The 95201-nt window shown below is 72.5% G+C and carries 81 protein-coding genes, 2 rRNA genes and 1 riboswitch (1 of these 84 cut by a window edge); of the genes, 53 read left to right on the top strand and 30 right to left on the bottom strand.

From position 1 onward, the window contains the following. From ACLIN4_RS05785 to ACLIN4_RS05730, 12 genes are all read left to right on the top strand, one after another. Window positions 1–2027, top strand: a 23S ribosomal RNA gene (locus tag ACLIN4_RS05785); it begins 1097 nt to the left of the window's first position. A gap of 89 nt (window positions 2028–2116) precedes the next feature. Continuing rightward, a 5S ribosomal RNA gene (rrf, locus tag ACLIN4_RS05780) occupies window positions 2117–2233 on the top strand. A gap of 110 nt (window positions 2234–2343) precedes the next feature. Further along, window positions 2344–2952 (top strand): CDP-alcohol phosphatidyltransferase family protein, encoded by a 609-nt coding sequence (locus ACLIN4_RS05775; RefSeq protein ID WP_073731463.1) that lies wholly within the window; start codon window positions 2344–2346, stop codon window positions 2950–2952. A 115-nt stretch (window positions 2953–3067) separates the two neighbouring features. Next, window positions 3068–5563 (top strand): mannose-1-phosphate guanyltransferase, encoded by a 2496-nt coding sequence (locus ACLIN4_RS05770; protein WP_107477618.1) that lies wholly within the window; start codon window positions 3068–3070, stop codon window positions 5561–5563. A 167-nt stretch (window positions 5564–5730) separates the two neighbouring features. After that, on the top strand, window positions 5731–6567 hold the full coding sequence (locus ACLIN4_RS05765; protein ID WP_382053787.1) for a DUF881 domain-containing protein: 837 nt from the start codon (window positions 5731–5733) through the stop codon (window positions 6565–6567). Further along, complete coding sequence (locus ACLIN4_RS05760; protein WP_003977440.1) at window positions 6564–6896, top strand: small basic family protein; 333 nt, start codon at window positions 6564–6566, stop codon at window positions 6894–6896. Before ACLIN4_RS05765 ends, ACLIN4_RS05760 begins: the two co-directional genes overlap by 4 nt. 5 nt (window positions 6897–6901) lie before the next feature. Further along, on the top strand, window positions 6902–7762 hold the full coding sequence (locus ACLIN4_RS05755) for a DUF881 domain-containing protein (protein ID WP_107477620.1): 861 nt from the start codon (window positions 6902–6904) through the stop codon (window positions 7760–7762). Window positions 7763–7823: 61 nt separating this feature from the next. Beyond that, complete coding sequence (locus ACLIN4_RS05750) at window positions 7824–8780, top strand: FHA domain-containing protein (RefSeq protein WP_179342424.1); 957 nt, start codon at window positions 7824–7826, stop codon at window positions 8778–8780. Window positions 8781–8822: 42 nt separating this feature from the next. After that, complete coding sequence (locus tag ACLIN4_RS05745) at window positions 8823–9560, top strand: MerR family transcriptional regulator (RefSeq protein WP_107477621.1); 738 nt, start codon at window positions 8823–8825, stop codon at window positions 9558–9560. A gap of 139 nt (window positions 9561–9699) precedes the next feature. Beyond that, window positions 9700–10173 carry a bifunctional nuclease family protein gene (locus ACLIN4_RS05740; protein ID WP_071528782.1) on the top strand — a complete coding sequence of 158 codons (474 nt, stop codon included), beginning with the start codon at window positions 9700–9702 and terminating at the stop codon, window positions 10171–10173. 190 nt (window positions 10174–10363) lie between these two features. After that, on the top strand, window positions 10364–11047 hold the full coding sequence (locus ACLIN4_RS05735) for a MerR family transcriptional regulator (protein WP_289907846.1): 684 nt from the start codon (window positions 10364–10366) through the stop codon (window positions 11045–11047). Window positions 11048–11101: 54 nt separating this feature from the next. Beyond that, entirely contained in the window at window positions 11102–12793 is a 1692-nt protein-coding gene (locus ACLIN4_RS05730; protein ID WP_411575552.1) for a DNA polymerase IV, read from the top strand. A gap of 37 nt (window positions 12794–12830) precedes the next feature. Here the strand turns inward: ACLIN4_RS05730 and ACLIN4_RS05725 are convergent, their stop codons facing one another. Next, window positions 12831–13208: a PRC-barrel domain-containing protein gene (locus tag ACLIN4_RS05725; protein ID WP_290013832.1), complete on the bottom strand. Its 378-nt coding sequence runs from the start codon at window positions 13206–13208 to the stop codon at window positions 12831–12833. A gap of 148 nt (window positions 13209–13356) precedes the next feature. Then, a riboswitch (glycine riboswitch) is annotated at window positions 13357–13452 on the top strand. 176 nt (window positions 13453–13628) lie between these two features. Between ACLIN4_RS05725 and gcvP the strand changes: the two genes are divergently transcribed. Beyond that, the gene (gene gcvP / locus ACLIN4_RS05720; RefSeq protein WP_290013831.1) at window positions 13629–16514 is read left to right on the top strand and encodes an aminomethyl-transferring glycine dehydrogenase; all 2886 of its coding nucleotides are present in this window, start codon (window positions 13629–13631) and stop codon (window positions 16512–16514) included. 65 nt (window positions 16515–16579) lie between these two features. On the opposite strand, the gene ACLIN4_RS05715 is transcribed toward gcvP, so the two are convergent. The 5 genes from ACLIN4_RS05715 to ACLIN4_RS05695 form a co-directional block, all read right to left on the bottom strand. Beyond that, window positions 16580–16999, bottom strand: a complete 420-nt coding sequence (locus ACLIN4_RS05715; protein WP_290013829.1) for a TOBE domain-containing protein — start codon at window positions 16997–16999, stop codon at window positions 16580–16582. Window positions 17000–17026: 27 nt separating this feature from the next. Beyond that, entirely contained in the window at window positions 17027–18124 is a 1098-nt protein-coding gene (locus ACLIN4_RS05710; protein ID WP_382022762.1) for an ABC transporter ATP-binding protein, read from the bottom strand. A gap of 176 nt (window positions 18125–18300) precedes the next feature. Beyond that, window positions 18301–19110, bottom strand: coding sequence for an ABC transporter permease (locus ACLIN4_RS05705; protein WP_107477625.1), 810 nt, complete (start codon window positions 19108–19110; stop codon window positions 18301–18303). Further along, the gene (modA, locus tag ACLIN4_RS05700; RefSeq protein ID WP_411575551.1) at window positions 19107–19928 is read right to left on the bottom strand and encodes a molybdate ABC transporter substrate-binding protein; all 822 of its coding nucleotides are present in this window, start codon (window positions 19926–19928) and stop codon (window positions 19107–19109) included. The genes ACLIN4_RS05705 and modA overlap by 4 nt, the downstream gene beginning before the upstream one ends. A gap of 198 nt (window positions 19929–20126) precedes the next feature. Next, a complete protein-coding gene (locus ACLIN4_RS05695; protein ID WP_100044462.1) occupies window positions 20127–20522 on the bottom strand; it encodes a TOBE domain-containing protein in 396 nt (131 codons plus the stop codon). A 131-nt stretch (window positions 20523–20653) separates the two neighbouring features. On the opposite strand from ACLIN4_RS05695, the gene ACLIN4_RS05690 reads away from it, so the two are divergent. From ACLIN4_RS05690 to ACLIN4_RS05665, 6 genes are all read left to right on the top strand, one after another. After that, window positions 20654–21253 carry a DUF1707 SHOCT-like domain-containing protein gene (locus tag ACLIN4_RS05690; RefSeq protein ID WP_107477627.1) on the top strand — a complete coding sequence of 200 codons (600 nt, stop codon included), beginning with the start codon at window positions 20654–20656 and terminating at the stop codon, window positions 21251–21253. Window positions 21254–21548: 295 nt separating this feature from the next. Beyond that, entirely contained in the window at window positions 21549–21725 is a 177-nt protein-coding gene (locus tag ACLIN4_RS05685) for a hypothetical protein (protein WP_179342422.1), read from the top strand. Beyond that, window positions 21722–21811: a K(+)-transporting ATPase subunit F gene (gene kdpF / locus ACLIN4_RS05680; protein ID WP_009326374.1), complete on the top strand. Its 90-nt coding sequence runs from the start codon at window positions 21722–21724 to the stop codon at window positions 21809–21811. The genes ACLIN4_RS05685 and kdpF overlap by 4 nt, the downstream gene beginning before the upstream one ends. 8 nt (window positions 21812–21819) lie before the next feature. Next, the gene (kdpA, locus tag ACLIN4_RS05675) at window positions 21820–23481 is read left to right on the top strand and encodes a potassium-transporting ATPase subunit KdpA (protein WP_382022741.1); all 1662 of its coding nucleotides are present in this window, start codon (window positions 21820–21822) and stop codon (window positions 23479–23481) included. 122 nt (window positions 23482–23603) lie between these two features. Then, entirely contained in the window at window positions 23604–25706 is a 2103-nt protein-coding gene (kdpB, locus tag ACLIN4_RS05670) for a potassium-transporting ATPase subunit KdpB (RefSeq protein WP_411575550.1), read from the top strand. 5 nt (window positions 25707–25711) lie between these two features. Beyond that, window positions 25712–26380, top strand: a complete 669-nt coding sequence (locus ACLIN4_RS05665) for a potassium-transporting ATPase subunit C (RefSeq protein ID WP_100044466.1) — start codon at window positions 25712–25714, stop codon at window positions 26378–26380. A gap of 208 nt (window positions 26381–26588) precedes the next feature. On the opposite strand, the gene ACLIN4_RS05660 is transcribed toward ACLIN4_RS05665, so the two are convergent. Together ACLIN4_RS05660 and ACLIN4_RS05655 are read right to left on the bottom strand one after the other, a co-directional pair. Then, on the bottom strand, window positions 26589–26792 hold the full coding sequence (locus ACLIN4_RS05660) for a DUF5999 family protein (RefSeq protein WP_107477630.1): 204 nt from the start codon (window positions 26790–26792) through the stop codon (window positions 26589–26591). A 270-nt stretch (window positions 26793–27062) separates the two neighbouring features. After that, window positions 27063–27647, bottom strand: a complete 585-nt coding sequence (locus ACLIN4_RS05655) for a hypothetical protein (protein WP_289907838.1) — start codon at window positions 27645–27647, stop codon at window positions 27063–27065. Between the two features lie 548 nt (window positions 27648–28195). On the opposite strand from ACLIN4_RS05655, the gene ACLIN4_RS05650 reads away from it, so the two are divergent. Then, window positions 28196–29713, top strand: a complete 1518-nt coding sequence (locus ACLIN4_RS05650; RefSeq protein WP_100044469.1) for a glutamate-cysteine ligase family protein — start codon at window positions 28196–28198, stop codon at window positions 29711–29713. Between the two features lie 124 nt (window positions 29714–29837). Then, complete coding sequence (locus tag ACLIN4_RS05645; protein WP_290013820.1) at window positions 29838–30665, top strand: CPBP family intramembrane glutamic endopeptidase; 828 nt, start codon at window positions 29838–29840, stop codon at window positions 30663–30665. Between the two features lie 142 nt (window positions 30666–30807). Here the strand turns inward: ACLIN4_RS05645 and ACLIN4_RS05640 are convergent, their stop codons facing one another. Further along, window positions 30808–31617 carry a PhzF family phenazine biosynthesis protein gene (locus ACLIN4_RS05640; protein WP_107477631.1) on the bottom strand — a complete coding sequence of 270 codons (810 nt, stop codon included), beginning with the start codon at window positions 31615–31617 and terminating at the stop codon, window positions 30808–30810. 149 nt (window positions 31618–31766) lie between these two features. Between ACLIN4_RS05640 and ACLIN4_RS05635 the strand changes: the two genes are divergently transcribed. After that, window positions 31767–32432, top strand: coding sequence for a PadR family transcriptional regulator (locus ACLIN4_RS05635; protein ID WP_381914457.1), 666 nt, complete (start codon window positions 31767–31769; stop codon window positions 32430–32432). Between the two features lie 81 nt (window positions 32433–32513). Here the strand turns inward: ACLIN4_RS05635 and ACLIN4_RS05630 are convergent, their stop codons facing one another. After that, entirely contained in the window at window positions 32514–32702 is a 189-nt protein-coding gene (locus tag ACLIN4_RS05630; RefSeq protein ID WP_179342423.1) for a hypothetical protein, read from the bottom strand. A gap of 199 nt (window positions 32703–32901) precedes the next feature. Between ACLIN4_RS05630 and ACLIN4_RS05625 the strand changes: the two genes are divergently transcribed. The 3 genes from ACLIN4_RS05625 to ACLIN4_RS05615 all read left to right on the top strand — a co-directional run bounded on the left by ACLIN4_RS05625 (window position 32902) and on the right by ACLIN4_RS05615 (window position 35627). Then, window positions 32902–33444: a Clp protease N-terminal domain-containing protein gene (locus tag ACLIN4_RS05625; protein WP_100044473.1), complete on the top strand. Its 543-nt coding sequence runs from the start codon at window positions 32902–32904 to the stop codon at window positions 33442–33444. 46 nt (window positions 33445–33490) lie between these two features. Then, complete coding sequence (locus tag ACLIN4_RS05620; protein WP_100044474.1) at window positions 33491–34495, top strand: EamA family transporter; 1005 nt, start codon at window positions 33491–33493, stop codon at window positions 34493–34495. 187 nt (window positions 34496–34682) lie between these two features. Further along, window positions 34683–35627 (top strand): DMT family transporter, encoded by a 945-nt coding sequence (locus ACLIN4_RS05615; protein WP_289907834.1) that lies wholly within the window; start codon window positions 34683–34685, stop codon window positions 35625–35627. Between the two features lie 33 nt (window positions 35628–35660). On the opposite strand, the gene ACLIN4_RS05610 is transcribed toward ACLIN4_RS05615, so the two are convergent. Further along, window positions 35661–36359 (bottom strand): pyridoxamine 5'-phosphate oxidase family protein, encoded by a 699-nt coding sequence (locus ACLIN4_RS05610; protein WP_100044476.1) that lies wholly within the window; start codon window positions 36357–36359, stop codon window positions 35661–35663. A gap of 35 nt (window positions 36360–36394) precedes the next feature. On the opposite strand from ACLIN4_RS05610, the gene ACLIN4_RS05605 reads away from it, so the two are divergent. After that, window positions 36395–37732: an aminotransferase class I/II-fold pyridoxal phosphate-dependent enzyme gene (locus ACLIN4_RS05605; protein ID WP_100044477.1), complete on the top strand. Its 1338-nt coding sequence runs from the start codon at window positions 36395–36397 to the stop codon at window positions 37730–37732. A gap of 50 nt (window positions 37733–37782) precedes the next feature. Here the strand turns inward: ACLIN4_RS05605 and ACLIN4_RS05600 are convergent, their stop codons facing one another. Next, on the bottom strand, window positions 37783–38751 hold the full coding sequence (locus tag ACLIN4_RS05600) for a DMT family transporter (RefSeq protein WP_381914460.1): 969 nt from the start codon (window positions 38749–38751) through the stop codon (window positions 37783–37785). A gap of 74 nt (window positions 38752–38825) precedes the next feature. On the opposite strand from ACLIN4_RS05600, the gene ACLIN4_RS05595 reads away from it, so the two are divergent. Continuing rightward, window positions 38826–39728, top strand: coding sequence for a LysR family transcriptional regulator (locus ACLIN4_RS05595; RefSeq protein WP_107477635.1), 903 nt, complete (start codon window positions 38826–38828; stop codon window positions 39726–39728). 27 nt (window positions 39729–39755) lie between these two features. On the opposite strand, the gene ACLIN4_RS05590 is transcribed toward ACLIN4_RS05595, so the two are convergent. Next, complete coding sequence (locus ACLIN4_RS05590; RefSeq protein WP_107477636.1) at window positions 39756–40223, bottom strand: pyridoxamine 5'-phosphate oxidase family protein; 468 nt, start codon at window positions 40221–40223, stop codon at window positions 39756–39758. Next, on the bottom strand, window positions 40220–40708 hold the full coding sequence (locus ACLIN4_RS05585) for a Rieske (2Fe-2S) protein (protein ID WP_100044480.1): 489 nt from the start codon (window positions 40706–40708) through the stop codon (window positions 40220–40222). Before ACLIN4_RS05585 ends, ACLIN4_RS05590 begins: the two co-directional genes overlap by 4 nt. A 363-nt stretch (window positions 40709–41071) precedes the next feature. Here ACLIN4_RS05585 and ACLIN4_RS05580 point away from each other — a divergent pair, with 363 nt between their 5' ends. Then, window positions 41072–41767 (top strand): SDR family NAD(P)-dependent oxidoreductase, encoded by a 696-nt coding sequence (locus ACLIN4_RS05580; RefSeq protein WP_411576736.1) that lies wholly within the window; start codon window positions 41072–41074, stop codon window positions 41765–41767. Window positions 41768–41817: 50 nt separating this feature from the next. Here ACLIN4_RS05580 and ACLIN4_RS05575 read toward each other — a convergent pair whose 3' ends face one another. The 5 genes from ACLIN4_RS05575 to ACLIN4_RS05555 all read right to left on the bottom strand — a co-directional run bounded on the left by ACLIN4_RS05575 (window position 41818) and on the right by ACLIN4_RS05555 (window position 47215). After that, the gene (locus ACLIN4_RS05575) at window positions 41818–42498 is read right to left on the bottom strand and encodes an ATP-binding cassette domain-containing protein (protein ID WP_107480529.1); all 681 of its coding nucleotides are present in this window, start codon (window positions 42496–42498) and stop codon (window positions 41818–41820) included. After that, on the bottom strand, window positions 42495–43454 hold the full coding sequence (locus tag ACLIN4_RS05570) for an ABC transporter ATP-binding protein (protein ID WP_411575549.1): 960 nt from the start codon (window positions 43452–43454) through the stop codon (window positions 42495–42497). The genes ACLIN4_RS05575 and ACLIN4_RS05570 overlap by 4 nt, the downstream gene beginning before the upstream one ends. Beyond that, a complete protein-coding gene (locus tag ACLIN4_RS05565; protein ID WP_289907830.1) occupies window positions 43423–45189 on the bottom strand; it encodes an ABC transporter permease subunit in 1767 nt (588 codons plus the stop codon). Before ACLIN4_RS05565 ends, ACLIN4_RS05570 begins: the two co-directional genes overlap by 32 nt. Next, window positions 45186–46673 carry an ABC transporter substrate-binding protein gene (locus tag ACLIN4_RS05560; protein WP_107479624.1) on the bottom strand — a complete coding sequence of 496 codons (1488 nt, stop codon included), beginning with the start codon at window positions 46671–46673 and terminating at the stop codon, window positions 45186–45188. Before ACLIN4_RS05560 ends, ACLIN4_RS05565 begins: the two co-directional genes overlap by 4 nt. A 110-nt stretch (window positions 46674–46783) precedes the next feature. After that, window positions 46784–47215, bottom strand: a complete 432-nt coding sequence (locus ACLIN4_RS05555) for a Fur family transcriptional regulator (protein ID WP_307653127.1) — start codon at window positions 47213–47215, stop codon at window positions 46784–46786. A gap of 286 nt (window positions 47216–47501) precedes the next feature. Between ACLIN4_RS05555 and ACLIN4_RS05550 the strand changes: the two genes are divergently transcribed. The 5 genes from ACLIN4_RS05550 to ACLIN4_RS05530 all read left to right on the top strand — a co-directional run bounded on the left by ACLIN4_RS05550 (window position 47502) and on the right by ACLIN4_RS05530 (window position 52756). Then, on the top strand, window positions 47502–47723 hold the full coding sequence (locus ACLIN4_RS05550) for a ferredoxin (protein ID WP_107479625.1): 222 nt from the start codon (window positions 47502–47504) through the stop codon (window positions 47721–47723). Window positions 47724–47788: 65 nt separating this feature from the next. Then, window positions 47789–49375, top strand: a complete 1587-nt coding sequence (locus tag ACLIN4_RS05545; RefSeq protein ID WP_289907828.1) for an ABC transporter substrate-binding protein — start codon at window positions 47789–47791, stop codon at window positions 49373–49375. Next, window positions 49372–50322 carry an ABC transporter permease gene (locus tag ACLIN4_RS05540; protein WP_290013808.1) on the top strand — a complete coding sequence of 317 codons (951 nt, stop codon included), beginning with the start codon at window positions 49372–49374 and terminating at the stop codon, window positions 50320–50322. The genes ACLIN4_RS05545 and ACLIN4_RS05540 overlap by 4 nt, the downstream gene beginning before the upstream one ends. Then, window positions 50319–51179 carry an ABC transporter permease gene (locus ACLIN4_RS05535; protein WP_290013807.1) on the top strand — a complete coding sequence of 287 codons (861 nt, stop codon included), beginning with the start codon at window positions 50319–50321 and terminating at the stop codon, window positions 51177–51179. The genes ACLIN4_RS05540 and ACLIN4_RS05535 overlap by 4 nt, the downstream gene beginning before the upstream one ends. After that, a complete protein-coding gene (locus ACLIN4_RS05530) occupies window positions 51176–52756 on the top strand; it encodes an ABC transporter ATP-binding protein (protein WP_411575548.1) in 1581 nt (526 codons plus the stop codon). Before ACLIN4_RS05535 ends, ACLIN4_RS05530 begins: the two co-directional genes overlap by 4 nt. Window positions 52757–52818: 62 nt before the next feature. Here ACLIN4_RS05530 and ACLIN4_RS05525 read toward each other — a convergent pair whose 3' ends face one another. After that, on the bottom strand, window positions 52819–54456 hold the full coding sequence (locus ACLIN4_RS05525; RefSeq protein ID WP_289907824.1) for a (2,3-dihydroxybenzoyl)adenylate synthase: 1638 nt from the start codon (window positions 54454–54456) through the stop codon (window positions 52819–52821). A 184-nt stretch (window positions 54457–54640) separates the two neighbouring features. On the opposite strand from ACLIN4_RS05525, the gene ACLIN4_RS05520 reads away from it, so the two are divergent. The 10 genes from ACLIN4_RS05520 (at window position 54641) to ACLIN4_RS05475 (ending at window position 78100) form a co-directional block, all read left to right on the top strand. Then, the gene (locus ACLIN4_RS05520; RefSeq protein WP_289907823.1) at window positions 54641–61399 is read left to right on the top strand and encodes a non-ribosomal peptide synthetase; all 6759 of its coding nucleotides are present in this window, start codon (window positions 54641–54643) and stop codon (window positions 61397–61399) included. Beyond that, complete coding sequence (locus tag ACLIN4_RS05515; protein ID WP_411575547.1) at window positions 61396–66969, top strand: amino acid adenylation domain-containing protein; 5574 nt, start codon at window positions 61396–61398, stop codon at window positions 66967–66969. The genes ACLIN4_RS05520 and ACLIN4_RS05515 overlap by 4 nt, the downstream gene beginning before the upstream one ends. Beyond that, window positions 66966–68117, top strand: coding sequence for a saccharopine dehydrogenase NADP-binding domain-containing protein (locus ACLIN4_RS05510; protein ID WP_107479810.1), 1152 nt, complete (start codon window positions 66966–66968; stop codon window positions 68115–68117). The genes ACLIN4_RS05515 and ACLIN4_RS05510 overlap by 4 nt, the downstream gene beginning before the upstream one ends. Beyond that, on the top strand, window positions 68114–70168 hold the full coding sequence (locus tag ACLIN4_RS05505) for a Gfo/Idh/MocA family oxidoreductase (RefSeq protein WP_381940033.1): 2055 nt from the start codon (window positions 68114–68116) through the stop codon (window positions 70166–70168). The genes ACLIN4_RS05510 and ACLIN4_RS05505 overlap by 4 nt, the downstream gene beginning before the upstream one ends. Before the next feature lie 9 nt (window positions 70169–70177). Then, a complete protein-coding gene (locus tag ACLIN4_RS05500) occupies window positions 70178–71428 on the top strand; it encodes a cytochrome P450 (protein WP_381914480.1) in 1251 nt (416 codons plus the stop codon). Continuing rightward, window positions 71425–72258: a thioesterase II family protein gene (locus tag ACLIN4_RS05495; protein WP_381940030.1), complete on the top strand. Its 834-nt coding sequence runs from the start codon at window positions 71425–71427 to the stop codon at window positions 72256–72258. Before ACLIN4_RS05500 ends, ACLIN4_RS05495 begins: the two co-directional genes overlap by 4 nt. Window positions 72259–72337: 79 nt before the next feature. After that, entirely contained in the window at window positions 72338–73066 is a 729-nt protein-coding gene (locus tag ACLIN4_RS05490) for a class I SAM-dependent methyltransferase (protein WP_381940028.1), read from the top strand. Continuing rightward, window positions 73063–74883 (top strand): ABC transporter ATP-binding protein, encoded by a 1821-nt coding sequence (locus tag ACLIN4_RS05485; RefSeq protein WP_411575546.1) that lies wholly within the window; start codon window positions 73063–73065, stop codon window positions 74881–74883. The genes ACLIN4_RS05490 and ACLIN4_RS05485 overlap by 4 nt, the downstream gene beginning before the upstream one ends. Beyond that, window positions 74880–76643, top strand: coding sequence for an ABC transporter ATP-binding protein (locus ACLIN4_RS05480; protein WP_107479655.1), 1764 nt, complete (start codon window positions 74880–74882; stop codon window positions 76641–76643). Before ACLIN4_RS05485 ends, ACLIN4_RS05480 begins: the two co-directional genes overlap by 4 nt. A gap of 59 nt (window positions 76644–76702) precedes the next feature. Next, entirely contained in the window at window positions 76703–78100 is a 1398-nt protein-coding gene (locus tag ACLIN4_RS05475) for a salicylate synthase (protein WP_411575545.1), read from the top strand. A 364-nt stretch (window positions 78101–78464) separates the two neighbouring features. Here ACLIN4_RS05475 and rpmF read toward each other — a convergent pair whose 3' ends face one another. After that, the gene (gene rpmF / locus ACLIN4_RS05470; RefSeq protein WP_100044497.1) at window positions 78465–78635 is read right to left on the bottom strand and encodes a 50S ribosomal protein L32; all 171 of its coding nucleotides are present in this window, start codon (window positions 78633–78635) and stop codon (window positions 78465–78467) included. 249 nt (window positions 78636–78884) lie between these two features. Between rpmF and ACLIN4_RS05465 the strand changes: the two genes are divergently transcribed. Continuing rightward, on the top strand, window positions 78885–79646 hold the full coding sequence (locus tag ACLIN4_RS05465) for a HipA family kinase (protein WP_369181254.1): 762 nt from the start codon (window positions 78885–78887) through the stop codon (window positions 79644–79646). Next, window positions 79643–80026: a DUF3037 domain-containing protein gene (locus ACLIN4_RS05460; RefSeq protein WP_107479653.1), complete on the top strand. Its 384-nt coding sequence runs from the start codon at window positions 79643–79645 to the stop codon at window positions 80024–80026. Before ACLIN4_RS05465 ends, ACLIN4_RS05460 begins: the two co-directional genes overlap by 4 nt. 20 nt (window positions 80027–80046) lie before the next feature. Here ACLIN4_RS05460 and ACLIN4_RS05455 read toward each other — a convergent pair whose 3' ends face one another. Beyond that, window positions 80047–80868 carry a hypothetical protein gene (locus ACLIN4_RS05455; protein WP_107479652.1) on the bottom strand — a complete coding sequence of 274 codons (822 nt, stop codon included), beginning with the start codon at window positions 80866–80868 and terminating at the stop codon, window positions 80047–80049. Between the two features lie 274 nt (window positions 80869–81142). Between ACLIN4_RS05455 and fabG the strand changes: the two genes are divergently transcribed. The 5 genes from fabG (at window position 81143) to ACLIN4_RS05430 (ending at window position 85972) form a co-directional block, all read left to right on the top strand. Continuing rightward, window positions 81143–81904, top strand: a complete 762-nt coding sequence (fabG, locus tag ACLIN4_RS05450) for a 3-oxoacyl-ACP reductase FabG (protein ID WP_043375402.1) — start codon at window positions 81143–81145, stop codon at window positions 81902–81904. Window positions 81905–81948: 44 nt separating this feature from the next. Next, window positions 81949–82710, top strand: a complete 762-nt coding sequence (locus tag ACLIN4_RS05445) for an SDR family oxidoreductase (RefSeq protein WP_100044502.1) — start codon at window positions 81949–81951, stop codon at window positions 82708–82710. 220 nt (window positions 82711–82930) lie between these two features. Beyond that, window positions 82931–84517: an ABC transporter substrate-binding protein gene (locus ACLIN4_RS05440; RefSeq protein ID WP_179342681.1), complete on the top strand. Its 1587-nt coding sequence runs from the start codon at window positions 82931–82933 to the stop codon at window positions 84515–84517. Between the two features lie 82 nt (window positions 84518–84599). Then, the gene (gene ung, locus ACLIN4_RS05435) at window positions 84600–85283 is read left to right on the top strand and encodes a uracil-DNA glycosylase (protein ID WP_100044504.1); all 684 of its coding nucleotides are present in this window, start codon (window positions 84600–84602) and stop codon (window positions 85281–85283) included. A 122-nt stretch (window positions 85284–85405) separates the two neighbouring features. Further along, window positions 85406–85972: a hypothetical protein gene (locus tag ACLIN4_RS05430; RefSeq protein WP_289907812.1), complete on the top strand. Its 567-nt coding sequence runs from the start codon at window positions 85406–85408 to the stop codon at window positions 85970–85972. A 31-nt stretch (window positions 85973–86003) separates the two neighbouring features. Here ACLIN4_RS05430 and ACLIN4_RS05425 read toward each other — a convergent pair whose 3' ends face one another. The 3 genes from ACLIN4_RS05425 to ACLIN4_RS05415 all read right to left on the bottom strand — a co-directional run bounded on the left by ACLIN4_RS05425 (window position 86004) and on the right by ACLIN4_RS05415 (window position 87777). Beyond that, entirely contained in the window at window positions 86004–86501 is a 498-nt protein-coding gene (locus ACLIN4_RS05425; RefSeq protein WP_307653143.1) for a hypothetical protein, read from the bottom strand. Window positions 86502–86612: 111 nt separating this feature from the next. Continuing rightward, window positions 86613–87125, bottom strand: a complete 513-nt coding sequence (locus tag ACLIN4_RS05420; RefSeq protein ID WP_100044507.1) for a DinB family protein — start codon at window positions 87123–87125, stop codon at window positions 86613–86615. A 43-nt stretch (window positions 87126–87168) separates the two neighbouring features. After that, window positions 87169–87777, bottom strand: a complete 609-nt coding sequence (locus ACLIN4_RS05415; protein WP_107478427.1) for a TetR/AcrR family transcriptional regulator — start codon at window positions 87775–87777, stop codon at window positions 87169–87171. Window positions 87778–87876: 99 nt separating this feature from the next. On the opposite strand from ACLIN4_RS05415, the gene ACLIN4_RS05410 reads away from it, so the two are divergent. Both ACLIN4_RS05410 and ACLIN4_RS05405 read left to right on the top strand, forming a co-directional pair. Further along, window positions 87877–89058 carry an FAD-dependent oxidoreductase gene (locus tag ACLIN4_RS05410; protein ID WP_381940007.1) on the top strand — a complete coding sequence of 394 codons (1182 nt, stop codon included), beginning with the start codon at window positions 87877–87879 and terminating at the stop codon, window positions 89056–89058. A 12-nt stretch (window positions 89059–89070) separates the two neighbouring features. After that, on the top strand, window positions 89071–89976 hold the full coding sequence (locus ACLIN4_RS05405; RefSeq protein ID WP_100044510.1) for a Gfo/Idh/MocA family protein: 906 nt from the start codon (window positions 89071–89073) through the stop codon (window positions 89974–89976). On the opposite strand, the gene lnt is transcribed toward ACLIN4_RS05405, so the two are convergent. Next, a complete protein-coding gene (lnt, locus tag ACLIN4_RS05400) occupies window positions 89900–91474 on the bottom strand; it encodes an apolipoprotein N-acyltransferase (protein WP_107478425.1) in 1575 nt (524 codons plus the stop codon). The genes ACLIN4_RS05405 and lnt overlap by 77 nt on opposite strands. Before the next feature lie 164 nt (window positions 91475–91638). Between lnt and ACLIN4_RS05395 the strand changes: the two genes are divergently transcribed. Next, complete coding sequence (locus tag ACLIN4_RS05395; RefSeq protein ID WP_107478424.1) at window positions 91639–92379, top strand: SDR family oxidoreductase; 741 nt, start codon at window positions 91639–91641, stop codon at window positions 92377–92379. An 18-nt stretch (window positions 92380–92397) separates the two neighbouring features. Here the strand turns inward: ACLIN4_RS05395 and ACLIN4_RS05390 are convergent, their stop codons facing one another. From ACLIN4_RS05390 to ACLIN4_RS05375, 4 genes are all read right to left on the bottom strand, one after another. Further along, the gene (locus ACLIN4_RS05390) at window positions 92398–92577 is read right to left on the bottom strand and encodes a hypothetical protein (protein WP_073731417.1); all 180 of its coding nucleotides are present in this window, start codon (window positions 92575–92577) and stop codon (window positions 92398–92400) included. 63 nt (window positions 92578–92640) lie between these two features. Next, window positions 92641–93516 (bottom strand): undecaprenyl-diphosphate phosphatase, encoded by an 876-nt coding sequence (locus tag ACLIN4_RS05385; RefSeq protein WP_100044513.1) that lies wholly within the window; start codon window positions 93514–93516, stop codon window positions 92641–92643. Between the two features lie 193 nt (window positions 93517–93709). Continuing rightward, window positions 93710–94489 (bottom strand): TVP38/TMEM64 family protein, encoded by a 780-nt coding sequence (locus ACLIN4_RS05380; RefSeq protein ID WP_107478423.1) that lies wholly within the window; start codon window positions 94487–94489, stop codon window positions 93710–93712. Window positions 94490–94831: 342 nt separating this feature from the next. Beyond that, window positions 94832–95080 carry a hypothetical protein gene (locus ACLIN4_RS05375; protein WP_306416651.1) on the bottom strand — a complete coding sequence of 83 codons (249 nt, stop codon included), beginning with the start codon at window positions 95078–95080 and terminating at the stop codon, window positions 94832–94834. Window positions 95081–95201 lie beyond the last annotated feature (121 nt).

Genomic DNA, 95201 nt, shown 5'->3' with positions numbered 1-95201 from the left:
ATCGACTAAGGCCCCTAAGCGTACGCTAAGTGGGAAAGGATGTGGAGTCGCACAGACAACCAGGAGGTTGGCTTAGAAGCAGCCACCCTTGAAAGAGTGCGTAATAGCTCACTGGTCTAGTGATTCCGCGCCGACAATGTAGCGGGGCTCAAGCGTACCGCCGAAGTCGTGTCATTGCAGCAATACGGCCAACGCCGGCTGTGATGGGTAGGGGAGCGTCGTGTGCCGGGTGAAGCAGCGCCGGAAGGCAGTTGTGGACGGTTCACGAGTGAGAATGCAGGCATGAGTAGCGATACAAACGTGAGAAACGTTTGCGCCGATTGACTAAGGGTTCCTGGGTCAAGCTGATCTGCCCAGGGTAAGTCGGGACCTAAGGCGAGGCCGACAGGCGTAGTCGATGGATAACCGGTTGATATTCCGGTACCCGCTGTGAAGCGTCAAACATCGAGCATCGTGATGCTAAGGCCGTGAAGCCGCCCTGATCTCTTCGGAGTTGAGGGGAGTGGTGGAGCCGCTGAACCAAGCGGTTAGTAGGTGAGTGATGGGGTGACGCAGGAAGGTAGTCCATCCCGGGCGGTGGTTGTCCCGGGGTAAGGGTGTAGGACGTCAGGTAGGTAAATCCGCCTGGCAATAGTCTGAGACCTGATGCCGAGCCGATTGTGGTGAAGTGGATGATCCTATGCTGTCGAGAAAAGCCTCTAGCGAGTTTCATGGCGGCCCGTACCCTAAACCGACTCAGGTGGTCAGGTAGAGAATACCGAGGCGTTCGGGTGAACTATGGTTAAGGAACTCGGCAAAATGCCCCCGTAACTTCGGGAGAAGGGGGGCCACGCTTGGTGATCGGATTTACTCCGTGAGCTGGGGGTGGCCGCAGAGACCAGCGAGAAGCGACTGTTTACTAAAAACACAGGTCCGTGCGAAGCCGTAAGGCGATGTATACGGACTGACGCCTGCCCGGTGCTGGAACGTTAAGGGGACCGGTTAGCTTGGATTCGTCCAGGCGAAGCTGAGAACTTAAGCGCCAGTAAACGGCGGTGGTAACTATAACCATCCTAAGGTAGCGAAATTCCTTGTCGGGTAAGTTCCGACCTGCACGAATGGCGTAACGACTTCTCGACTGTCTCAACCATAGGCCCGGTGAAATTGCACTACGAGTAAAGATGCTCGTTTCGCGCAGCAGGACGGAAAGACCCCGGGACCTTTACTACAGTTTGATATTGGTGTTCGGTTCGGCTTGTGTAGGATAGCTGGGAGACTTTGAAGCTCGCACGCCAGTGTGGGTGGAGTCGTCGTTGAAATACCAGTCTGGTCGTGCTGGATGTCTAACCTGGGTCCGTGATCCGGATCAGGGACAGTGTCTGATGGGTAGTTTAACTGGGGCGGTTGCCTCCTAAAGAGTAACGGAGGCGCCCAAAGGTTCCCTCAGCCTGGTTGGCAATCAGGTGTTGAGTGTAAGTGCACAAGGGAGCTTGACTGTGAGACCGACGGGTCGAGCAGGGACGAAAGTCGGGACTAGTGATCCGGCGGTGGCTTGTGGAAGCGCCGTCGCTCAACGGATAAAAGGTACCCCGGGGATAACAGGCTGATCTTCCCCAAGAGTCCATATCGACGGGATGGTTTGGCACCTCGATGTCGGCTCGTCGCATCCTGGGGCTGGAGTCGGTCCCAAGGGTTGGGCTGTTCGCCCATTAAAGCGGTACGCGAGCTGGGTTTAGAACGTCGTGAGACAGTTCGGTCCCTATCCGCTGTGCGCGTAGGAGTCTTGAGAAGGGCTGTCCCTAGTACGAGAGGACCGGGACGGACGAACCTCTGGTGTGCCAGTTGTTCTGCCAAGGGCATGGCTGGTTGGCTACGTTCGGGAGGGATAACCGCTGAAAGCATCTAAGCGGGAAGCCTGCTTCGAGATGAGGACTCCCACCCACTTGATGGGGTAAGGCTCCCAGTAGACGACTGGGTTGATAGGCCAGATATGGAAGCCGGGTAACCGGTGGAGTTGACTGGTACTAATAGGCCGAGGGCTTGTCCTCAGTTGCTCGCGTCCACTGTGTTGGTTCTGAAACCACGAACAACCCCACACTTGTCACAGGGTGTGGTGCGGTTGTCAGTTTCATAGTGTTTCGGTGGTCATAGCGTAGGGGAAACGCCCGGTTACATTCCGAACCCGGAAGCTAAGCCTTACAGCGCCGATGGTACTGCAGGGGGGACCCTGTGGGAGAGTAGGACGCCGCCGAACTCCTCTTAGAGCTCTGGCTCTTGGGCACACAGCCCGAGGGCCAGAGCTTTTTTGCGTTGAGGTAAGGTCAGGGAGCATCATTGGCTCGTTTCATCCCAGGAGGCCCCCGCGTGGAGGTCCAGGAGACCCGCGTGCAGACCGACCGGGTCCTCACCATCCCGAACATCCTCAGCATGGCGCGTCTCGCCGGCGTGCCGCTGTTCCTGTGGCTGATCCTCCGGCCCGAGTTCGGGGGCCCGCAGAGCGACGGCTGGGCTCTGCTGGTGCTGGCCCTCAGCGGCGTCAGCGACTACCTGGACGGGAAGCTCGCCCGGCGCTGGAACCAGATCAGCAGTCTCGGCCGGCTCCTGGACCCCGCGGCCGACCGGCTCTACATTCTGTCGACCCTGGTGGGCCTTACCTGGCGGGAGATTCTGCCGCTTTGGTTGACCCTTGTCCTGCTGGCCCGCGAAGCGGTCCTGCTCGTCATGGTCGGCATCCTGCGGCGGCACGGCTATCCGCCGCCGCAGGTGAACTTCCTGGGGAAGGCCGCCACCTTCAACCTCATGTACGCCTTCCCCCTGCTTCTGCTCAGTGACGGAAGCGGGTGGATCGCGTCACTCGCTGCTGTTTTCGGATGGGCGTTCGCCGGATGGGGTACAACCCTGTATTGGTGGGCAGGTGTTCTCTACGTGGTGCAGGTCCGCCGCTTGGTCCGTGCGGACGCCACGGCCGATTGAACTCGTTCGCCGATTGTGCGGCACTGACGCCGGATGGCCCGCGCTGCAAAAGTGCGGGACCCTGGACGGGTGAAGTCGGTCAATCCGTCGTCTCTTAGAGGAGGACGCTTCCGACATGAAGGCCGTCGTGATGGCCGGAGGCGAAGGCACGCGCCTTCGCCCGATGACCTCGAGCATGCCCAAGCCGCTCCTGCCGGTGGCCAACCGGCCGATCATGGAGCACGTTCTGCGGTTGCTCAAAAGGCATGGGCTCAACGAGACCGTCGTCACCGTGCAGTTCCTGGCCTCGCTGGTCAAGAACTACTTCGGGGACGGCGAGGAGCTCGGAATGGAGCTCACCTATGCCAATGAGGAGAAGCCACTCGGTACCGCCGGAAGCGTCAAGAACGCCGAAGAGGCGTTGAAGGACGACGCTTTCCTTGTTATTTCCGGCGATGCCCTGACCGACTTCGACCTCACCGACCTGATCAATTTCCACAAGGAAAAGGGTGCGCTGGTCACCGTGTGTCTGACACGCGTGCCCAACCCGCTGGAATTTGGTATCACCATCGTCGATGACGAGGGCAAGGTCGAGCGGTTCCTGGAGAAGCCGACCTGGGGCCAGGTCTTCTCGGACACCGTGAACACCGGCATCTACGTCATGGAGCCGGAGGTGTTCGACTACGTCGATCCCGACGTGCCCGTGGACTGGTCCGGTGACGTCTTCCCGCAGCTGATGAAGGAGGGCAAGCCCGTCTACGGCTATGTCGCCGAGGGCTACTGGGAGGACGTCGGCACGCACGAGAGCTATGTGAAGGCCCAGGCCGACGTTCTGGAGCGCAAGGTCGACGTCGATATCGACGGCTTCGAGATCTCGCCCGGAGTATGGGTGGCCGAAGGTGCGGAGGTGCACCCCGACGCCGTGCTCCGAGGGCCCCTCTACATCGGCGACTACGCCAAGGTGGAGGCCGGCGCCGAAATCCGGGAGCACACCGTCGTCGGCTCGAACGTCGTCGTCAAGAGCGGTGCCTTCCTGCACAAGGCCGTCGTGCACGACAACGTGTACGTCGGCCCGCACAGCAATCTGCGCGGCTGCGTCGTCGGCAAGAACACCGACATCATGCGCGCCGCGCGGATCGAGGACGGCGCGGTCATCGGAGACGAGTGCCTGGTCGGTGAGGAATCGATCATCCAGGGCAATGTGCGGGTCTACCCGTTCAAGACCATCGAGGCCGGCGCCTTCGTCAACACGTCGGTCATCTGGGAGTCGCGGGGACAGGCGCATCTCTTCGGGGCTCGCGGAGTCTCCGGCATCCTGAACGTGGAGATCACACCGGAGCTGGCCGTGCGGCTGGCAGGCGCCTACGCGACGACCCTCAAGAAGGGTTCCACCGTCACCACGGCCCGCGACCACTCACGCGGTGCGCGGGCCCTGAAGCGGGCGGTGATCTCCGCGCTCCAGGCCAGCGCCATCGACGTACGGGACCTGGAGAACGTACCGCTGCCCGTCGCGAGGCAGCAGACCGCGCGGGGCAGTGCGGGCGGCATCATGATCCGGACCACGCCCGGGGTACCGGACTCCGTGGACATCATGTTCTTCGACGGACAGGGCGCCGACCTGTCGCAGGGCAGCCAGCGGAAGCTGGACCGGGTGTTCGCGCGGCAGGAGTACCGGCGGGCGTTCCCCGGCGAGATCGGTGACCTGCACTTCCCGTCCAGCGTCTTCGACTCGTACACCGGGTCGCTGCTGCGCAACGTCGACATCACCGGGATCGCCGATTCCGGGCTCAAGGTGGTCGTCGACGCCTCCAACGGCAGTGCCGGGCTGGTCCTGCCCAGCCTGCTCGGGAAGCTGGGCGTCGACTCGCTGACCATCAACCCCGGGCTCGACGAGTCCCGGCCCACCGAGTCCGCCGACATGCGGCGCTCGGGGCTGGTGCGACTCGGGGAGATCGTGGCTTCCTCGCGGGCGGCGTTCGGCGTGCGGTTCGACCCGGTCGGTGAGCGGCTGTCGCTCGTCGACGAGAAGGGCCGCATCATCGAGGACGACCGGGCGCTGCTGGTGATGCTCGACCTGATCGCCGCCGAGCGGCGCAGCGGACGCGTGGCGCTGCCGGTGACCACGACCAGGATCGCCGAGCAGGTGGCCGCTTACCACGGCACCCAGGTCGAGTGGACGACCACCTCTCCCGACGACCTGACGCGGGTCGGGGGCGAGGAAGGGGCGATCTTCGGCGGTGACGGCAAGGGCGGCTTCATCGTCCCGGAGTTCAGCAGCGTCTACGACGGTACGGCGGCCTTCGTGCGGCTGATCGGGCTGGTGGCGCGGACGCAGCTCACGCTGAGCCAGATCGACGCGCGGATTCCGCGGGCACACGTCCTCAAGCGCGACCTGGCGACCCCGTGGGCCGTCAAGGGGCTGGTGATGCGCCGGGTCGTCGAGGCGGCCGGAGACCGCTTCGTGGACACCACCGACGGCGTGCGCGTGGTGGAGGCGGACGGCCGCTGGGTGATGGTGTTGCCCGACCCGGCCGAGGCGGTCACCCACCTGTGGGCCGAGGGTCCCGACGACGCCTCCGCGCAGGCGCTGCTCGACGAGTGGTCCGCCGTGGTGGACAGCGCGGGCCGCTGAGACACGCCGTACGCGTGCGTGCCGGACAAGTGTCCCCAAGGGGGCCTGTCCGGCACGCCGGTGGGGCCGTTCGGAGGTAGTGGCCGGGGCGTGCGACGATGTGCGGCATGCCGCAGCAACCCCCCGTTCGGAGCACATCCACGCGGCCCGCGCGTCCGGACGCGTCCATGTCCCTGCTCACCAACGTCATGGACCACAGCCTCGACGACGGATACGCCGAGGCCGCCGAGCGGAAGAAGGCCGAGGGCGGCGGCGGACTGCCCAAGACCCTCCGGGCCAAGCTCGGCCTCGCCGCCGGCCTCGTGCTGGCGGCGCTGGTCGTGACCGTCGGCGCGGCCCAGGCGCGGGTCGCCGCTCCCGCCGTCGCCAAGGAGCGCGAAGAGCTCATCGACCGCATCGAGGAGGAGACCTCCGCGGCCGACAGGCTCGAGGAGAGCATCGAGAAGTTGCGCGGCGACGTGAGCGCCCGGCAGCGCGAGGCGCTCGAGAAGAACGGTGACAGCGACCGGTCGGACCTGGTCGGCGTCCTGTCGGGCGCGGTCGGGGTGCACGGCCCCGGTGTGAAGCTCGTGGTGGACGACGCGAAGGACGCCGGCGCGGGCGGTGACGGGCAGCCGCGCGGCACCTCCGGGTTCTCCGACACGGGCCGGGTGCGCGACCGGGACATGCAGCGCGTGGTGAACGGGCTCTGGGAGTCGGGGGCCGAGGCGGTCTCCATCAACGGGCAGCGTCTGACGGCGCTGTCTGCGATCAGGGCCGCCGGTGACGCGATCCTGGTCGACAACAGGCCGCTGGTACCGCCGTACACGGTGCTCGCGGTGGGGGACGGCGAAGGGCTCAGCAGCCGGTTCCAGGACAGTGCCGACGGGTTCTACCTGCATGCCCTGCAGGAGAACTACGGCATCCGGACCGCCATCTCCGTCGCGGACGACCTCGAGCTGCCGGCCGCACCGAGTGTGATCGTACGTACAGCACAGCCGATAACCGAGAAGGAAACATCGTGATCGCCGTACTGGGCCTCGTCGTGGGAGTCGTGGCCGGACTGTTGGTCCGGCCGGAGGTCCCGGCGGCCGTGGAGCCGTATCTGCCGATCGCCGTCGTGGCGGCGCTCGACGCCGTCTTCGGTGGTCTGCGGGCCATGCTCGACGGCATCTTCGACGACAAGGTCTTCGTGGTGTCGTTCCTGTCGAACGTGGTCGTCGCCGCGCTGATCGTGTTCCTGGGCGACAAGCTGGGCGTCGGGGCCCAGCTGTCCACCGGTGTCGTGGTCGTCCTCGGCATTCGCATCTTCTCCAACGCCGCGGCGATCCGTCGCCACGTCTTCCGGGCGTGAGGCCGATGAGTGACCAGGACGAGCAGAGCGCGAGCAGCCTGCGCAAGGAACTGCCCGACGAGGTGCCGCCGTCGCCGTCCCCGGCGGGCCAGGCCGCGTCCGGCGGTGCCCCGGAGGCCGGTCGACCGGAGCCGCGGGCCGGACTGACCGGCAGGCAGCGGCTCGTCAAGGGCCTGTGGCCACCGCGTCTGACCCGGGCCCAACTCATCGTGGCCCTCCTCCTGTTCGGCCTCGGGTTCGGCCTTGCGGTCCAGGTGGCCTCGAACAGTGAGGGCGACAGCGCGCTGCGCGGCGCGCGCCAGGAGGATCTGGTCCGCATTCTCGATGAACTGGACGACCGTACCCAGCGTCTAGAAGACGAGAAGCAGGGCCTCGAGAAACAGCGCGACGAGCTGGAGAACAGCTCCGACCAGGCGGAGGAGGCCCGCAAGCAGACGCTCGAGAAGGAGCGGCAACTCGGCGTCCTCGCGGGCACCGTGGCCGCGCAGGGACCCGGGATCACAGTGACGGTCGAGGACGCGAAGGGTGCGGTCGAGGCGAACATGCTGCTCGACGCGATCCAGGAGCTGCGCGCGGCGGGGGCGGAGGCGATCCAGGTGAACGGTGTCCGGGTCGTCGCCGACACGTACCTGACGGACTCCGACAAGTCCGTGAGTGTCGACGGGAACAAGATCAACGCGCCCTATCGTTTCAAGGTCATCGGCAAGCCGCAGGACCTCGAACCGGCTCTCAACATTCCTGGAGGCGTGGTGCAGACTCTGGAGAAGGAACAGGCCACCGTTACTGTTGAGCGGTCGAGCAAGATCGTCGTGGACGCCTTGCGAGCGGCGAAGCGGCCTGACTACGCTCGGTCGTCCTCCCAGTGAACCGGCGGTGCATGGGGGGCGTCCGGCGAGGGCATGAGGTTGCGGGGGGTCGGCGCACCGATTGGGTGGTGCGTGGTGGAAACTGTCTGGTGGAGACGGACGTTGTGAAGGTGTCCGGGTCGGCCAGTACGTTCAGTCAGGGTTCGTCCTGCCCCACGGGCGGGTCTGTTTCGGTCAAGGGGAATCGCCCGTGAAGTTGTTTGCGAAGTTGTTCGGCAAGAGCGCGCGAGAGGGTCGCGAGAACGCGACCGCTCGCCATCGGGCACAGCCTGACGCGGAGGGCGGGCGCCCGATGTTCCGGGACCAGGTGGCTGGTCCGGGCGGTGACATTTCCGGTGGTCAGGGCGCGTCGTCCGTTGACCCTGCGCAGTCCGGCGGCATAGGTTTCGGCCAACCGTCAGCCTCAGGTACGGGTGGGTTCGCCGCCGGTCCGTACGCGTCGAACGCCCCGGCGGGGCAGCCGCGGCAGGAGGAACCGTCCATGTCGGCCCTGGTGTGTACGAGGTGCGGTAACCGCAACGCGGAGAACAGCCGCTTCTGCTCCAACTGCGGAGCGCCACTGCGGCCGGGGGCCGTTCCGGAGCGTGCGTCCGAGACGACCTCCACGATCTCCATCTCGGGCCTGGAGGCCTACGACGCCGAGGTGACCGGTCAGACCGCGATCCCGGCGCTCTCGCCCGAGGCGCAGGCCGCGGTGGACGCGCTGCCGCTCGGGTCCGCGCTCCTGGTCGTGCGCCGTGGCCCGAACTCGGGCAGCCGCTTCCTGCTGGACAGCGAGCTGACCACCGCCGGACGTCACCCGCAGAGCGACATCTTCCTGGACGACGTGACGGTCTCGCGCCGGCACGTGGAGTTCCGCCGCAGCCACGACGGCTCGTTCACGGTCGCCGACGTCGGCAGCCTGAACGGCACGTACGTCAACCGCGAGCGCATCGACCAGGTCGCCCTGTCGAACGGTGACGAGGTGCAGATCGGCAAGTACCGGCTGGTCTTCTACGCGAGCCAGCGGGGTTACTGACCGCCCCCGGGCAGCCGCCCGGGGAACCTCCAGGGAAGGTCCATGCTTCAAACACCGAGCGGTGGTGCCGGGCACGGCACCACCGCCGCGGACAGTGGGCTGATGAGCATCGGCGCGGTACTGAACGCACTGCGCGACGAGTTCCCCGACATCACCATCTCCAAGATCCGTTTCCTGGAGTCGGAAGGGCTCGTCGAGCCGCGGCGGACCCCGGCCGGGTACCGCAAGTTCAGCGCGCACGACGTCGAGCGTCTCGGCCAGGTGCTGCGCATGCAGCGGGACCACTACCTGCCGCTGAAGGTGATCCGCGAGCATCTGGACGCCATGGAGCGCGGTGAGGCCGTGCCGCTGCCGACGCTGGGCCGGCAGCGGGACGGAGCGCCCGCGCCGGAGCCGGCCGAAGGGCCCGCGGCGGCCCGGATCGGGCGCGAGGAGCTGCTTGCCGCGGCCGGCATCGACGAGCAGGAACTGAAGGAGTGGGAGTCGTACGGACTCGTCACTCCGCTCTCCGACGGCGCGTACGACGCCGAGACGGTGACGGTGGCGTCGCTGGTGGTGCAGCTGGGCCGGTTCGGCATCGAGCCGAGGCACCTGCGGGTGATGAAGGCCGCCGCCGACCGGGAGGCCGGTCTCGTGGACCAGGTGGTGGCGCCGCTGAAGCGCCACCGCAACCCACAGACCAGGGCCCACGCCGAGGCCCGCACCAAGGAGCTGGCGGGGCTTGCGGTGAAGCTGCACGCCGCGCTGGTGCAGACCGCCCTGGGCGTGCGGCTGCCCTGACCGAGGCCGGCCGCTGCCCGGCCGAGCCCCGGCGGCAGCCTGTCCGAGGGGTGTCCGAGGGTCCGGTCCTGCACCCGGATCGCCCACCCGATCCCGGCCCGACTACCCAAATGTCCCGGGCACGGCCTAGGGTTGCTGTGTGAACGAGCTCGATGTCGTAGGTGTCCGGGTCGAGATGCCCTCCAACCAACCGATCGTGCTGCTGCGCGAGGTGGGAGGCGACCGCTTCCTCCCCATCTGGATCGGGCCGGGGGAGGCGACGGCGATCGCCTTCGCCCAGCAGGGCATGGCCCCGGCGCGCCCGCTGACCCACGACCTGTTCAAGGACGTGCTGGAAGCCGTCGGCCAGGAGCTCACGGAAGTGCGCATCACAGACCTGCGGGACGGGGTCTTCTACGCCGAGCTGGTCTTCGCGAGCGGGGTCGAGGTCAGTGCCAGGCCGTCCGACGCCATAGCGCTGGCATTGCGCACCGGAACGCCGATCTACGGCAGCGACACGGTCCTCGACGACGCCGGCATCGCCATCCCGGACGAGCAGGAGGACGAGGTGGAGAAGTTCCGCGAGTTCCTCGACCAGATCTCGCCGGAGGACTTCGGAACCAGCAATCAGTGAGCCGCGGACGAGGCGCTCCCCGAGGCGGCGAACGGCCCTTTTGGGCACATTCGGCTAGCCTTTCCCCGCGATGGGGCACGGGAAACCACTCGTAGGGTGATTATCACTCGGCGTGCCGAGTGTGGCGATCGTTGACGCACCCTTGGTGACTGCCTACCGTCGAGGAGGCAGGTCAAGGACGGAGGTCGGCGTGAGAATCAGCGGCGACGGTACGGCTGGGGGTGGCTCCGGGCACAGCCTCGGGGCAAGCGGTCCGTACCCTCCCCCGGGCTCTCGGCTCCGTGCGGGCGGGGGCTACCCGCAGCACGGTGGCGCGGCCGATCCGGCTCAGCAGCGACCGGCTGCGGTGCCGAGCAGCGGAGGGGCGACGTCCATGGCGTCCGACCAGATCGGCTACCGCGGGCCGACGGCCTGCGCGGCCGCCGGTATCACCTACCGGCAGCTCGACTACTGGGCCCGCACCGGCCTCGTCGAGCCCAGCGTGCGACCCGCGCACGGCTCCGGGACGCAGCGCCTGTACAGCTTCCGCGACGTGGTCGTGCTGAAGATCGTCAAGCGCTTCCTCGACACCGGCGTGTCCCTGCAGAACATCCGCACCGCCGTCCAGCACCTCAGGGAGCGCGGCTTCCGGGACCTGGAGCGGATGACGCTGATGAGCGACGGCGCCACCGTCCACGAGTGCACCTCGCCCGACGAGGTGCACGCCTTGCTCCAGGGCGGTCAGGGCGTCTTCGGCATCGCCGTCGGCGTGGTCTGGCGGGACGTGGAGAGCGCGCTGTCCCAGTTGCACGGCGAGCGGATCGACACGGGCGAGACCCTGGTCGGGCACAATCCCGCCGACGAGCTGGCGCGGCGGCGCAACCGGGCGGTCTGAGCACCGCGGCTCGCGGGCAGGGCGTTGTCAGTGGCGTAGGGCACCATCGGACATGTGAGAACCGCGCCCACGATCCTGCATCTCGACATGGATGCCTTCTTCGCCTCGGTGGAGCAGGCGTCCAAGCCGAGTCTGCGCGGGAAGGCCGTGGTCGTGGGCGGCCTGGGGCCGCGCGGGGTGGTGGCCACCGCGTCGTACGAGGCCCGGGTCTTCGGCGTCCACTCGGCCATGCCCATGGGGCAGGCCCGGCGCCTGGCCCCCAACGCCGCCTACCTCGTCCCGCGCTTCGAGCTGTACCGGACGATCAGCGAGCAGGTGATGCGGCTCCTGCGGGCGCTGTCGCCGTTGGTGGAGCCGCTGAGCCTGGACGAGGCGTTCGTGGACCTGGAGGCCGGTGGCACGGCCTGGGACGCGGATTCGGCCCGGCTGGCGGGGGCGAAGCTGCGCGCGGACATCCGCAGCGTCACCGGTCTCACCGGGTCGGTGGGGCTGGCCGCCTCCAAGATGCTCGCCAAGATCGCCTCCGAGGAGGCCAAGCCCGACGGGCTGGTGCTGATCCCGCCGGGCACGGAGCGGGCCATGCTGGAGCCGATGTCCGTGCGGACGCTGCCCGGCGTGGGGCCGGCGACCGGCGACCATCTGCGGCGGGCCGGTATCACCACGGTCGGCGAACTCGCCGAGGCCGGCGAGGACGAGCTCGTACGGCTGCTGGGCAAGGCGCACGGGCACGCCCTGTACGCCATGGCCCTGGCCCGCGACGAGCGGCCCGTGGTGGCGGAGCGGGAGACCAAGTCGGTGTCGGTCGAGGACACCTACGACGTCGACATCCACGACCGGACGCGGGTCGGCATGGAGGTGCAGCGGCTGGCGGACCGGTGCGTGCGCCGGCTGCGCGGTTCGGGGTTGTCGGGGCGGACCATCGTGCTCAAGGTGCGCAGGTACGACTTCTCCACCCTGACGCGCTCCGAGACCCTGCGCGGGCCGACGGACGACCCGGCGGTGGTGCGGGAGGCGGCGGCGCGGCTGCTGGACCTGGTGGACACCACGGGCGGTGTGCGGCTGCTCGGGGTGGGCGTGAGCGGGCTCGCCGACTACACACAGGAGGACCTCTTCGCCCAGGCGGCGGGGGACCGGACCGACGAGGACGTGGAGGAGCCCGAGGCCGAGCCCGCCGAGGAGCACCGTCCCGCGCCCGGTGAGCGCCGGTGGCCGGCGGGGCACGACGTGCGGCACACGGAGTACGGGCACGGCTGGGTACAGGGCAGCGGGCTGGGGCGGGTCACCGTGCGCTTCGAGACGCCGTACTCGGAGACCGGCAGGGTGCGGACCTTCCCGGTGGACGACCCGGACCTGGCACCGGCGGATCCGCTGCCGCTGGTCCCGCCGGTCGCGACGGTCGCGACGGTCGCGCGAAGACCGGGGACGGCAGGGGCGGGGCACATGGACGCCGATGTGGAGACGGGCCCGGGGTCCGATGCGGAGGCCTGCCCGGTGTCCGACTCGGCGGCTCGACCGGGTGTGGACGCGGAGAGGGGCCTGAGCCGAGACGCGGAGACCGGCCCGACGATTCCCGACGCGGGGACGGCCCCGCGTCGAGACGCGGAGAACGGCCCGGATTTCGGCGCCGATACCGCCCCGATCCCTGACGCCGATGTTGTCCGCCCGGCGCCCGACGCCAAGACCGGCTCGACGCACCCGACGCACCCGACGCACCCGACGCACCCGACGCATCCGGCACCCGGTTGACGGCGCGTGCCGCAGGACGGTGGGCCGGGCCGGACCGTCAGGCGTCCTCCTTGCCCTGGCCTGCCAGCTTGCCGAAGTCATGGTCGGGCGGCGGGGGAGGGGCGGCCACGTCGAGGCCGTAGTGGTGGTAGAGCTGGAGCTCCTGCTCCGGGGAGAGGTGGCGGCCGACGCCGAAGTCGGGGGCTTCCTTGATCAGAGCGCGGTCGAAGGGCACGCGCAGCGTGCCGTCCACCAGCTCGCTCGGCTCCAGGGGGACGAAGGCGTCCCTGCTGAACAGTCCGGTGCGGATGGCCGCCCATTCGGGGACGCCGGTGGCGTCGTCGAGGTAGACCTCGTCGACGGTGCCGATCCGGGTGCCGTCGCGGTCGAACGCCTTGCGGCCGATCAGGTTGCGCGGGTCTATCTCGGTACGCACGGGCCCTCCACTTGGTCGCACTGGGGTCGTGCACCAGCCGACCCGCCAGCCGCCGAAATCATCCGTAGTACTACAAAAGAGCACATAGAGCCGGTCGGCCACTCGAAGGTCCGTGCGGCGACCTCGCTGGTACGCTGGCAACGGCTGCTGACCCCGTGCGGGAGAGTCCTCCGGACATCACCGGAGGCGCCGAAGGAGCAAATCCTCCCCGGAATCTCTCAGGCCCACGTACCGCACGGACGAGGTCACTCTGGAAAGCAGGGCGGGTGTCGACGGCGTCCGCTCTCACCGACGGTGAAAGCCGGGAGCGCCCTCGGGTCGCCCGGTGAAGCTCTCAGGTTGAGATGACAGAGGGGGAGGCCGTCCGGGTACCCGCGCCGTGGTGCCCCTCGCAGGTCGTCAGACCAGGAGGCCTCCGCAATGACCGCCCATCGCACCCCGCTCACCGAACTCGAACAGGCCATGCCGTTCGAGCAGCGCCACATCGGCCCCGACCACGAGGCCCGGGCCAAGATGCTCGCGCAGGTCGGTTACGGCTCGCTCGACGAGCTGACGGCCGCCGCGGTGCCGGATGTGATCAAGAACTCCGACGCGTTGGACCTGCCCGGTGCGCGCTCCGAGGCCGAGGTGCTGGCCGAGCTGCGCTCCCTGGCCGACCGCAACCAGGTCCTCGACTCCATGATCGGCCTCGGCTACTACGGCACCTTCACCCCGCCGGTCATCCTGCGCAACGTCATGGAGAACCCGGCCTGGTACACCGCGTACACGCCGTACCAGCCGGAGATCTCCCAGGGCCGCCTGGAGGCCCTGCTGAACTTCCAGACGATGGTCGCCGAGCTCACCGGCCTGCCCACCTCCGGCGCCTCGCTGCTGGACGAGGGCACCGCCGCCGCCGAGGCGATGGCGCTGTCGAGGCGCATGGGCAAGAACAAGAAGGGCCTCTTCCTGGTCGACGCGGACGCGCTGCCGCAGACCATCGCCGTCATCCAGACCCGTGCCGAGCCGACCGGTGTCGAGGTCGTCGTCGCCGACCTGAGCGAGGGCATCCCCGCCGAGGTCGCCGAGCGGGAGATCAACGGCGTTCTGATCCAGTACCCGGGCGCCTCCGGTGCCGTACGCGACATCAAGCCGGTGATCGACCGGGCGCACGAGCTCGGCGCCCTCGTCACCGTCGCCGCCGACCTGCTCGCCCTCACGCTGCTGACCTCGCCCGGTGAGCTGGGCGCGGACATCGCGGTCGGCACGACGCAGCGCTTCGGCGTGCCGATGGGCTTCGGCGGGCCGCACGCCGGCTACATGGCGGTGCACGAGAAGTTCGCCCGCAGCCTGCCCGGCCGCCTGGTCGGCGTCTCCGTGGACGCGGACGGCAACAAGGCCTACCGCCTCGCCCTGCAGACCCGCGAGCAGCACATCCGCCGCGAGAAGGCCACCAGCAACATCTGCACGGCGCAGGTGCTGCTCGCCGTCATGGCCGGCATGTACGCCGTCTACCACGGGCCGGAGGGACTGCGGGCCATCGCGCGGCGCACCCACCGGTACGCCTCGATCACCGCCGCGGGCCTCGCGGCCGGTGGCGTCGAGATCGTGCACGGCGCCTACTTCGACACGGTCACCGCACGGGTCCCCGGCCGCGCCGGCGCGATCGTCCACGCCGCCCGCGAGAACGGCATCAACCTGCGCCTCGTCGACGCCGACCACGTGTCGTTCGCCTGCGACGAGACCACCACGCGCGCCCAGGTCGGCGGCGTGTGGAACGCCTTCGGCGTCGAGGGCGACATCGAGGCGCTGGACGCGGCGACCGAGGAGACGCTGCCCGAGGCGCTGCTGCGCACGGACGACTTCCTGACCCACCCGGTCTTCCACCAGCACCGCTCCGAGACGGCGATGCTGCGCTACCTGCGCCGCCTGGCCGACCGTGACTACGCGCTGGACCGCGGCATGATCCCGCTGGGCTCCTGCACCATGAAGCTCAACGCGACCACCGAGATGGAGCCGGTCACCTGGTCCGAGTTCGGGCAGCTGCACCCCTTCGCGCCCGCCGAGCAGGCGCAGGGCTACCTCACGCTCATCCGTGAGCTGGAGGAGCGGCTCGCCGAGGTCACCGGGTACGACAAGGTCTCGCTCCAGCCCAACGCCGGATCGCAGGGCGAGTTCGCGGGCCTGCTCGCCGTACGCGGCTACCACCGTGCCAACGGCGACGACCAGCGCACCGTCTGCCTCATCCCGTCCTCCGCGCACGGCACCAACGCCGCCAGCGCCGTGATGGCCGGCATGAAGGTCGTCGTCGTCAAGACCGCCGAGGACGGCGAGATCGATGTCGAGGACCTGCGCGCCAAGATCGAGAAGCACCGCGACGAGCTGGCCGTGCTGATGATCACGTACCCCTCCACGCACGGCGTCTTCGAGGAGCACGTCGCCGACATCTGCGCCCGGGTGCACGACGCCGGCGGCCAGGTCTACGTGGACGGCGCCAACCTCAACGCCCTGGTCGGCCTCGCCAAGCCCGGTCACTTCGGCGGCGACGTCTCCCACCTGAACCTGCACAAGACGTTCTGCATCCCGCACGGCGGCGGCGGTCCCGGCGTCGGCCCCGTGGCCGTACGGTCGCACCTGGCGCCGTACCTGCCCAACCACCCGCTGCAGCCCGCGGCCGGTCCGCAGACGGGCGTCGGCCCGATCTCGGCGGCGCCGTGGGGCTCGGCCGGCATCCTGCCGATCTCGTGGTCGTACGTCCGGCTGATGGGCGGCGAGGGGCTCAAGCGGGCCACGCAGGTGGCCGTGCTGTCCGCCAACTACATCGCCAAGCGACTGGAGCCGCACTTCCCGGTGCTGTACACCGGTCCGGGCGGGCTGGTGGCGCACGAGTGCATCATCGACCTGCGTCCGCTGACCAAGGCGACCGGAGTGAGTGTCGACGACGTCGCCAAGCGCCTGATCGACTACGGCTTCCACGCGCCGACGATGTCCTTCCCGGTGGCCGGCACGCTGATGATCGAGCCGACCGAGTCCGAGGACCTGGCCGAGCTGGACCGTTTCTGCGACGCGATGATCGCCATCCGCGCGGAGATCGAGAAGGTCGGCTCCGGTGCCTGGTCCGCAGACGACAACCCGCTGCGGGGCGCACCGCACACCGCCGGCGCGCTGGGCGGAGACTGGGACCACGCGTACACGCGCGAGGAGGCCGTCTTCCCGGCAGGGGTGTCCGCCGCCGACAAGTACTGGCCGCCGGTGCGCCGCATCGACCAGGCCTACGGCGACCGGAACCTCGTCTGCTCCTGCCCGCCGCTGGACGCGTACGAGGACTGAGCCGACAGGCACAGGCCCCGTCCGGCCCCGCTGGGGGACCGGGCGGGGCCCTTCCCGTCGTACGGTCACACCGTCGCCAGGGACACCTCCGTCGATTTGACCAGCGCGACGACGGGGGTGCCGACGGTGAGGCCGAGGTCGTCGGCGGCTTCCGTGGTGATCGCCGCGGTGATTTCGGCGCCCTCGACGGCGACGTGGACGGACGCCATCGCCGCGTCGGTGCTGCGGGCGGTGACCGTGCCCGGGAGCCGGTTGCGGATGGACAGGCCCTCGACGCGGCCGGTGGCCAAGGAGACCTCCGTCGACTTCACGAGGGCGTGGACGGCGGTTCCGGTGGCCAGCGCGAGGTCGTCGGCGGCGTCCCGGGTGATCGCCGCGGTGAGGTCCTGGCCGCCCGAGAGGCGGACCCTGACCGTCGCCATGGCCTCGCCCGGGGTGACGGCGGTGACGGTGCCGGGGAGCTGGTTGCGGATACTCAGGCTCATGGAGGGCACCGTAGCCCGGTGAGGGTGCTATGCCGGGTATGCGTGTGTCTGCGTCGCCTTGACCGTCGCCCACACCGGCGCTCCCGGGTGGAGGCCGAGTTCCGCCGCGGCGACCGTGGTGAGGTCGGCGGCGAGCGGGAGTTCGCCGGTGAGGTCCACGCGGATCTGGTCGCCGTGGGTCTCCAGGCCCGCGACCTCGCAGCGCCACAGGTTACGGGCGCTGGAGCCGCCGGGGCGTTCGCCGTACAGGGTCACGGCGCTCGGCGGGAAGGCCACGAAGACCGGGCCGAAGAGGTCCTCGGTGGTGGTGATGGCCGGACCGGCGTCCAGCCGGACCGTGTGGCCGTCGGCCTGCCCGCGGTACAGGTTCAGGCCGACCAGCTGCGCGATGTAGTCGGTGCGCGGCCTGCGGGCGATGTCGGCGGGGCCGCCTTCCTGCACGACCCGGCCGTCTTCGACCACGACCAGCCGGTCGGCCAGCACCATGGCGTCCAGCGGGTCGTGGGTGACCAGCACGGCGACGGCCTCGAACTCGGCCAGGTGGCGGCGGAGCTGGGCCCGCACCTCCAGCCGTGTACGGGCGTCCAGTGCCGCGAGGGGCTCGTCGAGGAGGAGCAGCCGGGGGTTGGTGGCGAGGGCGCGGGCGAGGGCGACGCGCTGGGCCTGACCGCCGGAGAGGCGGCGCGGCCTGGCGCCCGCGTGGTCGGCCAGGCCCATCCGGTCCAGCCAGGCGGCGGCCCGCGCACGGGCCTGCGCCTTGCTCGCTCCCCGGCAGCGCGGTCCGAACGCGACGTTGTCGAGTGCGGACAGGTGCGGGAAGAGCAGGTAGTCCTGGAAGACCACGCCGACCGGCCGGGACTCGGGCGGCATGCGGTCCAGCGCGGTCCCGTCGAGGCGCAGGTGGCCGTCGGTGAGCGGGGCCAGGCCCGCGAGTGCGCGCAGGGCGGTGGTCTTGCCGGCGCCGTTGGGGCCGAGCAGAGCGACCACGTCGCCCGGTGCGGCGGTCAGCGTGACGTCCAGGCGGAAGGTGCCGCGGTCCACGACGAGCCGGGCGTCGAGGCCGCTGCCGGTGGCGTGGGCGGCGGTGGGTTCCGTGGTGGTGGTCGGTGCGTCTGGATCGGTCATGTCGTCCTCGTCCGGTCCGCTGGAGGACTTCTTGCGGGCTGCCATGTTGTTCTTGTCCGGTCCGCTGGAGGATTCGGTACGGGCTGTCAGGTCGCCCTCGTCCGGTCCGCTGGAGGATTTGGTACGGGCTGTCATGTCGCCCTCGGCCGGTCCGTCGGAGGACTTCGTCCGAGCCGTCATGTCGCCCTCATCCAGCGGTCCCGCAGACCGGCCAGTACGGCGATGGAGACGGCCAGCAGGACCAGGCTGAGGGCGATCGCCGCCGCGGGGTCGTTCTGCAGGGCGAGGTAGACCGCGAGCGGCATGGTCTGGGTCCGCCCCGGGAAGTTGCCGGCGAACGTGATCGTCGCCCCGAACTCGCCCAGCGCCCGGGCCCACGCCAGGACGGCACCCGCCGCGATGCCCGGCGCGATCAGCGGCAGCGTGACCCGGCGGAACGCGGTGAAGCGGGACGCGCCCAGGGTCGTGGCCGCCTCCTCGAAGCGGGGGTCGGCGGCACGCAGGGTGCCCTCCACGCTGATGACGAGGAACGGCATGGCCACGAACGTCTCCGCGAGGATCACACCCGTCGTCGTGAACGGCAGCGTGATCCCGAACCAGGCGTCCAGCCACTGCCCGACGACGCCGTTGCGGCCGAACGCCAGCAGGAGCGCCACGCCGCCCACCACCGGGGGAAGCACCAGTGGCAGCGTCACCAGTGCCCGCACGAAGCCGCGGCCGGGAAACTCCGTGCGGGCCAGCAGCCAGGCCAGGGGCACGCCCACGACCAGGCTCAGCAGGGTCGCCGACGTGGCGCACAGCAGCGACAGTCGCAGTGCCTGCCACACCTCCGGACTGGTCAGCTGGTCGGGCAGGTCCCTCCACGGGGCCCGCACCAGCAGGGCGATCAGCGGCAGCAGCAGGAACGCCAGGCCGACCAGGGCGGGCACCAGCAGGGGGACCGGCACCGTGCGGGCGCCGGTCCTCGGGGCGTCGGACTTCCTCACGGCGTGCTGAACCCGGCGGCCGTCAGCACCCGCTGCCCCTCGCCGGACCTCACCAGTTCGACGAAGGCCTTCGCCGCGCCGGCGTTGGGGGCGTCCTCGAGGACGGCGATCGGGTAGTCGTTGACGGCCTCGGCCGCCTCGGGGAAGTCCACGCCCGTCACCTTGTCACCGGCCGCCTTCACGTCGGTCCGGTAGACGACGGCGGCGTCGGCCTCCTTCAGCTCGACCTTCGTCAGGGCCGCCTTGACGTCCTGCTCGTAGGAGGCCGGGGTGAGTTCGACCCCGCCGGCCTCCAGCGCCTTCCGCGCCGCGGCACCGCACGGCACGGCCTCGTCGCACAGCACGACCTTGAGACCGGAGGCGGTGAGGTCCTTCAGGGCGGAGATCCCCTCGGGGTTGCCCGGCAGCGTGGCGATCTCCAGCCGGTTGCGGACGAAGGTGGACGGCTCGCCGGCCGTCGCCCCGGCGTCGGTGACGGTGGCCATCGTCTTCGGGCTGGCGGAAGCGAAGACGTCCGCCGGGGCGCCGCTGGTGATGCCCGCGGCGAGGGCGTCGCTGCCGCCGAAGTTGAAGGTGACCTCGGTGCCCGGGTGCTGCTTCTCGAACCTCTCGCCGAGCGTCGTGAAGCTCTCCTCGAGCGAGGCGGCGGCGAAGACGGTGACCTGGCCGGAGACCTCCGCGGAACCGGCCGAGTCCGAGCCCTCCTCCGAGCCGGTGGAGGACGAGCAGGCGCTCAGGGCCAGCAGCACGGCGGCCCCCGCGCCGCTCGCCCGCAGACTCCGGCGGAGGCGGCGGGTCCTGCACACGGAACGGGTCATCACGGGCCACTCCCTCTGCGTCCTCTGCCAGGAGTCCGGCAGCCCGGTGACCGGGCGCACCGCGGACTCCCCGTTACGCCGATCATACTTCCGCATCTGCCAGCCATAAGTCTGCTGTCACATCGCATGAGCGAGCTGGATTCCGTGGAAGGCTGGTATGTGCGTTCGTACGGGGTGCGGGGAGGCGGTCAGAGGCGGTCAGACCCTGTCGACATGTACGTTCGTCGACTTCACGCGAGCGGTGGCCTCCATGCCGACCTCCAGGCCGAGTTCCTCCACCGCCTCGCGGGTCAGCAGGGAGACCAGACGGTGGGGACCGGCCTGGATCTCGACCTGCGCGGCGACGTCGCCGAGCTTGATCGCCGTCACGATGCCCGGGAAGGCGTTCCGGACCGAGGTGTGCGGGGGCTCCTCGTCGGCGCCCTCGGAGCGGGCGAGTTCGACCGAGAAGGCGGCCAGGTCCCGTCCGTCGACGAGTCGCCGCCCGCCCTCGTCGCGGTGGGTGGTGATCCGGCCCGCGTCGGCCCAGCGGCGTGCGGTGTCCGGGCTGACGCCGAGCAGCCGCGCCGCCTGGCCGATCGTGTAGGACTGCATGCCGGTCACGATAGGGCGCGGCCGGGGAACGGTGGACGCGGGGTTGGCCGTTGGGTATAACGCGATATAGCGTTAGTCTTCGGTGGGATGAGAGGGCGTTCGCCCGGACGTCCGGGAGATCGGGGTGGAGCATGGCGGTGCAGCACTCGGGAAGCGGCGAAGTGTCGTCCGTGATCAGGGCGTCGCACGAGGACCGCGACCGGGTCGTGGACGTACTCAGCGCCGCCACCGCCGACGGCCGGCTCACCGCCGGCGAACTCGACGAGCGGGTCGGCGCGGCTCTCTCCGCCCGCACCCTGGGCGAGTTGGCCGTCCTCACGGCGGACCTCCCGGCGCTGCCGGACGCGACCGCCGCCGTCGCGGCCAAGGACGTCGTCCGCATCGAGCAGGAAGGCGCGTCCACCAGGCGGGGTGACGGCTGGGTGGTGCCGCGGCGGATGGAGATCAGGTCGGCCTGGGGCGAGGTGACACTCGACCTCACCCGTGCCGTGATCACCCACGACACCCTCCACATCGACCTCGACATGCGGGCCGGGTCGCTCAAGCTGGTGACCCGGCCCGGGATCGTGGTGGACACCGACGCCCTGGCGGCGAGCTACGCCGAGGTGAAAGTGGGGCGGGCCGTCGACAGCGGGGCGCCCGTCGTGCTGCGCGTGCAGATCACGGGCGAGATCAGCTGGGGGCAGGTCGTGGTGCGTGCGCCGCGGCGCCGGTTCCGCAGGAAGGCGTAGGGGTACGTCACCGCGGCACCGAGCCCTTCCTCCGGCCCCGAGGCCCTGAAGGCCGCCGGTGCGCTCTCGCGCTCGACGCGGTCGGACAGGCGGCGCGGCCCCGTCGCCTCACACAGCGGTGAGCCTGACGTGCACGCCGTCGTTCCCGACGTCTCCGGCAGCGAATCCGCGAACCGCGAATCAGCGAACCGCGAATCCGTGCGCCCGCGCGCCCGTGCGTCGGACGTGCGAGGCCGGGGCCGGACGCCGGCTCCAGACGCCGTAAGAGATCCGTCAAAGGCGTACAGACCACCGTATGGGACCCGTCAACAGCGGGCGCAACCGGTCGGTTCCGGGGTTTTGCTCGAAGCGTCCTAGTCGCAACCGAACTTCACTCCAGGAGCTCACGATGGCCGATCTGGCCTTCGTCGTCGCCACGATCGCGGTGTTCGCGCTGGTGGCTCTCGTCGCCAAGGGGGTGACGAAGCTGTGACCGCCGAGAACGTCGTCGGCCTGGTCGTGGCCGTCGCCCTGCTGGGCTATCTCGTCCTCGCCCTGATCTTCCCGGAGAGGTTCTGAGAACTGACATGGGTCCCGTAACCGCGGGCGTGCTCCAGGTGCTCGCCCTCGTCGGCGCACTGGCGATCGTGCACGTCCCCCTGGGCGACCACATGGCCCGGGTCTACTCCTCCTCCCGGCACCTGCGGGTCGAGAAGTGGATCTACAAGGGCATCGGTGCCAACCCCGACGCGGAGATGCGCTGGACCGCGTACCTGCGCGGCGTGCTCGCCTTCTCCTTCGCCGGCGTCCTCTTCCTCTACCTGCTCCAGCGCGTCCAGGGCATCCTGCCGGGCTCCCTCGGCTTCGATCCGGTGGAGCCGGCGCAGGCCTTCAACACGGCCGCGTCCTTCGTGGCCAACACCAACTGGCAGTCGTACTACGGCGAGCAGACGATGGGGCACGTCGTGCAGACCGCCGGTCTGGCCGTGCAGAACTTCGTCTCCGCGGCCGTCGGCATGGCGGTCGCCGTCGCCCTCGTCCGGGGCTTCGCGCGCGCCCGCACCGGCGAGCTGGGCAACTTCTGGTCCGACCTGGTGCGCGGGGTCACCCGGGTGCTGCTGCCGCTGGCCGTCGTCGGCGCGCTCGTGCTGGTCGCCTGCGGGGTGATCCAGAACTTCTCCGGCATTCACGAGGTCGGGCAGTTCATGGGCGGCTCGCAGCAGTGGAACGGCGGCGCGGTCGCCTCCCAGGAGGCCATCAAGGAGCTGGGCACCAACGGGGGTGGCTACTTCAACGCCAACAGCGCCCACCCCTTCGAGAACCCGACGCCCTTCACGAACCTGTTCGAGATCTTCCTGATCCTGCTGATACCGGTCTCCCTGACCCGGACCTTCGGCCTCATGGTCGGCTCGGTGCGCCAGGGTTACGCGATCCTCGCGACCATGGCCACCATCTGGGTCGGCTTCGTCGCCCTGATGATGTGGACCGAGTTCGCCCACCACGAGGGCGCGCTGCGGATCGCGGGCGGCGCCATGGAGGGCAAGGAGCTGCGCTTCGGGATCGGCGGCTCGTCGATCTTCGCGGTGACCACGACGCTCACCTCCACCGGTGCCGTCGACTCCTTCCACTCGTCGTACACCGGCTTCGGCGGGGGCATCACGATGCTCGGCATGATGCTGGGCGAGATCGCACCCGGCGGTGTCGGCTCCGGGCTCTACGGCATGCTGATCATGGCGGTCATCGCGGTCTTCATCGCGGGGCTCATGGTCGGGCGCACGCCGGAGTACCTGGGCAAGAAGATCGGCCCCCGCGAGATCAAGCTGGCGGCCGTCTACATCCTGATCACCCCGACGCTGGTGCTCGTCTTCACCTCGCTGTCCATGGCCCTGCCGACGCCGCCCGACTCGATGCTCAACCCCGGGGCCCACGGCTTCTCCGAAATCCTGTACGCGTTCACCTCCGCCGCGAACAACAACGGTTCGGCCTTCGCCGGCCTGAACGCCAACACCGACTGGTTCAACACCACTACCGGGCTCGCGATGCTGCTCGGCCGCTTCCTGCCCATGGTGTTCGTCCTGGCCCTGGCCGGTTCACTGGCCGCACAGCAGCCGGTGCCGGCCACCGCGGGCACCCTGCGCACCGAGAAGCCGATGTTCACCGGACTGCTGGTGGGCGCGATTCTGATCATCGTCGGTCTCACCTACTTCCCCGCGCTGGCCCTGGGCCCGCTGGCCGAAGGGCTGGCGTGATGGCCACCCGCATACGGAAGCCCCGGACACAGCAACCGCGCACACAGCAACCCCGCACACAGCAACCCCGCACACAGCGACCCCACATACAGCGCCCCCGTATCCGGAAGCACGAGGACTCCATGTCCGCAGCCACGTCCACACCCCCCGAGTCGCGGGCGCCGCACGGCGACGTACCCGCGGGCCGTCCGTCCACCGAGGGCCGGGTCGGCGCCGGGCTGTTCAGTCCCGCGCAGCTGATCGCGTCGCTGCCCGAGGCCTTCCGCAAGCTCGATCCCAGGGTGATGGTCAAGTCGCCCGTGATGTTCGTGGTGTGGATCGGCTCGGTGCTGACCACCGTCTTCTCCTGCACGGACCCCGGGGACCGGTTCGGCTGGACCATCAGCGCCTGGCTCTGGCTGACCGTGCTCTTCGCCAACCTGGCGGAGGCCGTCGCCGAGGGCCGGGGCAAGGCGCAGGCCGACACGCTGCGCAAGGCCAAGACCGACACGGTCGCCCGCCGGGTCGACGGGACCACCGTCCCCGGCACCGAGCTCGGCGTCGGCGATCTGGTGGTCTGCGAGGCGGGGGACGTCATCCCCGGTGACGGCGACGTCGTCGAGGGTGTCGCCTCGGTCGACGAGTCGGCGATCACCGGTGAGTCGGCCCCCGTCATCCGCGAGTCCGGTGGCGACCGCAGCGCCGTCACCGGTGGGACCAAGGTGCTCTCCGACCGCATCGTCGTCCGGATCACCACGAAACCGGGCGAGACCTTCATCGACCGGATGATCAACCTTGTCGAGGGCGCGGCACGGCAGAAGACGCCGAACGAGATTGCGCTGAACGTCCTGCTGGCCTCGCTGACCGTCGTCTTCCTGCTGGCCTGTGCCACCCTGCCGCCCTTCGCCGATCACGCGGGGACCAGCCTGACGCTGGTGGTACTGGTGGCGCTGCTGGTGTGCCTGATCCCGACCACGATCGGCGCCCTGCTCTCCGCGATCGGCATCGCGGGCATGGACCGCCTGGTCCAGCGCAACGTGCTGGCCATGTCGGGCCGCGCGGTGGAGGCCGCCGGTGACGTCTCCACGCTGCTGCTGGACAAGACCGGCACCATCACCCTCGGCAACCGGCAGGCGGCCGCGTTCGTGCCGGTGCGCGGCACCACCGAGGCCGAGGTGGCGGACGCGGCCCAGCTCTCCTCGCTGGCCGACGAGACGCCCGAGGGCCGCTCGGTCGTCGTACTCGCCAAGGAGAGGTACGGGCTGCGCGAGCGGCACCAGGGCGAGCTGTCCGGCGCCGAGTGGATCTCCTTCACCGCCCAGACCCGGATGTCCGGTGTCGACGTCGACGGCCGGCGCATCCGCAAGGGCGCCGCCGGTTCGGTGACCGCCTGGGTGCGCGAGCGCGGCGGCGAGGTCGCCGAGGACACGGAGCGGCTGGCCGACGGCATCTCCGAGGCGGGAGGCACGCCGCTGCTGGTCGCGGTGGAGGACGGCGACGGGGCGCGTGTGCTCGGAGTCGTCCATCTCAAGGACGTCGTCAAGCACGGCATGCGGGAGCGGTTCGAGGAACTGCGGCGCATGGGCATCAAGACCGTCATGATCACGGGCGACAACCCGCTGACGGCCAAGGCGATCGCCGACGAGGCGGGCGTCGACGACTTCCTCGCGGAGGCGACACCCGAGGACAAGATGGCCCTGATCAAGCGGGAGCAGGCGGGCGGCAAGCTGGTCGCGATGACCGGCGACGGCACCAACGACGCGCCCGCCCTCGCACAGGCCGACGTGGGCGTCGCCATGAACACCGGCACGTCGGCCGCCAAGGAGGCCGGCAACATGGTCGACCTCGACTCCAACCCGACCAAACTCATCGAGATCGTCGAGATCGGCAAGCAGCTCCTCATCACCCGGGGCGCGCTCACCACGTTCTCCATCGCCAACGACGTCGCCAAGTACTTCGCGATCATCCCGGCGCTGTTCGCCGCCGTCTACCCGGGCCTCGACAAGCTCAACATCATGCGCCTGTCCTCGCCGGACTCCGCGATCCTGTCGGCGGTGATCTTCAACGCGCTGATCATCGTGGTGCTGGTGCCGCTGGCCCTGCGCGGGGTGCGCTACCGGCCGATGAGCGCGGACCGGATGCTGCGGCGCAACCTCGCGGTCTACGGCCTCGGCGGGCTGGTCGCCCCCTTCGTCGGCATCAAGGCCATCGACCTGCTCCTGTCCCTCATTCCCGGAATCGGTTGACCGCCATGAACAACTCGGTATCGAACACCGCCCGTCTGCTCGGCGCCGGCCTGCGAGCCCTGCTCGTGCTGACCGTGGTGACGGGCGTCCTCTACCCGCTGGCCGTCACGGGCGTCGCCCAGGCCCTGTTCCACGACGAGGCCAACGGCTCCCGGGTCGAGGCCGACGGCCGCGTCGTCGGCTCCTCGCTGATCGGACAGTCGTACAACCTGCCGCTGAAGCCGGGCCAGGAGACCCCGGAACCGGACCTGAAGTGGTTCCAGGGCCGGCCGGCCAACGGACTCGGGGAGAACACCCTCAACACCCAGTACCGGCTGATCCTTTCCGGCGCCACCAACCTGGCCGCCGACAACCCCGAACTCGTCGAGCAGGTCCGGGCCGCGCAGGCCGCCGTCATCGAGGACAACTCGGTGCCGGGCCACACCGTCGAGCGGTCCGACATCCCCGCCGACGCGGTGACCTCCTCCGGCTCGGGACTGGACCCGGACATCTCCCCGAGCTACGCCGAACTGCAGGTTCCCCGGGTCGCCCGGAACAACGGCCTGCCCGTCGACCGGGTCGAGGAACTGGTCGACGAGCACACCGAGGGCCGGACCCTCGGCTTCGTCGGCGAGCCGCGGGTGAACGTCCTGGAGCTGAACATCGCCCTCAAGGGGCTGACCGCGAAGAGCTGAGGCAACGGGACGGTCGGCTCACTTCGGCGGGGGAGCACGTCCGTCTTGCCGTTCAGGACCCGGGACAGGGTGTTCGCCGACGGCAGCACGGGGGACTACGAGGAGTGACCAGCTCCGGACACACGTCGGGGCCGGTTCGCGGACGAGCGCCCACGGGCCGGCCCCATGATCACCGGGCGGCGCGGTGCCGTACCGCCCGGCCGGGTGCTCAGGCGGCGGTCGTCAGTCCCGCACCGACGGGGCGGTGCGGGGCGATGGCCCGGCCGTCCGGCAGGAGCTCACCGGTGTCCTCGAACAGGACGACGCCGTTGCACAGCAGGCTCCAACCCTGCTCCGGGTGGTGCGCCACGAGGCGGGCGGATTCCCGGTCGGCGGAGTCGGCTGACGGGCACGGCGGCTGGTGCTGACACATGAGTGGGGTCTCTCGGTCTGTCGTGATGGGTGAGTGCGCTGTCTGGTCTGTCCCGCGGCGTGAAACGTCGTTCATGGCCGCCCCCCGTTGTTTCGGTCGGTCCGAACCCAGTGTTGCCCCGCGGGCGTCGATCCGCAGGGATTTCGCGGTACCGCTTCTCACAGGTTGATGACGCGTCACCCGCGCGGACGGTTCATCTCAACGGCACTGTCCCTTCGGGTGGTTCGACATGACCGAATGGGGCTAGTCCGCGCGGGTGGGGGCGGTCGGTCAGGCGGGGGAGCGCAGCAGCCGCGTCGGCGTCACCCGGTGCGAGAGGACCGGCAGGAGGTCGGCGACCCGGTGCGGCCGGTGGGCCGCGATGCCGGGAGGCGCCGGCGCCAGCGGCACCAGCAGGTCGGTGGCCGCGGGGTGCCCGGCGGCGGCGTCCGCCGCCGTGTCGCCGTGCAGCCACAGGGTCAGCATGTAGAGCCCGGGAAGCGACAGCAGGCGCGGCTGGTAGGCCTGGGGCACCGACTCGGCCTGGCGCAGCGCGCGCTCGGTCGAGGTGACGTAGGGGCCTTCGAAGAAGTGCGAGAAAGCCCAGCCGTCGGGCGTCAGCATGGTCTCCGCCGCTGCCACCGCCCGGTCGCCGCAGCGGATGAGGAACCGCCACCCGGTCAGCCGCGTCTCCGTCACACCCTCCGCGGTGATCCGGTCCAGGACGTGCACGGGCAACGGCAGTTCGGGTGTGGTGGGACCCTGCGCGCCGAGCAGGGAGGGAGTCCGGGCCTCACGGACCGCGGTGGGAGAGGAGAGGGCGGTGAGAACGGAACGCAGGGCGGGCGCGGGGGCCGGGGAGACATGCAGGGGCATGACGGTTCGCCTCTCATTCGAAGGCACGGTGGCGCGAGGGCGGGGGCGGACGACGCTGTCGGCTCACGGGGCTGGGGAGGCAGGGGCCGGGGTCCGGGAACCGAGAAGTGGGTGGGACCTGCCGCGCCTCAACTCGGCGGCAGGATCCATCGACCGTGGGCGCCGGTCATCTGCCTTGTCCGCGGAGTTTATACGACATGTGTTCAGACTGTGTTTCCGCTAGCCGATTCCGGCAACCCGTTCAAGACTGCATTCGGCCGTCGATATGCGGGAATCCTCCGCATTTCGAACCGGGTGTACGGCGGTGACCTCGGGGAATGTTCACCGAGCGGTCGGCCAATTGTCGTCGGCGTTTTTCACGAGTTGCCGCCCCGGGAAACTGCTCGATCGTCATGCCCGATGAATGTGCCAGCGGTCACATCGGGACAGCGTAGCGGGTGCCGGACCGGCGCGGGGACGTTATCGATCGCTTCGGCTGGGCATCATCCCACCTGACCGGCCACCGGCGGCCGGATCTTCGACGCACCGCTCCGAGAAGGGACGCTTCCATGGGGGAGAAGGTCGTGGCAGGTCAGTTCGACCTGTCCGATCGCCAGCGCTACCGCGAGAAGCTCCAGCGGTGCCTGACCGGCCTGGAGCGACTCCTGGCGGAGAAGCGGTTCGACCGCCCGAAGAACCTGATGGGGCTGGAGATCGAATTGAATCTCGTCGGTACCGACGGGATGCCGAAAATGTTGAATGCGCAAGTCCTGGAACGCATCGCCAGCCGGGACTTCCAAACAGAACTCGCCATGTTCAACCTGGAAGTCAACATCGCTCCACACCGGCTGGGCGGCCGGGTATTCGACCGTCTCGCCGAGGAGATCCGTACGTCGCTGGCATATGCGGACCGGAAGGCAGGCGAGGTCGACGCGGGAATCGCGATGATCGGTATCCTGCCGACGCTGGACCGTGACGACCTGGTCTCGTCGAATCTCTCCGCCGTCGATCGCTACGCCCTGCTCAACGAGCAGATCGTGGCCGCCCGCGGCGAGGACTTCACCCTCGACATCGAAGGCGTGGAGCGCCTCACCTGCACGTCCAAGTCCATCGCCCCCGAGGCCGCCTGCACCTCGGTGCAGCTGCACCTCCAGGTCACCCCGGACCGCTTCGCGGCCGTGTGGAACGCCGCCCAGGCGGTCACCGCCGCGCAGATCGCCCTCGGTGCCAACGCGCCCTTCCTCTTCGGCCGCGAGCTGTGGCGCGAGTCGCGGCCCCCGCTGTTCCAGCAGTCCACGGACACCCGTCCGCCCGAGCTCCAGGCCCAGGGCGTCCGCCCGCGCACCTGGTTCGGCGAGCGGTGGGTGACCTCGGCGTACGACCTGTTCGAGGAGAACCGGCGCTACTTCCCGGCCCTGCTGCCGATCTGCGACGACGAGGACCCGCTGGAGGTCCTGGACGCGGGCGGTGTGCCCTCCCTCTCCGAACTGGTCCTGCACAACGGCACCGTCTACCGCTGGAACCGCCCCGTCTACGACATCGCCGACGGCGTCCCGCACCTGCGCGTGGAGAACCGCGTCCTGCCCGCGGGCCCCACCGTCACCGACGTCATCGCCAACGCGGCCTTCTACTACGGTGTCGTGCGCGCGCTCGCCGAGGAGCCCCGGCCGCTGTGGCACCGGCTGCCGTTCGAGGCCGCGGCCGCCAACTTCGAGGCCGCGTGCCGGCACGGCATCGACGCCCGCTTCGAGTGGCCCCGGCGCGGCCGGCTGGGCGGCACCACCGAGGTCGACGCCGCCGTCCTCGTCCGCGACGAACTGCTGCCGCTCGCCGAAGCCGGTCTCGACGCGTGGGGCGTGGAGCCCGCCGACCGCGACTTCTACCTCGGCGTCATCGACGAGCGGTGCCGGCGCCGGGTCAACGGCGCGTCCTGGCAGGCGGCCACCTTCCACCGGGCACTGGAGGCGGGCCTGTCCCGGGAGGCGGCACTGGCCGCCACGACCCGCCGCTACGTCGAGCTGATGCGCGAGGGCGACCCCGTGCACCTGTGGCCGGTGGGGCTGCCGGAGCCGGCGCCCACGGGCTGACGCAGCCGGTCGTCACCCCGCCGCGCAGAACCCCGGGGTCGCGGGGCGGGGAGCCCGCACCCCGCCGTACGCCGCCTCATACTGATCGGGCAAGCTGTGACGTCCCAGCTGGAGGCAGGTGTGCATGGCGGAGGCGGGCCCGGTGGACGATTCGATCCCTCAGAAGCCAGTTCCCGGGGAGTCCGCTCCCCAGGAGGGGCTCTCGCGACGCACGCTGCGTGACGAGACGCTGCTCGTCCTGGCGCTCTCGCTGGGTGCCAGCGGGGTCTCCGCCCTGATCAGCTTCGTCGGGTCGGTCACCCGCCCCGGCGGGCTCAAGGACCAGGCGGCCACCCTCAACGCCTCCGCCGCGCCCGGCCGTCCATGGCTGGATCTGGCCTGGCAGCTCTTCGGGATCACCACCGCGCTCGTCCCGGTCGCCCTCGTCGCGCACTTCCTGCTGCGCGAGGGGCGCGGTCTGCGCACCCTGGGCTTCGACCGCACCCGTCCGTGGCCGGACCTGGGCCGGGGGGCCGCGATCGCCGCCGTCATCGGCAGCACCGGCATCGCCTTCTACCTGGCCGCCCGGGGCCTCGGTTTCAATCTCACGGTGGTCCCCGAGGCGCTGCCGGACGTCTGGTGGAAGTTCCCCGTACTGATCCTCTCGGCGGTGCAGAACTCCGTACTGGAGGAGGTCATCGTCGTCGGTTACCTGCTGCGCCGGCTCGACCAGCTCGGCTGGAGCCCGGGCGCGTCACTGGCGGCCAGTTCGGTGCTGCGCGGGTCGTACCACCTCTACCAGGGCATCGGCGGCTTCATCGGCAACATGGTGATGGGCGTGGTGTTCGTCTACCTGTACCGGCGGTGGGGGCGCGTGGGGCCGCTGGTGGTGGCGCACTCGCTGCTCGACATCGGGGCCTTCGTGGGCTACGCGCTGCTGGCCGGGAAGGTGGACTGGCTGCCCACGGCCTGAAGGGGCGCGGGTCGCCGTTCCCTTCCGCGCCGTCGTGGGGTGCGGGTCGCCGCTCGCCTCCCACGGCCATGGGGGTGCGGCTCGCCGCTTCCGTGCCCCGGCCGTGGGGCGCGGGCGCCCGTCGCCGCGCCCCTCCGCCCGGTCACGCCAGCAGTTCGCCCTCGATCACCGTCACCGCGCGGCCGCTCAGCAGCGTGCGCTCGCCGCGCAGTTGCGTGCGGACACGGCCGGAGCGGGGCGAGGCCTGGAGGCCGGTGAGGTCCTGGCTGCCGAGGCGTTCGGACCAGTAGGGGGCGAGGGCCGTGTGGGCGCTGCCGGTGACCGGGTCCTCGTCGATGCCGACGTTCGGGAAGAAGCAGCGCGAGACGTAGTCGTAACCACGGGCGGGGTCCTCCGCACGGGCGGTGGCGATGATGCCCCGCTCGGAGTGCGCGGCCAGGGCCTTGTGGTCCGGGGTCAGACCCCGGACGGTCTTCTCGTCGGCGACCTCGACCAGCAGGTCCCCGAGGTCCGGCCCGGTGTCGAGGACCGCGCGGGGCTCCGCGCCCAGGGCCTCGGCGACCCCCGCCGGGGGCTCGACCGGCGTGAGCGGTGCGGTCGGGAAGTCCAGGGTGATCGAGCCGTCCTCGCCCGGTGACGCGACCAGGACACCGCTGCGGGTCGCGAACCGCACCCGCCCTTCGTGGGCGCCGGTGGTGTGCAGGACGTGGGCCGTGGCGAGCGTCGCGTGGCCGCACATCGCGACCTCGGTGGCCGGGGTGAACCAGCGCAGCGCCCAGTCGGCGTCGCCGCCCTCGGGCAGCCGGTGGGCGAACGCGGTCTCGGCGTGATTGACCTCCAGCGCGACCTTCTGGAGCCGGTCGTCGTCCGGGAAGGCGTCGAGGAGCAGGACTCCGGCGGGGTTGCCGGCGAAGGGCCGGTCGGTGAAGGCGTCGACGATTCGGATGCGCATGCCCCGACGCTAGACGCCCGCCGACACCGCGGACCAAGGCCAATTCCGGAGTACTGGACCGGGGGCTTGCCGGTCGATACGTTCCGATATATCGTTGAGGCATCGCGAACAGTTCGCGACAGATCAACGACTGAATGGGAGTGATCGCAATGCGTACCCACGGACATGAGCGCGGACACGGTGGACACGGCCACGCGCAGGGTGGTTTCGGCGGCCGCGGCGGTTTCGGTGACTTCGAGGGGTTCGACGGGCGGCGTGCCGCCTTCGGCCCGTTCGGTCCGGGCGGCGGTCCCGGCGGTCCCGGCGGCCCCTTCGGACCCGGGTTCGGCCACGGCGGCCCCTGGGGTGGCCGAGGACGCGGCGGCCCCAGGGGCAGGGCCCGGCGCGGAGACGTACGGGCGTCGATCCTGGCCCTGCTGAAGGACCGGCCGATGCACGGCTACGAGATGATCCAGGAGATCGCCGAGCGCAGTGGCGGGGCCTGGAAGCCCAGTCCCGGCTCGGTGTACCCGACCCTCCAGCTGCTGGAGGACGAGGGCCTGATCGCCAGCGAGAGCGAGGGCGGCAAGAAGCTCTTCGCGCTCACCGAGGCCGGCCGCGCCGCCGCGGAGGAGGGCCCCGAGGCGCCCTGGGAGGAGGCTTCGCGGGGCGTCGACTGGGAGGCCCTGAGCGAGATCCGGCAGGCCGGCTTCGGCCTCATGGAAGCCTTCGGGCAGGTCTGGAAGACCGGCAGCAAGGAGCAGCGGGAGAAGGCCCTCGCCGTCATCGGTGACGCCCGCAAGAAGCTGTACCTGATCCTCGCCGACGAGGACTGACCGCCGAAGGTCCCGTGCCCCGCGGAGCGATCCGCGGGGCACGCTTCCGTGCGGGCGGTTCGGCCGGCCCGTGCCGGCGGTTCAGTCGACCCGCCGTATCACCGCCGTGTCGAAGACGTCCCACGCGCGCGGGAAGGCGCTCTCGTCGTGGCAGTGCCACGCCTCCCAGAACAGGTCGGCGTGCAGCGCCTCCTCGGGGGCGTACACCCGGTACACGTACTGCCGGCCGTCGACGGCGGGCAGGGCCACGAGCCAGCAGCTGCTCCTCATACCCCGGTTGGACCCGCGACGGTACCCTTCGGTTGCCCAGGAGGGCGCGCGGCGAAGCGGCGCCCGCTCGGCGGGGCGAAACGGCCTGATCTCATCCGTAAGGAGGAGATTCCGGCCGGGCGGGTCCACTCTGCGTGGGACGCCGAAATGCTTCCTTTCGGGGATGACCCGGCCCTCCGGGGCTGATGAGGTGGGGGATGTGCAACCCCGTATCCCCCGGCAGTCGGCCGGCGAGCAAGGCGTCCGGCCCTCGGACGGTACCGATGCCGATGCCCGGTTCAGTCCGGAACTCGCCTCGGTGGTCTCGGGCGCCCGCCGCAGAGCGGTGCGGGACGGCGACCGGCAGATCGACACCGCCCACCTGCTGCACTCCCTCCTGGAGTACGACCCGGAGGCCCGTGCCCTCCTCGGCGACGGTCCGCAGATCGCCCGGCTGCTCGGCTACCTCGTGCAGCGCAGCATCGGCTACGGCCTGCGCTGGCAGAGCAGCGTGGAGGATTCCGGCGCCGTGCCCGTGGTGACCCGGGGCGCCGGCTTCTCGCCCCTGGCCGCCGCGGCCATGGAGGAGGCCTGTGCGCGCGCAGCCCGGCGCGGGCTGACCCGGGCCTGCGGCGTCGATCTGCTCGCCGCCCTGGTCGCCGACCCGCAGGCGCGCGCCGTCGAGGTGCTCGGCCGGGCCGCCGTCGAACCGCGCACGGTGCTGGCCCGGGTGGCGGACCATCTGGGCACGTCCAGTCGGTGAGACAGGTGTCATCGGGGGTGACGCTCATGTCGGCCCCTGTCATCATGTGCCGGTGCATACGTCTGACAGTGCCCGCGGCAGCAGCGGGAAGGGTGCCGGGCTCGGCCTGGCGCTCGTGTCCGCGGTCGCCTTCGGCGGGTCCGGGGTCGCGGCCAAGCCGCTGATCGAGGCGGGACTCGACCCGCTCCACGTGGTCTGGCTGCGCGTGGCCGGCGCGGCCCTGGTGATGCTGCCGCTCGCCGTGCGCCACCGTGCTCTGCTGCGCCGCAGGCCCGCGCTGCTCGCCGGGTTCGGGCTCTTCGCCGTGGCCGGTGTCCAGGCCTGCTACTTCGCGGCGATCTCCCGCATCCCCGTGGGGGTCGCGCTGCTCGTCGAGTACCTGGCACCGGCCCTGGTGCTCGGCTGGGTGCGGTTCGTGCAGCGGCGGCCGGTGACGCGGGCCGCGGCGGTCGGGGTGGTCCTCGCGGTCGGCGGGCTCGCCTGTGTGGTGGAGGTCTGGTCGGGTCTCGGATTCGACGCCCTCGGTCTGCTGCTCGCGCTCGGTGCCGCCTGCTGCCAGGTCGGCTACTTCGTCCTGTCGGACCAGGGCAGCGACGCCGGCGACGAGGCCCCCGACCCGCTCGGTGTCATCGCCTACGGCCTGCTCGTCGGGGCCGCCGTGCTCACCGTCGTCGCCCGTCCCTGGTCGATGGACTGGTCCGTCCTCGCGCACGACGCCCCCATGGACGGCACCCCCGTCGCCGCGGCCCTGCTGCTGGCCTGGATCGTGCTCATCGCCACCGTCCTCGCCTACGTCACCGGTGTGGTCGCCGTGCGCCGGCTGTCGCCGCAGGTCGCCGGAGTCGTGGCCTGCCTCGAAGCGGTCGTCGCGACCGTCCTGGCCTGGGTGCTGCTCGGCGAGCACCTCTCCGCCCCGCAGATCGTCGGCGGTGTCGTGGTGCTGGTGGGCGCCTTCATCGCCCAGTCGTCGACGCCGGCCAAGGGTTCCCCCGACCCGGTGGCGAGCGGCGGACCGGAGCGGGAGTTGTCCGGCCGGGGCCGGTCGGCCTAAGGTGCGGATCATGCATTCCGACGCACTCGTCCTGCCGCCTCCGGCCGCCTGAGGCGGGCCCTGTGATCAGCCCGGCGCGCTGTCGCCGGGCCGGACGGTGCTGCCCGCAGACGCAGTCCCCGCGCCCCCGGTCGTCCCGGGGCCGTTCCGAACTCCCGCGCCCTGTGCGCGTCTGCGGAGAGAACTCGTGTCGAATGCCGTTACCGGCCTGCCCGTCGGGCGTGGCCTCCTCTATCTGATCGTCGCCGGTGTCGCCTGGGGTACCGCCGGTGCCGCCGCCTCGCTGGTCTACCGGGCCAGCGACATGGGGCCCGTCGCCCTGTCGTTCTGGCGCTGTGCCATCGGGCTCCTGCTGCTGCTCGCCGCCCGCCCGCTGAGCGCCCGCCGCGCACGCACCGCCGTGCGCGAGTCGTTCGCCCGCAAGACGCTGCGGGCCTTGGTCACCGGGCTCGGCCTGGCGGTGTTCCAGACCGCCTACTTCGCCGCGGTGCAATCCACCGGCCTCGCCGTGGCCACCGTCGTCACGCTCGGCGCCGGCCCGGTGCTGATCGCGCTCGGCGCGCGCCTCGCCCTCGGGGAGCGACTGGGACGGGGCGGAGCGGCGGCCGTGGCCGGGGCCCTCGCCGGGCTGACGGTGCTCGTCCTCGGCGGGGGAAGCACCACCGTGCGCCTGTCCGGGGTGCTCCTCGCGCTGCTGTCCGCGGCCGGGTACTCGGTGATGACCCTGCTCACCCGCTGGTGGGGGCGCGACGGCGGGGCGGACGCGGCCAGTACGTCCGTCGGGGCGTTCGCCGTGACCAGCCTGTGCCTGCTGCCGCTCGCCCTGGCGGAGGGGCTGGTGCCGCACACCGCGGACCCGGTCCGGCTCCTGTGGCTCCTGGCGTACGTCGCGGCCGTGCCGACCGCCCTCGCCTACGGGCTCTACTTCGCCGGCGCGGCCGTCGTCCGGTCCGCCACCGTCTCGGTGATCATGCTCCTCGAGCCGGTCAGCGCGGCGGTGCTCGCAGTCCTGCTGCTCGGTGAGCACCTCACCGCGGCGACACTGGCCGGCACGCTGCTGATGCTCGGCTCGGTGGCGGGGCTCGCGGTGGCGGAGACCCGTGAGGCGAGGGCGCGGCCGGCCGCGGCGTGACGTCGGAGGCCTCCCGTCCGGGAGGCCTCCCCCTTATCCGGCCGTTGCCGTCAGATAGCCGGGCAGCTCGGTGCCGGCGTCCAGGCCGGGGTCGGCGACCGGGGCGTCGTAGCCTTTGCGCAGCGGCAGGAGGCCGGCCCAGTGCGGGAGGGCGAGGTCCTCGGGTTCGTCGTTGACACCGCCGGTGCGGAGCTTGGCGGAGACCTCGTTCAGATCGAGGCGGATCACGGCGGTGGCGGCCAGCTCCTTCTTGTTGGCCGGCCGGGAGTCCCGGGAACGGCCGGGCACGACGTGGTCGACCAGGGCGTCCAGGGCCGTGCGCTTCTCCTGAGGGTCCGTCACGTCGTACGCGGTGCCGTGCACCACCACCGACCGGTAGTTGATCGAGTGGTGGAAGGCCGAGCGGGCCAGCACCAGCGCGTCCACGTGCGTCACCGTCAGGCAGACCGGCAGCCCCGGGTCGGCGGCGCCCGTCATGCGCAGCGGGCGCGATCCCGTCGAACCGTGCACGTAGAGCCGCTCGCCGACCCGGCCGTAGAGCGTCGGAAGCACCACCGGCGCGCCGTCGCGGACGAAGCCGAGATGGCAGACGTAGCCCTCGTCGAGTATCGAGTGCACCAGCTCCTTGTCGTACGAGGCCCGCTCGGCGGAGCGGGTGGGGACGGTGCGGTCGGTGGGCCGGTAGGTGGTGCCGGGCTGCGTCGGCGGGTGCGTCTCCGTGGTCCCCTGCATGGTGTTCTCCATTGTACTAGTGCATAATTGGCTTTGTGCTAGGAGAGTATCGGATCACAGGGCGGGGCGCAGCGGAGATTTCCGCGAGCGTCGAGCGTGCGGTGGGCTCCGGGGAGCTGGAGCCGGGGCAACCGCTGCCGCCGATGCGGGAGTTGGCCGAGCGGCTGGGCGTGAACCCGAACACCGTCGCCGCCGCCTACCGCACCCTGCGCGAGCGCGGGGTCATCGAGACGGCCGGCCGCCGGGGCAGCAGAGTGCGCGCGAAGCCGGCCACCACCGGACGCGAGTTCATCCGGGTCGACGTGCCGGAGGGCGTGCGGGACGTCTCCGACGGCAACCCGGACCCGGCGCTGCTGCCCGCGCTGGGCCCGGCGTTCGCCGCGGCGGCCGAGCAGGGCGACCGGGAGCCGGTGCTGTACGGGAGCGCGCCCGTGGAGGCGGACCTGGTGCGCCTCGCGCGCGCTGAACTCGACGCCGACGGGGTGCCGGACGGGCCCGTGGCCGTCACGTCCGGGTCGCTGGACGCCATGGAGCGGGTCCTGGCGGCCCACCTGAGGCCGGGTGACGCCGTCGCCGTCGAGGACCCGGGCTGGGGCAGCCTCCTCGACCTCGTCCCCGCGCTCGGCCTGCGCACGGTCGCCGTCGGCGTCGACGACGAGGGGCCGCTGACCGACGACGTGCACCGGGCCCTGACGGCCGGCGCCCGCGCCCTGGTCGTCACGGACCGCGCGCAGAACCCGACGGGCGCCGCGGTGAGCGCCGCACGCGCCCGCGCCCTGCGTGCGGTGCTCCGCGAGCACCCGCGGACCCTGCTGATCGAGGACGACCACGGCCACCGCATCGTCGACCTCCCCCTGCACCCCCTCGCCGGCACGACGCACCACTGGGCCCTCGTCCGCTCCGCCGCCAAGGCCTACGGGCCCGACCTGCGTCTCGCGGTGCTCACCGGGGACGCCGTCACGCTCGACCGGGTGCGCGGGCGGCAGGGCCTGGGCCCCGGCTGGGTCAGCCGCATCACCCAGCGTGCCGTGGCCCGGCTGTGGGCCGACGGCTCGGTGGACACGCCCGCCGTGGCGGCGGCGTACGGACGACGCCGGGACGCGCTGCTCGGCGCGCTCGCCGACCGGGACATCGCCGCGTACGGGCGCAGCGGCATGAACGTGTGGATCCCGGTGCCGGACGAGACCGGCGCCGTCGCCCGGCTGCTGCAGGCCGGCTGGGCCGTCGCCCCCGGCGCGCGCTTCCGCGTGAGCGCGCCGCCCGGTGTCCGGATCACCGTATCGACGCTCGGGGAGGGGGACGTCGAGCCGCTGGCGGACGCGGTCGCGTCGGCGCTGGGGCCGGGCGCGGGGTGGCTGCGCAACCGGGCCTGACGCGTGGGGCGGCTCGTTCCGTCCCGGGCAGGTCGCCGTGTCCGGCCCGTCTACGTCAACGCCTTCCGACGCTCCCGCGTCCGCCCGGCCCGCTCCCCGGTGTCCGTCGCCCGCCTCGGCCGCGCCTGGGTCAGCGCGGCGCCCGCCAGGACGATCACCGCGCCGACCGGCGTCGACCAGGACAGGGACTCGCCGAGGAGCACGACGCCCGCGGCCGTGGCGATGACGGGCGTGAAGTACGTGACCATCTGGGCCGTCGTCGGACCGATCTCGGCGACCAGGTCGTACTGGATCAGGAAGGCGAGCCCGGTGCCCAGGGTGCCCAGCGCCGCGACCGCCAGCAGGGGCATGACCGGGAACCGGGTCGGCATGGTCGTGAACAGCGGTGTCACGACCGCCAGTTGGAGCGTGGCGAGTCCCAGTTGGGCGCCGGTCAGGGAAAGGTGGGAGTGGCTGGAGCCGGCCAGCGTGCGGCGCACGTAGATCCAGCCGACCGGATAGCTGAGCGAGGCCAGCAGCGCCAGCGCCGTGCCCGTGACGTCCAGCCCGTGGAAGCCCTGCCAGACACCCAGCACCGTGAGGACGCCGAGGAAGCCGATGCCCAGGCCCGCCACCCGGCGCCGGGTCGGCCGGTCCTCCGACAGGGCGACCAGCGAGAGGGCCATGCCCCACAGCGGCGACGTCGCGTTGCAGATGCCCGCGAGGGACGACGGGATGGTCAGCTCGGAGAAGGCGAACAGGGAGAACGGCAGCGCGTTCAACAGGAACCCGGCGACCGCCAGATGCGCCCAGGTCCACACCCCGCGCGGCAGTCGCTCCCGTTTCACCGCCATCGCCACGGCCACCACCGCCGTACCGGACACCAGTCGCCCCAGCGTGACCTGGAACGGGGCGAACGCCTCGGTACCCACCTTCATGAAGAGGAAGCTGAAGCCCCAGACGAGGGAGAGGAGCCCGAAACGCAGCCGCCAGTCGACGGCGCGCCGGACTGCGGGGGAGGAGGTGACACCGCTGCTCATGCGGTCAACGATGGTGCAGCCGTCCTCGTAGCACAATCGAGATTTCCCACCGGATATCTCGTAGCATCGCTTACATGTTGAACCTGGAGCGCCTGCGCACCCTCGACGCCCTGGCCCGGCACGGATCGGTCAGCGGCGCCGCGGCGGGACTGCACATCACCACCTCCGCCGTCTCCCAGCAGTTGGCCAAACTGGAGCGCGAGGCCGGACAGCGGCTGCTCGCCAAGAACGGGCGCGGCGTACGGCTCACGGACGCGGGCCGGCTGCTCGCCGAGCACGCGGCGCGCATCCTCTCCCAGGTCGAGCTGGCCCAGGCCGACCTGGAGGCGCAGCGGGGCCAGGTGGCGGGCGAGCTACGGCTGTCGGCGTTCCCGACGGCCGCCCGGGGACTGTTCCCCACGGCGCTGGCCGCCCTGCGGGCCGAGCATTCCGCGCTGCGCATCCGCTCGTGCGAGCTGGAACCGGAACGCGGCGTCAGCGGCGTGGTGCGCGGCGACCTCGACCTGGCCGTCGTGCTCGACTGGTACAACAAGCCGATGCCGCTGCCCGACGGTCTGGTCAAGGCACCGCTCCTGGACGACCCCGCCGACGTGGCCATGCCGGTCGGCCACCCGCTCGCGGGCCGGGACGAGGTGGACCTCGCAGAGTTCGCCGAGGACGAGTGGATCACGTGGGGAGAGGGCGAGTTCTGCCACGAGTGGCTCATGTTCACCCTGCGCTCGAAGGGCATCGAGCCGATCATCGGCCACCGGGCCGCCGAGACCCACACCCAGCTCGGCCTGGTCGCCGCGGGGCTCGGCGTGTGCATCGCCCCGCTGCTCGGCCGCCATCCGATGCCCGAGGGAGTCCTCACCGTGCCGCTCAGGCAGCGGGTGCGCCGGCACGTGTACGTCGTCTGGCGCGCGGACGCCGACCGCCGCCCGTCGATCAGGGCGGCGGTTCAGGCGCTGCGGACGGCGGCGGAAGGGCTCGGCTGAGGGGCGCCGCGCGGGAACTGCCGGGCCCTACCGTGACGCCAGTTTGCGGAAGTCCCAGGAGACGACCTTCTCCGGCGTCAGCCGCAGCCAGGCGTGACGGCCGTCGTGCGGCATCTCCTCCAGGCGGAAGTTCTTGCGGGCGAACAGCGTCTCCGGGAAGTCGAGTTCGGCGCACAGCCCGCCCGTGCGCGGCGCCTCGCCCACGAACGTCACCCGGCCGGACAGCTCCGCGCCCCGCAACTCGTCGTACTCCTCGCCGGTGTCGACCACGATCGCCACCCGGGGATCGCGGCGCAGGTCCGCCCAGCGCCGGCTGCGCACGACCGAGTACAGCCACATGGAGGAGCCGTCCCAGGCGAACCAGAGCGTGCTCACGTGCGGGGTGCCGTCGGCCGAGACCGTGGCGACGCGGCAGGTGCGCTGGGTGGTGAGGAAGGCGTCCAGCTCACCGGGCGTCATCATGATCTTCCGGCCCCGGCGCTGAGCGGCGGTCATCCGGTCAGCCGGATAGAGTCCCCGCTGACCGTGATCCGCACGGCCGGCAGCGGCTTGGTCGCCGGACCGCCCTGCACGCTGCCGTCGGTGATCGAGAAGTTGCTGTTGTGACAGGGGCAGTTGATGACGCCGTCGGCCACGCTCTTCACGGCGCACCCCTGGTGCGTGCATGTGGCGGAGAACGCCTTGAACTCGCCCGCCGTCGGCTGGGTGACCACCACCTTGCGGTCGGCGAAGACCTTCCCGCCGCCCTCGGGGATGTCGGCGGTCGCCGCGAGCGCGGCCCCGGCCTCCTCCCCGCCGCCCGACTCCCCACCGCCCGCGTCCTGGGAGGCGGGCGGCGAGCCGGCGCTACCGGTGTCGCCCGACGCGTCGTCGTCCGAGCCCGAGCACGCCGTCAGCGCGACGGCGAGCCCCGCCGCTCCGGCCGCCGCCACGACGGTACGACGGGCCGGTCCCGCGGGGTGAAACGGTGCGCTGGTCATGCTGGGGTTCCTTCCGGGTGGATGCGTGATGATCTGCCGAGAGGTACGGCCCAGGGGCACATGCTGTTCAGACCGTGCCGAGATGCTGTCGCGTCGGCGGTCGGACGGGCGTAAAACACGGCTGTCGATTCGCTGTCGGCCCTTTGCCCGGCATGGTCAGGTCATGCCCGCGCGGCGTCGGCGACGCTCGCGATCACTGCGGTGCGCCGTCACCCGACGGACGGGTGTCCGTCCCTCCGGCGCGGGCCCACGCGCGCCCCTCCAACTGCTCGATGCCGTGGTTGAACTCGATCATCAGGGTGAGGAACAGCTGGGTCCGTTCGGCACTCCGCCCCGCGGCCTCGATCAGCTGGGCGGTCCCAGATCGGCGGCACCATCACGCGGCTGTTCGTCGCCCGTGGCGCCCGGGTCGTCGTCGACCTCCAGGAGGAGGCCGGGCAGGCGATCGCCGAGGAGCTGGGCGACGCCGTCGTCTTCCTGCGGGGCGACGTGGCCGACCGGAAGGTCGCCGACACCGCCGTGGCCACCGCCGTCGAGCGGTTCGGCTCCCTGGACGTACTGGTGAACAACGCGAGCGTGTCGCGGCAGAAGCCGTTCGAGGAGCAGACGGACGACGACTGGGCCCTCGCGATGGACACCGGCCTGTACGCGACCCGCAACTTCATGCTGGCCGCCCTGCCGGAGCTGAAGAAGACCGGCAACGCCTCCGTCATCAACTTCGGCTCCGGCGCGGGTCTGAACGGGCAGCCGAACCAGGCGTCGTACGCGGCGGCGAAGGAAGCGATCCGAGGTCTGAGCCGGGTGGCCGCCAACGAATGGGCCCCCTTCAACATCCGGGTCAACGTGGTCTGCCCGATGGCCCTGACGCCCGGCGTCGCCCAGTGGGCCGAGGCCCGCCCCGAGCAGTACGCCCAGTCCGCGGCCATGGTGCCGCTGGGCCGTTTCGGCGACCCCGACCGGGACGTCGCCCCCGTCGTCGCCTTCCTCGCCGGCGACGACGCGCGGTACATGACCGGGCGGACGGTGATGGCCGACGGCGGGTCCGTCAAGCTGCGCTGAACGGCGTGCACGGTCACCGGTGCGCGCCGGCCCGATTCCCGTCGCGGACGTCAGGCGGGGACGGCGCGTCCGTCCCGCATCTCGACCACCCGGTCCGCGAAGTGCCGTACCACCGCACGGTCGTGGCAGATGAACAGGTAGCCGAGGCCCAGGTCGTCCTGCAGGTCGGAGAGCAGGTTCAGCACGCCGGCCCGCACGGACGCGTCGAGCGCCGACACCGGCTCGTCGAGGACGAGCAGTCGCGGCCGGGAGGCCAGGGCGCGGGCGATTCCGGCCCGTTGGCACTGGCCTCCGGAGAGTTCGTGCGGGCGCCGGTCTCCGTACGACGGGTCGAGGCCGACCCGGTCGAGCAGTTCGGCCACGCGGGCGGGACCGTCGGTTCGGTTCCAGGTGCCCTGGACCTTGAGCGGCTCGGCCACCGCGTCGCGGATGCGGTGGCGAGGGCTCAGGGAGCCGTAGGGGTCCTGGAAGACCGGCTGCATGCGCGGGCGCAGCGGGCGCAGTTCCCGTTCCGTCAGGGTCGTCAGCTCCCGGCCCTCGAAACGGACCTTCCCGCCGTCGGGCCGGCGCAGCCGGAGCACCGCGAGGGCCGTGGAGGACTTGCCGCAGCCCGAGGGGCCGTTGAGGGCGAGGGTCTCACCCGCGTCCAGCGTGAACGAGAGACGGTCCACGGCGGTCACCGGGCCGTAGCGGACGACGAGGTCGCGGACGTCCAGCAAGGGGCTGTTCACACGAACTCCCTGAGAGGGTCGGACAGGTCATCGGCGTGATGGCAGGCGACCAGGCGTCCGTCCACGGCCCGCGCCTCGGGCTCGTGGTCGCGGCACGCGGCCGTCGCCAGGGGGCAGCGCGGTGCGAAGGCGCAGCCCGGACCGAGGGCGTCCGGCGCGGGCGGGGTGCCGGGGAGCGCCGGCAACCGGTGGCGCCGGGGGCCGTCCTGCGGGAGCGAGGCCAGCAGGCCCGCCGTGTAGGGGGCGCGCGGGCGACCGAGGACCTGCCCGGCCGGGCCGACCTCGGCCGCCCGGCCCGCGTACATCACCAGGACGCGGTCCGCGTGTTCCCGTACGACCTCCAGGTCATGCGTGACGAGCACCAGCGCGGCGCCGACCGCCTCCCGCTGCTCCGCGAGCACCCGCAGCACCTGCTCGCGGCGCTCCTCGTCCAGCGCGGTGGTCGGTTCGTCGGCGACGACGACGTCGGGCTCGTTGACCGTCGCCATGGCGATCACCGCGCGCTGCCGCATGCCGCCCGAGTACTCGTGCGGGTAGGCCCGCGCCCGGCGCGCGGCGTCCGGGATGCCGACCCGGTCCAGCGCCGCCACGGCCACGGCGCGCGCCCGACCGCGGGACAGGCGCCGCACCGACCGTACGGCGGCGGCGAGCTGGTCGCCCACCGGGTGGACGGGGGAGAGCGCGGACAGGGCGTCCTGCGGAACGAGGGTGATCCCGCGCCCGCGTTCGGCGGCGAGATCGGCGGAGCCCCGCAACCGTACGCTGCCGGCGGTCGTCGCGCCCCGCGGCACCATGCCGAGCAGCGCCCGCGCGGTGAGGGACTTGCCCGCGCCCGACTCCCCGACGAGGGCGAACACCTCGCGTGCCCGGACGTCGAAGGACAGTCTGCGGACCGCCTCCACGGGGCCGAACGCGACCCGCAGGTCACGCACCGACAGCAGTGCCTCGGACGACATGGGCGGTCTCCTTCCGTACGGTGCGGCCGGTCGCGCGCCGGGCTGACCGGCCCTGCGCGTACGCCGCCCCCGACACGGCGAGACCTGCCAGCAGGGCCAGTGCCACGGCCGGGGCGAGGGCGGCCCAGGGGGCGCGTTCGATGTAGGCGCGGGACTCGTCGAGGAGCAGCCCCCACTCGGGGGTGGGCGGCTGGGCGCCCAGGCCCAGGAAGCCCAGGGAGGCGAGGGCGAGGGCGATGCCGGGCAGGCGCAGCAGGGCATGGCGTGCGACCGGGGCCGCGACGGACGGCAGGACGTGCCGGGTGAGGATCCACAGCGGCGGTGCCCCGATGGCGCGTTGGGCGGTCAGGAACGCCGACGCCCGCACCTCCTGCACCAGCGCCGCCGCGTGCGCCGCCAGGGGCGGCCAGGAGATCAGCGCGACGGCGAGGGCGGCGCCGCCGGTTCCGGGGCCGGCCGCCGCCGCGACCAGGATGCCGACGATCACGGGCGGCAGCGCGTTGGCGATGTCCGCCGCGCCCGCCGCGACGCCGGGCAGGAAGCCGAGCGCCAGCCCGGCCAGCAGGCTCAGCAGGCAGACGGCCGCCGCCGTACCGACCGTGGAGGCGGCCCCGTGCCCGAGCCGGGCCAGTACGTCCCGGCCGAGCCCGTCGGTGCCCAGCGGGTACGCCCACGAGGGCGACGCCAGCCGGGCCGTGGTGTCCACCGCGTACGGGTCGCGCAGCAGGCCCCAGCCGATCGCCGTCAGCAGTACGGCGGCGAGGACGGCCGGAATCGCCGGGTGTGCCCGGACCGGACGGGCCGGGGGCAGCGCGAGCCCGGCGTCGCGCAGGGCGGGGCCCAGCAGTCGGCGCCGTACGAGGGCGGCCAGCGCGCCGGTGACCAGGCCCAGGGCGAGGAGGGCGAGGACCGCGCCCTGGAGCAGCGGCAGGTCCTGCGACTTGGCCGCGCCCAGCGCGGTACGCCCGATGCCGGGCACCGCGAACACGGCCTCCACCGCGACCGCGCCGCCCGTCAGGCCGACGGCGACCATCCCGAACTGCGGGACCAGCGGCGGAAGCACGCGGCGCAGGGCGGCGGCCGAGATCCGGGCACGGCTCACTCCCGCGCCCCGCCACAGCTCCACCCACCGTTCGTCCAGCACGGCGGGCAGCGCGTCCGCGACGAGCCGGCCGAGCAGGCCGCCCGCCGGGACGCCGAGCGCGAGGGCCGGCAGGACCATGTACTCGGGCCCCTGCCAGCCGGACGTCGGCAGCCACCCCAGCCACACTCCGCACACCAGCAGCGCCACGGTGGCCAGGAGGAACTCGGGCACGGCGGCGGCCATGGCGGCGAACGCCCCGGCCGACTCCCGCCCCCGCACCAGTACGGGTGTCACCAACGCCACGGCCAGCAGCACCGCCACGGTCAGCGCGGCGGCCATCAGGCCCAGCGACACCTGGAGCCCGGAGACGACCGACGGCAGGATGTCCGTCCCCGACACCCACGACGTGCCGAGGTCGCCACGGACCAGCCCGGCCGCCCAGTCGCCGAGCAGGGAGAGCGGTCCGGCGTCCAGTCCCAGGTCCCGGCGGATCGCGGACAGCGCCTCCTCGGTCGGCTCCTGCTCGGCGGACCGGGCGCGCAGCACGGTCAGGGCCGGGTCCCGGCCGGAGAGCCAGGGCAGCAGGCCGACGGCGGCCAGCACGGCGAGCAGGGAGACGGCGCGGGTCGCCCCCGCTGCGAACCGCCTCACTTGACGTGCGTGTCGAGCGTGACCAGCTCCCGCTCGCGCGGGTCGTGGGCCGCGCCGACGACGTCGGCGGCGTCGCCCTGGATCACGCGCTCGTGGAGCATGGGCACGGCCGCGTCGGTGGCGAGCACGGCGGCCTCGGCCTCGACGACCGCCTGTCGGCGGGCGTCACCCGTCGGCGTGGCGCCCGCCTTGTGCAGGGCCTTGTCCACAGCCGGGTCGGCGAGCTGGGAGATGTTGAAGGAGCCGTCGGAGGCGAAGTCGCTGTAGAGGTACGCGGCCGGGTCGCCGGAGTCGAGCACGGTGGCCCGGGAGAGGATGAACGCGTCGAACGCGCCCGCCAGGGCGTCGGACTCGATGTTGGCGTACTCGCGGACCTCCAGCTTCACCCGGAACCCGGCCTTCTCCAGCTGCTGTTGCAGCGCGGCGGCCACCTCGGGCAGCTCGGCCCGGTCGGTGAACGTGCCGATGGTGACGGCCCGGCCCGCCGGATCGCCCGCCTCCGCGCGCCGCACCGGCTCGCGCAGGCCGGCCGCCCACGGCAGCGCGGGCCCGAGCAGCCCCTCGGCCACGTCCGCCCTGCCCTCGTACACGCCCTTCACGATCGACTCGGCGTCGATCGCCTCCCGGGCCGCGGCCCGCAGCGCCGGGTCCTTGAAGGCGCCCTTCTCCGTGTTGAGGTACAGGGTGTTGGTGCGCGGCATCGGGACTTCGGTGATCAGCTCCTCGTCCAGCAGCGCGGCCTGCGAGACGGGCACCGCCTCGACTATGTCGGCCTCGCCGCTGCGCAGGGCGGCGGCGCGGGCGGTGCCGTCCGGCACGAACGTCACGTCGATGCCGGGAGCCTTGGCCGTACCGCCCCAGTAGTCGTCGTAGCGGTCGAGGGCGGCGGAGGACGTGCCGTTGACCTCGGTCAGCTCGAAGGGGCCGGTGCCGGCGCCGACCGGGTTCACCGTCTTCCCCCGGTACGCCTTCGCCGCGAGGATCGACAGCTGCGGGGAGCTGAGCCGCTGCGGGACCAGGGGGTCCTCCTCGGCGGTGGTGACGACCACGGTGCCGGCCTGGCCCGCCTTCACGGTCAGCTCGACGCCGTCGAGGATGCGGGGCTTGGGGGAGGCGCCCGCGGCCCGGGTGAGGGAACGGACCACGGCCTCGGCGGTCAGCTCGGTGCCGTCGTGGAAGGTGACACCTTCGCGGAGGGTGAAGGTCCAGCTCCGGCCGGACTGCTTCCACCCGGTGGCGAGCGCGGGCTCGGCGTCGCCGTCCGCGTCCAGCTTCACGAGCGTCTCCGCCGTCGACCAGCGCGACAGCTTGAAGGCGTCGTCGGAGAGCGGGGACAGGCCCGAACGCGGCGGCTGCATCATCGCCACACGGATGCGCTCGCCCGCGTCGGCGCCGGTGGCCTCCGTGGACGCGAAGCAGCCGGTGAGCAGGGCGGAGGCGGCGAGTGCCGCCGGGAGAGGCAGGAGACGGGCAGGGACGCGCACGGGTCACTCCGGGTAAAGGGCCGGTCAATGGTTGAGCGTGCGACGACCGTAGCACGATGACAATCGTTTTCATCGCCCTGCTCGCCGCGCGGACCGTGCGACCGGGGTGCTCAGGCGGTGGCGCGGCAGTGGTGGCAGACGCCGGTCAGTTCCACGGTGTGCTCGACCTCGGCGAATCCCGTGCTCCGGGCGACGTCTTCCGCCCAGCGCTCCACCGCGTCCGCCTCCACGGCGGCGCTGTGGCCGCAGTCGCGGCAGACGAGATAGTGGCGGTGTCCGTCTGTGGGCCGGGGGCGGTACAGCCGTTCCCCGGTCCTCTCCCGTACGACGTCGACCTGTCCCAGGCGGTCGAGGGTGTGAAGGGTCCGGTACACCGTGGTCAGGCCGATCGTGACGCCCTCGGCCTCGAGCGCCTCGTGCAGTTCCTGGGCCGAGGTGAAGCCGGCGCGGTCGTGCAGGGCGCTCAGCACCGCCTTCCGTTGCCGCGTCGGACGCCATGGCGCTGGTGACTGTGTTGTCGGTGCGTCGCGCAGGACGCCCACCTCCCGTGGAGTGGGGCCGGTTGGCTGCGTGTCGGGCGCCGGCCGAAGGTCTCTCCCTGCCGGCGGACCGTCATCTCGTGGGCGGGACGCCGCACTTGGTGTGCCGAGATGACGCACATGGTAATCATTTCCATACAACCTTCAAGGAGGGCTCGCCGGCGGGCGCATGTCGTGGCCGCCGGTGCCGATGTGCGGCGCCAGGCTAGTTGAATATGGAAGTCGTTTCCTATTACCGTCTGACTGCCGCATTGTCGGCCGCGTGTGCGGCCGCAGGGGAGGGGCCCTCATGACCTCGGCAGACCAAGCTTTCGCAACAGGGGGAGTCGACGTCGATCGGGACCGGTGCGTCGGGGCGGGGCAGTGTGTGCTCGCCGCGCCGGCCGTCTTCGACCAGGACGAGGACGACGGGCTCGTGCGCGTCCTCACCGTGACTCCGTCGGCGTCCCGGTCGGACGCCGTACGCGACGCCGTACGGGCCTGCCCGTCCGGAGCCATCACCCTTCGGTAGCCCGCAGTGGCGCCGCGAACCTCTTCCGGTGCCCGGTACCGCTCAGCAGAACGTCAAGGAGAAGCATGTCCAGACAGATCGATCGCCGTGCCTTCCTCCGTCGCGGCGCGGCGGGCGCCGCGGCTCTGGCGGTGGGACCCGGCCTGCTGGCGGCGTGCTCCACCGACGAGCCCGGCTCCGACAGCAAGGCGGGATCCGGTTCCTCGCCCCGCTCGGGCGGCACGCTGCGGGCCGCCTTCGTCGGCGGCGGAGCCTCCGAGACGCTCGACTTCTTCAACGGCCCTTCCGCACTGGACCTCGTGCGTGCCCGGGCATGGCACGGGACCCTGGGCAACCTCGACCCCGGCGGTCCCGACGGGGTGCGCTACGGCGTGCTCAAGGGGATCGACGTCTCCGACGACCTGTCGGCCTACACGCTGCACGTGCGCCCCGGCGTCCGGTTCACCGACGGCTCCGAGCTGACCTCCGCCGACATCCTGCACTCGCTCAGCGCCCTCGCGGCCAAGAGCAAACTGCCCGTGTACCGGCTCGCCGCCGCCAACTTCGACCTCGCGCGCGCCAGGGCCGACGGGGACCTGAAGGTCGTACTGCCCACCCTGCGGCCCATCGCCGACGGCCGGCTGATCCTGTGCCAGGGCAACTTCCTGGTCGTCAAGGACGGCACCAGGGACTTCCGCGAGGGCATGCCCAGCTGCGGCCCCTTCCGGCTCACCGAGTTCACGGCCGGCCAGGGTTCGGCGTTCGAGCGCTACGACGACCACTACGGCCACGTGCCCCACCTCGACGGGCTGGAGCTGCGGTCGATCGCGGACTCGACGGCCAGGGCGGGGGCGCTCACCGGCGGCGAGATCGACTTCGCCCACGACCTCTCGCCGGTCACCGCGCGCACGCTCGCGGACAGCGCGAAGGTCGAACTCGCCCCCACGCGGAGCCCTTACCTGGTCGGTCTCTCCTTCCAGATGAACATGAGCGCCAAGCCCTTCGACGACCCCCGGGTGAGGGAGGCGTTCAAACTCGCGGTCGACCGCGAGGCCATGGTGAGGACCGTGTTCTACGGCAACGCCGAGACCGGCAACGACCTGCCCTCCGTCGGTTTTCCCGACTACGCCGACGGCGTCCCCCAGCGCGCCCACGATCCGGAGCGGGCCCGCGCACTCCTCGAGGAGGCCGGCGCCGACGGGATGAAGGTCGAGCTGACCACCGGGCCCGAGACGCCGGGCATGGTGGAGATGGCCGCCCTCTACGTCGAGGACCTGAAGAAGATCGGTGTGCGGGCGTCGGTCCGGGAACTGCCCGCGGGCCAGCTCTACGCCGACTTCCCCGCGTACACGGCGTTGCCCCTGGCCGGTTCGTACCAGATGCCCATCCCCGCGCTGTCGGCCTACCAGATGAACACGGCGGGCGGATCGCCCTCGGCGTTCGGCTGGAAGAAGCCCGAGACCGACGCCCTCGTGGCGAAGGCCCGCGCCGAGAGCGACCGGGCGCGGGCGAAGAAGCTGGGTACGCAGGCCCAGCGAACGCGTTGGGAAGAGGGCAACCAGGTGCTGCCGGTGTTCAAGCCGAACCTGAACGCCCAGGCCAAGGGCGTCGACGGGATACGGGAAGACCTCTTCGAACAGTTCCCCGGCTTCTCCCGGGCGTCGCTGGCGTGAACCTGCTCGCCTTCGCCGCCCGTCGCGTCGCGGGGGCCGCCGTCCTGCTCGTGCTGCTGTCGGCCGCGGTCTTCGCGGCCACGGCGGTCCTGCCCGGAGACGCCGTCAGCGCGGTCGCCGGCGTGGACGCGTCCGAGGCCCGACGTGCCGCGGTCCGGACCGAACTGGGGCTGGACCGGCCCGCCGCCGAGCGGTACGCGGACTGGGCGGCGAGCGCGGTCCGGGGGGATCTGGGCCGTGGTTTCGTGGGGGAGAGGCAGGTTGCCGAGGTCATCGCCACCCGCCTGCCCAACAGCCTGCTCCTGGCCGGACTCACCCTCGCGGTCACGGCGCCGCTCGCCGCGCTGCTGGGCCTGTGGACGGGTCTGCGCGGCGGCGGAGCCGACCGCGTCGTGTCGACGACCGCCCAGATACTGGCCGCCGTACCGGAGTTCGTCATCGCCGCACTGCTCGTCGCGGTACTGGCGGTATGGCTGGAGGTCCTCCCACGCGTCTCCCTCATCCCCCTGGGAGGTACGCCGCTCGACGTCCCGCACGCGCTGGTCCTGCCCGTACTGACGCTCAGCGCGGTCGGGCTCGCGGTGGCCACCAGGCTGTTGCGGGCCTCCGTCGCGGACACCGCGGCCACACCGTACTGCGAAGCCGCACGGCTCAACGGCGTGCGCGGCGTGCGGCTCGCGGTGCGGCACATCCTGCCCAACGCCGCCGGACCGGCCGTCCAGGCGCTCACCCTCACCACGGGGGCGCTGGTCGGCTCCGCGGTGGTGGTGGAGAACGTCTTCGACTACCCGGGCATCGGCCGGGAGCTGCAACTGGCCGTCGCGGCACGGGACGTACCGATGGTTCAGGGCATCGCCACCGCCCTGGTCGCGGTGATGCTCGTGGTGCTGCTGCTGGGTGACATCTGCGCGCGTCTGCTGGGGGCACGGGAGGGGCACGGCCGATGACGACGGTTCTGACACCACCGCGGAGGCGGGCAGGCCCGGGCCGTCCCGGCACGCCCGGGCGCCGCCGGCCGCCGCTGCTGACCGGGACGGCCACCCTGCTCGTGCTCCTCCTCGCCCTGCTGGGTCCGCTGGCCGCGCCGCACAGCCCCACCGCGCAGCTCGCGGCCCCCTTCCAGCAGCCCGACGGACAGTTCCTCCTCGGCACCGACGTGCTGGGCAGGGACGTGGCGAGCCGGGTGCTCAGCGGCGGCCGGACCATCGTCCTCACCGCGCTGGCGGGAACGGCGGCGGCCGGAACCGTCGGGCTGACCGCCGGCGTCCTGGCGGCCATGGTCTCCCGTCGGCTGGGCGACCTGCTGGTCCGTTGCGTGGACGCCCTGGCCGTCCTCCCCGCCCTCCTGGTGGTCCTCGTCCTGGCCGCCGGATTCCCCGGCAGCGACGCGGCACTCGTGACGGCCGTCGGGCTGGCCACCGCCCCCTTCTCCACGCGGGTGCTGCGTGCCGCGGCGGACACGGTCCTGAACAGCGGCTACGTCGAGGCCGCCCTGGCCCGGGGCGACACCCGGCGGGCCGTGCTGCGCCACGACGTGCTGCCCAACATCGCCGGGCCCGCCCTCATGGACACCGCGCTGCGCCTGGTCGCCTCGTTGCACCTCACCGCCACCGCGGGCTTCCTCGGCCTGGGGCAGGCGGGAGCGGAGCCCGACTGGGGGCGCATGGTGAGCGAGAACGTCCCCGGGGCGACTCTGGCCGCCACGCCGTTCCTCGCCCCGGCCCTGCTGCTCGTACTGCTGTCCGTCTGCGTCGGCCTGCTGGCCGGACGACTGGCGGACACGGTGGGAAGGGGAGCCGCATGACCGGCCACGTGCCCGCCCGCCCGGCGGGGGCGAACCCGCTCGCCGAGATCGGCGGGCTGACCCTCGGCCCGGTGGCCGGCGGCCCGCCCGTCCTGCACGACGCCTCCCTCTCGGTGCCGCGCGGGCGGGTGCTGGGGATCGTGGGCAGGTCGGGATCCGGCAAGAGCAGCCTGGCGTACAGCCTGCTCGGCCATGTCCGCCCCGGCCTGGAGGTCCGTGCCGGGACCGTCCGGGTGGCCGGCCTCGACCCGTTCGACCGCGCCGACGCCCGCAGGCTGCGGGGGCGAGTGGTGTCGTACCTGGGGCAGGACCCCGCCTCCTCGCTCAACCCGGTGCTCCGGATCGGCACGCAGATCGCCGAGGCGGTGCGCCTGCGCTCGTCCGCGAAGCGTGCGCACGAGGTCCGTGCGCGCGTCGAGGAACTGCTGCTGTCCGTGCGGCTGCCGGCCGACCGGGAGTTCCGGCGACGGCTGCCGCGGCAGGTGTCGGGAGGGCAGGCCCAACGTGTCGCCCTCGCCCTCGCGCTGGCGGGTACGCCCGGCCTGCTGGTCCTCGACGAGCCCACCAGCGGCCTGGACACGGTCCTGGCGGAAGGCATGCGCGGCCTGCTGGCCGACGTCCTGTCCGACGGGGACCGCGCCGCGGTGCTGGTCAGCCACGACCCGGCGTGGATCAGGTCCGTGGCGGACGAAGTGATCCGCCTGGAGGAAGGCCGGATCGTCGGCGCCGGGCCGCCGCAGGCGCGGGTGCCCGCCCCGTCCCGGTCCGTGGGTTCCCCGGCCGGCGGCCCCGGCTCGGAGAGCGCGCGGCGTACCGGTTCCGACGGAGGGCTGTCCGTGCGCGGGCTGGCCGCGGCCCACGGCCGTGCCCCCGTGCTGCACGGCATCTCCCTCACCGTCCCGGCAGGCTCCTGCACCGCCGTCGTGGGCCCCTCGGGCTCGGGGAAGACAACCCTCGCCCGGTGCCTGGCGGGGCTTCACCGGCCCGTGCGGGGGAGCGTCGAGTGGCGGGAGGACGGCGCGGACCGAGGGCGCGGGGCAGCGGTGCAGCTCGTCGCACAGGACGCCCGCGGCGCCCTCAACCCCCGGGAGTCCGTGAGCGCCGCGCTCACGCGCCCCCTCAGGGGGGTGGGGCGCCGCTCCGCCGAGGACGCCTCCCGCGAAGCCCTGCGGCTGCTCGGCCTGGTCGGGCTGGACGCGGCGGTGCTGGCACGCCGGCCGGGCGAGCTGTCCGGAGGTCAGCGCCAGCGCGTCGCGCTGGCACGGACGTTGGCCGCGGAGCCACGCGTCCTGGTCTGCGACGAGATCACCTCCGCGCTGGACCCGGAGACGGCGAGCGGGGTCCTGGACCTGCTGCACTCGCTGCGGCGGACGCTCGGAGTGACGGTCGTGATGGTGACGCACGACCTGACGGCCGTCGCGCGGTGTGCGGAGCGGATCGTCGTCCTGGACGCGGGGGGTGTGGTCGAGGCCGGTCCCGTGGACCGGGTGCTGACGGCCCCGGTGCACCCCGTCACCAGGGGCCTGCTCGCCCACGCCGGCGGTGCCGTCCTCGCCGTACCGGACCAGCGGCGGTGAAGGGCTTCTTACGGCCGGCAGGAGGAGCGCCCCGGTCACCGGGCGCTCCTCCGCGCCCCGTCCTACGGCCGGAGCAGCTGCTGCGCCAGTGCCGCCTTGTCGACCTTCCCGACCGCGGTCAGCGGAAGACCGGGAACCCGCACGACCTCGTCGGGGGCCTTGTACCCGGCCAGCCCGCACTCCCTCAGATGGGCGGCGATCTCCCGGGCGCCGGGCGCCGCGCCCGCGCAGACGACGAAGGCGACCGACCGCTCGCCCCGCCGCTCGTCCGGCACACCGACCAGCGCCGCCGCCGTGATCGCCGGATGCGTCAGCAGCTGCTCCTCCACCTCGACCGCGGCGACCTTCTCGCCGCCACGGTTGATCTGGTCCTTGATCCGCCCCGCCACCACGAGGTGACCGGACGGCAGGCGCCGTACCACGTCTCCTGTCCGGTAGTAGCCGTCCGCAGTGAAGGACGTGCGGTTGTGCTCCTCGGCGCGGTAGTAGCCGCGCAGCGTGTACGGGCCCCGGGTGAGCAGTTCACCCGCCGTACCGTCCGGCACGGGCCTGCCGTCGGCGTCCACCACGAGAACCTCGTCGTCCGGGGAGACGGGCCGGCCCTGGGTGGCGCAGACGAGGTCCTCGGGGTCGTCGAGGCGGGTGAGGTTGATCAGACCCTCTGCCATGCCGAACACCTGTTGCACGGTCACCCCGAGTGCCGGTCCGAGCTTGCGGGCGTGGTCCTCGGGCAGCCGCGCCCCGCCGACCTGCACCACCGACAGGCTCCCGAGGTCCCAGGAGCCGGACGCGGCCTCGTCCGTCCAGTGGGGGACGAGCGGCGGGGTCAGCGAGGTCAGGGTGACGCCCTCCCGCTCGACGAGGGCGAACGCGGTCTGCGGGCTGGGGTCGGGCGCGACGACGACGGTCCCCCCGGACATGAGGGTGCCCAGCACACCGGGGCAGGCGAAGGTGAAGTTGAACCCGAGGGGCAGCACCGCCAGGTACACGGTCCGGGTGTCGAGCGCGCAGACCTCCGCGCAGGCGCGCGCGTTGTAGGAGTAGTCGTCGTGGGTGCGCGGGATGAGTTTCGGAAGTCCCGTGGTACCGCCGGACAGCAGCAGGAGGGCGATGTCGGCGGAGTCCGCTCCGCCGTCGTCGGAGCCGGGGGCGGACGCCGACGGCGGATCCGTCCGCAACGCCTCGAAGGAGACGAAGTCCTCGTCGGTGCCGGGGTCGCCGACCACGACGACGTGCCGCAGCGAACCGCCCGCCCCCTGCTCCGCCCGTACCTCGCGCATCAGTTCCCGGTGGTCGAACCGGGCGTGGCGGTCGGGCACCACACAGGCCACGGCGCCCGCAACGCGCACCAGATGGCCGATCTCCCGGCGCCGGTGGCCGGGCATGGCGTGCACCGGAACCGCACCGAGCCGTTGCAGACCGAACCAGACGAAGAGGAACTCCGCGCGGTTGGGGAGCTGGACGACGACGCGGTCGCCCCGCCCGATCCCGAGTCCGCGCAGACCGCGGGCGACCCGGTCCGCCTCGGCGTCCAGCTCCGCGTAGGTCCACCGCCGGTCGCCGTCGACCAGGGCGACGCGCCCTCCATGGCCGGCCGCACCTTCCCGCAGACGGGCCCCGAAGGTCACCCCCTGCCAGTGTCCGGCGGCCCGGTAGCGCGCCGACTCGGCCTCGGGCCAGGTCCGTTGGGTCTCGGTCATGGGGCTCCGCCTCTCATCGCCGGGCCTCCGGCTCTGGCGCCGAGTCCCGTCATGTGATTACGATGTGAATTATAGAAATGATAATCATTTCTATCTACCGGGGCGTCAGCCCTGCCTCGGGGAGATCCCGGCGTCGGCCGCCTTCGACGCGGCCCCCACCCCATCCGACCGGAAGGCAGCACCAGTGAGCGATGAAGCAGTCGTCCAGGCGCGGACAGCGGAAGGAGACCTCGACGGTCGTGATCGCCACGCGCCCGTGACGGTGCGCGAAGCGGTGGCGCGCGCGCTGGAGATCGCGCCGGAGGAGCTGGACGACGACCGCGACCTCTTCGAGCTCGGCCTCGACTCACTGGTGTTGATGTCCCTGGTCGGTGCCTGGCGGCGCGAAGGCAGCACCGTCACCTTCCAGGACCTCACGAGCAGCCCGACCCTGCGGGACTGGACGGCCCTGCTCGCGCGGGCGAGGGGCGACGGGGCGACCACCACCGCCCCGCCCGCCCCCACCGCGCCGCACGACACGGCGGCGACCGAGGCGGAGTCGGACTCCTTCCCCCTGGCCACGATGCAGCACGCCTACTGGATCGGACGCCAGGACGGACAGCCCCTCGGCGGCGTCGCCGCGCACTTCTACGTCGAACTCGACGGCCACGGCGTCGATCCGGCCCGGCTCGCCACCGCCCTCCGGGCGCTCGTGCTGCGCCACGGCATGCTCAGAGCGGTCTTCGACGAGGAGGGCCGTCAGCGCTTCGGCGACCCGGGTCTGCCGCTCACCGTCCACGACCTGCGGGAACGCGACCCCGACGAGGCCGAGACCGAGCTGGCACTGCTGCGTGAGCGCAACACCCACGCCCGTCCGGACGGCACCGCCGGTGACGTCTTCCGCGCGGCCCTGTGCCTGCTCCCCGACGACAGGACCCGTCTGCAGATCGACCTGGACATGATGGCCGGTGACGCGCTGAGCCTGCGCGTCCTCCTGTCCGACCTGCGCCGCTTCTACGAGTGTCCCGACGACCCGCCGCGCGAACTCGGCCTCGACTACCGGCGCTACCTCGCGGAGCACGACGTACGGAGACGGGCGGAACGCCGGCAGCACGCCGCCTGGTGGCGCGAGCGCCTGCCGGATCTGCCGCGGGCCCCACGGCTGCCGACGACCGTCGACCCCCTCACCCCGGTCAGCGCGGACGACAGCGCGCTGACCCACTCCCGCCGCCTGCACCACTGGCTCGGCCCCGCCGAGAAGGCCGCACTCGTCAGCGCCGCCCGGCGGCACGGTCTCACCCCCGCCGCCGCCCTCGCCACCGCCTTCGCCGAGGTGATCGCCGCGTGGAGCGACGACCGGCGCTTCCTGCTCAACCTGCCGCTGTTCGACCGGGAGATGTTCGTCCCCGAAGTCGCCGGGCTGGTGGGGGACTTCAGCAGCTCGGTCCTGCTCGACGCCGACCTGAGCGCGTCACTTCCGTTCTCCCGGCAGGCCCGCGGGCTCCAGGAGCGACTGCGGGAGGGCATCTCCCACGGCGCGTACGGCGGTGTCGAGGTACTGCGCGACCTCTCCCGCGCCGAGGGGGCGCCGGTGCTGGCTCCCGTCGTGTACACCAGCGCCATCGGACTGGGTGAGATCTTCGAGCAGGACGTCCAGAAGTCCTTCGGCCGCCCTTCCTGGATCATCTCCCAGGGCCCGCAGGTGTACCTGGACGCCCAGGTCACCGAACTCGACGGCGGCCTCCTCCTCAACTGGGACGTGCGCGACGGCGTGATCGAGGCCGGCGTGCCCGACGCCGCGTTCGACGCCTACCGCCGCCTCGTCACACGCCTGGTGACGGACCCCGACGCCTGGTCCCGGCCGGTGGACGGCCTGCTCGCCCCCGACGTCCTGGCCCGACGCGCGGTGGCGGCCCTGCCCCCCGGGCCCGTCCCGGACCGCGCCCTGCACACCCGCTTCTTCCGGCTCGCCGAGGCCGAGCCGGACCGCGCCGCGGTCGTCCGCACCACCGGCGACACGCTCACCTACGGCGAACTCGCCCACGCGGCCCGGCGGATCACCGCGATGCTGCGCGACCACGGTGTGCGGGAGGGCGACACCGTCGCCGTGACCCTGCCCAAGGGCGCCGACCAGATCACCGCGGTCCTCGGCATCCTGGCCGCGGGCGCGGCCTACGCCCCCGTCGGCGTGGAACAGCCCGCCGTGCGACGGCGGCGCATCCACACCGTGGCCGGCGCGGCCGCCGTGCTCACCGACCGGGACCACGCCCGCCTGTGCGCGGAGGTCTCCCCGGCCCCGGTGCTGCTCCTGGAGGACGCGTCGAGGGCTCAGCCCGCAGAGGTCGTCCGGCCGGACCCCGCCCTTCCCGCCTACGTGCTGTTCACGTCCGGCTCGACGGGGCTGCCCAAGGGAGTCGAGGTGTCGCACCGGGCGGTCGTCAACACCATCGAGGCGATGGAGGAGCAGCTCGGCCTCGGCCCCGAGGACCGCACGCTCGCGATCTCCGCCCTGGACTTCGACCTCGCCACCTGGGACATCTTCACCCCGCTGTCCCTCGGCGGGCAGGTGGTCGCCGTGGGCCAGGAGCACCGACGGGACGCCCACCACTGGGCGCGGCTGGTGCGCGCCCACGGGGTGACGCTGGTGCAGTGCGTCCCCGCCCTGCTGGACCTGCTGATGGCCGCGGGGGAGGACGAGGGCCTCGGGGACTCCCTGCGCATGGTGCTGCTGGGCGGCGACTGGGTCGGGCTCGACCAGCCCCGCAGACTGCGGGCGCTCGTACCCGGCTGCCGATTCGTGGCGCTCGGCGGCATGACGGAGGCGGCGGTCCACTCCACGGTGTTCGAGGTGGAGGAGACCGACCCGGCCTGGAAGTCCGTCCCCTACGGCGTTCCCCTGCGCAACATGCGGGCCCGGGTCGTCGACGGGCGGGGACGCGACTGCCCCGACCTCGTCCCCGGCGAGCTGTGGATCGGCGGCCCCGGTGTGGCGAACGGCTACCGGGCGGACCCCGAACGCACGGCGGAACGCTTCGTCGAGCACGACGGAACACGCTGGTACCGCAGCGGCGACCTGGCCCGCTACCGGCCCGACGGCGTGCTGGAGTTCCTCGGCCGCGCCGACCACCAGGTGAAGATCGGCGGCCACCGCATCGAACTGGGCGAGGTCGAGTCCGCGCTGGAGGACGACCCCGCCGTCCTGCACGCGGTCGCCACCGTCCTGGACACACCGGTACGTCACCTCGCCGCGGCCGTGTCCGCCCCCGGCGGGGCACCCGACCCGGACGAGGTCCGTCTGCGGGCGGCGGAACGCCTCCCGGCCCACATGCTTCCCGAGCGCGTCCTCGTCCTGCGCGACCTGCCGCTGACCGCCAACGGCAAGCTCGACCGGGCGGCCGTCCGCCAGGCGCTGACCGAGGCCGCCGGCCAGGACGGCCCCCGCACCTCGGCGCCGGCCGGCCCCGTGGAGAGCGCCGTGGCGGCCGAGTGGGCCGACCTGCTCGGCGTGGCCGACGTGGGACGCGAGAGCAGCTTCTTCCTGCTGGGCGGCGACTCGCTCGTCGCGACGCGCATGATCGGCCGGCTGCGGGCCGCGGGCTTCCCCGGCGCCCGCGTGGCCGACCTCTTCGCCCGCCCCGTCCTCCAGCACTTCTGCGAGACGCTGCACCCCACGGCGACCGCCGACGAGGCGCCGGCACCGGCCCCCGCCGTCGCCCTCGTGCCCGACCCGGACCACGCGCACGAACCCTTCCCGCTGACGGACGTCCAGGCCGCCTACCACACCGGCCGCGACCCCCGGTTCACCCTCGGCGGTGTCGGCACCTGGCACTACACGGAGTTCGACGGCACGGACGTCGACCTCGACCGGCTCGAACGCGCCTGGAACACCCTCGTCCGGCGGCACGGCATGCTCCGCGCCGTCGTCGAGGACGGACACCAGCGCGTCCTGCCCGACGTACCGCCGGTGCGCATTCCGGTGGAGGTGGCCGCCTCCGCCGAAGGCGCGGCCGAGGCCCTGGCCGGCCTGCGCGCCCGCCTGTCCCAGCAGGTCCGCGACCCCGCCGAGTGGCCCCTCTTCGCGGTCGAGGCGGTGCGTTACCGCGAGGACGAAGGCGCCGCGGAGAACGCCGGCGAAGTACGCACCCGTATCGGCATCGGGCTGGACTACCTCGTGCTGGACGCGCTCTCCATCACCACGCTCTACGCGGAACTGAACGCGCTCTACGCCGACCCGCAGGTCGAACTGCCGCCCGTGGACGTGTCGTTCCGCGACTACCTGACCCGCCGCCCGGCCGACCCCGAGGCGACCGCGCGGGCCCGCGCCCACTGGCAGGCCCGGCTGTCCGAACTGCCGCCGCCTCCCGCCCTGCCCTTCGACCGCGACCCGGCCTCGCTCGACGCGCCCGTCTTCACCCGGCGCCGGCTGAGCCTGCCCGCCGAGGACTGGCAGGCCGTCAAGCGCGACGCGGCACGGCACGGCCTGACCCCCTCCACCGTCCTGCTGGCCCTGTACGCCGAGGTCCTGGAGGCCTGGAGCGGAACGGACGCCCTGACCGTCACGCTCACCCTCTTCAACCGGCGTGACGTCCACCCCCACATCCATCGGGTGCTGGGCGACTTCACCTCCCTGTCCCTCGCCGGCCACCGGCGCGAGGCGACATCCTGGCTCCCGGCAGCCGTCGCGCTGCAACGCCGGCAGGCGGAGGACCTCGACCACGCCGACGTGCCGATCGACTGGCTGCTGCGGGAGTTCGGCCGGCGCACGGGCACGGTGGACGCCGCCGCTCCCGTGGTGTTCACCAGCGCCATCGGCGTCGGTGACGCGACGCTGGCCGGACCCGGGACCGGCTTCCCCGCGAAGGTCTGGGGCATCTCCCAGTCCCCGCAGGTCTGCCTGGACAACCAGGTCACCGAGGAGTCCGGGAACCTGGTCGTCACCTGGGACGCCGTCGAGGAACTGTTCGCCGAGGGCGTGCTGGACGCCATGTTCGCCGCGTACGAACTGCTGCTGCGGCGCCTCGTGTCCGGTGACTGGGAGGCGCCACTTCCCGACCTCCTGCCCGCCTCGCAGTACGAACGGCGGGCCGCCGCCGCCCGGGAGGCGGCCCTGGAACCGGTGGCGCCGCGCCCGCTGCACCGGACGTTCTTCACTCACGCGACGGCAACCCCCGACCGCACCGCCCTCGTCACGACGGCGGGGGAGGAGGTGACCTACGGAGCCCTGGCCGAGCAGGCGCTGCGCACCGCCGCCGCGCTCGGCGACGCGGGCGTGCGGCCGGGCGACCTGGTCGCGGTCACCCTGCCCAAGGGCCCGGAACAGATCGCGGCGGTCCTCGGCGTCCACGCGGCCGGCGCCGCCTACGTCCCACTCGGCCTCGAACAGCCCGCCGCCCGGCTGGAGCGGGTGCACGCCACCGCCGGTTTCGACGTCGTCCTGGGGAGCTGGCACGCCCCTGAGGGCACCGGCCCCCGCACCCTGTCCTTCGCGGACACGCAGAGCCGCGAGCCACTGCCCGCGCCGGGCGGGACGTCGGCCCGGTCGCTCGCCTACGTGATCTTCACGTCGGGTTCCACGGGCGAGCCCAAGGGAGTCGAGATCACCCACGCGGCCGCCTGGAACACGATCGCGGACATCAACGCCCGGCACGGCGTCACCGAGGACGACCGCGTCTTCGCCCTGTCGGCACTGGACTTCGACCTGTCCGTGTACGACGTCTTCGGCCTGCTCGCCGCCGGCGGCTCCCTCCTGCTGCCCACCGAGGAGCAGCGCCGCGAACCGGCCCGCTGGCCGAGTCTGCTGGACCAGTACGGCGTGACCGTCTGGAACACCGTCCCCGCCCTGCTCGACCTGCTCCTGGACGCCGACGAACAGGGCGGACGGGAAGGCGGCATCGGAGGGCTGCGGACCGCCCTGGTCTCCGGCGACTGGATAGGTCTCGACCTGCCCGCCCGGCTGCGGGCCCGGACCGCGCGGCCCTGCGCCTTCGTCGCCATGGGCGGAGCCACGGAGGCCGCCATCTGGTCCAACACCCTCACCGTCACCGAACCGGACCCCCGGTGGGTGTCCATCCCCTACGGACGTCCCCTGACCGGGCAGCACTACCGCGTGGTCGACCGGGACGGCCGGGACTGTCCCGACTGGACGCCCGGCGAACTGTGGATCGGCGGCGCGGGACTGGCCCGCGGCTACCTGGGCGATCCGGTCCGCACCGCCGAGAAGTTCGTCGAGCAAGGCGGGCGGCGCTGGTACCGGACGGGCGACCTGGGCCGGTTCCGGGGCGACGGGCTGCTGGAGTTCCTCGGCCGGCTCGACAGCCAGCTCAAGATCGCCGGTCACCGCGTCGAGGCGGGCGAGATCGAGGCCGCGCTGGAGGCGCATCCGGCCGTCGCGCGGGCCGCCGTCGTGGCCGTGGGGGAACGCACCGCCCGGCGTCTGGTCGCCTTCGCCGTACCCCAGGACCCCACCGCGGGCGGCACGACCGGCGACGAGCCGGCTCCCGCCGAACCCGCCACGCCCGTCGAGGACCCCGCACTCACCGAGGGCCTCTTCGGCCTGCTGGCCGAGCGGGTGCCGGTCCACGCCGTCCCGTCCCGCATCCTCCTGCTGTCCGCCCTGCCCCTCACCGCGAACGGCAAGGTCGACCGGGCCGCCCTGGCCGGCCTCGCGGGTCCGGAGCCGGCCTCCGCCGCTGCCGAGCCACCACGGGGCGAGACCGAGACGGCCCTCGCCGCGCTCTGGCACGAGCACCTGCCGCACGGGACCCCCGACCGCAACGCCAACTTCTTCACCGCCGGCGGCGACAGCCTCACCGCGCTGCGGCTGCTCACGGCGATCGAACGCCGCTTCGGGGCCACCGTGCCCGCCCGCCGCTTCTTCGCCGCACCGACCGTCGCCGCGCTCGCCGCGGACGTCACCCGAACGCTCGCGGCCCACGGGACCGCCTACGAGACCGGAGAGCTGTGAACATCGCTGAACTGCTGGCCCGATACGCCGACGACGGCGTGGTGCTGTGGGCCCAGGACGGACAACTGCGTTTCCGGGCCCCGCAGGGCCGGCTCACCGACACGCACCGAGCCGAACTGCGCACGCACAAGGAAGCCATCCTGCGCCACCTGGAGGCCGGGGAGCCCGCGCTGCGCGGCGACCGCGACAACCGCCACGAACCGTTCCCGCTGACGGACGTCCAGGCCGCCTACCTCATCGGCCGCACCGACGCGTACGCCTACGGAGGCGTCGGCTGCCACGCCTACGTGGAGCTGGAGTACCCCGATCTGGACGTCGACCGCGTCACCTCGGTCTGGCGGGAGCTGGTCCAGCGGCACGACATGCTCCGCGCCGTCGTCCACCACGACGGCTACCAGCGGGTCCTGCCGGACGTGCCCGCCCTCCCCGTCGGATCCGACGACCTGACCGCGCTGCCGGCCGCCACCGCCGAGACACAGGTGGAGCGCACCCGAGCCCGTCTGGCCAACCGCGAGTCGCCCACCGACCGGTGGCCCCTCTTCGACGTGCACGTCACCCGGACCGCCGAGCGGGCCGTGCTCCACCTCGCCTTCGACATGCTCGTCGTCGACCACGCCGGCCTGCGCGTCCTGCTCGCCGAGTTCCAGCGGAGCTACAACGGCGACGCCCTTGCCGAGGCGCCCCGGATCACCTTCCGCGACTACGTCCTGGCCCGCCGGGCCCTCGCCGACACCGAGGCCCACGCCCGCGACCGCGCCTACTGGACCGAACGGCTCGACACCCTGCCGCCCGCTCCCGAACTGCCCCTCGCCGAGGCGTGGGAGGCCGCCGTGAGCGACCCGGGGGAAGCGAGCCGCCCCCCGGCTCCCGGCGACGCGGTGACGTTCCGCCGCCTTGAGGTGCTGCTGCCCGCGGCCGACCGGGACCGGCTCACCGAACGGGCGTCGCGGCGCGGGCTGACCGTGTCCACGGTCCTCCTCGCGGCGTACGCCGAGACCGTCGGCGCCTGGTCGCGGACCAGCCGGTTCACGCTCAACGTGCCCACGGTCGACCGGCCCGCCCTGCACGAGGACGTCGGCCGCCTCATCGGGGACTTCACCTCGCTCGAACTGCTCGCCGTGGACCTCGACGCCCCGGTCTCCTTCGCCGAGCGGACCAGGGCCGTGGGGCAGCAGCTCCTCGAAGACCTGGCGCACCCGCTGTTCACCGGCTCGGACGTACTCGCCGAACTCTCCCGCAGGGCCGGCGCACCGGTGCTGATGCCGGTCGTCTTCACCAGCGCCCTCGGTGCCGGAGCCACCTCCGAAGGCGTACCCCCCGAGGTGACGTACGCCGTGACCCGGACGCCCCAGGTGTGGCTCGACTGCCAGGTCATGCACCGCGGGGACACGCTCAGCCTGTCCTGGGACATCCGGGAGGGCGCCCTCGCCCACGGGGTGGCCGACGCCATGTTCGAGGCGTACACGGCACTCGTGCGGTCCCTGTCGGCCGAGGGCGAGGCCGCGGAGGCCGCCTGGGACGCACCGGCCCGCATCGCCCTGCCCGAGGCGCAGGCGGCGCGCCGGAACGCGGTCAACGCGACCGAGGGACCGCTGCCGGACGCCCTGCTCCATGAACCCGTACTCGCCCGGGCACGGGTCACACCGGACGCGATCGCGGTCCGCACCCCCGAACTGGCCCTCTCCTACCGGCAGCTCGTCACCCGGGCGAGCGGCCTCGCCGAAGCGCTCACGGCCTCCGGACTGCGCCCCGGGGAACCGGTGGCGATCTGGATGGACAAGGGCTGGGAGCAGGTCGTCGCCGTCTTCGGCACCCTCATGGCGGGCGGCGCCTACCTGCCCGTCGACACGGCCCAGCCGCCGGCCCGCCGGGACACGATCATCGCGGACGCGGGCGTCCGCACCGTCCTCACCCAGTCCTGGCTCGCCGAGCTCGAAGACCTCCCGGCGACGGTGACGCCCCTCGTCGTGGACCAGGTCGAGGAAGCCACCGGGGACGGCACTGCCGTCGTCGCCCACCGGGATCCGGACGACCTCGCCTACGTCATCTACACCTCGGGTTCCACCGGCACGCCCAAGGGCGTGATGATCAGCCACCGGGCCGCCCTCAACACTGTCGAGGACATCAACCGCCGCTTCAACGTCACCGAACGCGACCGCGTCCTCGGCATCGCGGGACTCGGCTTCGACCTGTCCGTCTACGACCTGTTCGGACCGCTCGCCGTGGGCGCCACCCTGGTCCTGCCCCAGGCCGACCGGCGCGGCGACCCCTCCCACTGGGCCGAACTCGTCCGCGACTTCGGCGTCACGGTGTGGAACTCCGTGCCGGGCCAGCTCCACATGCTCTGCGACTGGCTCCGCTCCGAGCCCCCCGCCGACGACGGCTCACTGCGGCTCGCGCTGATATCCGGCGACTGGATACCGGTCGCCCTGCCCGACCAGGCCCGGGAACTCCTGCCGGGCCTGGAGGTCGTCTCCCTCGGCGGAGCCACCGAGGGCTCCATCTGGTCCATCGCCCACCCGATCGGCGAGGTGGACACCGCCCGCCCGAGCATCCCGTACGGCACGCCCCTGACCAACCAGACGTTCGCCGTGCTCGACCGGCACCTTCGGCCACGGCCCGAATGGGTGCCCGGCGAGCTGTACATCGGCGGCGCCGGCGTCGCACTGGGCTACCTCGGCGACGAGGAGCGCACGGCACAGCGGTTCCTCACCGACCCCGCCACCGGAGAGCGGCTCTACCGCACGGGCGACCTCGGCCGGTACCTCCCCGACGGGACCATCGAATTCCTCGGCCGGGAGGACGCCCAGATCAAGATCCGCGGCTACCGGGTCGAACTCGCCGAGGTGGAAGCCGCTGTACAGGCCCACCCGGCGGTCGCGGCGGGCGCGGTGGTCGTCGACGACTCGGCGGCGGGCGGGCGACGCCTGGCCGCGTTCGTGGAGACGGCGCGCAAGGACGGCGAGACGGAACACGCAGCGGGCGAAGCGGCACGCCAGGACGGCGACGGGCCCGCCGTGACGAGCCGGGAACAGGCGCGCGCGGCGGCCGCCGACGCGGTACGCGAAGCCTCCGCCGCCGTCGACGCCGAACGGCTCACCGACTTCCTGACCGCCCTCGACGAGGTGGCGCTCGCGGAGATGACCCGCGTCCTCGCCGCCTCCGGCGTGTTCGACGGCGGTGCGGAACGCACCGCGGAGGAGGTGGGCACGGCACTGCGCGCCACGCCCCGTCACCGGCACATCGTGGGGCGCTGGCTGCACGCCCTGGCCGCCCGGGACCGGCTCACCCACCGGGGCGCCGACGGCACGTACACCGGCCTCGTCCCCGTCCCCGCGCCCGAGGCGGAGCGCCGATGGCGACTGGCCGCCGGCCTGGAGCACGAGATCGGGTGGAGCACCGAGCTGCTCACCGTCATGCGCACCTGCGCCGAACGGCTGCCCGAGCTGGTCTCCGGGGAGACGGGCATCCGCGAGCTGCTCTTCCCGGGCGCGGCGACCGAGGCCGCGGACGCCGCCTACCGCGACAACCTCGCCATTCGGCACCTCAACCGCGCGGTGGTCACCGCGCTGCGCGAGATCGCCGCGAGCCACACGGGCGAGGAGCGGCTGCGGGTGCTGGAGGTGGGCGGCGGCGTCGGTGGCACCACCGGGGAACTGGTGCCGGTGCTCGCCGAGTACGGCGTCGACTACCTGTTCACGGACTCCTCGGCGTTCTTCCTGAACGAAGCCCGCGAGCGCTTCGCCGACCACGCCTGGGTCCGCTACCAGCGCTTCGACGTCGACGAGGACCCGCGAGCCCAGCAGCTGCTGCCCAACACCTTCGACGTCGTGGTCTGCGCCAACACGCTGCACGCCGCCGCCGACGCGGACGCCGCCGTGGCCAGGCTCCGGGAACTGCTCGTACCGGGCGGACAGCTCGTCTTCGTGGAGAACACCCGCGACGAGAACCTTCCGCTGCTGGTCTCCATGGAGTTCCTGGAGGTCGCCGGCCGGGCGTGGACCGACGTGCGCGAGCACACCGGCCAGTCCTTCCTCACCCACACCCAGTGGCGTGAACTCCTCGACCGGTACGCCGCGTCCGAAGTCGTCTCGCTGCCCGATGCCCAGGACTCCCTGGCGCTCACCGGGCAGGAGCTGTTCATCGCCACGATGAAGGACGACCGGCACCACGTACCGGTGGGGGAGCTGGCGCGTACGGCGGCCACCCGGCTCCCGGAGTACATGCTCCCCTCGGTGTGGCAGGTCGTCGACACCCTGCCCCGCACGGCCAACGGCAAGACCGACCGCGCACGCCTGCGGTCCTGGCTGCCCCGCGAGAGCGCACCGGTCGTCGTGGACGAGCAGCCGAGGGACGAGCTGGAGAACGACCTGGCCGAGCTGTGGACGGAACTCCTCGCGGTCGAACGCGTCACCCGCAACGACGACTTCTTCGACCTCGGCGGCGACTCGCTCCTGGTGGCCCGCATGGTGGGCCGGCTCCGCGAGCGCGTGCCGCAGGCCGCGGACCTGGAGTGGGAGGTCGTCCTGCGCCACATGCTGCGCCGCCCCACGGTCGCGGGCCTCGCCGGGTTCCTGCGGGGCCTGGCCGGACCCGAGGACGCGCCCGTGCCCGGTGCCGTGCGCACGGACCCGGTGATCCACCTGCACGGTGCCCGTTCGGAGGACGAGCCGACCACCGTGCTGGTGCACGCGGGAACCGCGACGATCATGCCGTACCGGGCGCTGATCACCGAGATCAGGCGCCGCTCGCCGGGCCTCGCCGAGGTCGTCGGCGTGGAGGTCCCGGACCTGAGCGGGTTCCTCGCCGCCCCGCCCGAAGGACTCATCGAGCAGATGGCGGCCGACTACGCGCGGGCGCTGACGGCCGACGGGCGGAGCCGCTTCCACGTCGTCGGCTACTGCCTGGGCGGACTGATCGCCACCGAGGTGGCCCGCAATCTGGCCGAGTCCGGGGCGGAGGTGGAGAGCCTCACCGTCATCAGCAGCCACAGCCCCCGTTTCCGGCTGGACGACGAACTGCTCGCCGAGTACTCCTTCGCCGTCATGATGGGCATCGACCCGGCCGAACTCGGTTTCCCGGACGACCAGTACCGGGTGGCCGCGGCGGCCGACGCCGTCCTGGCCGCCAGTCCCGGGGTCCTGCCGGACGGCGGACTCGCCGCACTGCCCACGGAGTTCGAGGACGTGGCGAGCCGCTTCCGGCGGCTCGCCGACGTGCCCCGCGCCACCCGGATCGCCCGGATGTGCGAGGCGGTGCCCGCATCGGCCGGCACCTACGAACCCGACCACATGACGCGGCTCTTCCTCGCCTTCCGCCAGAGCGTCTTCGCCATCACCCGCTACGACGCCGAACCCTACGCGGGTGACATCACCTTCCTGCGGCACGACGGCGCCTATCCCTTCCCCGGCAGCAAGGACGCCGTCACCGCCTACTGGGAGGAACTCACCCTCGGCGACCTCGACATCGTCGACATCGGTGGCGACCACTACAGCTGCCTGTCCGTCGAGCACGCGCCCGGCATCCTCAAGGTCCTCGGTGAGCTGACCCAGGGGGCGATCACCCGATGACCAAGCCTGTGATCGGCATCCTGGGTGCCTCCGGCGCGGTCGGCCGGGCCGCCGTGCGGGAGTTGCGCGCGCTCGGCCGCACCGGGCTCCGCCTGGGCGGTCGCACCGAGGCGGCCCTCCGCGCGGTCGCCGAGGAGGACTCCGCCGGCCGTGACGAGACCGTACGGGTAGACGCGGGCGCCCCGGGCGGTCTGCGTGCCTTCACCGAGGGCTGCGACATCGTCCTCAACTGCGTCGGCCCCACCTACCGGCTCCGCGCCACGGTGGCCTCCGCCGCTCTCGCCGCCGGAGCGCACTGCGTCGACGTGGCCGGGGACGACCCCGCCGCCGAGGACCTGCTGGCGGCCGGCGACCCGGCCCGCGACGGCCGCACGGTCGTCCTGTCGGCCGGAGCCCTGCCCGGCCTGTCCAGCCTCCTGCCCCGCTGGCTGGCCGGACAGGGCCTGGACGGCGCCTCGGCGCTGACCGCGCACTGCGGCGGCCTGGAGACCTGCTCGCCGACGGTGGCGCACGACCTCATGCTCTCCCTCACCTCCGGAGGCGCGGAAGGAGCCGCCTACGGTGAACCCCTCGCCGCCGTCCGCGGCGGCCGGCGCGTCCCGCGCGCGCTGCGCACGGCCGAGGACACCGGACACCGGGCCTTCCCCGGCAGGGTGGCCCTCCAGCCCTACCTCAGCGGGGAGAGCGAACGCCTCGCCACCGGCCTCGGCCTCGACCGGCTCGACTGGTACAACGTCCACCCCGGTCCCGCCGTCCGCGCGCTGCTCAACCTGCTGCCGGGCCGCCTCGCCGCCGGGGACGACCCGGCGGAGCTGGCGGACCGGCTGATCCTCGCCGCCGACCTCGACCTGGCCGGACGGCGGCCCTACTACGTCATGGACTTCGAGCTGTCGGGCACCGCGGCCGGAAGGCCGGCCACCGCGGGACTGACCCTGCGCGCGGCCAGCAGCTACCGGCTCACCGCGACCGTGGGCGCCCTCGCGGTGGACGCGGTGCTGCGGGACGGGGTACCGCCGGGGGTGCACTTCGCCTGCGACGTGCTGGACCCCGACACGGTGGTGCGGCACCTGCGCGCCCGGGGAGCCGCGGACCTCCGGCTCACCGGAGCTGCGGCCGGCGCCGATCAGGTGGAAGAGGGCGTGCTGTGAACACCTCGACGCCCTTCCGGGTGCTGGTCTGCGGCACCAACTTCGGCCGCTTCTACGCCGAGGCGGCACGCCGCCGCCCCGGCTACGCACTGGCCGGCATCCTGAGCCGGGGCTCGGCCGCCTCCCGTGCGTACGCGGAGCGACTCGGCGTCCCCCACTACACGGACGCCGACGATCTCCCGGCCGACATCGACGCGGCCTGCGTGGCGGTCAGCTCGTCCATCTCCGGCGGCCGGGGCACCGAACTGGCCAGGACGCTCATGGACCGGGGCATCCACGTCCTCCAGGAGCACCCCGTCCACCTCACCGAGCTGACGGACAACCTCAGACACGCACGCCGCCGGGGAGTGCAGTACCGCCTCAACACCCACTACCCGCACGTCGCCCCGGTCCGAGACTTCATCGACGCGGCCCGCAGGCTGGTCGCACGACAGCGACCGCTCTTCGTGGACGCCGCCACCCCGGTCCACCTGATGCACCCCCTGGTGGACATCCTCGGCCAGGCGATGGGCACGCTGCGGCCCTGGCGATTCGCGGACCCGGCACCACTGCCGGCCGACATCGGGCCGCAGCCGTTCCGCTCCCTGCACGGTGTGATCGCCGGCGCGCCCCTCACCCTGCGGGTGCACCACCAGCTGGACCCCGCCGACCGGGACAACCACGCCCTCCACTGGCACCGCGTCTCGCTCGGCACGGAAGGCGGAGTGCTCACCCTGGCCGACACCCACGGGCCCGTGCTGTGGAGCCCCCGTCTGCACATCGGACGCGACGCCGACCGGCGTTTCGTCCTCGACGGACCCGGCACCGGCCGCCTGGGGCTGGGCACCACGGCCGTGGTCGGGAACACGGGTACCTTCCGGACCGTCTTCTCCGACCTGTGGCCACAAGCGATCGGCAGCGCCCTCGACGGGCTCCGCGAGGCCGTCGGACAGGGAGGCGACGCGCTGCGCACGGGCCAGTACGACCTGGCCGTGTGCCGCATCTGGACCGACCTCGCCGCACGGCTCGGACCGCCCGAGATCGTCCGGCCGGACACCCCGCGGCCACTGGCGGTCAGCGACGTCTTCCCCGCTCCGGAGCGGACCCGCCCGGAAACGGACCGTCTCGACACGGACCGCACCGGCACGGACCGCACCGGCACGGATCACGTCAGGGCCGACCCGCCCCCCGCCGGCGCGGACTCGCCCACCGCTCCCGCGGACACCTCGCCCTACACCCCGTCGGCGGAGTTCTTCGACCTCGTCGCCGCCGAGCACACCGCGACCGCGAGCGTGCCCGCGATCGCCGCACTCCTCGCCGACGCCGACCTGAGCACCGGTCCGGTGGTCGACATCGGCGCCGGCACCGGCCTGGTGACCGAGGCCGTCGCCCGGGCCCGGCCGGACGCCGAGATCCTCGCCTGCGAACCGGCGGTCGGCATGCGCGCCGTCCTCACCAGCCGGGTCTTCAGCGACCCGGGCCTGCGCTCCCGGGTCACCGTCACCGCGGACGCCGCTCCCGACCTGGACCTCCCGGACCGGATCAGCGTCGTCCTGCTCTGCGGGGTCCTCGGCCACCTGGACGCGGAGGGACGAGCCAGGCTGTGGCGCCGGGTGACCGGGCGGCTGGCACCCGGCGGATTCGTGATCGTCGAACTCATGCAGTTCGAGCGGCCGTTGACGCTCCCCGAGACCCGGCTCGCCACGGCCACCGCCGGACGGAACCGCTACGAGTGGTCGTTCGGCGGAGCACCGGACGAGACGGAGGGCGGAGTGATGCGGCTGCGCTCCACCTGGCGCGTCTACCGGGACGGCGCGACGGACGCGGAGCGCGAGGTGCACGACTCCTACCGCTGGGCGCCCTTCGGCCTGAAGGACGTGGTGGCCGAGTCCGGCATGACCGCACGCGCCCTCCCCACCCGGCCCGGCGCACCCCCGCTGGCCGTGCTCACCCGGGCGACGGACGCGCCGGACACGGCGAGGGGCCCCGCCCTCCCGAAGGCGCGGACCGCACCCGACGGCCCCGGCGCACCGAACACCACCACACCACTCGTCTCCACCACCGACGGCTGAGGACCACCCATGACAACCCCCGTGTCCCCGACGGCGCCCGGCGCCCCCGACGAACCCGTCACCGGCGCTACCGCGCCCCGTGACTTCCCGATCCGGCGCGGCTGCCCCTTCGCCGCACCCGCCGAGTACGCGGCGATGCGCACCGACGACCCGGTCGCCCGCGTCACCCTGCCGACCAAGCGCGAGGCCTGGGTGGTGACCCGCTACGACGACGTACGCGAACTGCTCTCCGACCCGCGCGTCAGCGCCGACATCCGCCGCCCCGGCTTCCCCGCTCTCGGCGAGGGCGAGCAGGAGGCCGGGGCCAGGTTCCGTCCCTTCATCCGCACCGACGCCCCCGAGCACACCCGCTACCGGCGCATGCTCCTGCCGGCGTTCACGGTGCGCCGGGTCCGGGCGATGCGGCCCGCCGTACAGGCGCAGGTGGACGAGATCCTGGACGGCATGCTGGACACCGGCGGCCCGGTGGACTTCGTGACCGCGTACGCCAACGCCGTCTCCACGTCGGTGATCTGCGAACTGCTCGGCATCCCGCCGCACAACCTGGAGTTCTTCCGGGACGTCACCCGGATCTCCGGCTCCCGCAACAGCACCGCGGAACAGGTCTCCGAAGCCCTCGGCGGCCTCTTCGGCCTGCTCGCCGAGCTGATCGCCGAGCGACGGGAGGAACCCCGCGACGACCTGATCTCCAAGCTGGTCACCGACCACCTGGTCCCCGGCAACGTGACGATGGACCAGCTGCTGTCCACTCTCGGCATCACGATCAACGCAGGCCGCGAGACCACCACCAGCATGATCGCCCTGAGCACCCTGCTCCTCCTGGAGCGGCCGGAGCTGAGGGAGGAACTGCGCCGGGACCCCTCCCTGATGCCCGCGGCCGTCGACGAACTCCTGCGCGTCCTGTCCGTCGCCGACTCCATCCCGCTGCGCGTCGCCGCCGAGGACATCGAGCTGTCCGGTCGGACCGTCCCCGCCGACGACGGCGTCATCGCGCTCCTGGCCGGTGCCAACCACGACCCCGAGCAGTTCGACGACCCCGAGCGGGTCGACTTCCACCGCACGGACAACCACCACGTGGCGTTCGGCTACGGCGTGCACCAGTGCATAGGCCAGCACCTGGCGCGGCTGGAGCTGGAGGTCGCCCTGGAAACCCTCGTCCGCCGTGTCCCCACGCTGCGCCTCGCGGGGGACCGGGACCGGGTCGCCGTCAAGCACGACTCGGCCACCTTCGGCCTCGAAGAACTGATGGTGACCTGGTGACCCCGTCCTCCTCGCCGAACGCGTCGGCCCGCGCCGCGCGCGCCGACAGCCCGTGGATCAGGCAGTGGAACGGGGGTTCCGCCGCCCGGCTCACCCTGATCTGCCTGCCGCACGCCGGCGGCAGCGCGGGCTTCTACCGGCCCTGGGCGGCGCTGATGCCCCCCGAGGTCGAAATCGTCGGCATCCAGTACCCGGCCCGCGAGGACCGCTTCGACGACCCGGCGAGCGCCGACATGGGCGAGCTGGTGACCGCAGTCGCGGACGCCGTCCTGCCGCTGCTCGACCGGCCGTACGCCCTCTTCGGACACAGCATGGGATCCGCCGTGGCCTGGGAACTCGCCCATGAACTGGACCGCCGCGAAGCCCCCGGCCCGCGCCGGCTCTTCGCCTCGGGCCGGGCCGCCCCCGGCACGGCGGTGACCGGACAGCTCCACCGCCAGGACGACGACGTCCTGTGCGCGGAACTGGGGCGGCTCGGCGGCACCAGCCGCGAGGTCCTGGACGACCCCGGGCTGCGCTCCCTGATCCTGGCGGCCGTACGCCACGACTACCGGATCATCGAGACCCACCGGCCCCAGGACCGGCCGCCGCTGTCCTGCCCGATCCACGTGCTGACCGGCGCCGCCGACCCGGAACTCGGCGAGGAGCGCAGCCGCGACCGGGCCGGTGGCTGGGCAGACCTCACCACCGCCCGCACCGAGGTCCGCGTCTTCCCCGGCGACCACTTCTACCTCACCCCGCGACGCCGTGAGGTGGTCGCCACCGTCCTGCGCAGGATGGACCCCTCGCTGACCACGGACGGCCGGCGCACCTGGCCGAGCACCCCGTGAGCCCCCACCACCCGGCCGTGTCGGCCCATCCGGCCGTGTCGGCCCGTCCGGCCACGTCCGCCCCCGCCTGGAGACTGTCGTGATCGACTACTACTCGACCTCGGCCGAGTTCTACGAGCTGGTCGCCACCCGGCACACCGCCAGCAGCGGCCCCCCGCTGACCCGCGTCCTCGCGGGCCTGGACGTGTCGCACGGCCCCGTCCTGGAGATCGGCGCGGGCACCGGACGCGTGACCGAGGTCATCGCCGCCGCACTCCCCGAGGCCGAGATCCTCGCCGCCGAGCCGTCGGCCACCATGCGGGCCATGCTCACCTCCCGGGTCGCCCGCGACCCGGACCTGCGGCGCCGGGTCACGGTGGTCGATGGCGCCGCACAGGACCTCGCCCTGCCCGAACGGCTCTCGGCCGTCGTCATCTTCGGCGTGGCCGGTCACCTCACCGTCCCCGAACGCGTAGCGCTGTGGAAGCGGCTCGCGGCCCGCCTGCCGGACGGTGCGCCCATCATCGTGGAACTGATGGGGGTCTCCTCGCCCCGCGTCATCCCCCCGGTGATGTCACTGAGGGAGACCATCGGGCGCCAGACGTACGAGTGGTGGATCGGCGGCGAGCCCACCGAGGGCGACGCCATGCGGTTCACCACGACCTGGAAGGTCCTGCGCGACGGCCGCACCGTCCGCGAGGTCGCCGACAGCTACGACTGGCACACCTTCGACGTCGCCCGACTGGCCCGCGAGGCAGGCATGACCAGCCGCCGCATCACCGAGGCGGGCGGCCGGCCCATCCCCGAAATCGGAGTACTCGTCAAGTGAAGTCACAACCTCCCGGGTCGGGCACGGACCCGGTGTCCCCGGCCCCGGCAGCCTCCGGCGCGGGCACCCAGGCACCCCCGCGCCCGCTCCGCTCGCTGACCGAGCCCGTCCGGGGCCGACTCGCCGCCGCCGTCGGCCTCCAGGCCGTCGCGGCCCTCGCCGGAGTGGTGCCGTTCATCGCCGTCTCCGAGATCGCCGGCCGTCTCACCGGAGGGGCCCCCGCCGACGGCGACACCCTGTGGCCGCTGGTCGTGCAGGCCTGCGCGGCGGGGCTGCTCGCCCTGGTGTGCGGCACGGCGGCCGGCGCCCTCGCCCACGTCGCCGACAACGACCTCCAACTCGCCCTCCGCCGTCGCCTGGCCCGGCACATCGGGCGGCTGCCGCTCGGCCGGCTCACCGACCGGGGCACCGGTGAGGTCAAGCAGGCGGTGCAGGACGACGTGAGCGCGCTGCACACGCTGTTCGCCCACACCCTGCTCGACGTCGTCGCCGTGCTCACCGCGCCCGTTCTGGCCCTGGCCTACCTGTTCACCGTCGACTGGCGCCTCGCCCTGCTCAGCGTCGTGCCCCTGGCGCTCGGCGTGTTCCTGTTCAGCCGGGCCATGGCGGGCGCGGCGGCGCAGATGGCCGAGTTCGGCGCCGCGTCGGGGCGCATCTCCGCCGCCGCCGTGGAGTTCGCGTCCGGCATCGCCGTCTTCAAGAGCTTCGGGCGCGGAGGCAAGGCCCACGAGCGTTTCGTCGCCGCGACCGAGGGCTTCGCCGACTTCTTCTCCCGATGGGTCCGCACCACCCTGGTCAGCTCCACCGCCGCCGTGCTGGTGGTCGCCCCGGCCGTGGTCCTGCTCCTCCTGACCGTGGTGGGCGCGGTGTTCGTCACCCAGGGCTGGACGACCGGCGCGGAGCTCGTCCCCTTCCTGCTGCTCGGCCCCGCCGTGGCCGCCCCCATGGGCGTCGTCGGCCCCCGCATCCAGCAGATCCGGGCCGGCCAGGCCGCCGCCGTACGCGTCACGGAGCTGCTGCACGCCCCCACGCTCCCCGAGCCCGCCGACCCCGCCCTCCCCGACGGCCACCACATCTCCCTGCGCGGGGTGTCCTTCTCCTACGACGGGCAGACCGACGTCCTCAGCGGCGTCGACCTCGACCTCGCACCCGGCACGGTCACCGCGCTGGTCGGCCCCTCCGGCTCCGGCAAGTCGACCCTGGCCTCGCTGCTGCCCCGCTTCCACGACGTCACGGCCGGCACGGTGACCCTCGGCGGCGTCGATCTCCGCGACATCCCCGCGACCGAGCTGTACCGCCGGGTCGGCTTCGTCCTCCAGGACGTACGGCTGCTGCGGGCGAGTGTCGCCGACAACATCCGCCTGGGCCGCCCCGAGGCCACCGACGAGGAAGTCGAGCGGTGCGCCCGCGCCGCCCGCATCCACGACCGCGTCATGGCCCTGCCCGACGGTTACGCGACCGAACTCGGCACGGCCGTCACCCTCTCCGGCGGTGAGGCGCAACGCCTCTCCATCGCGCGGGCCTTGCTCGCCGACGCCCCGGTCCTCGTGCTCGACGAGGCGACCGCGTACGCCGACCCGCACTCCGAAGCACTGATCCAGGACGCGCTGTCCGCGCTCGCGTCCGGCCGCACCCTGCTCGTCATCGCCCACCGGCTGGCGACCGTTCGCTCCGCCGACCGCATCGTGGTCCTCGAGGACGGACGCGTCACCGAACAGGGCCGCCACGACGACCTGATCGCCGCCCGGGGCCGTTACGCCTCGCTGTGGGAGGCCCAGAGGAGCGCGGACGACATCCGAGAAGGAAGTGCACGATGATCCGTCAGCTCTACCGTGTCCTGGGCCCGGAAGGCTCCCGCCCGCTCAACCGGCTGCTCCTCCTCCAGAGCGGCGCGGCCGTCCTCCAGGGCGTGGCCTTCGCCCTCCTGGTGCCCGTCCTGCGGGCCCTGCTCGGCCCCGAGCCCGACGACGTGTGGCCCTGGCTGACGGCGTTCGGCGCCTGCGCGCTAGCGCACGCCGTGCTCCAGGGGTCGGCCATAGGCGGCGGGTTCACGGTCGGTTCCCAGCTGTCCCGGGTGCTCCACCGTCGCATGGCGGACCAGGCCCTGCGCCTGCCGCTGGGCTGGTTCACCGCCGGTCGCACGGCGGAGTTCAGCAGGCTCGCCGGACAGAACGTCATCCAGGTGATGAGCACGCCGGCCCACCTGCTGCGCCCGTTCATCAGCTCCGTGCTCACCCCTGCGACGCTGGTGATCGCCACCTTCTTCTTCGACATCCGCACCGCCCTGGTGCTGCTGGTCTGCGCGCCCGTGCTGTTCGCCGTCCAGACGGCGAGCACCGCCGTGATGCGCCGGCTCGACCTCGGCCGTGACGCCGCGATCGGCGAGTCCGCCGACCGGGTCCTGGAGTACGCGCGCAACCAGCCGGTGCTGCGGGCTTTCGGCCGGACCGCCGAGGGGTACGGAGCGCTGGACGACGCCCTGGTGGCCGAGGCGCGCGCGGACCGGCGGCTCATCGCGCGGGGGCTGCCCGGCCTGGTCTCGTTCTCGTTCGCCACCCGGCTCGTCTTCGCGCTGCTGCTCGCCCTGGGCGTCTCCTGGCAGCTCGACGGATCGCTCGACGTGCCCACCCTGCTGGCGCTCCTCGTCCTGCTGGTCCGCCTGATCGACAGCGTGTCGTCCGCCGCCGAGGCCGGAGCCGGCATGCGCATCGCCCGCAACACCCTGGAACGCCTCGGCGCGGTCCTCGACGAACCGCCCTTCCCCCAGCCCGCCGAGCCGAAGACGCCTCGCGACGCGAGCGTGGAGTTCACCGGGGTCGGCTTCCGCTACGACGGCGGCGGCGATCCGGCCGACGGGGCGGCCGCACGACCGGTCCTGAACGATGTGACCTTCCGCCTGCCCGAGCGCAGCATGACGGCGCTGGTCGGCCCCTCCGGCGCCGGCAAGACGACGATCGCCGGGCTGCTCGCCCGATTCCGGGACACCACCGAGGGCACCGTGCGCATCGGCGGCGTCGACGTCCGCGAGATCGACGCCGACGCCCTCGCGGCCCACGTCTCCCTCGTCTTCCAGGACGTCTACCTCTTCGACGGCACCATCGAGGAGAACGTCCGCATCGCCGCCCCCGGCGCGGGCGCCGGCGAACTGGCGGAGGCCGCGGCTCTGTCCGGGCTGGACCGCGTGATCGAGGAGCTGCCCGAGGGGTGGGCCACCGAGGTGGGGGAGGGCGGCGCGCGACTGTCCGGCGGACAGCGGCAGCGCGTCTCCATCGCCCGCGCACTCCTCAAGGACGCCCCGATCCTCGTCCTCGACGAGGCCACCGCCGCCCTCGACCAGGAGAACGAGGCGCTGTTCGCCGAGGCCGTGCGGAGCCTGGCCGACCGCAAGACCCTCCTGGTCATCGCGCACCGGCTGAGCACCGTCGTGAGCGCCGACCAGATCCTCGTCCTGGAGGACGGCGAGATCACCGAACGGGGCACGCACGACGACCTGGTGACGGCGGGAGGCACGTACGCCTCCTTCTGGGAACGGCGGGCCCGGGCCCACGGCTGGCGACTGGAGGCGACACCGTCATGACCCCCCACCCGGCACCGGCGACCGACCCGGCCCCAGCGGCAGAGAGAAGGCACGACACCATGAGCACCGGATCCAGGAACGCCTGGGAGGCATGGGCGAGGTCCGTCCCTCCGCTCGCGTGCGCGAGCGCCCGGCCACCCCGCCCCGACCCGGCGGCCACCGCCACCCGCCTCGCACAGGCGGGACTCGCCGACCAGTACGCGGTGTACGAAGGGGAGGGCGGCGTCTGGCACTTCGCGGCGGGCTCCGCCGTCAGCGTCACCGCCGACGCGACCGGCATCACCGCGCGGGCCGCCGGGCGGTCCTGGACCTCGCGCACCGACGGGAAACCCCTGACGGCGTTCGCCGACGCCCTGGCCGCCCTGCGCGACGCGGGCGGCGGGAATCGCCGCTTCTACGGCTGGGCGGCCTTCGAACTCGCCCACCTGCTCCACGCGGACCCCGGGCCGGCGGGAGACCGGCCCTTGCTGCACGCGCTGGTCCCCGAGGTCGAGGTGACCCTGACCGGTGAGGAGACCGTGGTCCGCGCGGTGGACGAGGCGTGGGTACGCAAGGTCGCCGACCTGCTGGCGGAGCCCGGAGCGGAACGCACCGTCCCGGACGAGCCGACGCCGGAGAGGACCGAGGGCGTCATCGCGGACGGCGCCACCGCCTACGGCCGGGCGGTGTCCCGCACGGTCGAGGACATCCGTGCCGGACTGCTGGAGAAGGCCGTGGTCTCCCGGAAGGTCCCGCTGCCCGCCGGACTCCGCCCGGACTTCCCCGCGACCTATCTCGCGGGCCGCCGGGCCAACACACCGGCACGCTCCTACCTGCTGGACCTCGGCGGCTACCGGGCGGCCGGCTTCAGCCCCGAGACCGTGCTGGAGGTCGGGGAGGACGGGCGCGTCAGCACGCAGCCGCTCGCGGGTACCCGCGCACTGGGAGCCGATCCGGCGGAGAACGAGCGCCTGCGCACGGAACTGCTCAGCGACCCCAAGGAGATACACGAACACGCCGTGTCCGTGCGTCTGGCCTGGGAGGAGATGGCGGCCGTGTGCCGCCCGGACTCCGTCGTGGCCGAGGAGTTCATGGCGGTACGCCGGCGAGGGTCGGTGCAGCACCTGGCCTCGCGGGTGACCGGCAGTCTGCGGCCGGGTGCCGGACCGTGGGACGCCTTCGCCGCACTCTTCCCCGCGATCACCGCCACCGGCGTCTCCAAACGAGCCGCACTCCGGGCCCTGGCCCGCCACGAGGAGGGGCCACGTGGCCTGTACGGCGGCGCGGTGTTCCGGGGGGACACTGCCGGCGCTCTTGACGCCGCCCTCGTCCTGCGCACCCTCATCGGCGCGGGGAACGAGGCCTGGCTGAGGGCGGGCGCCGGCGTCACCGCACAGTCCAGCCCCGAGCGGGAGATCGAGGAGACCTGCGAGAAACTCCGCAGCGTCGCCCCGTATCTGCGGCTGTCCGAGAGCTGAACCGGCAGTCCCAGTGCTGAACCGGCAGTCCGAGGGCTGACCCGGCAGTCCGGGGGCTGACCCGGCAGGACGGCCGAAGACCGTCGCCATGGGGCGGACCCCACCGCCACCCGCCCGTCGCCCGTGCGGCGGCGGGGCGGGGGCGAGTGCGGCGGGTCCGAGGCCGTCACGGTGTCAAGGCAGGCGCAGGAGGTTGAGCCGGTAGCCCTCGGCCCGGGGGAGCCGCCGCGCGGCGAGCACGGCCGGCATCTCCTGGTAGGGCATGGGGAGTTCGCCGACCAGCGGTCGAAGAGTACGGATCGGGTACCGGGCCGGACGGTGCCGTGGCTGCGACCACCGTCCGGCCCGGAGTCTCGGCTGCGGGTCAGCCCTCGGGCCGGAGCAGGCCGCGCTCGTACGCCTTGGCCAGCCGCTGGGGGACGCGGTACGGGACCCCGTCCACCGTGACCGTCACCAACTGCGGTGTCTCCGCTTTCCATTGAGCGCGGCGGTGCCGGGTGTTGCTGCGCGACATCTTGCGTTTGGGTACGGCCATGAGGACCTCCGGTACGAACGGTGAGCGAGGCCGACAGTACATGAAAATGGATGTCATTACGATCGGTCGGCCGAGGCGGGAAAGATCGCGGGGGAGTCCGTGGTCACCGCGCCCGGTGGTCCGGGGCGTTCCTCACGGACGATCACACTCGGTTACTATGCACGCGGCTCATCCGTGCGATTCCGTCCGACGGACACCCCGGGAGGCGGCCAGGGAAAGCAAGGCCACTAGGACAGGTTGGCTTCGGGAATGCTGAGAGATGTCACCGCCACCCGCTACATCACCCCCCTGCGTGAAGGCGGCTCGCTGCCCGGACTGATCGAGGCCGACGACCTCAACACCTATGTCCTGAAGTTCACCGGCGCCGGGCAGGGGCGCAAGACGCTCGTCGCCGAGGTGGTCTGCGGGGAACTCGCCCGCAGGCTGGGCTTCCGGGTGCCGCGGCTGGTGACGGTCGACCTCGATCCGGTGCTCGGGCTCGGCGAACCCGAGCAGCAGGTGCAGGAACTGCTCAAGTCGAGCGGCGGCACCAATCTCGGCATGGACTTCCTCTCCGGTGCCCTCGGCTTCGACCCGCTCGCCTTCGAGGTGAGCTCCGAGGAGGCCGGGCGGATCGTGTGGTTCGACGCGCTGGTCAACAACGTCGACCGGTCCTGGCGCAACCCCAACCTGCTGCGGTGGCAGGGCGAGGTGTGGCTCGTCGACCACGGGGCGACCATGATCTGGCACCACAACTGGCCCGGCGCCGAGACCTCCGCGGCCCGGCCCTACGACGCCTCGGACCACGCCCTCGCGCGCTTCGCCCCGGACATCCGCTCGGCCGCCGCCGCGCTCGCGCCCCTGGTCACCGAGGAACTCCTCGCCGAGGTCACCGCTGAGATCCCGGACGTCTGGCTGCTGGACGAACCCGGCTTCGCGACCCCCGACGACCTGCGCCGTGCCTATGCGCGGCCCCTGTGCGAGCGGGCCGCCACCATCCACGAGCGCGTCAGGACCGAGGGGGACCGGTGAGCGACCGCCACGTCTACGAGTACGCCCTGCTGCGCGTCGTGCCCCGCGTCGAGCGCGGGGAGTGCGTCAACGCCGGAGTGCTCGTGTACTGCCGGGCCAAGTCCTTCGTCGGAGTCCGCACCCACCTCGACGAGAACCGGCTGCTCGCCCTCGACCCGCACGTGGACCTGCCCGGCGTCCGCGCCGCGCTGCGTGCCGTCGAGGGTGTGTGCGCCGGCGGGGACGCGGCGGGACAGGCGGCCGGCGACGACCCGGGCCGCCGCTTCCGCTGGCTGATCGCGCCCCGCTCCACGATCGTCCAGCCGGGCCCCGTCCACACCGGCCTCACGACCGACCCGGCGGCGGAGACGGAACGGCTCCTCGACCTGCTGGTGCGGTAGGTGGCCCCGCCTGCCGGGGGTCAGGCGCGCCGACGGCGCCGGAGTACGTAGGCGGCGGCGATCGCGGCGCTCGCCACGCAGGTCAGGCCGATGCCGACGTCCCGGCCGCTCGGCCCGATTCCCGAGGCCCCGCCCAGTCCGCCCTGGGTACCGAGCGTCGGCGCGACGGTCGGGGAGGTGGTGGGGCCCGGCACGGCCGTGGTCGGCGTGGGGCGTGGCTTGGAGGTCGCGGAGATCGTCGGGGACGAGTCCCGCCGCGGCGGTGCGCCGTCGGCCGCGCCACCGACCGCCTCCCGGGCGGCGTCGAACCCGACCTGATCGATCCGGCCCTGGTCGTTCCGGCCCTCCTCGGGACGGAGCCGGCCGGACCCTCCGTCGGCGGGTCGGCCCTCGTCGAACCCGTCCTGGCCGTTGCCGCCCTGACCGTTGCCGTCCTGGCCGTTCCCGCCTTGGCCGTTGCCGTCCTGGCCCTTCCCGCCTTGGCCGTCGCCGTCCTGGTCCGGGCGGTGCTCGTCGAGTCCGTTCTCGTCGGGGTCGTACTCCTCGAGTCCGCCCTCGTCCTGCCGGCCCGTGCCGGCTCCGGCTCCGTCGGCCGGTCCCTCGCCGGACCAGCCGTCGCCGAGCGCGTCCGGTGAGAGCGCGTCGGGTGAGAGCGCGTCGGGCGCGTACGGGTCAGGGGCGAACGCGGCCGCGTCGCCCGGGTCGTCGTCGGAGACGGACCGGGCCGCCTTCTGATGGATGTGGGTCCAGGAATCCGGCTCCTGGGCGTGTGCGGGGTCGGCCAGCGGCACGATCGCGGCGATCGCGACGGCTATGCCTGCGGCACCGGTACGACGGCGCATGGACGCCTCCTTTCCGGCCACGAGGGGCTCGGCCTCCGACGCTAGGGCTCCGGCGGCGCGGGGGCCCGCAGCGCTGGTCCGATCGGGTTGGGCCCACGTGGTGCCGGGGTGGTGGGGCCCAGGTAATGGATCACACCGGAGCGGTGTCCCGTTGACACCGGGTGCCAGGGCTTCTAGCGTCACGTCTGCGGAAGGTACTAAGCGGTCGCTCACCCAAGGTGGCAGGCCGTGGAATCCCGCACGGGCCGCATCCCCAGGACGAGGAGAAGCAGCAATGTCCACCAATGAGCAGCGGGTCGCCGTCGTCACCGGAGCCGCGCGCGGTATCGGTGCCGCCACGGCCGTACGACTGGCCGCCGAAGGCCGCGCCGTCGCCGTCATCGACCTCGACGAGGCCGCCTGCAAGGACACCGTGGAGAAGATCACCGCGGCCGGCGGCAAGGCGATCGCGGTCGGCTGCGACGTCTCCGACGAGGCGCAGGTGGAGTCGGCCGTCGCGCGGATCGCCGAGGAGCTGGGCGCGCCGACCATCCTCGTCAACAACGCGGGCGTGCTGCGCGACAACCTCCTGTTCAAGATGAGCGTCTCCGACTGGGACACCGTCATGAACGTGCACCTGCGCGGTGCCTTCCTGATGTCGAAGGCGTGCCAGAAGCACATGGTGGACGCCGGCTTCGGCCGCATCGTCAACCTGTCCTCCTCCTCCGCGCTCGGCAACCGCGGCCAGGTCAACTACTCCGCCGCCAAGGCCGGTCTGCAGGGCTTCACCAAGACCCTCGCCAAGGAGCTCGGCAAGTTCGGCGTCACCGCCAACGCCGTCGCCCCCGGCTTCATCGCCACCGAGATGACCAAGGCCACCGCCGACCGCGTCGGCATGGGCTTCGACGACTTCAAGGCCGCGGCCGCCACCCAGATCCCGGTGGCGCGCGTCGGCGAGCCCGACGACATCGCCAACGCCATCGCCTTCTTCACCGGCGAGGCGGCCGGATTCGTCTCCGGCCAGGTGCTGTACGTCGCCGGCGGACCGCTCGACTAGGGCACACGGAGACCAGGGAACACGGAGACTAGGTAACGACTGACATGACTGAACTGCCCGCACTCTCCGGCAAGGTCGCCCTCGTCACGGGCGCCAGCCGCGGCATCGGCTACGGCGTGGCCGAGGCGCTCGTCGCGCGCGGCGACCGCGTCTGCATCACCGGCCGCACCGAGGAGACCCTCAAGGAGGCCGTCGACAAGCTCGGTGCCGACCGGGTCATCGGCGTCGCCGGGAAGGCGCACGACGAGGCCCACCAGGCCGTCGCCGTCGAGCGCACGATGGAGGCCTTCGGCCGCGTCGACTTCCTGGTCAACAACGCCGGAACCAACCCGGTGTTCGGGCCGATCGCCGACCTCGACCTGAACGTCGCGCGCAAGGTCTTCGAGACCAACGTGATCTCGGCACTCGGCTTCGCCCAGCGCACCTGGCACGCCTGGCAGAAGGACAACGGCGGCGCGATCGTCAACATCGCCTCCGTCGCGGGCCTGTCGCCCTCGCCCTTCATCGCCGCCTACGGCGTCAGCAAGGCCGCGCTGATCAACCTCACCGCCCAGCTCGCGCACGAGTTCGCGCCCGGGGTGCGGGTCAACGCGATCGCCCCGGCCGTGGTGAAGACCAAGTTCGCCGCCGCCCTGTACGAGGGCCGCGAGGAGGAGGCCGCCGCGGGCTACCCGCTCGGCCGGCTCGGCGTCCCCTCCGACATCGGCGGCGCCGCCGCGTTCCTCACCTCGGAGCAGTCCGCCTGGGTCACCGGGCAGACGCTCGTGGTCGACGGCGGGATCTTCCTCAACGCCGGCGTGGCCTGATCTCGCCCACCTGCTGCCCACGGGCACGCATCCCGGACACGGGCGCCGTCGACGACGACGGCGCCCGTGTCCGCGTTCCGAGACGTTTCGGGACCACCGGGGGCATGACAACGTAGTCATCGCCAAATGATCAAAACCCCTGTTCAGAAGGGGGTTCAGGTGGCGTGGGGCTGCGGTATGGTCTGCCGACCCTTGGTACGGCGGATCGAGGAGCGTGCGCGTGTTCAACCGGAACCGAGGCCTGCGGCGGATCGCGGCCATCGTGTCCATATCGACGCTGGTCACCGGCTGCGGCATCCTGTCGTCCGACAGCTCGGAGGACGAGGGGCCGATCGTGGTCGGCACGACCAGCGCGCCCAGCACCCTCGACCCGGCGGCCTCCTGGGACGGCTCCTGGGAGCTGTTCCGCAACGTCTACCAGACGCTCCTCAGCTACCCCAACGGCGCGACCGCGCCCGAGCCCGACGCCGCCGAGAACTGCGCGTTCACCGACTCCACGAACCAGGTGTACCGCTGCGAGCTGCGCAAGGGACTCACCTTCTCCAACGGGGAACCGCTGGACGCCCAGGCGGTCAAGCACTCGATCGACCGGATCAAGAACATCGACGTCAACGGTGGTCCAGCCGGCCTGCTGGGCACCCTCGAACGGGTCCAGGCACCGAGCGAGCGGGAGGTGGTCTTCCACCTCGACAAGCCCGACGCCACCTTCCCGTTCGTGCTCGCCACGCCCGCCATGTCGATCGTCGAACCGGGCAGCTACCCGGCCGACGCCCTGCGCGAGGACGGCGGGATCGTCGGCTCCGGCCCGTACACGCTCCAGTCGTACGAGGACGGGGAGCGGGCCGAACTCGTCCGAAACGACCGCTACAAGGGCTTCGCCGAGCGCCACAACGAGGCGGTGACCATCCGGTACTTCAAGGACTCCGCCGGGATGGTGAAGGCGCTGCGGGGCGGGGAGATCCAGGTCACCTACCGCGGTCTCGCGGCCGACGACGTCATCACGCTGCAGGGCGCGACCAGCAAGGACGAGGACCTTCAGCTGGTCGAGGGCAGCGGCACGGAGATCCGCTACCTCGTCTTCAACCCCGAGGACCCGTGGGCGGGCCGCAAGGAAGTGCGCCAGGCCGTCGCCCAGGTGATCGACCGGAACGCGATCGCCCACAAGATCTACCAGGACACCGTCGACCCCCTGTACTCGATGGTCCCCAAGGGCCTGACCGGTCACACCACGGGCTTCTTCGACGACTACGGCGACCCGGATGTCGGCAAGGCCCGCGAGATCCTCACCGACGCCGGCATCACCGAGCCCGTCCCGCTCACCCTCTGGTACACGAGCGACCGCTACGGTTCCGAGACCGCGCAGGAGTTCAAGGAGATCAAGCGCCAGCTCGACGCCTCGGGCCTGTTCGAGATCACGCTCGAGAGCCGTCCCTGGAAGACGTACGTCACCGGCTACCAGAAGGGCGAGTACCCGGTGTTCGGGCGTGGCTGGTCCCCCGACTTCCCGGACGCGGAGAACTTCATCGCGCCCTTCGTCGGCGAGCAGAACGCGCTCGGCACGCCCTACCCGGCACCCGAGATCACCGGCGAGCTGCTGCCGCGCTCACGCCGGGAGAGCGACCGTGCCAACGTGGAGAAGGACTTCGAGCGGGCGCAGCAGATCCTCGTGGACGACGCGCGGCTGCTGCCGCTGTGGCAGGGCAAGCAGTACGTGGCGACCAGCACGGACATCTCGGGCGCGGAGCGGGCCATGGACCCGTCGACGATCATGATGATGTGGCAGCTGTACCGCAAGACCAGCTGGTAGGCGCGGGCGGCGGGGGCGATTGTCAGTGGTCACCGGTAGGTTTTGAAGACCGGAAGCGACCGCACAGCGTAAGGAAGTTGACGTGACCGACATCGCCATCCTGCCCGAGTCCTGGCGCGAGGTGCTGGGGGGCGAGCTGCAGCAGCCCTACTTCAAGGAGCTGATGGAGTTCGTCGAGGAGGAGCGGGCGAACGGCCCTGTCTATCCCCCGCGCGAGGAGGTCTTCGCCGCGCTGGAGGCCACGCCCTACGACCGGGTGAAGGTGCTGGTCCTCGGGCAGGACCCGTACCACGGCGAGGGCCAGGGTCACGGGCTGTGCTTCTCGGTCCGGCCGGGCGTGAAGGTCCCGCCGTCCCTGCGGAACATCTACAAGGAGATGCACGCGGAGCTGGGCACCCCGATCCCGGACAACGGCTTTCTGATGCCGTGGGCGGAGCAGGGCGTCCTGCTGCTCAACGCGGTGCTCACGGTCCGGGCCGGCGAGGCGAACTCGCACAAGGGCCGCGGCTGGGAGCTGTTCACCGATGCGGTGATCCGCGCGGTGGCGAACCGGCCCGACCCCGCGGTGTTCGTCCTGTGGGGCAACTACGCGCAGAAGAAGCTGCCACTGATCGACGAGGCCCGGCACGTCGTGGTGAAGGGCGCGCACCCCTCGCCGCTGTCGGCGAAGAAGTTCTTCGGTTCCCGCCCGTTCACGCAGATCAACGAGGCGGTCGCGAAGCAGGGCCACGAGGCGATCGACTGGACCCTGCCGAACCTCGGCTGACCCGTCGGGCGGGCCGGCCGGCCACCGACCGGCCCGCGCGCGTCACGGGCCGCCTGACCGGGATTACCGGTATGTGCCGTTAGCGTCGTCGGGGACAGCCGACGACGGGCACGGAGGACGCGGTGGCCAAGGGACAGGAGCAGGCGGCGCCGGACGCCGTCCTGACGCGGATCGGGCAGGTCGTCATGTTGCACCACGCGGGCGACCGTGAGGAGGCCCGGCATCGGTTCCTGGGCCTGTGGGCGGAGGTCGGGGAGGACGGCGACCCGTTGCACCGCTGCACCCTGGCCCACTACCTGGCCGACACCCAGGACGACCCGGGGGACGAACTGGCCTGGGACCTGCGGGCCTTGTCCGCCGCCGAGGAACTGGCTCAGGGCGGATCCGCAGGCCCGGACGGGGGCGATGGCGAACTCGCCGCGCGGGCCCTCTACCCCTCGCTGCACCTGAACCTGGCCGCCGACTACGACCGGCTCGGGCACCGGGAGGCGGCCCGCCTGCACCTGCGGCGAGCCCGCGGCGCGGCCGGTTCACTGGCCCCCGACCGCTACGGCGAGGGGGTGCGCGCGGCGATCGACCGGCTGGCCCGGCGCCTGGCGGACGCCGGGCCGACCGGCGACGCCGATCCCCCCGCGGACGGCCCCGACCGCCCCGACGGGTGGTGGGGGCCACCACGGCAGCGGCCGTAGCCCGGCCGCGGTCGCGGGGTGCGCCCCGGGCTCAACGCCCGTACGCCTGGTCGCAGATGACCACCTCGGGGCTGCCCGGACGCCATCCGCCGTACTCCTTGCCGAGGGAGCAGACGTCCGCTCTCCCGCCGCCGCCCGTGCCGGGTGACCGCGTGAGGCCGGGAACCTCGGCACGGGGCCGCTCGGGCGCGTGGGTTCGCTTCGGTGCCTCGGGGCGGGCCGACGGCTGTTGTCCGGGGCGGGCCGGGGCGGCCGGCGGCTCGTGCGCCGGCGGGGCCGCCGGGGGCGTCGTGCGGCGCGGCCCGTCGGTCGCGTGGTCGGGGGGGCGGGAGGGACCGATCATCTCCAGTGCCTCACGGGCCGGCGCCTGCACGACCCGTGGTTCGGCCGGACCGTCCGGACGCGGCGCGGACGAGCGGGCTCCGGTCGCGGGCTGGTCGGCCGCGGGCGGGCCCTGAACCGTCGTACAGCCGGTCAGGGCCGCGGCCACGGACACCAGGAGAGCTGCGGTGGTCGTCGTTCGATGCACCGCGCCACTCTGGCGGTTCGGGCCGCCCCCGCGATGCCGGACAGGCGCAGGTTGCCCCGCACGGGTGATCTCCGGCCCCGTACGGAGGCCCGTGGCCGGACCTGGGTGACGTCAGTCGCCGGTGGCGCCGTCGAGGCGTTCGCGGAGCAGGTCCGCGTGCCCGTTGTGGCGCGCGTACTCCTCGATCATGTGGGTGTGGATCCAGCGCAGGGTGTAGCGCTCACCGGTGCGCCGGTGCTTGCCCCGGGTCGGCGCGTCGAGCGGGACGCCGGCCGCGTTGCGCCGGGCCGCCTCGATCTCGGCCTGCCAGGTGGCGTGGACCTCCGCGAAGGTGTCCGACTCGGTCACCCGGAAGTCGCCGTCCGGGTCCTCGTCCGTGTAGAAGAGCGGGTCGGCCTCTTCGTCCGCCAGCACCCTGCGGTACCAGCTGCGCTCCACCTCGGCCATGTGCCGCACCAGCCCCATCAGGGACAACGTGGAGGGTGCGACGGCGGCGGTCCTGAGCTGGGCGTCGGTGAGGCCCTCGCACTTCCACGCGAGGGTCTGCCGGTGGTACTCCAGCCAGCCCTCCAGCATGGTGCGTTCGTCGGATTCGGGGGCGGGTTCGCGGCGATCGGTCGTCATGGCGGCATCCTCGCTCACCCGGTGCCGCGCCCACCAGCGGGTTTCATCCGCCCAGCAGCCCGTCCAGCACCTCGCGCAGCCCGGCCCGCACCTCGGCCTGATCCGGAACCTCGGCGTGGAAGGACCCGGCCACACAGCTGAACATCAGCCCGTCCGCCCAGGCGACCAGCGACAGCACGTGCCGGGCGGGGTGGGCCGAGCCCATGCCGGTGACGAGGGCGTTCAGTTGTTCCCGGAAGCGGGCCCCCGCCGCGTCGAAGTGGGCCCGCAGCTCCGGGCGGCGCGTGGCCTCCAGCGCCAGTTCGTAGCGTGCCAGGGTCAGCTCGCGGTTGAGGGTCAGCGCCCGGTGCGTGGCCAGCGCCAGCGCGTCCACCAGGGCCTCGAGGCCGGCCCGCGGGTCCGGCATCTCGTGCAGCGCCAGCACCCGTGCCTCCCGGTCGGCCAGGCGGCGCACCGCCAGTTCCAGCAGCGCCTGCCGGGTCCGCGCGACGTTGGAGGTGGAGCCCTGGGGGAGTCCGGCCGCCTCGTCGACCGCGCGATGTGTGAGTCCGCGCATTCCGCGCTCGGCGAGCAGGGCGAGAGCGGCGTCGGCGACGAGGTCGGCGCGGGAGGCGCCCGTGGGGGGCACGGGGGATGCGGTGCTTGCGGACATGAAGGCAAACCTACCGTCCTCACTACGGCTGTAGTACAGTCGAGGCGAGGATGCACTACAGGTGTAGTGCCCGTGGCGGGTCGGAGGAGGGACGGAGCCATGACCGGTACCGGACGGGTGGTCGTGATCGGCGGCGGAATCGGGGGTCTGACCGCGGCGGCGGCCCTGCACCAGCGCGGACTGCGCGTCACCGTCCTGGAGCGGGCCCCGTCGCTCCAGCCGATCGGCGCGGCCATCTCCCTGTCGCCCAACGCGCTGCGTGCCCTCGACGTCATCGGGCTCGGCGACGAGATCCGCGGCCTCGCCGCCTGGCAGGGCGACGGGGGACTGCGCACACCGGGCGGACGCTGGCTGTCCCGCTCGGACGCCGAGGCCGCGGCGGCACGCTTCGGCGGTCCGCTGGTGCTGCTGCACCGGGCCACGCTCATCGACCGCCTCGCCGCGCTGCTGCCGGCGGACGCCGTCCGCACCGCCGCCGACGCGCGGCTCGCCGACCCCGGCGACCGCGACCGGCCGGCCAGGGTGCGTACTCCCGAGGGCGAGCTGGAGGCCGATCTGGTCGTCGCGGCCGACGGCATCCACTCCGCGGTGCGCGGCACGCTGTTCCCGTGCCATCCGGGGCCCGTCTACTCCGGCTTCACCACCTGGCGGGTGGTGATCCCGCTCCCCGGCGCCGACTTCGCCTCGCACGAGACCTGGGGCCGTGGCCGCATCTGGGGCACGCACCCGCTCAAGGACGGCCGGGTCTACGCCTACGCCGCCGCCGTCGCACCGGCGGGCGGGCACGCGGCCGACGAGCGGGCGGAACTGCTGCACCGGTACGGCGACTGGCACGACCCCGTCCCCGCCGTCCTCGCCGCCGCCCGCCCCGAGGACGTCCTGCGCCACGACGTGCACCACATCGCCGAGCCGCTGCCCGCCTACCACGGCGGCAGGGTCGCCCTCGTCGGCGACGCCGCGCACGCCATGCCGCCGACCCTCGGCCAGGGCGGGAACCAGGCGATCGAGGACGCGATCGTCCTCGCCCACCACCACGACGACCTGGCCGCCTATACCGCCGCGCGCCTGCCCCGAACGACCGCCGTCGCCCGCCGGGCCGTGAAGGTGGCGCGCCTCAACCTGATGACCGGCCGGGCCGGTGTCGCCGTACGCGACGCCGCGATCGCCGTGCTCTCCAAGGCCGGGCCCGCACTGTTCCTGCGGAGCTTCGACGACATCGCCGACTGGCGGCCCCCGCGGTCACCGTATGCTTCCCGGCAGACCCAGGTCGGCGAGCGTTAGAGGAGCACCCCCGTGAAGGTCGGCGTCATCGGACTCGGCGACATCGCGCAGAAGGCCTACCTGCCGGTGCTCGCCGTCCTGCCCGGGGTCGAACTGCACCTGCACACCCGCACCCCGGCCACGCTCACCCGGGTCGGCGGGAAACTGCGCGTCCCGCCGGCACAGCTCCACGCCGACCTCGACGCGCTCCTCGCCGCGGGCCTCGACGCCGCCTTCGTGCACGCCCCGACGGCCGTCCACCCGCAGATCGTGACCCGGCTGCTCGAAGCCGGCGTCCCGACCTACGTCGACAAGCCGCTGGCCTACGAACTGGCCGACTCCGAGCGCCTGGTGGCCCTCGCCGAGCAGCGGGACACCAGCCTCGCCGTCGGCTTCAACCGGCGCCACGCACCCGGATACGCGCAGTGCGCCGAGCACCCGCGCGAGCTGATCCTCATGCAGAAGAACCGCACCGGGCTGCCCGAGGATCCGCGCACCATGATCCTCGACGACTTCATCCACGTCGTCGACACGCTCCGCTTCCTGGTGCCGGGCCCGGTCGACGACGTCACCGTGCGCGCCCGCGTCCAAGACGGCCTGCTCCACCACGTCGTCCTCCAGCTCGCCGGGGACGGTTTCACCGCCCTCGGCGTCATGAACCGGCTCAGCGGCTCGGCGGAGGAGATCCTCGAGGTCTCCGGCCAGGACACCAAACGCCAGGTGGTCAACCTCGCCGAGGTGATCGACCACAAGGGCCAGCCGACCGTGCGGCGGCGCGGCGACTGGGTCCCGGTGGCCCGCCAGCGCGGCATCGAACAGGCGGTGCTCGCCTTCCTCGACGCCGTGCGCGCGGGCAAGGTGCTCAGTGCCCGGGACGCGCTGGAGACCCATGAGCTGTGCGAGCGGGTGGTGCGGGCGGTGGCGGAGCGTTCCGCCTGAGCCGCACCGTCCGCACCCCCTCACCGATCCCCCAGGCCGCCAGGATCAGCAGCGACGCGTGCAGGGTCCAGTCGCCGAAGCGGACGTACGGGGTGGTGCCGTGCGTGAGCGGGATCTCGTACACCCGCGACTCGCTCGCGTCCGTGCCGAGCCACGACCCGATCCGCGCGCCGTTCGCGTCGTAGACCGCCGAGACGCCGGTGAGCGTGGAGTGGACCATCGGCCGGCCGGTCTCGGCGGCGCGCAGCGCGGCGAGCGAGGCGTGCTGCTCCGGCGCCCAGGTGTGCTGGAAGGTCGACGTCGACGACTGGGCGAGCAGCACCTCGGCACCGTCGGCGGCGAGCCGGCGGCTCATGTCGGGGAACGCGCTCTCGAAGCACACCATCGGCCCGACCCGCAGCCCGTCCGCGACGTCCATCACCACCTGTTCGCTGCCCCGCCTGCGGTCCTCGCCCGCCGCCTCGCCCACGGACGTGGCCCAGCCCAGCAGGGAACGCGCCGGGACGTACTCGCCGAAGGGGACGAGCCGCATCTTGTCGTACCGGTCGCCGGTGGGGCCGTCGGGACCGACGAGCACCGAGCTCTTGTAGATGCCGGGCTTGTCCGAGCGCCGTGCGTCCACGTTGACCAGGATGTCCGCGCCGGTCTCCCGCGACAGCGCCGCGAGCCGGCCGGCCAGGTCGGGCCGGTCGTCCAGGTCGAAGCCGACGCTGCTCTCGCCCCAGACGATCAGGTCCAGGTCCCGGTCGGCGAGCCGGCGGGTCAGCTGCTCCTCGCGGTCGAAGCGCCGCTCGGCACTGTCCGCGCCGGCGACGACACCCGGCTGCACCAAGCCGATCGCCACCCGCTCACCGGCGTCGGGGCGCGGGGACCACACCCAGGCGGCGGAGGTGGCGGCGGCGGTGGCCAGGAGCCCCACGAGGGCGGGCACCCGGGCCCGGCGAACGGCGACGAGCACCGCTACGGCGACGTTGACGCCCACGACCAGGAAGCTCAGCAGCCAGACCCCGCCCACCGAGGCGAGGCGCAGCGCCGGCGCCACCTGCCACTGACTCGCGCCGAGCACGCCCCAGGGGCCGCCGAGCCCCTCCCAGGAGCGGACCAGTTCCACCGCCAGCCAGCCCGACGGCACCACCGCGAGCGCCGCCGCCACCCGGCCGGCCGAGGGCGCCCCGCCGAGCATCCGGCGCACCAGCCAGCCCCACGGCGCCCACAGCGCACCGAGCAGCGCGGCGATGACGAACGTGAACACGTGCAGGTTGGGCAGCAGCCAGTGGTGCATGGCCAGCATGAATCCGAAGCCGCCGCACCACCCGTCGTAAGCCGCGCGCTTCCCGCCCGGCGCGGTCCGGGCCAGCAGCAGCCAGGGCACCAGCGCGACCCAGGCCCACCACCACAGGGCCGGCCCCGGAAAGGCGAGCACGGGCAGCGCTCCGGCGAGGACGGCGGCGGCCGAGCGGCGCCACGGGGAGGTGAACCAGTGACCGAGCGTCTTCATGGGCGCCTCCCTACCCCGTGGTCTCTTCAGTGTGCGCTCTCGACGAGGGCGGATTCAGTTGATCACATCGGGTGGTCACCGCTCGGTGCGGCGGGACCTCGCCTAGGATGATCGATGATCGATCAAACCCGTTCCTCGTGCCGCGCTCTCGCTGGAGGTAGCTCATGACTCGTCCCATCACGGTGGTCACCGGTGGCAGCCGGGGTATCGGCGCCGCGACCTGTCTGCGGCTGGCGGCGGACGGACACGACGTCGTCGTGGGCTACGTACGGGACTCCCGGGCCGCGGAGACGGTCGTGTCGGGAGTGCGCGAGGCGGGCGGCCGTGGTCTCGCGGTGCGGGTGGACACCTCGGTCGAGGCCGACGTCGAGCGGCTCTTCGAGGTCGCGGAGGAACAGCTCGGTCCGGTGACGGGGCTGGTGAACAACGCGGCGGTGACCGGTCCGCTCGGGCGGCTCGCCGACAGCGACACCGCGACCCTGCGCCGGGTCCTCGACGTCAACCTGCTGGGCGTGCTGCTGTGCGCCCGGCGCGCCGCGCAGCTGATGACCCCGCGGGGCGCCGGAGTGATCGTGAACGTGTCGTCGGGCGCCGCGACCATCGGCAGCCCGGGGGAGTACGTCCACTACGCCGCGACCAAGGCGGGCGTCGACGCCCTCACCCTGGGCCTGGCCAAGGAGCTCGGCCCGGACGGGATCCGTGTCAACGCCGTCGCCCCCGGGGTCACCGACACCGAGATGCACGCGGCCATGGGCGACCCGGAACGCGCCCGGCGGATGGGCGCGGCCGTCCCGATGGGCCGCCCAGGCCGGGCCGAGGAGATCGCCGCGGCGATCGCCTGGCTGATGTCGCCGGACGCCTCCTACACGACCGGGACCGTACTGCGCGTGGCCGGCGGACGCTGATCCCCGGCCCACGGCCGCTCAGGCCGCCTCGATGACCTCGCCGCGGATCGCGGTGGCCCACTCGACCACCAGCAGCTCGTACTCCACACGCTCCTGCGCCGACAGGGTCCCGCCCGCTCGCCGCCACAGGGCACGGATCTGATCGTTCAGCTCCGCCGCGGACCGCACGGAACCAGGAGTCACGGAATCGGGGGACATGCGGACAAGCCTAGGGGCAAGCACTGACAGTGCGCTACCGGACGGCTACACAGGCGATCCGGTTCAGTGCGCCGACTCCGCGGCGTGCGGGCTCAGGACGCCCGCGAAGACCAGGACGATGATGACGACGCCCAGCGCGATGCGGTACCAGACGAACGGCATGAAGCTCTTGGTCGAGATGAACTTCATGAACCACGCGATCACCGCGTACCCGGTGGCGAAGGCGATGACCGTCGCGAAGAGCGTCGGACCCCAGGAGACGTGGTCGCTCTCCATCGCGTCGCTGAGCTCGAACAGACCGGACGCCAGCACCGCCGGGATGGCGAGCAGGAACGAGTACCGGGCCGCCGCCTCGCGCCGGTAGCCCATGAAGAGGCCGCCGCTGATGGTCGCCCCGGAGCGGGAGACGCCGGGGATGAGGGCCATGGCCTGGCAGAGGCCGTAGATCAGACCGTCCCGGACGGTCAGGTCCGTCAGTTCCTTGCGCTGCTGCGGCGCGCGGTGCCGGCCGCCCTTCTCGTCCCGCGCGGCCATGCGGTCCGCGACGCCGATGATCACGCCGACGACGATCAGCATGGTCGCCGTGATCCGCAGGTCGCGGAACGGCCCCTCGATCTGGTCCTTCAGCGTGAGCCCCAGCACACCGATCGGGATGGAGCCGACGATCACCAGCCAGCCCATGCGGGCGTCGGGGTCGTGGCGCATCTCCTTGTCGGTCAGCGACCGGGTCCAGGCGGCGAGGATCCGCCCGATGTCCTTGCGGAAGTAGATGAGCACCGCGGCCTCGGTGCCGATCTGCGTGATCGCGGTGAACGCCGCGCCCGGGTCGTGCCAGCCGGAGAACGCCGCGGTCAGGCGCAGGTGCGCGCTGGAGGACACGGGAAGGAACTCGGTCAGCCCCTGGACGAGTCCGAGGATGAGTGATTCGAACCAAGACATGAAGTTACGGAGTCCAAGTGCCGGGCGAAAACGGGCATGGGCACACCGAACCGGCGTGCGGTGATCAGGATCAGGCGTGTCGAGGGGCAGCGTAGCGCCCCAAAGTGAAGATCAGCCCACAGGGGTGGAAGCCCTCCCGGCAGGCTCCCGGGCCCGTCGACCGCGCCCCGCGACCGCCTCGCGCGACGCTCCGTCAGTGCCCCCGCAGCCGGTGCCGCTTGCGCCAGGCCACCACCGCGCCCGCCAGCCCGGGCAGCGCGATGCAGGCCAGCGCGATCAGGAAGGCCGGCGAAGTCGGGGTCGAGGCACGGGCGCCGGCCACGACGTAGGCGGCGGTGTTGGGAATCGAACCGAGCGCCGTCGCCAGCAGGAAGGGCAGCAGCCCCATGCGGGAGACGGCCGCGCAGTAGTTGGCGGCGGCGAACGGCACTCCGGGGAACAGCCGTGCCGCCAGCATCGAGCGGAAACCGTGCCGGCTGAGCTGCCCGTCCGCCGCCTTCAGCCACTTGCCCCGCAGCAGCGGACGCAGCGCGTCCTGGCCCAGCATCCGGCCCAGGCAGAAGGCGATCCCCGCGCCGAGCACCGTCCCCGCCAGCGCCGAGGCGAGGCCCAGCTGGGAGCCGAACAGGGCGCCGGCGGCCAGGTTCAGCAGCGGACGCGGCACGAACGCGACGGTGCACACGCCGTACGCCACCGCGTACGCGACGGCCGCCGCGACCCCGCCGAGCTGCGGAGGCCAGCCGTCGGTCAGCAACTGCTGCGGCTGGAACAGCAGGACCGCCGTGGCGGCGGAGGCCAGCAGCAGGACGAGCAGGGAGAGCCGGGACCACGGAGAGAGCAGGACTCTCGTCACGCGCGCGGCGAAACCGGCCGGTGGGACCGGCCCGCCCGCCGTGGCGACGGCGAGCTCGGCTGCGGCGGACCGGGGAGAGACCGTGGCGGTGCCCCCAGAGCGGGTGGTGGCATCGAACATCCGGTGACACTAACCGACAAATGTGTGTGATCGCCGTACGGTGCGTCTCATGAGCGTCACAGCCGAGGAAATTCCGGAGGTGCCGCACAGCCCTTGAGCCGACACCGCAGGGGAGCGGCTGTCCGCCGTGCACGCCGCCGCGGCCGATCCCGAACGCGCCGCGAGCACGCGGGCGTACATGAGGGACGTCGCTCCCTTCCTGGGCCTGACCACGCCCGTTCGCCGCGCACTGTCCCGCACCGTCCTGGAAGGCGCACCGTGGTCGGCGGAGCCGGACCGGCGTTCCGCTGCCGGCGGCTGTCCGAGCGGGGGCCCGTACACCGCTGTCGATCTCCTGCGCCGTCATGTGACGCATTGCTCCTCCGGATCCCCGTCCGTGGCCCGGCATCCGCGCTCCACCACCTGTGCCGCGAGGAACGCACCGACACCGACCGGCTCTTCGGCGGCTGCCTGCGCCGGTGCGGCCGCGGCGACTTCTTCGTCGCGTGCGGGAGGCGCCGCGGGACACCGGCCGTGCGGTGACGGCCCGGACCACCCCGCCCGCAAAAACCGTTCGACCCCGGACCCGGCGTCGGCGATGATCGGCGTCATGTTCCGGCACGCCTTCCACCTCGCAGCATCCGCGGTCGCGGATGCCCCGAAGGCTGCCGTCATCCACTTCCCGGCAGCCGTCGACGGCGCCCGAAGCTGACCCTCCCCGGATCGTCCGGCG

It is taken from the genome of Streptomyces mutabilis (assembly GCF_046628145.1).
GTDB classification, from domain to species: Bacteria; Actinomycetota; Actinomycetes; order Streptomycetales; family Streptomycetaceae; genus Streptomyces; species Streptomyces mutabilis.
The sequence above is the reverse complement of the archived record's forward strand: the minus strand, read 5'-3'. Positions and strand labels throughout refer to the sequence as shown.

What these genes read in the sequence shown, in the direction of transcription:
- kdpB (WP_411575550.1), top strand. Translation starts at nt 23,604, where the DNA reads ATGTCCGCAGCCACGTCCACACCCCCCGAGTCGCGGGCGCCGCACGGC.
- ACLIN4_RS05600 (WP_381914460.1), bottom strand. Translation starts at nt 38,751, where the DNA reads ATGAGCAGCGGTGTCACCTCCTCCCCCGCAGTCCGGCGCGCCGTCGAC.
- ACLIN4_RS05690 (WP_107477627.1), top strand. Translation starts at nt 20,654, where the DNA reads ATGGCGGTGCAGCACTCGGGAAGCGGCGAAGTGTCGTCCGTGATCAGG.
- ACLIN4_RS05630 (WP_179342423.1), bottom strand. Translation starts at nt 32,702, where the DNA reads ATGAGGAGCAGCTGCTGGCTCGTGGCCCTGCCCGCCGTCGACGGCCGG.
- ACLIN4_RS05745 (WP_107477621.1), top strand. Translation starts at nt 8,823, where the DNA reads ATGCTTCAAACACCGAGCGGTGGTGCCGGGCACGGCACCACCGCCGCG.
- ACLIN4_RS05770 (WP_107477618.1), top strand. Translation starts at nt 3,068, where the DNA reads ATGAAGGCCGTCGTGATGGCCGGAGGCGAAGGCACGCGCCTTCGCCCG.
- ACLIN4_RS05410 (WP_381940007.1), top strand. Translation starts at nt 87,877, where the DNA reads ATGACCGGTACCGGACGGGTGGTCGTGATCGGCGGCGGAATCGGGGGT.
- ACLIN4_RS05455 (WP_107479652.1), bottom strand. Translation starts at nt 80,868, where the DNA reads ATGCGCCGTCGTACCGGTGCCGCAGGCATAGCCGTCGCGATCGCCGCG.
- ACLIN4_RS05595 (WP_107477635.1), top strand. Translation starts at nt 38,826, where the DNA reads ATGTTGAACCTGGAGCGCCTGCGCACCCTCGACGCCCTGGCCCGGCAC.
- ACLIN4_RS05550 (WP_107479625.1), top strand. Translation starts at nt 47,502, where the DNA reads ATGACCTCGGCAGACCAAGCTTTCGCAACAGGGGGAGTCGACGTCGAT.
- ACLIN4_RS05610 (WP_100044476.1), bottom strand. Translation starts at nt 36,359, where the DNA reads ATGCAGGGGACCACGGAGACGCACCCGCCGACGCAGCCCGGCACCACC.
- ACLIN4_RS05715 (WP_290013829.1), bottom strand. Translation starts at nt 16,999, where the DNA reads ATGAGCCTGAGTATCCGCAACCAGCTCCCCGGCACCGTCACCGCCGTC.
- ACLIN4_RS05660 (WP_107477630.1), bottom strand. Translation starts at nt 26,792, where the DNA reads ATGTGTCAGCACCAGCCGCCGTGCCCGTCAGCCGACTCCGCCGACCGG.
- ACLIN4_RS05375 (WP_306416651.1), bottom strand. Translation starts at nt 95,080, where the DNA reads ATGACGCCGATCATCGCCGACGCCGGGTCCGGGGTCGAACGGTTTTTG.
- ACLIN4_RS05650 (WP_100044469.1), top strand. Translation starts at nt 28,196, where the DNA reads ATGGGGGAGAAGGTCGTGGCAGGTCAGTTCGACCTGTCCGATCGCCAG.
- ACLIN4_RS05420 (WP_100044507.1), bottom strand. Translation starts at nt 87,125, where the DNA reads ATGACGACCGATCGCCGCGAACCCGCCCCCGAATCCGACGAACGCACC.
- ACLIN4_RS05475 (WP_411575545.1), top strand. Translation starts at nt 76,703, where the DNA reads ATGAGCACCGGATCCAGGAACGCCTGGGAGGCATGGGCGAGGTCCGTC.
- fabG (WP_043375402.1), top strand. Translation starts at nt 81,143, where the DNA reads ATGTCCACCAATGAGCAGCGGGTCGCCGTCGTCACCGGAGCCGCGCGC.
- rpmF (WP_100044497.1), bottom strand. Translation starts at nt 78,635, where the DNA reads ATGGCCGTACCCAAACGCAAGATGTCGCGCAGCAACACCCGGCACCGC.
- ACLIN4_RS05510 (WP_107479810.1), top strand. Translation starts at nt 66,966, where the DNA reads ATGACCAAGCCTGTGATCGGCATCCTGGGTGCCTCCGGCGCGGTCGGC.
- ACLIN4_RS05685 (WP_179342422.1), top strand. Translation starts at nt 21,549, where the DNA reads ATGGGACCCGTCAACAGCGGGCGCAACCGGTCGGTTCCGGGGTTTTGC.
- ACLIN4_RS05590 (WP_107477636.1), bottom strand. Translation starts at nt 40,223, where the DNA reads ATGACCGCCGCTCAGCGCCGGGGCCGGAAGATCATGATGACGCCCGGT.
- ACLIN4_RS05530 (WP_411575548.1), top strand. Translation starts at nt 51,176, where the DNA reads ATGACCGGCCACGTGCCCGCCCGCCCGGCGGGGGCGAACCCGCTCGCC.
- ACLIN4_RS05395 (WP_107478424.1), top strand. Translation starts at nt 91,639, where the DNA reads ATGACTCGTCCCATCACGGTGGTCACCGGTGGCAGCCGGGGTATCGGC.
- gcvP (WP_290013831.1), top strand. Translation starts at nt 13,629, where the DNA reads ATGACCGCCCATCGCACCCCGCTCACCGAACTCGAACAGGCCATGCCG.
- ACLIN4_RS05380 (WP_107478423.1), bottom strand. Translation starts at nt 94,489, where the DNA reads ATGTTCGATGCCACCACCCGCTCTGGGGGCACCGCCACGGTCTCTCCC.
- ACLIN4_RS05655 (WP_289907838.1), bottom strand. Translation starts at nt 27,647, where the DNA reads ATGCCCCTGCATGTCTCCCCGGCCCCCGCGCCCGCCCTGCGTTCCGTT.
- ACLIN4_RS05525 (WP_289907824.1), bottom strand. Translation starts at nt 54,456, where the DNA reads ATGACCGAGACCCAACGGACCTGGCCCGAGGCCGAGTCGGCGCGCTAC.
- ACLIN4_RS05755 (WP_107477620.1), top strand. Translation starts at nt 6,902, where the DNA reads ATGAGTGACCAGGACGAGCAGAGCGCGAGCAGCCTGCGCAAGGAACTG.
- ACLIN4_RS05545 (WP_289907828.1), top strand. Translation starts at nt 47,789, where the DNA reads ATGTCCAGACAGATCGATCGCCGTGCCTTCCTCCGTCGCGGCGCGGCG.
- ACLIN4_RS05570 (WP_411575549.1), bottom strand. Translation starts at nt 43,454, where the DNA reads ATGTCGTCCGAGGCACTGCTGTCGGTGCGTGACCTGCGGGTCGCGTTC.
- ACLIN4_RS05585 (WP_100044480.1), bottom strand. Translation starts at nt 40,708, where the DNA reads ATGACCAGCGCACCGTTTCACCCCGCGGGACCGGCCCGTCGTACCGTC.
- ACLIN4_RS05635 (WP_381914457.1), top strand. Translation starts at nt 31,767, where the DNA reads ATGCGTACCCACGGACATGAGCGCGGACACGGTGGACACGGCCACGCG.
- ACLIN4_RS05415 (WP_107478427.1), bottom strand. Translation starts at nt 87,777, where the DNA reads ATGTCCGCAAGCACCGCATCCCCCGTGCCCCCCACGGGCGCCTCCCGC.
- ACLIN4_RS05445 (WP_100044502.1), top strand. Translation starts at nt 81,949, where the DNA reads ATGACTGAACTGCCCGCACTCTCCGGCAAGGTCGCCCTCGTCACGGGC.
- kdpA (WP_382022741.1), top strand. Translation starts at nt 21,820, where the DNA reads ATGGGTCCCGTAACCGCGGGCGTGCTCCAGGTGCTCGCCCTCGTCGGC.
- ACLIN4_RS05695 (WP_100044462.1), bottom strand. Translation starts at nt 20,522, where the DNA reads ATGCAGTCCTACACGATCGGCCAGGCGGCGCGGCTGCTCGGCGTCAGC.
- ACLIN4_RS05465 (WP_369181254.1), top strand. Translation starts at nt 78,885, where the DNA reads ATGCTGAGAGATGTCACCGCCACCCGCTACATCACCCCCCTGCGTGAA.
- ACLIN4_RS05765 (WP_382053787.1), top strand. Translation starts at nt 5,731, where the DNA reads ATGTCCCTGCTCACCAACGTCATGGACCACAGCCTCGACGACGGATAC.
- lnt (WP_107478425.1), bottom strand. Translation starts at nt 91,474, where the DNA reads ATGAAGACGCTCGGTCACTGGTTCACCTCCCCGTGGCGCCGCTCGGCC.
- ACLIN4_RS05665 (WP_100044466.1), top strand. Translation starts at nt 25,712, where the DNA reads ATGAACAACTCGGTATCGAACACCGCCCGTCTGCTCGGCGCCGGCCTG.
- ACLIN4_RS05390 (WP_073731417.1), bottom strand. Translation starts at nt 92,577, where the DNA reads ATGTCCCCCGATTCCGTGACTCCTGGTTCCGTGCGGTCCGCGGCGGAG.
- ACLIN4_RS05480 (WP_107479655.1), top strand. Translation starts at nt 74,880, where the DNA reads ATGATCCGTCAGCTCTACCGTGTCCTGGGCCCGGAAGGCTCCCGCCCG.
- ACLIN4_RS05535 (WP_290013807.1), top strand. Translation starts at nt 50,319, where the DNA reads ATGACGACGGTTCTGACACCACCGCGGAGGCGGGCAGGCCCGGGCCGT.
- ACLIN4_RS05500 (WP_381914480.1), top strand. Translation starts at nt 70,178, where the DNA reads ATGACAACCCCCGTGTCCCCGACGGCGCCCGGCGCCCCCGACGAACCC.
- ACLIN4_RS05645 (WP_290013820.1), top strand. Translation starts at nt 29,838, where the DNA reads ATGGCGGAGGCGGGCCCGGTGGACGATTCGATCCCTCAGAAGCCAGTT.
- modA (WP_411575551.1), bottom strand. Translation starts at nt 19,928, where the DNA reads ATGACCCGTTCCGTGTGCAGGACCCGCCGCCTCCGCCGGAGTCTGCGG.
- ACLIN4_RS05710 (WP_382022762.1), bottom strand. Translation starts at nt 18,124, where the DNA reads ATGACCGATCCAGACGCACCGACCACCACCACGGAACCCACCGCCGCC.
- ACLIN4_RS05385 (WP_100044513.1), bottom strand. Translation starts at nt 93,516, where the DNA reads ATGTCTTGGTTCGAATCACTCATCCTCGGACTCGTCCAGGGGCTGACC.
- ACLIN4_RS05640 (WP_107477631.1), bottom strand. Translation starts at nt 31,617, where the DNA reads ATGCGCATCCGAATCGTCGACGCCTTCACCGACCGGCCCTTCGCCGGC.